The following is a 106,296-nucleotide window of genomic DNA, read 5'->3' as shown; positions in this document are numbered from 1 at the left end:
TCTACGTCGCCTGGTCCGACACGAACCGCTCGGCGCTCGTCCGCGTCCCCGACGCCGCGGGCGTCTCCGCGCGCTTCGAGGTCCGCAGCCCCGACCCGTCCTGTAACCCCTACCTCGGGATGGCGTCGCTCATCGCCGCCGGCCTCGACGGGATCAAGACCGGCGCCGACCCCGGCGACCCGGTCCGCGAGGACATCTACGAGTTCGACGACGAGAAGCGCCAGGAGTACGGCATCGAGACGCTGCCGCCGAACCTCGGCGCCGCCGTCGAGGAGCTGGAGGCCGACGAGGTGCTCCAGGAGGCGCTCGGGCCCCACACCTCCGAGAAGTTCGCCGAGGCGAAGTCCCAGGAGTTCAGCGAGTACCTCACCCAGGTGTCGCAGTGGGAGGAGGACCGCTACCTGGAGACCTTCTGAGGCGACGGCCCGGCCCGTCGGCGCACAGCACTCGTTCGACTCGCCTTCGATTTTTTTCGCGGTTCGCCGTCACGCTCCCAGACAGACACCGGTACGTCCGGCTGGGCCGCTACGGCGCGTGGACGAACGTCGAGACCGCTCAGGCCGTCCGGCCCGCGTATCGGGGCAGCGCCGGCAACGCGACGACGGCGACCACGGCGGCGGTGGTCGCGACCAGCGTCACGGGGAGCGTCCCCGCGAGCGCGTAGGCGCCGACCCAGAGCCCGCCCGTGACCGCGAGCGCCGGGACCGCGACCCGGACCGGGACCGCGGGCTCGTCGCCCTCGACGAGCCGCCAGCCGACCGCGCCGCCGGCGCCGGTGGCGATCCCGATCCCCGCCTCGACGACCTCGCCGGTGTACCCGCCGGCGACGGCGACTGCCAGCGCGCCGGTCGAGACGACCGCCGCGAGGAGGAACGCCGGCGCGGGGTTCAGGTCGGCGGTGGGGCCGGCGGCCGTCTCCGCGCTCGCCGAGCGGCGGACCCGCGGGTCGCCGGCCAGCCACAGCGCGACGGCGACCGTCCCCGCGCCGACGGCGAGCCCTGCGAGCACGTCGACGAGGAAGTGGACCTCGATGACCACCCGCGAGGCCGCGACGGCGACCGCGACCGCCCCGGCGGCGAGGTAGCGGGCGCGGTCCGTCCAGAGCCGGTCGTACAGCAGCGCCAGCGCGAGGTACGCGGCCGCGCCGCCGGTGGCGTGGCCGCTCGGGAAGCCGAACCCGTCCGAGAGCACCTGCGCCTCGTACCACCCCGTCAGCAGCGCTGGGAGCCACGTCGGCACGTCGGCGGGCGGCATCGCGCCGGGCGGTCGGGGGACCGCGAACCACGCCTTCCCGAGCGCCGTCGCGGCGTACGCGCAGGTGACGGCCGCGATGGCCGTCGCGCCGGCGCGGCGCGGCGACCCCGCGACCCCCTCGCTCGCGAACCAGTAGCCGACCGCGAGCAGCGCGAAGAGGAACCACGGGTCCGCGAGGTGAGTGACGGCCGCGAAGAGGACGACGACGAACTCGGGGAGGGCGTCGACGACCGCGGTCTCGCCGAGCCCGCGCTCGGCGGCGACGATCCCGGTCACGGGTCGGTCACTCCGGAGGTCGTCGCGAGCGCGGCGGTCGTCGCGTCAGTCATCGCCGCGGCGGCGGGCGTAGTCGAGCGCCTTGCCGGGCGTCTCGATCAGGTTGAGGCCGATGCCGACGACGACGAATATCGTGTACAGCCCGAGCGTCGACAGCCCGAGGACGACGATGGCGCCGACCGCGTAGATCCCCTGTAGCGAGGTCAGCGCCGCGAGCGTCAGCACGGTGCCGTACAGCAGCACGAGGTACGGCCCCCAGCCGCGGGCGTGACCGCGCCGCATCCGCGAGCGGACGTACCGCTTCAGCTCCGACTCGACCTCCGGCTTGTCGACCGTGCGGCGTTCCACGTCGTCCTCGAACTCGTCGAGCTGCGACCGCAGCTCGCGGACCTCCGCTTCCAGGGCGGCGACGTCCGGCGCGCCGCGCGGCCGTTCGCCGTCGTCCCCGTCGGGGTCCGACTCGCCGTTCATACCCGTGGGTCGGTCGCGGTCCTGTTGTAACTGCCGGTCCGCGGCGTCGTTCGGGAGGCCGGCCGGGCCGGCGTCCCGGTCGGTCGGTCGGCCCTCGCCGTCGTCGCCGCGGTCGGCGAGCACGACGTTGACCACGCCGCCGAGGACGACGACGACCGCCGCGAGGTACAGCCAGGTGACGAGGAGGAGGATCCCGCCGATGACGCCGTACACCTGGTACTGCGCGGCGCCCGCGGCGTACACCTGGAACCCGGCCTGGAGCAGCGTCCAGCCGACGGCCGCGAACGCCGCGCCCGGCAGCGCCTCGCGGACGCCGACCGCCGGCTGCGGGAGCAGGTAGTACATCGGGAGGAACACGACCGCGAGGAGGGCGGGCAACGCGAGGACGCTCGCGGTCTCGACCAGCGGGAGCGCGTCAGCGGCCGCGACGAACGCGCCGACGGCGACCATCGCGCCGAGGCCGAGACCCACGCCGACGACGACCGAGGCGGCGTCCGCGACCTGCCTGAGGAACCCGGGCGTCTGGTCGCCGCCGTACAGCGAGACGAACGCCGTGTCGAGCCCGCGGAACACCTTCAGCGTCGACCAGAGCAGTACCCCGACGCCGAGCAGGCTCGCGCCGGTCCGGCCGCCGGCCGAGGAGACCGCGACGACGACCGCCTCCTCCCCGGCCGGCGTGAGGAAGTCGCCGGTCGCCGCGACCAGCTGCGCGGCGATGGTCTCGCCGAAGACCGCGGTGGCGACGACGACGAGCAGCAGGAGCGCGGGGACGAGCGAGACGAACGCGTAGTAGGCGATGGCCGCGGCGAGGAACGTCACCTGGCGGTCGATCGCGAGGTCGGCGACGCGCCGGACCGTGCCGAACGCGGTGCGCGAGTGTCGGGACACGCCCCCCCTTCGGCCGACCGCGACAAAAGCGAGAGGGTGGCGGCCGCGAGACGAGGCCCCCGCCGGGGGCGGCGCCGTCAGTCCGCGTCGTCGCCGAGGACCGCCTCGCGCATCTCGGGGATGGAGGCCGTGCTCTTGACCGCCGTGCCGCGGTAGTGCGCGCGGCTCGCCTCGTGGCCGGCCGCGCGCAGGCGCTCGACGAACTCGTCCATCCCGATGGCGGGCTCGCCCCACTGCTTGTACAGCCGGTGTTGGTCGTAGTGCGTGGGGGTGTCGAGCTCGCGCGCGACGGTGCCCAAGAGCTTGCGCGCGCGCTTCGCCTCGCCCATGTCGTCGGTCACCTCGCGGCGGACCGCGCGCGCGAAGTCGGGGTCGGCGACCGGCCCGAGCCAGATGGGGCCGGCCGTGAGGACGCGGTCGCCCCCGCACTCCGGGCAGGCGTCGACCGGGTCGGCGACGTGCCCCGGCGTCGCCGCGCGCCAGAGGCAGTCCTCGCAGTGGTCGACGTACCCGACGCCATCGAGGCAGTCGTCCGCCGCGCGGGCGCCCGACTCCAGTTCGAGGTAGGTCCGCGCGTAGTGCCGGGAGACGTGCGAGAGGATCGGCGTCGCCGCCTTGTCGTAGCGCGCGGCGGTCCGGACCAAGGCGGAGATCAGCGTCCGGAGCCCCATCTCCGGGTGGTAGTCGGTGTTCCGCGGGACGGCGCCGTACTTCCGGATGCCGCTGTTGAGGTGGGCGCCGCACAGCGGCGCGGTGTCGGTGGCGGTGACGCAGACCAGGTTGCGCCCGTTCGCGAACGCCGCGTCCGCGAAGGGGATCGGCGTGCCGTAGGGGTCGAGGTCGACGACGTCGAACGGCCCCTCGTCGTACAGCAGGGCGTTGACGTCGCGGTGGACCGCCTCGCCGTCGAGGTCGTTGGCGTCGAGGTTCGCGGCGGCGAGCTCGACCGCCTCATCGTCGACGTCGGCGCAGGTGACACGGTACCCCTCGGCGGCCGCGCGGACGCCCCGGATCCCCGAGGCGGCCATCGCGTCGAGGTACGAGGCCGCGCGCGGCTCGCGGTCGCGGTAGGCGCGCAGCGTCGCGACCGTCACGTCGCGGTTCAGCTCCTGGGTCGGGTTGAAGAAGACGCCGCCGCCGGTGCCCTCGCTGGCGCCGTCGCGGGCCTCCGGGACGGAGACGGTGAGTCCGCCCTCTTCGATGTCCATACCGTCGGTTCGGCCATCCGGGCTAAAAGCGCCCCGCTCCGGGAGCGGCGGACCGCCGAAGCGTCGAACGGCGCCCGGGGACGGAGACAATGAGTGGCTTTTACGCCGTCGGCGCGGAAGGTGACCGTATGAACGGAGACGCCACGCGGGGACGGCCCGCCGCAGTCGACGACGGAACGGAGGGGCGAGGATGGTGAGTCCGGCGCGGGTGGACGCGATAACCGACATCGCGTACGGCGCGCTGATCGTCCTGTCGATCGTGTTGATCGCGACGACGCAGATGAACAACGTGGCGATCGCGTTCGGGATCGGGGTGTTCGCCTCCTACGTGGTCCACGTCGTCTGGAAGATGGCGCGGTTCGACCCGGACTGGATGACCCGCGAGGTCGCGGACCAGGTCGGCAAGAAGGTCGAAGAGAGCGTCGGCGAGACCGTCGACAAGGAAGTCGAGAAGACCGTCGGCGAGACCGTCGAGAAGACCGTCGGCGAAACGGTCAACAAGGAGGTCGAAAAGACCGTGGGCGAAACGGTGAGCAAGGAAGTCGAGAAGACCGTCGAGGAGACCGTCGGCGAGAAGGTCGAGGAGACGGTGAGCAAAGAGGTCGAAAAGAGCGTCGGCGAGACCGTCAACAAGGAGGTCAGCGAGGTCGCCGACGACGTGAGCGACACCGTCAGCGAGGAGGTCACGGGGAAGGTCGAGGAGACCGTGGGGGAGACCGTCGAGAAGACCGTCGAGGAGAAGGTCGAGGAGACGGTCGGCGAGAAAGTCGAGGAAACCGTCGAAAAGACCGTCGAGGAAACGGTCGGCGAGAAAGTCGAAGAGACGGTCGGCGAGAAAGTCGAGGAAACCGTCGAAAAGACCGTCGAGGAGACTGTCGAGGAGACCGTCAGCGAGAAGATCGAAGCGGCGGACGAGGGGAGCGACGGCGAGGACGACGACGCGTCCGACCGGCGCGACGACGCGTAACGCCGCCCGGACGGCGACGCCCGTTCTCGGTACCGGGCGCCGTACTCACTCGGCGCTCCGCTGGCCTCAAACGATAGCGGCCGACCGCCCCCGCGCCGGACCGCGTCAGTAGTCGCGGTCGACGACGATGACCGGGTCGTCGGTCTCGTTGGCGATGCGGTCGGCGAGCGTGCCGAAGACGTGATCGCCGAGGGTTGACGCCGGCTCGTACATCACGACCGCGTCGTAGTCGGCCGCCACGCGGAGGATCTCCTCGTCGTGCTCGTCGCCCTCGACGACCAGCGTGTCGAGCGCGGCGGCGTCGAACCCGTCTTCGATCAGGCGGTCGCGCGTCTCGGAGACTATCTCCTCGCCGCGCTCGCGGGCCTCCTCGCCCTCGACGACGTGGAACAGGGTGATCCGCTGGGTCGAGTCCTCGCTCAACACGCGGATGAACCGCGGGAGCCGTTCGAACTCCGCCACGTCGGGGAGCGGCACGAGGATGCGCCGCACGCCGTCGGTCGGCGCGGGGTCGAGTTCGGCGGCGCACCCCTCGTCGGTCGCGACCTGCTGGATCGCGGCGGCCCGGTCCTTCCCGAACACCAGCCGCGTCCGGACGGACGCCCCCGCGTCGGCGAACGCGCCGGCGACCTCGTCGAGGGTCGCCCGCGCCGCCTCGCCGAACTGCTCGCGGGCGGAGCTGGCCGGCGTCTGCTCAGGGAGGGCGTAGTGCCCGAGCACCACGACGTCCAGCGACGAGAGGTCCTCGATGAGCACCGGCGACAGCGGCTCGGGGTCCGGGAGTTCGAGCGGCACGAGGATCGTGTCTGCCATGCCGCACGGTTGGTCGGCCGGGACAATAAACGCGGAGATCCCCGGTCGAACGGACGAACCGGCGGCTGGGAGGGGCGGTACTCGACGCGAAAAGGTGGATGTCGCGGGGCGCTACTCGTTACCGAACATCTGGCGCATCATCGGGTGCATCTCCATCAGCTGCTCTTCCGCGATCTCCTCGTACAGCTTGTACGTGATAGAGACCGCTAGCAGCAGCCCGGTTCCGGAGACCTGACCGATGGTGCCGAGCAGGTTCGCCATCACGGCGAGCAGCCCGACGAGGGCGCCGCCGATGACCGTCACCTGCGGGATGTACCGCTCCATGACCTTCTCGACGACCTGCGGGTTCCGGCGGAACCCGGGGATCTGCATCCCGGAGTTCTGGATCTGCTTCGCGGTCGCCTCCGGCCCCATGCCGGTGGTCTCGACCCAGAAGATCGCGAAGATGGCGCCGCCGACGATCATGAACGTCAGGTCGACGGCGAGCCGGACCGCGATCATCCACGGCTCCACGGAGGCCGGGATCTCGCCGAGGAACCACATCCACTGTCCGCGGCTCTGGATGGGGTTCAGGTAGTAGAACAGCCCGGAGATGGGCTGTCCGGCGTCGCTGTACTCGCCGAGGAACGCCGGCATCCCCGCCCACTGCGAGGAGAGGATCTGGCCGAGGAACTGGATGTTCGCCTGCAGCGCGCGAACGAGGATCATCGGCAGGACGGACGCGTAGATGAGCTTCACCGGGAAGCGTCCGCGGGCGCCCTTCACGCGGGCGTGCGACAGTGGGATCTCGACGCGGACCGACTCCGCGTACACGACGATCCCGAAGATGAACACCGTGGTGAAAAGCGCCAAGATGTTCCCGGGGTCGAAGAGGAGGTTCTGGAGCCCCTCGGCGGTGAACGGCGACATCGACACCGGTACGCTACCGAAGATGACGCCGTACCAGCTCGCGAAGAAGCCGGACGCGCCGAGCGCCGAGAAGCTGAAGAAGCCGCCGACGATCTGCTGGCTCACCGACGCGATGATGAACAGCCCGACGCCGGAGCCGACGCCCCACTTGCTCACGATCTCGTCCATGAACAGGATGAGGATGCCGCCGACGAAGATCTGCGCGAAGATCAGCAGCTGCACGCCGAACGTGCCGATGCCGAGCGCGCTCGCGACCGCGTCGTCGGCCGGGAGGAAGCTCCCGGTGAACACCATCGGCGCCGCCGTCAGCGCCGAGACGATGATCACGAGCAGCTTCTGGAGGCCCTGATAGAGGACCTGGTCACGCGGGTCGTTCTCCGTGTCGAGTCCGAGGAGGTTCGCACCGCCCAGCAGCTGGAGGACGATGGACGCCGTGACGATCGGTCCGATACCGACCTGCAACAGCGACCCGGACGATCCGGCCAGCACCGACCGGAACTGCCCGAAGAAGTCCGACCCCTGCCCGACCGCCAACCCGAACGGGTTGATGTTGGTCAGGAAGAAGTAGACGATCAGGATTCCGGCCGTCCACGTGAGCTTCCGCTTGAACGGGACGTGCCCCGCGGGCCGCTCCACGACGGGCATCCGCGAGAGCACCGGTTCGGCGGCCTCCTTCCAGCTCATGTTACGCCTCGTCGTTCTCGTCGTCGGAAGTGTTTTCCGGTTCGTCAGCGGGCTCTTCGGCGCGCTCGGAGAGCGTCGCCTCGCCGCCGGCCTCCTCGATGAGCTCGACCGCACCGGCCGTGAACGCGTCGGCCGTGACGCGGAGCTCGCGCCGGACCTGCCCGCCGCCGAGCACTTTCACGACGTCCGCCTCGTGGCCGTCCTCGACGACGTCGCGCGCGTCGAAGACGTACGCGTCGCCGTCCTCCTCGGCGAGGCCGTCCGCGGCGTACAGCGCCGCGTCCTCGTCGAGCTTCTGGACCTTCACTTCGAGGACCTCCGTCTGGGCGTCCTCGGGACGCTTGAACCCGTGCTTGCCGAGCGGGCCGTAGTTGTGGTACTCGTGTTTCGCGCGACCGGCCGCGCCGCGGCCGCCGCGGTGACCGGCGCCGCGCCGGTTCTTGTGCGTGCCGCCGCCGTGCGTGCGAGAGCCGCGCTGTCGTCGTTTCTTGCTCGTCATCGCATCGCCTCCAGGAGACTGTCGATCTCCTCGGTGGTGTGTTTCCCGAGCTCGCCGCCCTCGATCACGGGGTGTTTGATGCCCTCGTGACCGCCGCGGGGCGCGTGGAGCCGGAGCGTCGGCGAGAGGCCCTGCTCGCGCAGGGTCGTCTCCTCGTCGACGAGCGCTTCGGCCAGCGCCTCGAGGTCGGCGTAGTCGGTATTCGAATCGATCCACTCGTCGTCGACGTCGGCCGAGCCCTCGAGGGGCTCGCCGCGCCGCGCGATCGTTCGCGCGACGGCCTCGACGCTCGGTTCCCCGAACGCGACGACGTCGTTGACCTTCGTGATCATGCCGCGGTACGAGTCCGTCTCGGGGACGAACGTCGCGTGGTTGACGCGCCCGACGTTCAGCATGTCGAGCGTGTCCTCGACGCCGTAGTCCAGGTTGACGTCGCCGCGGAGCTGAACGATCGCCTGCATCACTCGCTCACCTCGTCGTAGTGGACTTCGCGCGCGTGCTGCGGGGTGCGGGACTGCGCCGCGTTCTCCAAGGCGTTGAACGTCGCCTTCGCGAGGTTCACCGTCGTTCGCGTGTTGCCGTCGGAGTTCGTCCAAGCGTCCTCGACGCCGGCGAGCTCCAAGATGTTGCGGACCGTCTCCGCGGCCGCGAGGCCCAGCCCCTGCGGGGCGGGCTTGATCTCGACGGTGACGGAGCCGGCCTTCCCCTTCGCCGTGCGGGTCAGGGAGTTGGTGCCGCCGGGCTGGTCCTCCCAGGACCCGGAGCCGCGGTCGACCGAGATGATGTTCAGCTTCGCGACGTCGATCGCCTTCTGGATCGCGCCGCCGACCTGGTCGTCGCGGGCCTGCGCGTAGCCGAGGTAGCCGTCGCGGTTGCCCACGGCGACGACGCAGCGGAACTTCACGCGGCGGCCGGAGTCGGTCATGCGCTGGACCATGTTGATGTCCAGCACCTCGTCTTCGAGCCCCGGGAGGAGCTGGTCGACGATCTCGGCCTCCTTCAGCGGAAGGCCGGACTCGAGCGCCTGTTCCATCGACGTGATGTCGCCGTCCTGTACCTTGCGGCCGAGTCGCGTCCGCGGTTCCCAGCCGTCGTTGTGTCTACTCATGGTCCTCCTGGATTGTCGCGAGCACGTCGTCGAAGTGCTCGGGTAGCTCGCTGGCGTCGAACTCGCCGCTGTACAGCGGCTCGTCGAGCTGCTCGGCGTAGTCGGCGATGTGTTCGCCGCGCGTGCGCGACCAGTCGGCCAGCACGTCGTCGTTGTGCGGGATATCGAGGCCCGCGTCGATCGCTCCTTCCTGTACCGCGAACGTCTTGTTGCCGGACGTCGCCGTGTTGAGCCCAATGTCGAGGACGGCCTCGTCGAGGCCGGCGTCGACGGCGCGGGCGCCCGCGAGGAAGCCGGTGAGGTACGCGCTGGGGAGGTTGCCCGTGGGGGCGTCCCAGCCGTACTCGCCGAGCTCCTCGCTGGAGGCGGCCGCGTGGGTCTCGTCGCCGTCGGGTCCGGGGGTCACCAGCTGCGCCCTGACGTGAGCGTTGCTCACCCGGGCGACCAGGCGAGGCTTGCCCGATTTCAGCAGGCGCAACCTCTGATGGTAATCCGTCCGGACCTCGCGGCGGCGCCGCATCGGCACCTTGTATCGTGGTCCTGTCGCCATTAGTCCGTCACCTCGTAACCGTACTGCGTCTCGATGAACGCCTCGAGACGGGCGACGTCCTCGAAGTCTCCCCCGCTCGCCTTGTTGTAGAGCGTGCGGTACTCGGAGGCGTCGAGCACGTCTTCCTCGTCGCGAAGCTCCTTGAGGCGGGCCCGCTGTGCGCGGATGCGCGCCTTCCAGTCGTCTTTCGTGTTCTGCCGCGCGCCGGAGCGCCCCTTGCGGGAGCCGGCGCCGGACTGATGTCCGTACGAGCGCTTGTCGGCGCGCTCGCGGGCGCGACCGCGCGAGTTCGTCTTCGCGTCCTTCGCGCGGATCGTTCCCTGGTCGATGAGCTCGCGGACGTCCTCGCGGGTGATAGCGTCCGCGATCTCCTCCTGTGCGTCGGGGTCGAGCCAGACGCGGCCCTTGCCGACGTCGAGCTCGTCCGCTGCGAGCCGTTTCTGCGCCTTCAGATCACTCATCGTTGACCTCCACTTCGACGTAGGTCGGGTTCAGCACGCGGATGCCGCGCTCCTCCGCCTCGTCTTCGATCAGTTCGCGCTTGCGACCGCCGACCTTCGAGGCGATCCGCACCGCCTGCGTGTCGCCGTCGACGCCCTCAAGATCGTCCGTGTTGTGAACGCGGACCTCCTCGAAGCCGCTCGGGTGCAGGTCGCGCGACGCCTTGGGCGAGCGGAAGCCGGCCTCGACGACCGGCCCCTTCGACTTCATGCGGCGGCGCTGCTTGGAGAGCCCGCCGCGCGGCTTGCGCCACGACGTCGGGATCCGCTTTTTCTTGTGGTAGTCCTGCCGGTTGAACTGCGGTTTCCCCTCGCGGTGCTTCTGCGCGAGCGCGCGAGCGGTCTCGTCGTCCAGTTCCGGCGTCTTGTCGGCGTGGCCGCGGGGGCGAAGCTCCGTCTCGACCGCCTCGGACTCCTCGGCCTCGTCGGCCGCCTCCTCCTCGTCGGTCTCGTCTTCGATCTCCGCGTCCGCCTCCTCGTCGACCTCCAGTCCGCCGACGTCGGCCTTGATACGCGCGGCGAGCGCGTTGCCGACGCCGTCGACCTCGGAGAGCTCCGACTGGGAGGCGGCCTTCACGTCCTCGACCGTCTCGTAGCCGGCCTCGCGAAGCGCGTCCGCCTTCGAGGGACCGACGCCGCTGATGTCTTCCAGTTCGTCTGCCATTGGTTAGGCACCTCCGGTGGGCTTCTCGACGATGTACACGCCGTCCTGGAAGACGCGCGTGTCCTTGTCGGTCACCTTCGTCAGCTGTTCGATGTCGGCGGCAGTCTGCCCGACGGCCTCCTTGTCGGAGCCCGTCAGCGTGACCGTCTCGCCGTCGACCTGTACGTCCGTGTCTCCGCGGATCGGGGTGCGCCGCGCGGCGCTCTCCCCGAGGAAGTTCTCGATGACGACCTCGTCGCCCTCCACGTTCACCTGCATCGGGAAGTGGGCGTAGTACACTTCCATCGCGTACTCCCAGCCCTCGGTGACGCCGTGGATCATGTTGGCGACGTGGCTCTCGAAGGTGCCGACCGTGGCGTTGGTCTTCGCGTCCTCGTTCTCGGTCGCGATGACCACCGCGCCGTCCTCGACGGACACGTCGACGTCGGGGTACCAGAGGCGTCGCGTGACGCTTCCGTTTGGCCCTTCGACGGTGAGTTCGAGGTGGTCGGTCTCGGCGGAGACGTCGTCCGGAATCTCGATTTCGACTCTGTTCATTGTTAGTAGACGTATGCGATCACTTGGCCGCCGATGCCCTCTTCGCGGGCCTCGTAGTGGCTCATGACGCCGTGGCTCGTCGTGACGATGAGCGTCCCGTAGTCACGGGCGGGGAGGTATCGCTTCTCCCACTTCTCGAACTCGTCTGCTCCCGCCGAGTAGCGGGGCTTGACGGCGCCACACTCGTTGATCGCGCCTTTCAGTTCGACCTCGAACTTCCCGGCCTTCCCGTCGTCGACGTACTCGAAGCCGTCGACGTACCCGCGGTCGTAGAGGACCTCGAGGACGGAGCCGATGATGTTCGAAGCGGGCTCTACCGTGTACGACAGGTGGCCAACGCTCTCGGCGTTGTCCATGCCGGCGAGCGCGTTGGTGAATGGATCGTTTCCCGTCATGATCAGCTGTACTTCTCGAATCCCATGTCTCGGGCGACCTCGCGGAAGCACTGGCGGCAGAGGTTGATGTCGTACTTGCCGACGAGTCCCTGCTCGCGGTCGCACCGCCGGCACGTGTGCCGGGAGTCGGTGCGCTTCGCGGCGTGCTCGCCCGTGTCGTTGTTCGCTTCGCTCATTCGCTTACCTCGACGTCGAAGTTCGTTTCGAGGAACGCGGCCGCGTCCTCGGCTGTCATCCGGTGGCGACCGGGGATGGTCCCCGTCGCCTTGTCGCGTTTCGAGACGCGGTAGCCGGGACGGACGATCGTCGTCGTCACGTCGAGGCCGTAGATCCCGGTGTTGGGATCGTACTCCTGGCTCGGGAAGTCGGTGTGGTCCTCGATCCCGAAGCTGAGGTTACCCGTGTCGTCGAACTGGCTCCGGCCGATCTCGACCAGGTCCAGCGCGGTCTCGAGGAACGCGTGCGCGTCCTCGCCCCGCAGCGTCACCTTCACGCCGATCGGGTCGCCCTTGCGGATCCCGAACTCGGCGATGGTGCGCTTCGAGGTGGTCCGGACCGACTGCTGGCCCGTGATCTCCTCGATGATCTGCTCGGCGTCGGCGAGGGGCTCACCGCCCTGCCCGACGCCCATGTGGACGACGACCTTCTCGAGGTACGGCTCGCGCATCTCGTGGTCGGCGCTCTCGGCTTCACTCATCCGAATCACCCGCCTCGTCGTCGTCCGTGAAGTTCTCGTCGATCACGACGACGTACTCCTCGATCGTCTCGTAGCCGCCGTCGTCGCTGGCGACCGTGACGGTGTTGTCGCCGGAGCCGAGCGTCACGTCGATGTCGTCGATCTCGCCGATCTGACCGGCGTGCTGGCCGGCGACGGCGGTGACGAGGGCGCCCTCCTCGTACTCGAAGTGGGCGACGATCTCCTTCGTCTCGTTGTCGACGACGATCGAGTCGTTCGTCTCGTAGTCCGCGTCGTCGTCGACGCGGACGTTCGTCCCGTCGTGGAGCGTCAGCTGGACGACCCCGCCGGGGACGACGGTCTTGTTCGTGATCTTCCCGAGCCGGCTGCCCGCGGCCTCCTCGTCGACGGGGGTCAGCGCGAGCCGACCGCCCTCGTCGGGGAAGACGCGGAAGAACTCCCCGCGCTCGGGGAACGCCAGGATGTCGAACATCCCGATCGGACGCTGCTCGTCCGAGATGGCGTCCCCGTTGACGAGGATCGAGTCGTTGTTCAGCGCGTAGCGCGCCTCCTTCGTCGAGTCGACGTAGCCGAGCACGTCCCGCAGCAGGACGACGAGGGGAACGCCCGCCTCGCCGTGCGGGCCCGCGCCCGCCTTCACCGTGAACGTGTCCGTCTTGCGCTCGACCGGCCAGGAGTTCGGTACTGACAGTCGCTTCTGGTGTCGCGTCATTCGTTGTCCTCCTGGAGCCGCGCCTCGCGGCGCTCGTCTTCGAGGTCCAGTTCGGTCACCCGGACGTTACTCGCCGGGATGGGGCGGGGAACCTCCTCCCCGTCCGCCTTCTCGACGGTGACGTCCTCGACCGTGATCCGCTCGGCGGACAGGTCGACGGAGACGACCTCCGCCTCCGTGCGGGCCGCGTCGCCGCGAAGCACCTCGACGGTGTCGCCGGCGTTGACGCGGACGTTCCGCTGTCCGTACTCGTCGCGGAGATCCTCGGTGAGGGTGGCCCGGACCTGGTTCTGCCGCTCGTGGAGCGGCGCGGTCTCCGACCGTTTTCGTTGTTTGCGTGGCTGGTTCGTCATAGTTAGACGATCATCGTCGCGGTCGAGGCGATGCTCCCGAATCGTTCGGCGACCTCGCGGGCGACGGGGCCTTTGATCTCCGTGCCCCGCGGCTCCTCGAGGTCGTCGATGATGACGGCCGCGTTGTCCTCGAACTTCACGCGCGTGCCGTCCGGACGGCGGATCGGCTTGCGCTGGCGGACGACGACCGCCTCCAGCACCTGCCGCCGCATCTCCGGCGTCCCTTTCGTGACCGAGACGGTCACCTTGTCGCCGATCCCCGCCTTCGGGTGGCGGTTCTTCGTGCCGGAGTAGCCCGACACGGAGATGACCTTGAGCTCACGGGCGCCGGTGTTGTCGGCGCACGTGATCAGCGAGCCCTTCGAGAGCCCCTGCGTGACGTCGGCCTTGAGCGCCTCCATCACTGATCACCCGACAGGATCTCGACGACGACGTGGGACTTCGTCTTCGAGAGCGGTCGCGTCTCCGCGATTTTCACTTCGTCACCGACTTCGAGCGAGTCGAGCACGCCCGGCACGTGGGCCGGGATGCGCGAGCGACGCTTCATGTACCGGTCGTATTTCGGTACGAACACGTCGTACTCTCGCTCGACGATGACGGTCTTTTCCATATCCGTCGACACGACCGTCCCCTCGCGGGTCTGGCCGCGGACGGAGAGCTGCCCGTAGAACGGGCACTTCTCGTAGTCGTAATCCTCCGGGTTGTCTGGCTCCGGAGGCGTGGGTACGTCGATTCCTATCGCCATTGTGTGGCACCTCGTTCGGTGCGTTCGGCGGGCCGATGTCGCAACCGATCGCCATCCACCGTCGCGTAGACCGCGTCTTTGCACTCGCCTCGTGGGCTCGCCGGGCCCGCGCCGTCACCGTCGACGGCGCTTTCGGACCCGGACGGGCCAGACTGACGGGGGCGGACCCCCGTAGTATCCGACCCGAGTTGGGACGCGGACCCCGGCGACCCTCCGTCGCCGGCGGCTTCATCTGTGCGAGCGGTCGGCGTCTCGACGACGCCGAACTCGAACGTCGCGCCCGACTTGGGCACGCGCTTGTCCCCCGACCCCGTCCGGACCACGAGGGTGCCGAACGTCTCGTCGAGCACGCGACCCGCGACGCCCGCATGGGCGTCGCTGTCGGCGTCGACCACCCGAACCGGGAGGCCGACGAGTTCGTGTCGAACGAGCGTGTCGGGGGAGATCATCTTACTGTTCCTCGTCGTCGAAGTCGCCTTCTTCCGCCTGGATCGTCTTGATCCGCGCGATGGTCTTCTTCAGCTCGTTGACGCGGCCCGGGCTCTCCGGCATGCCGCCGGCCGCCCGCTGCGCCTTCGAGTTGAGCAGCTCGGTCTCGAGCTCCTCGAGTTCGACCTGCCGCTCCGCCGCGGTCATGTCGCGGATCTCGTCGGTGTAGAGGATCGCCATCTATTCGTCCTCCTCGTCTTCTTCGTCGGCCGCCTCCATCTCCGCGACGAGGTCGGCCGCCTCGGACTCGATCTCTTCGTCGAGGTCGTCGAGCTCGTCGGCGTCGACGTCCTCGTCGACCGGTTCCTCCGCGGCGACGTCGGTCGCCTCGGCGGCCGTCTCCTGCGTCTCCTCGACGACCTCCTCGACGACCTCCTCGTCGATGACCTCCGCGGGGTCCTCGTCGGGGACGTCAACGTCGTCGTCGCCGCCCACGTCCGGAACCTCGTCGGGGTCCTCTTCGAGGAGCGACTCGACGCCCTCGTCGGCGTCGGCGTCGACCGCCGCCTGCTCGACCTCCGGGACCTCCGCGTCCTCGCGGACTTGGAAGTCGTCCGGGAGCGTCGCGCCCGGCGGGATGATCTTGACGTTGACGCCGATCGTCCCGAGCTTCATGACGGCGACGCCCTGGCCGTGGTCGACGACCTCCTCTGCGGGCTCGCCGTTGTGCTTGATGTAGCCGCGGTTGAACTTCTCGACGCGCGACCGCGCGCCGGTGACCTTCCCGGACAGGACGATCTCGGCGCCCAGCGCGCCCGCGTCCATGATGCGGTCGATCGTCGTGTGACCGGCCTTCCGGAAGTACCAGCCGCGTTCGAGGGCGTTCGCGAGACGGTCCGCGACGATCTGGGCGTTCAGGTCGGGCTCGTCGACCTCCTGAACGTCGATCTGCGGGTCGTCCATGTCGAAGCGCTCCTCGAGCTCGGTGGTGATCTTGCGGATGTTCTTCCCGCCCTTCCCGATCACCATGCCGGGCTTTTCGGCCTTCAGGACGATCTGCGTGCCCATCGGCGTCTGTGCGACGTCCATGCCGCCGTAGCCGGCGCGGCCGAGCTCGTCCGCGAAGAACTCGTTGATCTGGGAACGGCGAAGGCCGTCCTCGATGAATTGGTGTTCGTCAGCCATTAGTTGTCAGCCTCCGGCTCCTCGATGATCAGTTCGACGTCCGCGAGGGTGGTGTTCCACTCCGTCGCGCCCGCGGCGCGGGGGTTCCGGCCGGGTCGCTCGCCGACCTTGTGGGGGGCGACGTGTTTGATGACCATCGCCTCGCCGTCGAACCCCTGCTCGTCGGCGTTGTTCTTGACGTTCTCCAAGAGCTTGAGGAAGTCCTTGGCGGCCTTCTCGGGGTACCGTCCCGCGTCCCAGCCGTCGATGTCGGAGCGGTGTCCCGCGCCGGCGTTGTGCTGGCGCATCGGGACGGACGACTCCTCGTCGATGACCTCCTGGAGGAACTCCTCCGCGTCGGCGACCGTTTCGCCTTTGATCTCTCGGGAGATCTCCTTGCTGTCCTTCACGCTGATGGGCCGGTCGCGGAGCATCCCCTTGGCGGTGGTCTCCGGGTCGGCCTCGACGCTGTAGTTGATTCCCATGGGTTACTTGAGGGGCACGAACTTCGAGGACCGGGTCGCGCCGATGCCGGCCTGACCGTGTTCGACGGTGCTTCGGGTGAGGTGGAACTCACCGAGGTAGTGCCCGATCATCTCGGGTTCGACCTGAACGCGCTCGAAGCTGTGTCCGTTGTACACGGCGAAGGTGACGCCGACGAACTCCGGCAGCACCGGCATGTCGCGCAGGTGCGTCCGGATCGGGTCGTCCGCCGTCGTCTCCTTGTCGCGGCTCCGGACCGTCTCCAGCAGCTTCTGCTGTTCGGTGCTGAGACCGCGAACGATGCTTCGCCGCTGGCGTGCGGGGAGCAGTTCCGCGACCTCCTCTACGTTCATCTCCTGCAGCTCGTCGAGCGAGTGACCGCGGTAGGCGAACTCCTTGCCCTCGCGGCCGGTTCGGTAGTCTGAACTCATTTGTTGCCACCTCGTCCGGTGCGCTTGGATGCGATGTCACCGACCTTGCGTCCCGGCGGGGCGTCCCGCGAGACGGACTTCGGCTGGCCGGGGTGTTGGCGACCACCGCCACCGAAGGGGTGGTCGACGGCGTTCATCGCGACGCCGCGCACGCGCGGGTATTTGGTGCCGCGCGCTTTCATCTTGTGGTGCTTGTTGCCGGCCTTGACGAAGGGCTTCTCCGTCCGGCCGCCGCCCGCGACCACGCCGATCGTGGCGCGGCACTGGGGGTCGAGCCGCTTCACTTCGCCGCTGGGGAGCTGGACGACCGCGACGTCGCGGTCGTGGGTGAGAAGCGTCGCCGACACGCCGGAGGCGCGCGCGAACTTCCCGCCGTCCCCGCGGTTGCTCTCGACGTTACACACGGGCACGCCCTCGGGGATCTCCGCCAGCGGGAGCGTGTTGCCCGGCTTGATCTCCGCCGAGACGCCGACCTGGATCGTCTCGCCGACGCGCACGCCTTCCGGCGCGAGCACGAGGCGACGGTCGTCGTCCTCGAACTCGACCTCCGCGAGGGGGGCCGAGCGGGCCGGGTCGTGTTCGATCCCGACGATCTCGCCGGTGATCGTGTCCACGTCTTCGAGCTTCTTGTGCGACAGTTCCGCCTTGTAACGGTGCGAGGGGGCCCGGAACGTCGGGCCGCCGCGTCCGCGCCGTTGTCCTTGGATTCGTCGTCCCATCTCAGAACACCCCGATGCGCGAGGCGATTTCGGTCGCGTCGTCGTCCTCCGACAGGGTGACGATCGCCTTCTTCTCGCCCTGCGGCGTCACCTGCGTGTTGACGTTCGCGACGCCCACGTCGTAGCGCTCGGCGACCTCGGAGGTGATCTCCGGCTTGGTCGCGTCGACGTCGACGAGGAACAGCAGCTTGTTGTTGAAGTCCATCTCGTTCATCGCCTGCTCGGTGACGATCGGATGCTCGATGATCGAGTTCATCGGTCGGCCACCTCCGCGACGGCGCTTTCGGTCCACAGCGTGAGTCGGCCCGGGTGCGCGCCCGGCGCGAGGTCCTCGGCGTTGACCTCGCGGGCGGTCGCGACGTCGACGCCCGCGAGGTTGCGGGCGGCGCGGGACGGCTCCTCGCTGGTGACCACGAGGACGGACTTCGGCTGGCGGTACTTGCGGCCGCGGGCCTTCCCCTGTCCGGCGCGGACGGAGCGGCCCTCCTCGGCGCGCTCGATGTCGGCGTCGACGCCGACGGCCTCGAGGACGCCCAGGGCCTCCTGGGTCTTCTTCAGGTCCTCGAACTCGTCGCTCACGACGAGCGGGAGGTCGAGGTCCTCGTCGAACGCGTGACCGCGCTCGGCGACGAGCTCGGCGTCGGTCGTGGCCGCGATGGCCGACCGGATCGCGAGCTGTCGCTCCTTGTCGTTCAGTTGCTTCGACTGGTCCTTCTCGGCCTTCGGCGGGTGCGCGGCGCGGCCCGACACGGCGTGCGGGACGCGGCGGGCGACGTTCTCCTGTCGCGGCACGTGCGCGAGCCCGCGGCCGGAGCCGAACGACTCGGCGGGCGTCCGCAGCCCGGCGAACTCGTCTGCCCCGTAGGCCTGCTTCCGGTTTGCCTGGGCGGCGCCGACCGCGCGACCGATGAGATCCGGTCGGAACGCGGTCTCGAAGACGGCTGGCAGCTCGATGCTGCCCGCCTCGTCGCCGTCCAGGTTGTGTACTGTTGCGTTCATTGGTTATCCCTGGTTGGATTCGGTGGAAACGTACCGGACCTCGGGGTCGAGGCGCGGCTGGTCGTTCGGCCGGATGGCCGGGCGGAACCGCAGCAGACGCTGGTCCGGTCCGGGCAGCGAGCCCTTGATGAGCGCGTACTCGCCGTCGACCTCGCCGTAGTTGACGAAGCCGCCGTCGACGGAGGCGTCCGACCCCTCGCCGAAGTCGATGAGGCGCTTGTTGAGCTCGGTGCGCTGGTGGTAGCCGGTCTGGCCCTGCTGGGGCACGGTGGAGCGGACGCGGGAGGGGTTCCACGGACCGAGGTTGCCGATCCGGCGCCGCCATCCCTGGCGGGCGTGTTTGCCCTTCCGCTTTTGAACGCCCCAGCGCTTGACGGGACCCTGCGTCCCCTTCCCCTTCGTGATGCCGGAGACGTCGGTGTACTGGCCGGCACGGAAGACGTCGCCGAACTCGTGGGCGCCGCCCTCGGCGACCAGGTCCAGCGCGAAGTCGGCGCGCTCCTCGAGGGAGCCGCCGCCGACGCGCGTCTCCATGACGTCGGGCTTCTTCTTGGGGACGTTCGAGAGCTCCGAGGGCGCCGTGTGCGTGATGACGCGCACGTCGTCGACGACGCCGTCGTCGAGCAGCGCGCGCAGCTCGTCGGCGTCCTCCTCGAAGGTGTCTTCCGCCGGCAGGTCGAGCGCGCGGTCGAGCTCCTCGTGGAACTCGGTCGCCCAGACCTCTTCGACCGGCTTCTGTCCGTACGGCGTGTCCTCGTAGGCTCGGACTGCGACGGCGTACATCGGCGGCGTCTCGACGACGGTGACGGGGACTGCCTCCTCCATCCCCTCACGCGGCGAGTTCGCCTCGTCGTTGACCATCATGACGTGGGTCATCCCGGCCTTGTAGCCGGCGAATCCCTGCAGCGCAGGGGCCCCGTCGTCGTCTGGCCACGAACGGATGCGCGGCACCTCGCTGTCTGCGCGGGTGCGCGGGCCGTAGCCCAGCGAGCCTTTTCGTGGTCGGCTTGGTTGTGGCATGTGTTTACTCCGTGAGTGTGAGCGAGCCGAGGGTCGCGAACAGAGCCTCCTCCGTCCGGACGACCTCGCTCGCTTGTGCCGGGATCGTGTTCAGCCAGAGGTCGAACCCCGGATCGGGTTCGACCGAGCGGCCGTCGGCGACGGCCGCCCGAATGCGGTCGGGCGAAAGCCCGAGCATCTCCGGAAGCCCCCGCTCGGGCGCGCCGAAGGCGACGGTGTAACCGCCGGCCTTTCGCGCGTCCGAGACGAGGTCGCCGAGCCGCGAGACGGAGAGTTCCTCCCCGTGTCGCGACGTCGCGACGGCCAGTCCGTCGCCGGCGAGCGCTTCCGACAGGTCCGCGGCCACGACCTGGAAGCCGACCTCCGGCTTCTCGGTGATGCGGGCGCGGACCGGTTCTCTCGAAGAGACCCTGATGGTGACGCGCTCCCCCCGCTCGACCTCCATTCCGGAGGGCACGAGCAGGGAGATCGGGTGTTCCCGCAGCGGGGAATTGACCCGGACGCGGCCTTCAGGTCCGACCTCGGTCACGAGTCCCTGTGTTTTCGACTCTTCCCCGCTAGGGGTCGAGCCGGTCCGCCACGGCACGCGGAGCGGGGGTAACACGCCGACGTACCGGAGCTCGTCGCGTTGCCCCCAGAGGTCCTTCCGGAGCTCCGGCGGCGTCGCGGCGTACCCCAGCACGGTGCGGACGTACTCCCCGCCCCGTCGACCCTCCCCTTCCCTGTCGGGGAAGACGGCGAGCCGATCCGCCCGGAACACCGCCGCCGCACGGGCGACGTAGCCGAGTTTGCGAGTCGCCTCGCGGTCGTCCTCGGCCTCCCGGACGAGCGAAGACGGAACACATATCGTGAGCCCGTCTTCGGTACGCATCGTGGCGAGACTGTACCCCTCGATTTCAGACGGCACCGTAAAAGGATAGCGGTCCCGATTTCGGGCTGTGCCGCGTTCACACGGGGTTTGGCGCGGGATCTGGCCCTCGGATCGTGACAACCGTCACCGCGGTGACCGAGGCCGCTCCCGATCGGTCCGAGCGGTCGAGGTCACGCCGGGACGATCCGGGCGACCGGCGCGTCGCCGTCGTCGACCGCGACGTAGAGGTGCCCGGTCGCCGGCTCGACCGCGACCGCGCGCATGCGCCACTCCCGGTCGTCGAGCAGGGGCTCGCGCTCGGTCACGACCGCGTCCTGTCCGTCGCCGTCGACGGTGAACCGCCCGAGGTACTGCGCCGCGAGCGTGCCCGCGAACAGGTCCCCGCGCCACTCGGGGAACGCGTCGCCGTCGTAGAAGACGGCGCCGCTCGGCGGGAAGCCCCCGGAGCCGCACGGCCAGTAGTGGACCGGCGCGATCACGCCGTCGCGCTCGCCGTGCCCCGGCGCGACCGGGTCGTCGGTCCCGTACCGGCACGCCTCGCTGGCGACCGGCCACCCGTAGTTGCCGCCGGCCTCGATCACGTTGATCTCGTCGCCGTCGCGCTCGCCGTGCTCGCACTGCCAGACCGCGCCGGTCTCGGGCCGCACCGCCATCGCCTGCGGGTTCCGGTGCCCGTAGCTGTACAGCGCGTCCGCGGCGTCCGCGTCGCCGGCGAAGGGGTTCTCGGGGTGGGGGTCGCCGTCGGCCGTCAGCCGCAGCGTCGCGCCCAGCTCGTTCGACCGGTCCTGCGAGACGTGGTCCGGCCCGAAGTCGGTGTCGCGCCGGTCGCCGACCGTGACGAACAGCGCGCCGTCGGGGCCGAACGTCGCCCGCGACCCGAAGTGGAGCTCCGTGCCGCGGAACGGCTCGGCGACGAACAGCGCCTCGAACCCGTCGAGCGCGGGCGCGTCGCCGTCGAGCGAGAGCCGCCCGGCGCCGAGGTGGGTGGTCGCGCCCTCCGTGCCGTCGCCGGCCGGGCTGTCCGCGGCGCGCGCCGAGTATGTCAGGTACACGCGCGGGTCGTCGGGATAGTCGGGGTGGACCGCGACGTCGAGCAGGCCGCCCTGTCCCGCCGCGAACACCTCGGGCGCGCCCGCGACCGGCTCGGTCGTCCCGTCCGCGGGGTCGACGAGCGAGAGCCGCCCCGGGCGCTCGGTGACGAGCAGGCGACCGTCGTCGGGCAGGAACGCGAGCCCCCACGGGTTCTCGAACCCCTCCGCGACGGGTTCGACGTCGTAGTCCACGTCGCCGCCGTCGTCCGGCGGGGGGTCCTCGTCGGGGGCGTCGCTCCCGTCGCCGTCGGGGTCGCTTCCGGTTCCGTCGCCGAGGCAGCCCGAGAGCGTTGGCAGGGCGGCGGCGCCGGCCAGGCCGCCGGCCGCGCGGAGGGCTGTGCGTCTGTCGATGCGGTCGGAGGAGTCGGGCATCGTTCGGGTTCGGATCGACGTGTGAGCGCGACGCCGATGACCCTTCCGCCGGCGCTCGTTCGGAACCCTTATATCTCCGACCCGGGCTACGATCGGATGCGAAGCACGCACCGGTAGTGTAGTGGTATCACGCAACCTTGCCATGGTTGCAACCCGAGTTCAAATCTCGGCCGGTGCATTTTGCGAACGAAGTGAGCAAAATCACCGAGAGAGATTTGAACGCTATCAGTCGCGCGCAGTGAACGCAGTGAGCGAGCACGTCTGATTCTGAGTTCAAATCTCGGCCGGTGCATCTTCTCGCTGCGCTCGAAGATCCACCGGCCTGACTCCCGCTCGCTGCGTCGCCGGCGCGTTGCGCCGGCTGCCAGAGGGACCGAAGGTCCCTCGCCGCTCGCGGGAGTCTCGGCCGGTACATTTTGCGAACGAAGTGAGCAAAATCTCCGAGAGAGATTTGAACACTATCAGTAGCCAGTAACCGGACGACTGGGCGATGGCTAACACTTCCAAAGCCCCAGCCGCGAGGCGGGCTGACGCTCGCTGCGCTCCTCGCTCGTTCACTCCGTTCACTCGCTGTGGTGCTTACGTCGCCTCAGCCCGCCTCGCGGCTGCCCCTTTGAGTCCGCCCCGCACGGCAACCGCACCTCACGCCTCCCCAGCCTCGTCGGCCTCCCTACGGTCGGCCGACTCCCTCGCACGCGCCGCTCGCGCCCGGCGGGCGCTCACGGGCGCGCGCCACAGCATCTTTGATCGGAGAGCGTTCCCCGACCGGTAGTTTCAATCGGCGATCCGGCGAACCCCTGTCGCGTGACCGTTCCAACGAAGACGCTCCCGAGCGGCGCGGAGCTGCCGGCGCTCGGACTCGGCACGTACGACCTCACCGACGGCGAGACCGTAGACAGCGTCCGCGCGGCGCTCGACGCGGGCTACGGCCACATCGACACGGCCGAGGGGTACAAAAACGAGGAGGCGATCGGCGACGCCCTCGCGGCGAGCGGCGTCGACCGCGACGACGTGTTCCTCACCTCGAAGGTGCTCGCGAAGAACCTTAACTACGAGTCGGTGATCGCCTCGTGCGAGGCGTCGCTCGACAAGCTCGGCACCGACTACCTCGACCTCTACCTGATCCACTGGCCGAACCCCGCCATCTCGCTGCGCGAGACGCTCCGCGCGATGGCCGAGCTTCGCGACCGGGGGCTCGTCCGCGATATCGGCGTCTCGAACTTCAGCGCGTACCAGCTCAGCTGCGCGCACCACGTCTCGGACGTTCCCATCGCGGTGAACCAGATCGAGTTCCACCCGTGGTTCCAGCGTCCGGACCTGGTCGAGTACTGCCGCGAGACCGACACCGTGGTCGAGGCGGCGGCGCCGCTCGCGCGGACGGACGTGTTCGGCGACGAGGTCGTCGCGGAGCTGGCCGAGAAGTACGACAAGCACCCCGCGCAGGTCGTCGTGCGGTGGGCGATCGACCGCGGCGTCGTCCCGCTCCCGCGCTCGTCGACCCCGGAACACGTCCGGGCCAACGCCGAGATGGACTGGGAGCTGGACGACGCCGACCGGCGGCGCCTTGACGAGCGCGACCGCGACGAACCGGTGTACGACACCCCGGCGCGCGACTGGACGAGCGACGTGTACGGGATCGAGCAGTAGCGGGCCCGAGGTTACTCCGCGCCGCCGAGCGCGACCGGCTCGCCCGTCTCGGCCGACTCGTAGACGGCGGCGAGCGCGCGGCTGTCGGTGAGCGCGTGCTCGCCGTCGGCGTGGAACGGCTCGCCCGCGAGCAGCTGGTGGCCGAAGTACGCGAACTCCTCTTCGATCTGGTGGACCTGATCGAAGTCGAGGTCGACCCGGGTGCCGTCGCGGACGACGGCGAAGCCGCGGTCCTCGCGCTCGTAGAACGCCGGATCCATGATCAACCTGGCGTCCGTGCCGGTGACCTCCAGCCGGCTCGCGTGCTGGGCGTTCTGACTCACCGAGCACTGCGCGTCGACGCCGCCGGGGAACTCCAGCCTGAAGGTCGCGTGCTCGTCGACGTCGGCGAACGCCGCGTGCTCCGAGCGCGTGCGGCCCGACACGCGCACCGGGTCCTCGCGGAGCACGAACCGGGTCGTGTTGAGCGGGTACACCCCCAGGTCCATAACCGCGCAGCCGCCGGAGAGATCGGGGTCGAGCCGCCACTGGTCGTGGTCGCCGCCGAGCTCGCCGAGCATCGTCTGCGTCATCGTCGCGTGGACGCCGACCACCTCGCCCGCGACGCCCGCGTCGATGAGGTCGCGGAGCCGCCGGACGGCGGGGTCGGTCTGCATCCGGTAGCCGACCATCAGCGGCACGTCGGCGTCGCGACACGCGGCTACGAGCCGGCGCGCTCGCTCCGGGGACGCCTCCAGCGGCTTCTCGCAGAGGACCGCCTTCCCCTGCTCGGCGGCGGCCTCGACGTACTCCAGGTGGGTCGCGTTCGGCGTCGCGACGTACACCGCGTCGTACGCGTCCGCGGCGGCCCCCGACCGGAACTCCTCGGGCGTGACCCCGGTCGCGTCGCGCTCGGCGGCGACCGCCGCGACGGCGGCGGCGTCGACGTCGGTGACGACGGTCGCCTCGGTGTACGCCGACCGCGCGATGCCGGGCAGCGCCCACTCCCGGGCGAACCAGCCGAGGCCGACGACCGCGACGCGGACGGGGTCGGTGACGGCGGCCGGGTCGAGCGTCTCCCAGTCCCGGCGAGTGAACTCGTCGAGGTACTCCGCGAAGTCGGCTTCCATGCCGACCCCTCGGCGCGGGGGCGTCAAATAACCACGGCGACGCCGTCCGCCGGCGGGCGTCCTGACCCGCGCCGCTCGCCACTCCCCGCCGTTCACCACTCCGCGTCGTAATCCACCCGCGGCCGCGCGGCGTCGACCCCGAGGTCGCGGAGCGCCTCGGTCGCGCGCTCGACGGGCGCGGGGTCGACGCGGTCGAGCGCGTCCGCCGTCACCTCGGCGAACCGGACCGTCCAGTCGCTGTCGACGATGACCGCCGCGCGGCGCGGGATGTCGGAGTGGCCCTCCCACGAGTCGGCGAGCAGGTCGTACGACTCGGCCGCGCCGCCGTGGAAGTCGGCGACGACCGGGAACGGGAGGTCGAACCGGTCGGCGTACGCGAACGCCGCGTACAGCGAGTCGCCCGTGAGCGCGGCGACGGCGAGGTCGTCGCGGTCGGCCCCGCCGGCGTCCCGGACCGCGGCGAACGCGGCCGTACACGTCGGCACGAAGGTCGCGGGCGCGAACAGGAGCGCGACCGCGTCGTGCGCCTCGACGAGCCGGAACAGCGCCAGCTCGTCGGCGGCCTCCCCCGAGACCGCCGGGGCGATGAAGTCCGGCGCCGTGTCGCCGACGCGAATCATGCGGAACGGTGGGCGCGTGCGAGGTAAATAGCCACGCCCGAAGCGGAGAGTGGTCACGCCCGAAGCGGAGGGAATTCTCCCCCGAACCGGACGGCCGGAAGAGAGGCGCCGTGGTGGGCGGATCCGACGTGTTGACGAGTGCTACCGCCCCTCTCGGGGACGTTTTACGCGTCGCCCGCGGAGGTGAGCCGTGATCGCCCCTCACGCCGCGACGCTGCTCGCCCTCGTCGGTACCTACGGCGCCGCGGCGGTCTTCGTCGTCTTCGCCCTGGAGGGGGCCCTCGTGGGGAAGGTGCTGCCGGCGCGGACGCTGTTCGTCGCGGCGGCGGTCGCCGCCGGCGTCGAGTCGCTCGCGGTGCTCCCGGTGTTCGCCGCGGCGGTGGTCGGCGCGACCGCCGGACAGTCGGTCCTCTTCGTCGCGGTCCGCCGGTACGACGCCGACCCCACCGCGCTGGCCGTGGTGCCCGTGAGCGAGGGTGGCCTCGACGGCGCGACGCGCTGGTTCGACCGGTGGGGGCTCCCCGCGGTCGCCGCCTCGAACGCCCTCCCGGGGACCCGCGGGTGGCTCGCGCTCCCCAGCGCGAGCGCCTCGTCCGTGTCGGCTCCCCGGTTCGCCGCCGCGTCGCTCGTCGGGTCGGCGGCGTACGCGGGCGCACTTCTCGCCGTCGGGCTGGCGGTCGGGCTCGGGTTCGAGGGGGTCCTCGGGGCGTACGGCGGCAACCTGATCGCGGCGCTGTAACCCGGTTCGTCAGAGGACGGTCCCGTGTTTCTTGTCGGGCAGGTCCTTCTGAACGTCCTCGTAGAACGCGAACCGCGCGGCCAGCTCGGCGCGGAGGTCGGACGGGGGAACGATCTCGTCGATGACGACCTCGCTGGCCATCCGGTGGACGTCGATCCCCTCGCGGTACTCCTCGCGCAGGCGCTGTTCTGTCTCGGCGCGCTCCTCCGGGTCGTCGATCTCGGCGAGCTTCCGGGCGTAGACGGCGTTGATCGCGGCCTCGGGGCCCATGATCCCGATCTCGCCGGACGGGAGTCCGATAACGCTCTCCGGGTCGTAGGCTGGCCCGCCCATCGCGTAGATCCCCGCGCCGTACGCCTTCCGGACCACGACGGTCTGCTTCGGCACCGTCGCCGACGAGGTTGCGTAGATCATCTTCTTGCCCTTCTCTAAGATCGCGTCCTTCTCGACCTGCGAGCCGGCCATGAAGCCGGGCGTGTCACAGAGGTACAGCAGGGGGATCTCGTAGGCGTCGCAGGTCCAGATGAACTCGGCGGCCTTCTCCGCGGCGTCCGGGAAGATGGCGCCCGACCGCTCCGTCGGCTGGTTGGCGACGACGCCGACCGGCCGTCCGTCGATCCGGCAGAACGCCGTGACGATCTCCGGGCCGTACCCCTCCTTCAGCTCGAACACCGACTCGGCGTCGGCGATCCGGTCGAGCAGGTCGTGGGCGTCGTACGGCCGGTTCGGCGCCTCGGGGATCAGCTCGTCGATCCCGTCGGGCGAGTACTTCGGCGGCTTCGTCTCGCGTTTCGGGGGCTTCTCGCCGGCCCGGTCCGGGAGGTAGCCGATCAGCTCGGCGACCAGCTCGCGGGCGTGCTCCTCGTCGCGCGCGATCAGGTCCGCGGAGCCGGACTCCTCGGCGTGGACGCGCGGGCCGCCCAGGTCCTCTAAGTCGATCTCCTCGCCGGTGACCATCTCGACCATCCGCGGCGAGGCGATCGCCATCGCGGACATGCCCTCGACCATCACGGTGAAGTCGGCGAAGACGGGGGTGTAGGCGGCGCCGGCGATACACGGCCCGTAGAGGACGCAGATCTGCGGCACCGCGCCCGACAGCATCGAGTGGTTGTAGTAGTACTTCCCGATCCCCTCGCGGTTGGCGAAGAAGCCGGTCTGCTGGTCGATCCGGCCGCCCGAGGAGTCCATCAGGTAGAGGACCGGGTTCCCCGTCTTCAGCGCGCGCTGTTGCATCCGGAGGAACTTCTCGACCCCCTTCGACGCCATCGACCCCGCCTTCACGGTGAAGTCGTTGGCCATGAAGTGGACGTCGCGGCCCTCGAACTCGGCGGCGCCCGTGAGCAGACCGTCGCCGGGGAGGCGGTCGCGCCCTTCCTCGTTTGCCTCGCCGTCCTCGCCGGCGGGCGCGTCCGGGTGCCAGTCGTCGAACGCGGCGAATTTCCCGTCCTCGAACTTGACGCCCGCCGGGTCGCCGTCGGCCGCGTCCGCGTCGCCGGCGCCGCGGGTTCCGCCCTCGCCGCCGAACCAGAGGTCGAGGCGGTCGCGGACGAACAGCTTCCCCTGCTCCGAGAGCCGGTCGCGGTACTTCTCCGGGCCGCCCTCGCGGATGTCGGCTATCTCGGCGCGGAGGTCGCGCTCGCGGTCGGTCGGCCCGAGGTCGTCGTCGAGCGGGTAGCTCGGTTCGGACGGCTCGGCGCTCGCGACCGGCGTCTCCCCCTCGCCGACGTGGACGTCGACGTCGACGCCGAGGTGTTCGGCGAGCGACTTCGCTATCGCTTCGGCCTCCTCGGGGGTCGCCGCCGCGCCGACGTGGACTTTCATGGACGCAAGATTTGCGGTAGATCCTAAACAGTTTTCCATGCGAGACTCGGCCCGGACCGCCGGGACCGCCCGCGCGGAGCCGCCGCCTCGGTCGCCGCCCTAGTCGCCGACCGCCGCCTCCAGCCGGTCGATCAGTTCCTCGTTGCCGACGTACAGCGGCGTGCGCTGGTGGACCGCCTCGGGCTCGACGTCGAGGATCGAGCCGGTCCCGTCCGAGGAGGCCCCCCCGGCTCGCTCGATGATGTACGCGATCGGGTTCGCCTCGAACTGGAGGCGGAGCTTCCCCTCGGGCGCGCTCCGGAGCGCGGGGTACGCGAACACCCCGCCGTAGGTGAGCACCTGGTTCACGTCGCCGACCATCGCGCCGCCGTAGCGGAGCTTCAGGTCGTCCTCGACCGCCCGGGCGTACGCCCGGAAGTCGGCGGGCCAGTCGGGGACGCGCCCGCCGAACCCGTAGACGGTCGGCGTCGCCGGGAGCGTCAGGTCGCCCTCGACGACCGAGCGCTCGACCCCGTCGCCGTCGGGCGCGCGCTCGACGACCTCCTCGCGGACGCCCGCCTCGTCGGCGACGACCATCGTCGTGATCGGCCCGTAGAGGACGTAGCCGGCCGCGACGAGGTCGCGACCGCTCGCGGGCAGCGGGGCGTCGTACACCCCGACGACGGTGCCCATCGCGTTGTTCGACCGCAGGTTCGACGAGCCGTCGAGGGGGTCGATCGCCACGGCGTAGGCGTCGGACGGCCCGTTCCCGACCGCGCCGCCCGCGTCGACCGCCGCCTCGCGCTCCTCGCTGACAAACGAGCCGACGCCGTCGACCGCGGTGATGGCGTCGCCGAGCAGCTCGTCGGCGTACAGGTCCCCCGCCAGCACTGACTCGCCGGAGGCGTTCTCCGTCCCGCTCTCGACGCGCCGGCCGGGGAGCGCCGCGCGGATCTCGGGGGCGGTCGCCGCGACCGCGTCGAAGACGGCCGCGACGGTCGGGTCGGGAGACGCCATCAGTCGTCGCTCTCGGCGATCGCCAGCGCCTCGGCCGGGTCGACCTCGTCGAAGATCACGGCCTCTAAGGCGTCGAGGATGCGCTCGGGCTCGTCGCGCTGGAAGACGTTGCGGCCGACGGCGATGCCGGTGGCGCCCGCGTCGATGGCGTTCGAGACGTTCCGAAGGAACGCCTTGTCGTCGCGCATCGTCCCGCCGGACATCACCACGTCGGCCGGGCCGGCCATCTCGACGGCGTCGCCCATCGCCTCGGCGGAGCCGGGGTACTTCACCTTCACCACGTCGGCGCCGAGCTCTAAGCCGAGCCGCGCGCCGTACGAGATAACCTCCGGGCTCCCGTCGTTGCGGAGCCCCTGTCCGCGCGGGTACGACCACATGACGACGGCCATGTCGTGTGCGCGGGCGCCCTCCTGGGCCTCGCGGAACTCCTCGGCCATCTCGACCTCGTGGTTCGACCCGCCGTAGACGGTGAACCCGACCGCGTCGGCGCCCAACTCGGCCGCGTACTCCGCCGTACAGTTGACCGCGCTGTCCGGCTCGCCCATCCAGAGGTTCGAGGTCCCGTTGAGCTTCAACAGGAGGTTCACCTCGTCCTCGTAGTCGGGGTAGTACGCCTCCGCGAGCCCCTTCTGGACGGCCAGCGAGGTGACCGCCTCGTGGGTGGCGAGCTCGAAGATCCGCTCCGGGTCCGCCGTGTCCGGGTTCGGCTCGAAGTCGACCGGCCCGTGTTCGAGCCCGTGGTCGTACGCGAGGATGAGCGACTTACCGTCGCGCGAGATGTCGTCGGCGGCGTGAGGAAGCATCGGTTCGTAGTTCAGTTACATCGATAAAAAGGGCTGTGGTAAAACTGGCGGGCGTAAAGAAACGGAACCGCGTTTCGCGGGGGTTTCGAGTCATGTTGCGGGCGATTCGCTGCCGTATCCGTTACTACTCAAATTGTTAATTTCTCCTCCCGGCGGGCGGCGCGGGGGCCGGCTTCCGCAATACTTACCACCCGCGGCGCGGCAGCGGTCCGCATGCGAGAACTCTCCGATGTGGACGTGGTGGGCGTCGTCGGCGCCGGCACGATGGGCAACGGCATCGCGCAGGTCGCGGCGACCGCGGGCTACGACGTGGTGATGCGCGACGTGGAGGCGGAGTACGTCGAGCGGGGCCTCGACAGCGTCGAGGACAGCCTCGACCGGCTGGCCGCGAAGGACGCGCTCGACGAGGAGCCGGACGCGATCCGCGACCGGATCGCGGGCACGACCGACCTCGACGACCTCGCGGACGCCGACCTCGTTATCGAGGCCGTGATCGAGGACCTCGACGTGAAACGCGACGTGTTCGCCGACCTCGACCGCGTCACCGACGACGGCGCCGTCCTCGCGACGAACACCTCCACGCTGTCTATCACCACCATCGCGAGCGCCACCGACCGCGCGAGCGACGTGGTCGGCCTCCACTTCATGAACCCCGTCCCGATCATGGACGGCGTCGAGGTCGTGGTCGGCGAGCGCACCGATCCGGAGGTCGTCGACTTCGCGCACGCCTTCGCGGAGGACCTCGGCAAGGAGACGTGGGAGGCCGACGACAAGCCCGGCTTCGTCACCAACCGCATCCTGATGCCGTGGATCAACGAGGGGATCCGCGCGTACGACGAGGGCGTCGCCGACAAGGCCGACATCGACCGGGGGATGAAGCTCGGAACGAACGTCCCGATGGGCCCGCTCGAACTGGCCGACCACATCGGCCTCGACGTGGCGCTCGACGCCAGCGAGACGCTCCACGACGAGCTCGGCGACCGCTACAAGCCGGCGTACCTCCTCAAGCGCAAGGTGGAGGCGGGCGACCTCGGCAAGAAGACCGGCCGCGGCTTCTACGAGTACGAGTAACCGACAATCGGTTCCGGCAGGGCGTTACGCGCCCTTCGCGCCGCCGTCGCGGTCGTCGTCCGCCGTCCACCGGCGCGCGCCGGGCAACAGCCCGACCAGCTTCGTCACGTAGCCGAACCGGAACAGCCCCAGCTGCGAGAGCGTCCCGAGGACGAACACCGCGAGGAACGCGGGCGCGGAGAGGTCGAAGAGGAGCGGCTGGACGGTCGTCTCCGCGGCGGCCGTCTCGAAGCTCGCGGGCGTGAGCGAGCGGGAGGCGAACGCCGCGCCGATGAGCGCGGTCGAGACGACGAGCGTCGTGCGCGTGAGGACGAACCCGAACAGCGCGCCGACCGCGACGCCCGCCAAGGTCGCGCCGACGAGCAGCGCCGTCCCCTCGAGCCCGGCCGCGTCGGCCGCGTAGAACGGGCCGACCGCGAACCGCCCGGCGAACCCGCCGACCACGGCGCCGATCCCCAGCACCGCGAACGAGAGCCCGGCGTACGCGAGAAAGCCGCCGAGGAGGCCGCCGACCGCGACCGTGCCGGCGGTCAGGACCGCGCCGTCGACCGCGATCAGGCCGACCACGTTCGGCGCGAACAGGTAGCCGGCGCCGGCGCCGACGAGCAGTCCCGTCAGCGTCACCGCGTAGACGGAGACCGCCGCGCCGACGAACGCGAGCGCCAGCCCCGCGAGGACCAGGCCGCCGTTGAGTGGGGTGAGCATGTCCGTACCGTGGCGCGCGCTCGTACTTAAATTGTCGCGAGAGAGGCGACGGGAAACGCGGTCGCCTCACCGCGCCCGGCTCGCGGCCTGCCGGTCGAGGTAGCGCGTGTAGCCGCCGACCGCCAGCCCGAAGCCGACGACGAGCAGGACGAACCCGAAGAGGCGGCTGGTCCCGACGGTCATCACGGTCAGGACGACGCCGAACAGCAGCGCGAACACGCCGGCGACGACGACGCCAACGTCCAGCAGCGGGGAGGGCTGGATGGTCCGGCAGTGGGGGCAGATCCGCGCGTCGGCCGGGATCGGCTCGCGGCACTCGACGCAGCGGAGGCGGTCGCTCGACACGCGAGGCGGTTCGGCCGGGACCCTGAAAAACGGCGCGCAGTCGGTCCCGCTCAGTCCGCGCCCGGCGCCGCGCTCGGCTCGTCGCCGACGTCGAGCGTCTCCTCGACCTGCGTGAACACCGCGACGAGGCCGAGCGCGGCGGCCGCGGCCCCGACCGCAAAGGGGACGACGAAGCCGAAGCCGTAGAGCCAGCCGGAGGCGAGGGGGCCCAAGGCGACGCCGAAGCCGAATCCCATGGTGAGCACGGAGAGGGTGGTCCCCGACTCGCCCTCGCGCGCGAGGTCTCCGGCGAGAGCGAGCGACGGGGCGAACACGCACGCGACCGCGACCCCCTGCCCGAGCCGGACGAGCATCATCAGCGCCGGCTCCGTCACGATCCCCTGGAGGAGCGTGGTCGGGACGAGGAGGACGAACCCGGCGAGCAGGAACGGCCGGCGGCCGATCCGGTCGCTGGCGCGCCCCACCGGGACCTGGAAGATCACGTTGGCGATCGTCACCGCCGCGAACTGGGCGCCAAACCAGACCGGCGCCTGGTCCAAGCGGACGTTCACCTGGTTCTGGAGGGTCGCGAACAGCGCGATACAGGCGCCCATGGCGACGGTCGCGAGCCCCAGCGTGAACACGGGGTCGAGCAGGCGGTCCTCGCCGCGGACCCGGATCGACACGTCGTCGCCCGCCTCGCCCTCCACGTCGGCGTCGCGGACGAGCAGGAACACGAGCGTGAAGCTGAGGTACGCCCCGGCGCAGGCCGCGACGAACGCCGCGTCGAACCCGTCGAGGACCGGGAGCCCGACCGCCGAGAGGTCGTACGGCCCGGCCTCGACGACCGCGCCCGCGAGGACCGGCCCGAAGCCGAAGCCGATGAGACGGAAGGTGTTGTACACGCCGAAGTTCCCGCCGCGGTCGGTGTCGCTCGCGGCGTACTCGTTGACCAGCGCGACCGTCGCGGGGATGATGAGCGCCGCGCCGAGCCCCTGGACCGCGCGCAGCGCGACCAGCACCGGGTAGCTCGTCGCGACCGTGTACAGCCCGCTCGCGGTCCCGAGGAGGAGGATGCCGGCGAGGACGAAGGGCCGTCGCCTGCCGACCCGGTCGGACAGCCGCCCGGTGAACGGCTGCGAGAGGCTGTTGAGGAAGCCGAAAAGCGAGAGGACGATCCCGATGAGCAGCGGCTCGGTCAGCGTGACCGCGGCCGCGCCGACCCCGATCTCCGCGCCGAGGAGCCCCTCGATGTCGACCACGTCGCTCGTGATGTACAGCGGGAGGACGACGATGAGGAAGGAGTTCCCGGCCGCGCCGACCATCCGCGCGAGCGCCAGCACGATCACGCGCCGGTCGGTCTCGGCGATGTCGGTGAGCGACCCCATTCACTCCGAGTTCGGAACGGAGCATAAAGGCGCTTGTGAACGGCGGGAGTCGATCCGCTTTCGGGCGGGTCGGCGGCCGCCCGGGGCGGAGTGGCGGGGCAGAGGGCCGGGCGGCGCTCAGGCCGTCGCGGGCGTCCGCTTGTCGACCCCGCGGACCTCGAACCGCGCGCCGCCGTCCGCACCGGTCGTCGCGTCGACGGTCCAGCCGTGCGCGGTGGCGATCTCCTGGACGATCGCGAGCCCGAACCCGGTGTTGCCGGAGGCGCCGCTCTCGCCGGGCTCGAAGAGGGAGTCGGCGACGGCGGAGTCGATCCCCGGCCCGTCGTCCTCGACGTAGAAGCCGTCGGAGAGGTCGCCGACGCGGATCGAGACGTCCCCGCCGACGTGGTCGACCGCGTTGCGCATCAGGTTCTCGAAGAGGTTCCGGAGCCGGTCGGGGTCGGCGAGCACCTCGCGCTCCGTCTCGACGGAGAGCGTCGCGTCGGCGGTGTCGACGGTCGACCAGCTGTCGGCGACGACGTCCGCGAGGTCGACGTGTTCCGGGTCGCCGACCGTCTCGCCCTCCCGCGCGAGGGTGAGCGTGCGCTCGACGATCGACTCCATCCGTTCGAGCGCGTCGAGCGCGGCGTCGAGGTTCTCGGCGTCGTCCGACATCTCGCGGGCTAGTTGGACGCGGCCCTGCGCGACGTTGAGGGGGTTCCGCAGGTCGTGCGAGACGATGCTCGCGAAGGAGTCGAGCCGGTCGTTCTGCCGTTCGAGCGCCGCCTCGCGCTCCTTGAACTCCGTGATGTCCTCCTGGAAGCCCACCCAGTGCGTCACGGTGCCGTCCGCGTCGCTGATCGGGGCGATGCTCACGCGGTTCCAGAACTCCGTCCCGTCCTTCCGGTAGTTCAACAGCTCGACGCTCGTCGACTCCTCGGCGTCGATCGCCTCGCGGAGCTCCTGTACCGACGCCTCCTCGGTGTCCGGCCCCTGGAGGAACCGGCAGTTGACCCCGATCGACTCCTCGCGGTCGTACCCCGTCATCTCGACGAAGCGGTCGTTGACGTACACCATCGGGTTGTCCTCCTGTTCGGGGTCCGTGATGGTGATCCCGACGGGCGCCTCGTCGAGCGCGCGGGTCTTCGTCTCCAGCTCCTCGCGGCGCTCGCGCTCGTCGGACACGTCGCGGAGGATGCCGACGCTGCCGTCGAACGACTCGCCCTCGTACGGGAGCGCCGCCATGTGGTCCCGGCAGGGGATCGGCTCGCCCTCCTTGGGGACGATGTCGACGCCGAAGTGCTGGACGTCGGGCCCGTCGGACGAGAGGATCGTTCCGAGCCGGTCTTCCGCCTCCTGGACCGCGTCGTCGTCCTTGATGAACCCGGGCGTCTCGCCGATGATCTCCTCGCGGTCGTAGCCGGTCAGCTCGGCGAACGGCTCGTTGACGAACCGGAAGACGCCGGTGTCGTCGACGACGTAGACCGGGTAGCCGAGCGCCTCGATGACCGTCGAGTAGCGGTCGGCGATCTCCTTCGTCCGGTGCTCCTCGACCGCCTGGTCGACGCGGTTCGCGAGCCGGCGGAGCTGCTCGGGGCCGCCCTTCTGGAAGTAGCCGGTGACGCCGGCGTTGAGCGCCTGGCTCGCGATCTCTTCGCTCCCCTTCCCGGTGTACAGCACGAAGGGGATCTTCTGGTGGCGCTCGCGGAGCGCGTCGAAGAACTCCAGCCCGTCCATCGCGGGCATGTCGTAGTCGCTGACGACGCAGTCGAAGGCGCCCTCGTCGAGCCGGTCTAACGCGTCCTCCGGGTCGGTCACGCTCGTCACCGAGACCGCGTCGAGCTCGCGCTCGAAGTACGCCTCCGTGAGGTCGAGGACCGAGGGGTCGTCGTCGACGTGTAGCACGTCGATCGCTCCGGGCATACGTCCACGAAGGGACGCACCGAATAAACGACTACCGCCCCGGCTATCGGATCTGGATCCGGGGGCGCTCAGGCGGAGGCGGCGTCCACTTCCGGCGCGCGTGGCTGATTCTTAAGTCCGCGGAGCGCGGAGCCGAACGCGATGACCGGCGGGACGCCCGTCGCCGGGGAGACGCTCCCGGGCGCCGGCGACGACGGGGACGACGGCGCGGACCGCGTCGTCTGTCACGTCGACATGGACTGCTTTTACGCCTCCTGCGAGCGGCTGCGGCGCCCCGAACTCGCGGGCGAGCCCGTCGTGGTCGGAATGGGGTACGAGCCGGGCGAGTCGATCGGCGCGGTCGCGACCGCGAGCTACGAGGCCCGCGCGTTCGGCGTCGACAGCGCCATGCCGATCTCGGAGGCGCTAGAGCTACTCCCTCGTCGCGCCGACGCGGACCCCGACAACCCGGACGCGCCGGACCCGGCCGAGACCGGCCGGTACGTCCCCGTCGACCTCGACTTCTACGAGGAGGTCGCGAGCGAGGTGAAGGCGGTGCTCCGCGACTGCGCCGACACCCGCCGCGAGGTGAGCATCGACGAGGCGTACCTCGACGTCACCGACCGGACCTCGTGGGCGGTCGCGGGCGACGACCCCGACGACCCGCCGCCGAGCGGCGCCGCGGGGCCGAGCGAGGCGCGGACGCTCGCCGAGGGGTACGCCCGCCACGTGAAAGACCGGATCGAGCGCGAGGCGGGCGTGCCGGCGAGCGTCGGCGTCGCGCCGAACATGTCGGCCGCGAAGGTCGCCAGCGACGCCGACAAGCCCGACGGCCTCGTCGTCGTGCCGCCGGGCTCGGTCGCCGAGTTCCTCGCGCCGCTGCCGACGGCCGACGTCCACGGCGTCGGCCCCGTGACCGAGGAGACGCTGGCGGACCTCGGCATCGAGACCGCGGGCGACCTCGCGGCGGCCGACCGCGACCGCCTCGCCGAGGCGCTGGGCGAGCGCGGCCCGGAGCTCTCCCGGCGCGCCGCGGGCGACGACGACCGCGAGGTGACGCCGACCGGCCTCCCGAAGAGCCTCTCCCGCGAGTCGGCGCTGCCGACGACCGCCGACGAGGCGACGAAGCGCGAGACCGTGACGGCGCTCGCCGCGGACGTGGCCCGCCGCGCCCGCGAGCGCGGCTGCCTCTACCGCACCATCGGGATCAAGGCGGTCGAGCCCCCCTTCGACGTGAACACCCGCGCCCGGAGCCTCCCCGGCCCGGTCGACGACCCGGACCTCGTCGAGGAGGTGGCGCTCGACCTCCTCGGCGAGTTCGACGAGACCCGGGTCCGCAAGCTGGGCGTCCGCGTCTCCAAGCTCGACTTCGCGGAGACGGACCAGGCGACGCTCGGCGGGTTCGAGGCGGCGGGGGACGACGGCGATCGCGAGCGACGGAGCGGCCGCGAGCGCCGGGGCGACTCCGAGCGACAGCGCAGCGGCGAGCGCGGCGGGGCGGGCGACGGCGGCAAGCTCACCGACTGGGTCGACGGCCCGCCGGACCGGGGCGACGGGGAGGAGCCGGCCGCCGAGCGCGAGCGCCGAGACGCCGACGAGGGGCAGGCGTCGCTCGGCGACTGGGGCTGAGCGCCCCGAACGACCGCCGCCGGCGCCCCCGAGGTTTTTCGGCCGCGAGGCGGATCGGTCGCGCATGCCTTCCCCGCGCGCGCTCCTCCTCGGCCCCGACCGCGACCGCCCGCGACCCGACCCGCGGCTCGCCGCGCCGCCGCTGTGTTTCGCGCTCGTCCTCGCCGCCTACGCGATCGGCGTCTTCGAGGTCGCCGGCGGAGTGATCCTCCTCGCCGGGGACGCGACGGTCGTCGGCCTGCTCGCGGCCGCGGCGCTCGCGGTCCGGCGGAACGGACTGGTCGCCTCGTGGGCGGCCGCCGTCGCCGCGCTCCTCGGCCACCGCGTCGATCACTACCTGCTGGGGCTCTCCGGGCGCTCGCTCGGCGAGCGGATCGCCGCCCTCCTCGCGGTCGACGGCCTCGCCGTGATCGGGGCCGCCGCGCTCGCGGCGGGCACCCTCGGCTGGGCCGCCGGGACGGCGGGCCGCCTCGCAGTCGTGCGCGTCCGGGGCGCGTGACGGGCGGCGGCGACGCCGCGTCCGGGGCGCGCGACGGAGCCCAAGTGGGCGCGTCCGGGACCGCGCGACGGCCGGGTATTTACGCGCCGAGCGACGACCGCGACCATGGACGACCCCGACGACCTCGCGTGGGAGACGCTCGGCTCGGCCGTCGACTACACCTGCCCCGGCTTCGACGTGCGGCGCGACGAGGTGCGGTTCCCGGACGGCGAGGCCGACGGGTTCCACTACGTCGACGAGCCGCCGGCGGTCGTGGTGCTGCCGCTGACGCCCGACGGCGACGCCGTCGTCATCGACGAGTGGCGGCAGGCCGTCGGGCGCGTGAACCGCGGGATCCCCGCGGGGACGATGGAGCCCGAAGACGGAGACGGGGGCGCGAACGGCGGGGCGAGCGAGGCGACGGACCCGAGCGACGACGCGATCGAGCGCGCCGCGGCCCGCGAGCTCGCCGAGGAGACCGGGTACGAGGCCGACTCGTTCGAGCGGCTGACGACCGTCGAGCCGACGAACGGGATGGCGAACGCGGTTCACCACCACGTGCTGGCGACCGGCTGCGAGCCGACCGCCGACCGCGACTTAGACCACAACGAGTCTATATCGGTCGAGACGGTGCCGTACGACGACCTCCTCGCCGCGGTCGTCGACGACGGGCTGCGCGACGGGCGGGCCGTCACCGCGGTGCTGTGGTACGAGCTGCTCCGCCGGTGACCGGCGCGCGGACGCCGGCAAGGCGACCGTCCGCGACGCTTCCGACACGGACAACCATTTTGCCGAGCGCCGCCTACCCCGGGCGATGACAGATCCCTCCAGCCGCGACGCGTCCCCGGACGGCGGGGTTCACGACGAGTTCGACGACGTCGACCCCGACCCCGTCGCCGACGACGCGGGCGGCCCGGGGAACGCCGGCGGGTCGCCGGCCGTCGCGGTCGCGACCGCCCTGCTTCTCGGCGTCCTCGGCCCCGTGATCGCGCTCGCGAGCGGCGTCGCGGTCTTCGCGATCGACGCCGCGGCCGGCGGGCTCTCGCTGGTCGCGAGCGTCGTGCTCACCCTGATACTCGGCCAGTACGTTGCCTTCGGCGGGCTCGCGGTGGGGTACCTCGCGTGGCGCGGCCTCGACCGGCGCGGGATCGTCTCGTACCTCGGCGTCCGGGTGCCGAGCCTCAAGGAGATCGGGATCGTCCTCGGCAGCTGGGTCGTGATCCTGATCTTGGTCCTCGTGGTCTCGACTATCGTCCAGCTGCTCGGGACGGAGACCGCGGCGAACCAGAGCGCGGAGCTGGCGATGGGGAACCCGGCGATCATCCCGCTGTTCGTCGCCGCGTCGTTCCTCGTCATCGGCCCCTGCGAGGAGATCCTCTACCGCGGCGTCGTCCAGGGGCGGCTCCGCGAGTCGCTGCCGGCGGCGCCGTCGATCCTGCTCTCGGCCGCCATCTTCGCGACCATCCACGTGATGGCGCTGACCGGCGGCCTCTCCGCCCGGCTCACGACCGTCGCCATCCTGTTCGTGCCGAGCCTCGTGTTCGGCGCGGTGTACGAGTACACGGAGAACCTCGTGGTCCCGGCGCTGCTCCACGGCCTCCACAACGCCGTGATCTTCACCGTCCTCTACGTCACGGTCACGCAGATGGATCCGAGCGACCTGCCGGCGATCCTCGGCGTCGTGCCCCTCTGAGACGGGGAGCCGACGCAGGCGGCCCTCAGTACAGGTCTTCCAGCTCGGACTCGACGTGCGAGTGTTCCTCGGCCGGGAACTCGCCGCTCGTCACGGCCTCCCGGTACGCCTCGACGGCGTCGACCATCTCCCCGCGCACGTCGCCGAACTGCTTCGCGAACGGCGGCGACCACTCCCCGAGGCCGACCGCGTCGTTGATCACCAGCACCTGCCCGTCGCAGTCGGCGCCCGCGCCGATGCCGATCGTCGGGATGTCGAGCGCCTCGGTCACCGCGCCGGCGAGGTTCGCGGGGACGTGTTCGAGCACGAGCGCGAACGCCCCCGCGTCGGCGTGCTCGCCCGCCAGCTCGATTATCTCCTCGGCGGCGTCCTGCTCGGTGCCCTGCCGGGTGTACCCGCCGAGCCGGTTCACGTGCTGGGGGGTCAAGCCGAGGTGCGCCATCACCGGGATCCCGACCTCAGTCATCCGGCGCGTCGTTTCGACGGTGTGGGGACCGCTCTCGATCTTCACCGCGTCCGCGTTCGCCTCCTTCAGCAGGCGGCCGGCGTTGCGCACGGACTCTGCCTCGTCGACGCCGAAGGAGAGGAACGGCATGTCGGCGACGACGAGGGCGTCGTCGGTCGCGCGCGCCACCGCCGCGGTGCGGCTCGCGACCTCGTCGAACGTCACGGGGAGCGTGGAGTCGTAGCCCAGGGCGGCGTTGCCCATGCTGTCGCCGACGAGGACGACGTCGATCCCGGCCTCGTCGACGATCGCCGCCGTCGGGGCGTCGTAGGCGGTGAGCATCGTGATCGGATCCTCGGCGTCCCGGAGTCCCCGCGTCGTGGTCATGCCTCGGAGTCGACCGCGCGCCACCCTAAAATCGTCGGGAACCGGACGGCGAGTCGACCGCGCGGTCGCCGCCGGACGCGCCGGCGCCGCGGCCGACCGCCACCGATTTGCCGCTCCGCCGCCGAACCCGTGGCGTGCAACCAGTCGAGCGGGCCGAGTACGAGGGGGTCGACTACGCGTGGGTGATGCAGACGACGTTCGTCGTCACCATCCTCGTCGGCGCCCCCGTCGTGGCCCTGCTGTCGACGACCGTCGCGCTGGAGTCGTGGGGCGCGCGGGCCGCGTTCGCGGTCCGGGTCGGCGCCCCCATCTGGTTCGTCACCGCGGTCGCCGTCGCGGTGTACGCGAGGCGGAACGACGCCGGCGACGGCGGCGCAGCCGACGACGGCGCCGAGCGCGAGGAAGGCGGTGAGGACGGCGAGCCCGACGAAGGCAGTGAGGATGCAGATCCCGAAGAACGCGGAGAGGACGACGAGACGGGGTGAGTCGGGGCGACGCGCGCCGACCTCGCGGTGCGACGATCCGTGCCGCTACTCGGCGAGTAAGTCCGCGGCCCACGCGAAGTCGACGCCGCCCCGCTCGGCGGCGACCGCGTCCCGCCGCGAGTCGCCGACGAACAGCGAGTCCTCGGGGGCGGCGCCGAGCCGGTCGATCGCCGCGAGCAGCGACGCCGGGTCCGGCTTGTGGCTCCCGACGGTGTCGCGGCCGACGATGGCGTCCCCGGCGATCGCGTCGCCGAGGCCGTGCGTCTCGACCGCGATCCGACACGCCTCCTCGCAGTTGAGCGAGCAGACGCCGGCGCTGGGCGGCGAGCCGACCTCGCCCTCCGGGCCGTCGGCCGCGAGCCGGTCGCCGAGCGGGAGCCGGGTCGACTCGCGGGCGCCGGCGCGCTCGTGGAGCGCGATCGCCTCCTCGACGGCCGCCCGGATCCCGTAGTCGTCGGCCGCACCGAGTAACCCCCACAGCTCCTCGGTCGGGGGGATCAGCGCGCGCTCGGCGTACACGTCGAGGACCGACTCCGCGACCGCGTCCCAGTCGACCGCGAGCTCGACGAGCGTGCCGTCGAGGTCGTAGACGACCGCGTCGTAGCCGGCGAGCCGCGAGTCGACCGCGCTCACTCCCCGAACACCCCGCGGGCGATGATCGTCTTCTGGATCTCGGTCGTCCCCTCGTATATCTCCGTGATCTTCGCGTCGCGGTAGAGCCGCTCGACGTCGAACTCGGTCGTGTAGCCGTAGCCGCCGTGGATCTGGACCGCCTCGTTCGTCACCGACATCGCGGCCTCGCTGGCGCGGTACTTCGCCTTCGAGGCGGCGACGCGGTAGTCCTCCCCCGCCTCCGCCTGCCGGCACGCCTCGCGGACGAGGAGCCGCGCGGCCGACACGTCGGTCGACATCTCCGCGAGCTTGTGCCGGATCGCCTGGATGTCGCCGATCGGGCGGTCGAACTGCTCGCGCTCCTGCGCGTACGTCGTCGCCTCGTCGAGCGCGGCCTGCGCGACGCCGACCGCCTGCGCCGCGATGCCGATCCGCCCCTCGGTGAGCGTCCGGAAGGCCGCGGAGAGCCCCTTCCCCGGCTCGGTGAGCCGGTTCTCGGCGGGGATCCGGCAGTCGTCGAAGGTGATCCCGGTCGTGTCCGAGGCGCGGAGCCCCAGCTTCTCCTCCTTCTTTCCGACCTCGAACCCCTCGGCGTCCGCGGGGACGAGGAACTGCGTGACGGCGTCGTCGTCGGGGTCGCGCTCCGCGTCGTCGACCTTCGCGAAGACGACCGCGACGCCGCCGCGCTTCCCGTTGGTGATCCACTGCTTCTCGCCGTTCAGGACGTACTCGTCGGCCTCGGGGTCGTGCGTCGCTGTCGTCGACATCTGCGCCGGGTTCGACCCCGCGTGCGGCTCCGAGAGGCAGAACATCCCGACCGGGCGGCCCGTCTCCGCCATCTCCGGGAGCCACGCCTCGCGCTGCGCCTCCGTGCCGAACTCGGCGATACAGGAGGTCGCGAGGCAGTGGACGGACAGCGCGGTGGCGACCGCGAGCGACCCGTGCGCCAGCGCCTCGTTGGCGACCGCGTAGGTCGTCTCGTCGGCGCCGAAGCCGCCGTACTCCTCCGGGACGGTGAGGCCGGTCAGGCCCAGCTCCGCGAGCCCGTCCCACACCTCCTCCGGGAACGTCTCCGTCTCGTCCGCCTCGGCCGCGGTCGGGCGGACCTCCTCGGCCGCGAACTCCGCGACGAGGTCGCGGACGGCCGCCTGCTCGTCGGTGAGCGCCGATCCGACGCGTGCTCCGGTCATGTCACCGACTTCGGTCCCTCACCGAAAAAGGTGCGCGATCGGCGGGGTGGGCCCGGCCGGGGCAGGGGGACGGCCGCCGCCGACCGCTACGCCCCCGCGTCGCGCGCCTCCCAGAGGGGGTACAGCTCGTCTCGCGGCGGTTCGGCGAGCGTCTCGTCGCCGATCCGGACGGTCCCCGCGGCCGACTCGTCGGCGGGCGACTCGACGCGACCGATCGCGGCCCCCTCGATCCCGGCCGCGTCGAGCGCGTCGAGCGCCTCGTCGACGCGCTCCGGCGGGACGGCCGCCAGCAGCGCGCCCGACCCAAACGACTTGAGCGGATCGACGCCGAGGGCGTCACAGCAGGCCCGGGTCTCCGGTCGGACCGGGACCGCGTCGCGGTCGACGGCGAAGACGGCCTCGCTCGCGGCCGCCGCCTCGACGAGCGCGGTCGCCACGCCGCCCTCGGTCGGGTCGTGGAGCGCGGTCGCGGCGTCGCGGACCGCCGCCGCGTCGGGCACGACGCTCACCTCCTCGAGGAACTCCGCGGCCGCGTCGAGCGTCGCCGCCGGGACGCCCGCCTCGCGGCACGCCCCGCGGAAGTCGGTCGCGAGGATCGCGGTCGCCTCGATCCCCGCGCCCTTCGTGAGCAGGAGCCGGTCGCCGGGCTCTGCGCCGCCGCTCGACACGAAGCGGTCAGTCGTGCCCATCGCCGTCATCGCACAGAGCGGGCGGTCGAGCGCGTCGAGCACCTCGGTGTGGCCGCCGACGACCGCGCATCCGAGGTCTCGCGCCGTCGCGTCGACCTGGTCGACGACCGCCCGAAGCCGGTCGGGGTCGTCGTCCGGGAGGAACAGCGTGTGGGTGAGCCACCGCGGGTCCGCGCCGCTGGCGGCCACGTCGTTACAGGCGACGTGGACGGCGAGGGTGCCGACCGACTCCGCGGCCAGCGAGAGGGGGTCGGCCGCGACGACAAGCGTCTCGCCGGCGCCGCCCAGGTCGATCGCGGCCGCGTCCTCGCCGTACGCCGGCCCCTGCCGAACCGCCGGGTCGGCCGCACCGGTCGCCGCGAACGCCGCCGCCAGCGCCTCGGGGCCCAGCTTGCCGGTCATCGCTCCCGGAGCCACGCCGCGACGGCCTCGGGGTCGGCGTCGAGCCCGCCGCCCTGCGCGAACGTCGGGCCGCCGCCGCCGCCCCCGCCGAACTCGTCGGTGACGGCGCCGACGGCGTCGCCCGCGTCGACCGCGTCGCCGCCGGCCGCGACCACGACGAAGGGGGCGTCGCCGGTCCCGACCGCGGCGAGGGCGTCGAGGTCGCCGTCGGCCGCGACCGCCGCCGTCGCCGGCTCGCGGAGCTCGTTCGGGTCGGCGTCGTCGACGGTCCCGATCGCCCAGCGCGCGCCGTCGACGGCGGCGGTCGGGAACTCGCGCAGGCGGGCCGCGAGCAGTTCCTCGCGGGCGTCCCGGAGCTCCGCCTCCAGCCGGTCCGCCTCGTCGCGGAGGCGGGAAACGGCGTCCGGGAGGTCGCCGACGCGCGCGTCGAGCGCCGTCGCGGCGTCGAGCGCGGCGGCGTGGACCGCACCGAGTTCGTCTATCGCCGTGGGCCCGACCGCGAACTCGACGCGGGTCACGCCCTCGCCGGGGTTCGACCGCTCCAGCACCGCGATCGGCCCGATCTCCGACGTGTTCGCCACGTGCGTACCGCCGCAGGCGGCGACGTCCCACGGGTCGTCGGCCTCGCCGACCGTCACGACCCGGACCGCGTCGCCGCCGCTCATCGCGCCCTCCTCGGTCTTGGTGTTGAACGCGATGCCGTCGACGTCGCGGGCCTCGTCGGCCGAGTGCGTCGTCCACGAGACGGGCAGCGAGTCCCAGACGGCGCGGTTGGCGAGCCGCTCTAACTCGATCAGGTCGTCGTCGCCCAGCGGCTCGGCGGTCGTCAGGTCGACGCGGACCTTCGTCTCCGAGATGTCGAACCCGGCGTAGCCGAGGTCGTCGGCGATCCGGCGCGCCGCCCCGTACAGCACGTGCGAGGCGGTGTGCGCCCGGGCGCAGTAGGTGCGGAAGGCGTCGTCGATCAGGCCCGTGACCTCGTCGCCGGGCGCGAGGGCGGCGTCCGCGTCGGGGTCGAGCGCGTGGACGACCGCTCCGTCCCGCTCGACCACGTCGTCGACGAGGTGGCCGTCGAGCGTTCCCCTGTCTGCCGGCTGGCCGCCCGACGCCGGGTAGAAGTACGTCTCGTCGAGGACGACCTCGCGGCCGTCGACGGACTCGACCGTCGCTTCGAACTCCCGGACCGTCGGCTCGACCGGCGCGCGTGATGCGGTCATTGCCGGGTCGTGGAGGCGGTCGGATAAATAGGTGGCCGCCGAGGAATCGCTTATAAATAAACGAGGCGGCGGCGTCGCCGACGACTCTGCCGCCGGCCCATCCATGCCCGTCATTCATACGGAGGCCCGGCTCCCGCTCACGACCAGTTATAAATCGTACGACCGCGTCTCCCCTCAGCCCTCCAGTTCGAACGCGACCTCGACCTCGGCCTGGTACTCGCGGTCGGCCGCGCCGTCCAACTCGACGCCGAACTCCTCGACCTCGGCCCAGTAGACGTTGTCGAGGGTGTCCTCGGCGCGGTCGATGGCGTCGTCGGCCGCGGCGTCGAAGCTCTCCTCGCTCGTCCCGATCAACGTGATCTTCTTGAACACCATGTCGCGTGCTGGTAGGGCACACGGGGAGATAAAAATACGCGTCGCCGCCGGCGGGACGGTGTCGGGCGCGATGCCGGTCCCGCCGGCTCGCCGGCTACCCGTCTACGGTCGCGCGGCCGATGACCGTCTCCATCTCCAGTTCGTAGAGGGTGAACGCGACGTCCTCGACCGCCTCGTCGAAGAGGCGGAAGGGTTGAAACCACTCGTTGAGCGTCGCCTCGTCGACCCGTCGCTCGAACCGCGAGACCGGCCCGCGGACGTGGACGCTCCACGACTCGTCCGTCGACGCCGCGTAGCAGACGAACGTGGCGGTGTCGGTCGCCGCGAGGAACCGCCCCTTCTCGTCGTCGCCGTCGTGGTCGCTCACGCGGAGGAGGAGGCGGTCGCCGTCGTAGTGGTAGCTCAGCGGCGTGGCGTACGCGTCGCCGTCGCTCGCCAGCGCGAAGACGCCGTGTTCGCCGGCCCGGAGGCGGGCCTCGACGTCGGACTCGGACATGCCGCTGGTGTAGACGTACTCGACGTGCTCCATGCGGCCCGTACGCGGCGGGGTCGCAAATAGACACCTCCGAGACGGGCCGGCCGAGGGCACGGTTGGCGGGCCGACCGGGATGCGGAGAGCGTCGTCGGTACCGCGGTCGCGCGCGGGGCTACGGGCTCCCGGGCGCGCCCTCCATCACCGCGAAGTCCTCGCCGTCGCGGTCGATGCCGATCACCGCCCAGTCGTAGGGGGGCTTGGCGGCGACGAGCCGTTCCTGGAGGTCGGCCGCGCGGTCACGCCACGTGACGAAACACCGGAGCCGCGGCGCGTCGCCCCCGTCTGCGAGATACGGGTCGAGGTCGTCGTCGTCGAGACAAAGCACCGTCACGAACACGCGCCGCCACTTGCGTTCCGCGACGAACTCGCGTCCGCCGTCGGAGACGGTGTATCCCAGTTCGCGGAAGACGTCTCTGGCCTCGGTCGTCGGGGGGATGCTCGCAGTGGCCATCTACGTCGGAGTTCGGCACCATCCGTGATAAACCTTCTCACGATTTCGATCCCAGAGAATCGGGCGCACCCCCCGCAGGGGTCCGGAGAGCCCCGAACGCGGTCCCGAGCCGGAGCCGACCGCCCCGCCGGAGACGGCCGTCGACCGGAGATTCCGTGGCCGCTGACGACGACCCGCCCCTGTCCGCTGACAGCGGCCTGCCCCTACCCCTGACGACGACTCGCCTGCCGCCTCACTCGTGGGCCGCGTCCCACTCGTCCGGCTTCCGGAGGTTGCCGCACTCGGTACACTGGATCCGGCCCATCGTGTCCATCGCGGTGTCGAACGACTCGCAGTTGCCGCAGCGGAACCCCCAGCGGGACTCGCCCGCCTCGTCCGCGAACACGAGGTAGAAGGGCCCGTCCGCGCCGCGCTCGGTCCGCGACCTGTCGGTGTACACCCGCTCGCCGCTCGGCGTCGTCGTCGCTTCCAGGGTCATGGCTCCCGCTACCCGGCGGAGCGACTTAAGCGGGGGACTCGCGAGACGGGGAGGAAAAAAGGAATCGAAGCGCGCGCTACGTCCGGAACGACTCGCCGCAGCCGCACTCGGAGACGACGTTCGGGTTCTCGACCTCGAAGCCGGCGGCCTGGAGGCCGTGCTCGTAGTCGAGCGTGCTCCCGCCGATGTAGTTCTTGCTCGCGGGGTCGACGAACACCCGGAGGCCGTGGTGCTCCACGACGAGGTCGTCTTCCTCCGGCTCCGTGTCGAAGCGCATCCCGTACGACAGCCCCGCGCAGCCGCCCTGCTGGACGAACAGCCGCAGCCCGGCGACGTCGGTGTCGAGCCCCTCGCCTTCGAGCAGCGAGAGGGCCTCCTCGGCGGCGTCCGAGGTCACCTCGATCGCCGGGTCGTTCCCCTCGGTCCCGGTGTCGGCCGGTTCGGTACTCATACCACCCGATTCCGTTCGCACGGGGAAAACCCTGCCGGCGGAATCCCGCGGCCCGTTGTCGCTGACGGTTACGTTCCGCGTCCCGGCCCGGCCGACCGTGCGCGGTACGTTTGTGTAGCTCGGACGCGTACTGACCCCGTGAACGCCCCGTCAGAGGCGGAGTTCGCCCGGCGATACCGGTCGCTCTCCGGCGCCGAGCGCCGCGAGTTCGTCGCCGCGCTGTGGACCGCTCGCGGCTGGGAGCGGGTCGACCGGGCGGACGAGTCGAACGTCGTCGTCGTCCGACGCGGCGGCCGGGAGCGGCGCGTCGCGGTCGGGACCCCCGTCCCGACCGACGCCGACGCCGTCGTCGGCGACGGGGCGCGACGGGTGCTCTCCGCCTCGCCGCGTCGGCGGGCCGAGGCGGTCGGCGCGGCGTACGTCTCGCCGTCCGACCTCCGCGAGCGGCTCCTCTACGGGCTCGACCGGGACGCGGCGGACCGCCTGTTCCGCGAGCGGTTCGGCGTCTCCCTCGCGACCGCCGCGGCGGCCGACGACGGCGGCCGCGAGGGCGTCCGCGGTCGCCTCGCGGGGGTCCGACGGGCGGCGGCCGACGACCGGAGCGCCCTCCTCGCCGTCGCGGCCGCCGCGCTGCTTGTGGCGGCCCTCGCGGTCCTCGCCGCCGGCGGAGCGCCGGCGCTCGCCGGCGTCCCCGGACTCGGGCCCGCGGCCGACGACGCGGAGCCGACCGCTCCCTCGCCGCCGGCCGACGGGGAGTACGCGGCCGCCGCGGCCGCGATCGGAACGCCGGAGTCGGCGGAGCGCGCCGTGTCGACGCTCGACGACGCGGCGTCGCTCGGGCTCGACGAGGACGGCCTCACGGGGACGGTCGGCTCGACCGCCAGGACGCCGCCCGGCGCCTTCCTGACCGGCGTGTACGACGCGGACGCGCTCGCCGACGCCCACGTCGCCGCCGCGGCGAACCTCTCGTCCGCGACCCTCCTCCTCGTCGCCTCGGGGCCCGCGAACGCGACCGGCCTCGACGGGGGGACGGGCGACCGCGTGGGAATCGCCGGCGACGGCGGCGTCGAACTCGCGGTCGCGTCCGAGCGCCGGTACCGGCTCACCGCCTCGGCGAACGCCTCGATCGGGGGCGCGACCCGCGAGGGCACCGTCGAGGTGTACGCCGACGGCGACGCCGTCTACGAGCGGGCGGCGGGACCGTCCGGCGTCGAGACCCGCCGCCTCGACCCCGCCGCGGCGCCGAACGCGACGGCGCTCGTCGGAGGGGCCGCCGCGGAGCCGATCCGCCGGTTCCTGAACGGGAGCGAGTCGACGGTCGGGGCGGCCGCCACCGCGGTCCCGCTGTACCGGATCGAGGTGCGCGGCGAGCCGCGCGCGCTCGGCGACGAGGCCGACGACTTCCGGGCGGTCGCGTTCGTCACCGCCGACGGGCTCGTCGTCGAGCTATCGGCGACCTACGTCCACGTGCCGACCGGCGAGCGCGTCCGGGTCGCGTTCCGGTACGGCCGGCTCGGCGACACCGTCCCGGTCCCGCCGTCGTGGTACTGGGAGGTCGCTTCCGACGGCGACGCCGGCGACGCGTCGGCGTGACCGTCGACGCGCCCTGACGCTCAGTCGCCGTCGCCGACCCGCCGCTCGGCCGGCTCCGCCTCGGGCGTCGGCGACGCGGGCACCCGCTCCGTCCCGGGGGCCGGCGGCTCCGCTCCGGCGGTCCCCGCGATCGTCACGTCCCGCTTCGGGTACGGGATCTCGATGTCTGCCTCCCCGAGCGCCACGTACAGGGCGCGGTTGAGTTCGTGCTGCGCGCGGCGGCGCCGCGTCGGACCGTTCACCCAGCAGAGGATCTCGTACTGGAGCGCCGAGTCCCCGAACGAGCGGAAGCGCGCCCGCGGCTTCGGGGAGTCGAGGACGAGCGGCTCCGCCTCCACGACCTCGATCGCCAGCGCCTCGAAGGCGTCCACGTCGGTCCCGTAAGCGACCCCGATCGGGACCCGCACGCGGCGGCGGCGCTGCGGCGCCGACTCGTTCGTCACCTTCGAGGCGTTGAGCGTCGCGTTCGGTACCGTCACCAGCACCTCGTCGCGGGTGAGCAGCGTCGTCGACCGCACGCCGACCTTGATCACGGTCCCGGCGGTGCCGTCGTCCAAGACGATGTAGTCGCCGATCTTGTACGTGTCGTCGAAGTACAGCGCGATCCCGCCGAAGAAGTTCGCCACCGTGTCCTTCGCCGCGAAGCCGACGGCGATGCCGGCGACCCCGGCCGCGCCGAGCAGCGGCGTGATCTCGATGCCCCACAGCCACAGCAGGGTGCCGACGCTGCCGAGCAGCACCGCGAGCGTCCAGACGTTCGAGAAGACGGGCGCGAAGTCGAACCGCCCGCCCTCCTCGTTGACCGCGGCGACGACCCGGTTCACGACCGCGTTGGCCGCGTACGCCCAGACGAGGACAATCACCGACAGCGACGGGCGCCCGAAGACGGCGTCGAGCAACTGCGGCTCCACGAGCACCGAGGCGCGCACCGCGGGGACCTGCGTGAGCACGAACACCCCCGCGAGCGCGGCGGTGACGACGAGCGGCGCCCGCAGCGAGGCGATGACGATGTCGTCGTAGCCGGTGTCCGTGCCGGAGACGAACCGGCGCGCGGCGCGGAGGACCACGAACTCCATCGCCACGGCGGCGACGACCGAGACGAGGAGGACGGCGACCGTCGCCTCCACCGCCGTGAACCCCTCGAACAGCGCCCCGAGCGACGGTATCATGCCTCCGAGACGCGGTGACGGGTGATAACCGTTGCTGGGGGGACGCGCCGGTCCGGGCGTGCGGAGACCGGGGGCGCCGCGACCCTATTCGGACGGGCGACCGCGGTCGGCGTCCGAGTTCGGCGAGTCGGCGGGGCGAGCCGACGGCGTCGCGGACGGGTCGGGGGACGAGCCGCCAGCGAGGGGGAGCAGCTCGCGGAGGCTCTCGATCTCCGCGGTCGGCTCGACGTCGAGGTCGCGGTCCGCGTTGTGGTCGCGCCGCATGAACGCGCTGTCGATCCCGGCCCGGTCAGCGGCGATCACGTCGGTCGCCCGGTCCCCGACGTATATCGCGTCGGTCGCGTCGAGGGCGTCGAGGGCCTCGTTGAGGTAGTGCGGGTCGGGCTTCCGACGCCCGTATCCATCGGGACCGGGGTCACGGCCGCGGACGAACGCGAACTCGTCGAGCCGGAAGTGGTCGACGACGAACTCGACGGTCGGGTGGTAGTTGTTGCTCACCAGTCCCAGCGTCGCGCGGTCGGCCAGCGCGTCGAAGACCGTCACGTCCCGGTGGAGCCGTCGCATCCCGGCCGCCAGCCGCTCGACGGCGCGCGTCGCGCTCCGCTCCTCGCGCTCTCGGAAGAGGCGCGCGGGGTCGAGGCCGAGCCCCTCGCAGGCCGCGCGGAACGCGTCATCGTAGGCGGGGCGCGCCAGCGACTCGCGGCGCGCCGGGGAAACGGTCACGTCCCGGTCGGCGAGCACGTCGTCGAGGGCGCGCGAGCGGACCACCGGGGCGGTCTCGCGACCCTCGAGAACGACGCCGTCCATGTCGAACAGGACCGTCTCGTAGCCGTCCGGTCGGGGCGGGCTCATCTGACCAGCCCCCGGGTGTACGCCGACAGGCTCTCGGTGACGACCACGACCCCGAGGATGACGATCAGCACCATCGCGACCGACTGCCACGCGAAGGCGTTGACCGCGCGGAACAGCTCGACGCCGATACCGCCCGCGCCGACGAAGCCGAGCACCGTCGAGTCGCGGATGTTGATGTCCCACCGGTAGATCGACAGCCCGACGAGCGCGGGCTTGACCTGCGGGAGGACGCCGTAGAGCAGCACCTGCGCCTGCGACGCGCCGGACGCCCGCACCGCCTCGACCTGCCCGAAGTCGATCTCTTCGATCTCCTCGCCGAGCAGCTTCCCGAGGAAGCCGACCGAGCGGAACACGATGGCGACGGCGCCGGCGAGCGGTCCCGACCCGAACAGCACGACGAAAAACAGCGCCCAGATGATGGTGTTGACCGACCGGCTCACCGTCACGATGAGCTTCCCGAGCCAGAAGGTCGCGCCGTTCGGCGTGGTGTTCTCGGCGGCGAGCAGCGCCACCGGAATCGCGAGCACCAGGGCGCCGAGCGTCCCCAGCGCGGCGATCTGGACCGTCTCGATCAGCGGCTGGACGATCCGCGTGGTGTACGCCACGTCCGGCGGGTACATCCGGGTCAGGAGGTCGCCGACCTCCCGCGGGATCGTCTCCGGCCTGACGACGCCGGTGTCCATGAACTGCCAGGAGGCGATCACGGAGACGGCGGCGGCGAGGAGGAGGACGAACCGGGTGATCCGCCGCCGCCGGTCGAACCGGTCCCAGCTCGGTTGCTCGACCGCCATCAGTTGTACCTCCGTCGCACGACCGCGCTGACGCCCTCGGCCACGAGGACGACCGTGATGATCGCGAGCAGGATGGCCGTGACGTACTGGTAGTCGTACCGGTTGAACGCGGTCAGCAGCACCGACCCGATCCCGCCGGCCCCGACGATGCCGATGATCGTCGAGGTCCGGATGTTGATGTCCCACCGGTACACGGAGAGCCCGGCGAACCGCGGGATGATCTGCGGGACGACCCCGTAGAGGAGCGTCTGGATCGGCGAGGCGCCGGACGCCCGGACCGCGTCGACCGACCCCATGTCGATGTCTTCGAGGTCCTCGGCGAGGAGCTTCGAGAAGAAGCCGACCGTCTTGAACGTGATCGTGAGGATGCCCGCGAGCGGTCCGAACCCGATGGCCTTGACCGCGATGATGCCGACGATGATCGCGTTGAACGCCCGGGAGACGGAGATGAACCCCCTGTTGATCGCGTACAGCGGCTTCGGCGAGAGGTTCTCCGCGGCCATGAACGCTATCGGGACGCTCAGCACGATGCCGGTGAGCGTCGACACCATCGCCATCGCGACGCTCTCGAGCATCTTGTCGAGGATCCGCTGGGCCTGTCGCGGGGTCGCCGAGGGCGGGAGGAAGTCCCCGACGAGCGAGCCGGCGCTCCCGAGCCCCTGCGCGATCCGCGCGGGGTCGGCGCCGACCCCGACGCCGGACCAGAGGAAGAACCCGACGATCCCGGCGTACACCGCCCACTTCATCCCTCGCCGCGGGAAGACGGTCGGCCGCTCCCAGGTCCGGTTGCCGGCTGCCATTCAGGTCTCCCCCGCGAGCGGTCGGTCCGCGTTCGACAGGGCGTCGCCGTCGGACCGCGACCGCGGCTTCTCGCCGTCGGTGTTCTCGGGCACCGCCGCGCCCCGGTACACCTGGTCGAGCCCGCGCTGGTCGAGCTCCGAGGGCGGGCCCTCGAACACGAGCTCGCCGTCGTGAAGTCCGACGATCCGGTCGGCGTGCTCCATCGCGAGGTCGACCTCGTGGATGTTGATCAACACCGGGACCTCGCGCTCTGCGGCGATGTCGGTCAGCAGTCGCATCACCGTGTCCGAGGTCTCAGGGTCCAAGCTCGACGTCGGCTCGTCGACCAGCAGGATCTTCGGCTGCTGGATCACCGCCCGCGCGATGCCGACCCGCTGGCGCTGGCCGCCAGAGAGCTCGTCGACGCGCTTGTTCTCCATGTCGGCCAGCCCGACGCGGTCGAGGATCTGGTACGCGCGTTCGATGTCCTCGGGAGGGAAAGACCGTCGGAACGCCTGCCACGCGGAGACGTACCCCAGCCGGCCCGTGAGCACGTTCTCCATCACGGTCAGCCGCTCGACGAGGTTGTACTCCTGGAAGATCATGCCGATGTCGCGACGGGCCGACCGCAGCGCGTCGTCACCGAGCCCGGTCAGCTCCGTCTCGTCGAGGTAGACCCGACCGCCGCTGGGCTCGGTCAGCCGGTTGACACACCGGATGAACGTCGACTTGCCGGCCCCGCTGGGACCGATCATCGCGACGGTCTCGCTTCCCTCGACGGACATCGTGACGCCCTGTAGCGCCTCGTCGCCGGTGGCGTACGTCTTCCGGAGGTCGGTGACTCGCAACATCTACGACCCGAGCGCGCTCCGCTCGTACTCGACGCCGTTGTACCGCTGGATGATCATGATGTCCTTCCAGACCGTCCTGTAGTCGATCGGGACGAACTTGTTGTACCCCGTCCGCTCCTGATAGGCCGTCCCCGAGAAGTCGGACTCGAGGTACGCGCGCTCGATCCCCTCCTGGATCTCCGGCTTGAGGTTGTAGCGGTACGCGACGGGGCCGCTCGGGAACGGCGCCGACGCCCACACCACTTTGAAATCGTCGAAGCTGAGGTCGCTCTGGGCCTCGACGGTGTCGACGAAACAGGTCGAGCAGATCGGGCCGGCGTCGTAGTCGCCGGCCGCGATGCCGCGCGTGGTGTTGCCGTGGCCGCCCGAGAAGTTGACCTCGTAGTCCTCTTCGGCGGTCACGTCGAAGTACTGGTCGAAGAGGGCCGAGGGGGCCTGGTGTCCGGAGTTCGAGGCGGGCTCGGAGTGGCCGACTTTCACGTCGTCGCGGGCGAAGTCCTCGACGCTCTGGATGTCGTCCGCGTCGGCGCGAGTGGTCGCGAACAACCGGTAGCCGAACTCCTCCTCGGGAGTGAGTCCGACCCCGAACGGGACTGCGCCGCCGAGGTTGACCGCGAACGCGGTCGTGCCGGTCGAGAAGTTCGCGATGTGGGCGCGCTCCGAGCGCATCGCCTCGACGGACGCCGCGTAGCTGTCGACCTTACTGAACTCGACCGGCTTCCCGGTCTCCTCCTCGATGCGGTCGAAGACCGCCTGGAAGTCCTCTTCGAACCGCCCCTGAACGTCCTCGCTCGGGCTCTCGGTGAACACCAGCGTGTCGGGGTCCAGCAGCTCGCTCTCGTCGCTCGGAGTCTCCCGGACCGGATCGCCGTGCGGGACCTCCTCGACCTCTCGGTTTCGCATGTTCTCGAGGTCGGTCGTCGACCCGCGCTGGTAGCCCGCGTCGGTCAGCGCCGCCGACAGGTAGTTGTTCTCGTCCCAGGCCGGTTCCGCGGGGTCGAACTCGCTCGCGTCGGCCAGCATCGGGTCGCCGGACTCGCCGTCGCCCCCGTCGCTTCCGCTGCCACTCGAACCGCCGCCGCTCCCGTCGGCACCGTCCGAGCCGTCGCCGCCCGAACTCGACGCGCCGGAGCAGCCCGCCAGACCGCTCAGCGCGGCCGCGCCGCCCGCGATGAGGAACTTCCGCCGCGAGTTCGATTCCCGTCGTCCGTCGGTGTCGTCCACCATTACGGCTCGAACAGGCGTCTTAGCGGGTAAGAAGGCTGCTATGAGCCGAATATGGTATTTCAGGCCGCTCCGATCCGGAGGGTACCGCCGTTTCTGTTATTGAGTCTATGTGTTCGACGCAGAGCGCTATATATGGCTATCGAAACCGCTCCGAGGGGTCGGGCTACTCGAACCGCTTCCGCACGCTTTCCGCGTGCGCCTCCAGCCCCTCGGCGTCGGCGAGCGTCGTGACCGTTTCGGAGAGGTCATCGAGGGCGTCGCGGTCGAGCCGCTGGACGGTCGAGGACCGCAGGAAGGTGTCGACCGAGAGTCCGCCGTACCGCTTCGCGCCGCCGTTCGTCGGCAGCACGTGGTTCGTCCCGGCCGCGTAGTCCCCGGCCGCGACGGGGGAGTACGGCCCGAGGAAGACCGAGCCGGCGTTGGTGATCCGGTCCAAGAGCGCCTCGTCGTCGTCGGCGACGATCGAGAGGTGCTCGGCCGCGTACTCCTCGGCGAAGAGGACCGCCTCGGGCATCGAGCGCGCGCGGAGGACCCCGGAGGCCTCGTTGTCGAGCGCGGCCCGGATCGTCTCCTCGCGCTCGCGCTCGGCGGCCTGCGCGTCGACCGCGTCGGCGACGGCCGCGGCGAGGTCGGCGTCGTCGGTGACCGCGACGACCGAGGCGTTCGGGTCGTGCTCGGCCTGCGCGACGAGGTCGGCCGCGACGAGGTCGGGGTCGGCCGTCCCGTCGGCGAGGACCAGCACCTCGCTCGGGCCGGCGAGGAAGTCGATCTCCACGTCCCCCTGGACGATCGACTTGGCGGCGGTGACCCACTTGTTCCCCGGCCCCACGACCTTCTGGACCCGGGTCACCGTCTCCGTCCCGTACGCGAGCGCGCCGATCGCCTGCGCGCCGCCGACCTGGTACACCGCGTCGGCGCCGGCCTCGTGGATCGCCGCGAGGGTGACGGGGTTGAGCTCGTCGGCCGGCGGCGTCGCGACCGCGACGTGGTCGACGCCCGCGACGACCGCCGGGATGATCCCCATCAGCGCGCTGGAGGGGTACGCGGCCGCGCCGCCGGGCACGTACACGCCGACGCGGTCGATCGGCCGGAAGCGGCGGCCGAGCTCGCGGCCGCCGAAGTCGTCGCGCCAGTCCTCCGGGCGCTGTCGCTCGTGGAACTCGCGGACGTTCGCGGCCGCCTCCTGGACCGCGTCGAGGACCGGGTCGCCCGCGTCGGCCAGCTCCTCGTGCGCCCGCGCCGCGTCGTCGGTGACGTCGACGTTGCCGACGGCGACGCCGTCGAACTCCTCCGCGAACTCGCGGACCGCGACGTCGCCCTCCTCGCGGACTCGCTCGACGATCTCCCGCACGTCTTCGCGGACCCCCTCGACGCCCGCGTCGCGCTCGAAGAAGGCGCGCCGCTCGGCCGGCGAGAGGTCCGCGACGGTTCGTACGTCCATACCTGTCGTCGGGGACGGCGGGGCAAGGGCGTTCCGACTCACCCCAGCCGCCGGATCCCGGTCACGTCGAGGACGGCGAGGACGAGGAGGACGGCCAGGAGCGCGGCCGCCGCGAAGAGGACCGAGGCCGACACCGCGACCGCGACCTCGTAGGGCGCGACCAGCCGCGTCGTCCCGCGGAGGAGGAAGGAGACGAACACGAGGCCGAACGCGGCGAACGCGAGCGAGACGAACCGGGAGCGGTCCATGCGGGCCGCTCAGTCCGTCTGCGGGACGCCCGTCCCGTGGGGACCGTGTCCGTGGGACTCGCGGGCGGGGTCGAAGTCGGTACACATGTCGTAGAACACCGCCTCCGGGTCGCGGTTCCACTGCCACTTCCAGCGCGTGCGGACGAGCAGCGACAGCTTCCGGGTGAGCGACAGCTCCGGAGTGGCCGAGACGGTGTCGTAGCCGCGGTTCCGGATGAGCCGGTGGTGGTCGACGTACAGCACCGCCGCGAGCAGCACCGCCAGCTGGCAGTCCTCGGGGAGGTACTTGATCCCCGCGACGCCCTCCTCGTAGAGCCGCTCGGTGCGGGCCATCTCCTCACGGATCGCGGCCGCGACGTCCTCGTCGAACTCCAGGTCGAGGATCTGGTCCTCGCTCACGCCGTGGCGGCGGAGGGTCTCTAAGGGGAGGTAGATGCGGTCGCGCTCGACCACGTCCTCGCGGACGTCGCGGAGGAAGTTCGTCATCTGGAACGCCTCCCCGAGCTTCGTCGCGTGCGGGAGCGCCTCGGCCTCCTCCTCCGGGTCGAGGTCCATGATCGCCGTCATCATCCGGCCGACGGCGGCGGCGGAGCCGTCCATGTACGCCTCCAGGTCGGCGTACGTCTCGTAGCGGTCGGTGTCGATGTCGCTCTCCATCGCGTCCACGAACGAGTGGACGTCCTCGTCGGGGATGTCGTTGCGCTCGACCACCTCGGCGAACGCCTCCAACACGGGGTCGTCGGTCGGCTCCTCGCCGAGCGCGGCCGCTCGGAGGCGGTCGAGTTCGGCCCGCTGTTCGGCTGGCGGTCCGGTGTCCTCGGCGTCGACGACCTCGTCGGCGATGCGGAAGAACCCGTACAGCACGTACGTCGGGTGGCGGATCCGCTGGGGCAGCAGCCGGGTGGCGACGTGGAACGTCTTCCCGGTGCGGCGCTGGATCCGCTTGCTCCGGGCAACCTGTGTTTGCTCTACCATGCTGACCCCGAGCGGTCGGCAAGGAGGGTCGCGTACGGGTCGCCCATCATAGCAGAAAAGTCGGCCTCCAAGAACATAACAGTTCGCACGACACAGTTTGGATCCCGAGCGTCCCCGTCGCGTCCGCCGACCGAGGCGGCGAGCGAATCGCACGTCGGGTCAGTAGAAGGTGTCACTACAGTCGTAGACGACGCCGTGAGCCGGACAGACGTACTTACAGTGTCGGTGGTACATCGGCGTCTCGCAGACCGGACACGGGCGGCCGCCGTCGTTCGCCGGGTCGTCGCTCACGGCGGGAACACGGGGGCGAGCGACAAAACGCTACCCCACCGGAACCGTCGGCGAGCGGCGGATCGCGGCGCGGTCGCGACCGCGCCGAACCTGACTGGTCAGTCGTCGGCCAGTCGGTCGTACACCGACCGGGCGACCGACTCCTGCCCGAACGGGAGCGTCAGCACGCCCCCCCACTCGGAGCCCGTGAGCGCGTCGACCGTCTCCCGGTCGAGTTCGACGCGGCGCACCTCGGTCCCGTCGAGCGTCATCGACACCACGAACGCGGCCGGGTCGTCGGTCGCGCCGGCCCCGTCGAGGCGGCTCCGGAACGAGTCGACGCCCGCTCCGGAGAGCACGACCTGGACGAGGAACTCGCCGTCCCTCGCGAAGACGCCCTTGACCACGTCGAGGTCGCTCGCGTCGAACAGCAGCGCGTCGGTGCCGTCGTCGCCGGTCAGCCGCGCCTCGAACGGCGCCTCGGGGTCGACGGCGGCCGACTGCGGCGCCGTCTCCTCGTCCGTCCCGTCGCCCGTCGCCGCCGGGCCGTCGCCGCCGATACCGCCGAGGCCGTCGACCGCCGCGCCGTCGGTCACCGTCGCCGCGCCCGCGAAGCCGACGGCGCCGACCGCGCAGACCGCGCCGAGGCCCCCGAGCACGCCCCGTCGAGAGATGTCCATACCTCCCGGTTCCGGCCGGCGGTGAAAAGCGTTACACGCCGATTTCCGCGCGCGATAATTACGGAAATCCGGAACGTTCGCCGTCGGTAGAGGTCGGGGACGCGCGGCTACCCCGACGCGAACGCGACCGCGTCGCGGGTCGTCGTCTCGCCGAACAGCCAGTCAGCGTGGTCGACGGCGTACTCGCGGTGCTCCTCGGTGATGTACCCGAGCGCGTCCTCGACCACGACCGGGCGGTAGTCCCGGAGCCCGGCGCTGCCGGCGGTGTGGAGGACGCAGACGTTCGCGAGCGTGCCGCAGATCAGTAGGTCGTCGACGCCGTGCGCGTCGAGGTACCCCTCCAGGTCGGTCCGGTAGAAGGCGTCGTAGGTGTGCTTCTCGACGACGTGGTCCCCGTCGCGCACGTCGAGGTCGTCGACGAGTTCGGCGTCCCACGACCCCTCGACGACGTGTTCGCCCCACCGGTCGAACTCGTCGTAGTAGTGGGTCTCGTCGAACTGTTCGGGCGGGTGGACGTCGCGGGTGTAGACGACGGACGCGCCGGCCTCGCGGGCGCGGTCCACGAGCGCCGTCACCGGCTCGATCGCGGCCTCGCTCGGCTCGGCGTAGAGGCTCCCGTCGGGGTGACAGAACCCGTTTTGCATGTCCACGACGACCACCGCGGTTGCTGTCGGATCGAACGCCATACCGCCGGTTACCGCGCGGCGGACAAAAACCGTCGTCCCGCTCGCGGCCCCCGGGTTGCCCGGACGACGACGGGAACGCCGCGCCGGGGCGTCCGCGGACCGCCAGATCGGACGGAAAAATCCGCCGGCCGCGGCGCCGAAGGAACCGACAAACTACTTACCGGGGCGGCCGATACGATTCGTATGCGACGGGTTCTCACCCTCTCGACCGCGGCCGCCGCCGTCGCCGCGGTCGCCGTCCTCTGTGTCGCGTTCACCGCCGGCGTCGCCGCCGCTCCCGACGCCGGCGCGGTCCCCGCCGCGTCCGGCACCGGGCCGACGGCGCCGGGCGCAGCGCCCTCCGCGTCCGCCGACGAGTGCGGCCCCGGCGACGGCCCCGACCTGGTGGGCTGCTGGAACGGGACCCACTACGAGGAGTCGGTCGACTTCGCGGAGACGGACGGGCTCAACGAGTCCCAGCTGTCGGCGCTGACCGACCTCACGATGGCCCGGGTCGAGCACGTCCGGCAGCGCCCGTTCAAGGAGGACGTGCCGGTCGAGACGGTCACTCGGAGCGAGTACGTCAACGACACCGCGAGCGGCAACGGGTCCGCGGCGTTCCGCCGCTGGAACGACCAGGTGTGGGAGGCGCTGTTCGTCGTCGGCGACGACACGAACGCCAACAGCGAGATCGACTCGGTGTTCGGCGGCGCGGTCTCCGGCTTCTACTCGCCCTCGCAGGACCGGATCGTCATCGTCGTCCCCGACGGCGAGTCGCCCGACATCGACCCCTCGACGCTCGCGCACGAGCTGCTCCACGCGATGCAAGACCAGTACCACGACCTCACCGACCCGCGCTACGTCGGCGCGACCCAGGACGGCGACCTCGCGGTCGACGGGATCGTCGAGGGGGAGGCGGTCCACGTCGAGGAGCGGTACGCCGCCCGCTGCGCCGACAACTGGACCTGCGCCGAGCCGCCCGAGAGCGACGGCGGCGGGGGCGGCGGCGCCGACTTCAACTTCGGCATCCTCCAGACCGTCCTCCAGCCGTACGGGGACGGCGCGCTGTACGTCCGCGAACTCCGCGACGATGGCGGGTGGGCGGCCGTCAACGAGACGATGAACGACCCGCCGGCGTCGACGGCGGAGGTCATCCACCGCAACCCCGGCTACGAGGAGGGGAACGTCACGTTCGAGGACGCCGCGACCGGCGGGTGGGAGACCTACCCGGACCAGGGCGTCGACGGCGCGGAGACCGCGGGCGAGGCGTCGATGTTCGTCATGTTCTGGTACCAGAGCTTGGAGTACCGGCACGCCGTGTTAGCGCCCGACGCGACCGTTCAACAGAACGTCCAGATCCACCTCGACACGGAGGCCCAGCTCGAGTCGCGGGCGGTGTACAACTACGCCCACCCCGTGACGGACGGCTGGGCCGACGACGAGCTGTACCCCTACCGGAACGGCGACCGCGACGGCTACGTCTGGGCGACCGAGTGGCAGACCGCCGACGACGCCGAGGCGTTCCGCGACGCCTACGTGCGGATGCTGACCGCGCACGGGGAAGCCGAGTACGCCGACGGGACCGTCTACGAGATCGGCCCGGAGAGCGACTTCCCCGGCGCCTACGGCGTCGAGCGCGACGGGACGAGCGTGACGATAACCCACGCGCCCTCGCCGGAGGGCGTCCTCGAACTCCGGCCGGACGCCGACCTGACGCTCCCGGACGCCGACGGCACCGACGGCGCGGACGGGAGCGACGGCGACGGCTCAGACGGCACCGACGGCGACGACGGCAACAGCAGCGACGGCGGCGACGGGAGCGGCGACGCGGACGGCAGCGACGGCGCGGACGGAGGGGGCGGCGACACGAGCGACAGCACCCCCGGCTTCGGCGTCGCGGCGGCGCTCGTCGCCCTCGCGGGCGCGCTCGGGCTGGCCGCGCGACGGTCGACGTAGCCCGGCGCGCGCAGCGCGCCGACGAGTGCGGCCCCGGCGACGGTCCCGACGACGGCGCGGTCCGCGCGGCCGCCGCGACACGGGTGGCTTTTCGTCCCGGCGGCCGAACCGAGGCGTATGAGCGAGTTCGACATCGTCGACGCGGCCACGATCCGCGAGGGGCGCGCGACCGACGCGTACTTCGAGCGGACCGAGGCGGCGCTGGAGGCGGCCGGCCGGAACCCCCGCGTGGTCGCCGAGGTGACCGCGGACCAGTTCCCGGACGGGGAGTTCGAGCTGTTCGCGGGCCTCGGCGACGCCGTCGAGCTGCTCGCCGGGCGCGACGTGGACGTGGACGCGATCCCCGAGGGGCGGCTGTTCGACGGCGGCCCGGTGATGCGGATCGAGGGGCCGTACCTGGCGTTCGCGCGGCTGGAGACGTCGCTCCTGGGCTTCCTCTCGCACGTCTCCGGGATGGCGACGGCGGCGCTGGACTGCCGGGTCGCCGCGCCCGACTCGCAGATCCTCTCGTTCGGCGCGCGCCACGTCCACCCCGCGATGACCGCGGCGGTCGAGCGCTCCGCGCTGGCGGCCGGGTTCGACGGCTTCTCGCACGTCGCCGCCGGCGACCTGCTCGGCCGGGAGGCCTCGGGGACGATGCCGCACGCGCTCGCCATCTGCTTCGGGCGCGGCGAGCAGGAGGCCGCCTGGCGCGCCTACGACGAGGGCGTCCCGGCGGACGCGCCCCGGATCGCGCTGTGTGACACCTACTCCGACGAGGTCGACGAGGTCCTCCGCGCCGTGGAAACGCTCGGCGACGACCTCGACGGCGTCCGCCTCGACACGACGGGCTCGCGCCGCGGCGACTTCCGACACATCGTCCGCGAGGTACAGTGGGAACTCGACGCGCGCGGCCACGGCGACGTGGACGTGTACGTCTCCGGCGGCCTCGGGCCGGCGGACCTCCGCGAGCTACGGGACGTCGTCGACGGGTTCGGCGTCGGCGGCTACGTCTCCAACGCGGACCCCGTCGACTTCGCGCTCGACCTCGTCGCCGTCGACGGCGAGCCGGCGGCCAAGCGCGGGAAGCTCTCGGGCGCGAAGGCCGTCTACCGCACCGACGACGGCGGCCACGCCGTCGGGCTGGCGGACCGCTCGGGACCGGCGGACGCCGAGGCGCTCATGGAGCCCGTGATCCGCGACGGCGAGGTGGTCGCGGGCGACGCGTTCGACCTCTCGGCGGCGGCGGAGCGGGCGCTCGCGGACGCGGAGGCCGTCGGCTACGGGGCGGACTGACGCGGGCGGCGAGACGGAGAAAACGCGGGCGGGTGGCGGGCTACAGCTCCTCGACGGCGCCGCCGTCGGCGCGCTCTCGGAAGACCTGGCCCTCGATGAGCGTCACCATGGTGTCCTCCTCCTGCCACGCGGTCGGCGAGAGCTTCGCCTTCCGGCAGGTGCGCGAGAGGAACTCCGCGGCCGACCAGCCGTTCTCGACGGGGACCGTCGGGTAGAGCCAGCCGTGGGCGTTGCCGCTGTCGACGGCGACGCCGTGCGTGCCGATCTCGAGGTCCTCGGCGGGGTCGTTCGTGAGGACGGTGTTCGAGACGACGAACACCGAGACGGTGATGTTGTCGAGCTCCTTCGGCTCCACCTCGGAGCCGCAGGAGTCGTCGGACGCCGCCTTGATGGCGGCCTCGACGATCGCGTGACCGAGCTGGTCTGAGGTGTCCCACGCGCCGGCGCAGCCGCGGAGGCGGCCGCGGCCCCGCGTCGACTGGAGCCGAACAAAAGCGCCCGTGCGGGCGTAGAACGCCTCTCGCATGCTGCCGGGCTGTTCGCGTTGCCCGTGTCGGACGAACGACTCGACCGCCTCCCGCGCGAGTTCGACCGCTCGTGCACCGTCGTCGTACGACAGCTGAACGGTCTGAGCCTCGGACATGAGAGTCCATTACAGTGCTGACGACTTGAACGCTTCCCTTGTGGCACCGCTCTCGCGGCGCTCGCGGCGTCTCGCCCGAGAGGCGCCCGACCGAACCGCTTATTCGCCGCCGGGAGAAACGGCGAACCGGACAGAGGGAGCCCGACTCCCGTGCCCCTGGCATGAGGAAAGTCCCCCCACCGGCCGGACAGGCGACCGGGCACACGCCCGGAGTCGGAGACGGCTGGCTCTGGAACAGCAACGACACCCCCCGCCCCGACCGATGAGTCGCGTGCGGTCGCCTCTGCGACCGACGGCGTTCGCGGGTGACCCCGCGAACGCGCGAACCGACCCGCAAGGGAAGGGAGTTAACCCGACGAGGGCCGACGGGCGGGAACGGATGGAACGGCGAATCCTCGCCGGTGCAAGTCCGCGCCACAAGGTAGTCCGGCCGCGGCGCGGACGCTCAGCCGAATGTCGGGACGAACCGAAGGGGGCTTACTCCCCTCAGTCCGCTCGCACCGACCAGCGGCGCGACTGTCGCGCGATTGGTTATAAATGAACTGCGGCGGCGCGTGCCTGCGAGCGGCCGCCGGGGGCGGCCGCGAGGAGCACGCGCGAGGGACGCGGTGAGCGACGGGCGACCGGAGGGAGCCCCGAGCGAACCGCGAGGGTGGGGAGGCGTGAGGTGCGGTGCTGTGCGGGGCGGGACTCAAAGGGGCAGCCGCGAGGACGAAGCCCGCTGACGTAAGCACTGGAAGGAGCGAGCATCGCGAGCGACTGAAGCGCGCAACGAGGCGCGCAAGTCCTCGCGGCTGGGGCTTTGGCGGTGTCCGCCGTCGGTTTACGGTCGACTATTTATAAGCGAGCGTCTGGGGCTTTGGCGGTGTTCGTCGCCGACCTGCCCGCAACGTCTTATAAATAAGCGGCTAAGACTTCGGCGGTGTTAGTCACCTACCCACTCTCAACAGCTTATAAATAACCAATCGAAAATTCCGATTCAGACCAGTATCAGGCCGTCTCCATCTCCTTTTCCAGCTCGCGGAGCTTCTCGATGCGGTTCTCCGTCGAGGGGTGCGTGGAGGCGATCTTCCCGACGAAGCCGGCCTTGATCGGGATGATGAAGAACGCGTTCATCTCCGCCTCCTCGCGGAGGTCCTCCTTGGGCACCTTGTCCATCCGGCCGTCGATGGTCATCAGCGCCGAGGCGAGCGCGCCGGGCTTCCCGGTGATGAGCGCCGCGCCGCGGTCGGCGGAGTACTCGCGGTAGCGCGAGAGCGCGCGGATGAGCAGGAACGAGACCACCCACACCAGAAGCGACACGAGGATCGCGACGATGACGGGCGCGCCCTGCCGGTTGTCGCCGCTGAACAGCCACCCCCACCGCACGATGAAGAAGGCGATGGTGGAGAGGAACGACGCGATGGTCATCACCATCACGTCGCGGTTCTTGACGTGGGCGAGCTCGTGGGCGAGCACGCCGTCGAGCTCGTCCTCGTCGAGGCTCTCCAGGAGCCCGGTCGTCACCGCGACGGTCGCGTTCTTCTTGTTCCGGCCGGTCGCGAAGGCGTTCGGGACGCGGGTGTTCGCGACCGCGACCTTGGGCTTCGGGAGGTCGGCCTGCTGGCTCAGCCGCTCGATCCGCCGGTGGAGGTCGGGGTACTCGTCGGGGTCGACCTCGCGGGCGCCCATGCTCCGCAGCGCGAGCTTGTCGCTGAAGAAGTACTGCGCGAGCGAGAACCCGCCGAGCATGATCAGCGGGAACAGGAAGTCGCCGAAGTACACCGTCAGGGCTCCGACGAACACGACGTAGAGGGCGAACAGGAGGAACATCGTGAACGCCATCCGTCCACGCAACCCCCAGTCTGTCTTCCAATCCATGCGCGTAAGTTACCGTTCTGCGCGTTAAAGGTTGCCGGAGCGGGAAGCCGTGGGTGCCGACCGGCGCTCCAGACCGGGACGCCGTCGCCGGGAAATCGTCGAGCAACGCGCTTTTGCCCTCGCTGCGCGAGGCGTTCGCATGGACACAGTCCTCGTCACCGGCGGCCGCGGCGCCTCCGGGCGCTGGGTCGCCGACCGGCTCGCGGGCGACTACGAGGTCGTCGTCGTCGACTACGACCACCCCGGGCTCGGCGTCGACCCGGCCCCGGACGTCTCGTTCCGCGCGGCCGACCTCGCCGAGCGCGACCAGGCGCTCGACGTGGTCGCCGCGGTCGACCCCGACGCCGTCGTCCACTGGGCGGCGATCCCCGTCGCGGGCACCCACCCGGAGGGGCGGGTGTTCGAGACGAACGCGCTCGCCGCGAAACACGTCTGCGACGCCGCGGGCCGCGCCGACGCGCCGGTCGTCCAGGCCTCCAGCGACGGCGCCTACGGCTTCTTCTTCGCCGACCCCACGCCGTTCCCGGACGAGCTGCCGGTCACCGAGGCCCACCCGCTCCGCCCGGAGGACCCCTACGGGCTCTCGAAGGTGACCGCGGAGGCGGCGGCGGGCGCGGCCGCGCGCCGTCACGACATTTCCGCCGTCTCCGTCCGTCCGTCGTGGATCCAGTACCCGGGCGACTACGCCTGCCGCGCGGACGAGTACGTGAGCGACCTCGACGCGGGCGCCGGCAACTTCTGGTCGTACGTCGACGTCCGCGACGTCGCCGACCTCGTCGCGGCCGCGCTCGCGGACCTCCTTGGATCCGACCCAGCGGTCGACCCCGGGACCCACGAGGCGGTCAACTGCGTGGCGGCCGACAACGCGCTCGGCCGCCCCCTCCTCGACCTGTTGCGCGAGTCCTACGGCGAGGTGCCGGACGACTGCGCGGTCGACGCAGATGCGCTCGACGAGGGCGACGACCGCGGCGTCTACGCGATCGGGAAGGCAGCGCGGCTGTTCGGGTGGGCGCCGTCGCGCTCGTGGCGCGACGCCGCCGACGCGGCGGTCGCCGAGCCGACGCTGTTCGAGGAGTGATCGGACCGAGGGAGAGCCCGTCCGCGGTCAGATCGACAGGATCGCGTTGACGAGCGTCCGCGTCGCGATGGCGGTGCCAGCGCCGAGCCACGTGAGGAGCACGAAGTGGATGTAGCCGTTCGCGGGGTTGCCGCCGTCGATCCGGCGGATCATCTGCGAGGAGAGCGCGGCGTTGAACAGCACGACCGTGAGCAGGAGGTACTCGATGAGCGGGATGTCGTAGGCGCCGGGGTAGACGATCTGGCCGATGTCCATCTGGTCGAGCCCGAAGTCGGCGGTGAGGTCGGCCAGGATGGCGACGATCTCCAGCCCGATGAAGAAGGCGAACGTCGCGGCCGCGGTGATCCCGTACAGCAGCCCGATGAACGTCATCGCCGCCTGCCGGCGCTGCTCGCGCAGCTGGTTGACGGCGTTCATGTTCTTCGAGATCAGCTCGCCGAGCAGCTTCGGGTCCCCGCCCATCCGCCGGCCGACGAGGTACATCTCGGAGAACTTCTGGATGAGGTACGAGCGCGTGTCTCGCGTGAACGCCCGCCAGGCGCCCTCGGTGCTGATCCGCATGTTGAGCCGGCGGTAGAGCCGCTCGATGGCCTCGGAGAGCTCGCCGAAGTTCTTGTCGCGCAGCGTCGTCAGCACGTCGGTGGTCGTGGACTGCTTCGCGCTCTCGGTCGCGCCCAGCGCGCGCACGAACGAGGGGAACTCGCCGTCGCGGGCGGTGATCGCCTGTTCCTCCTGCCGGAGGACGACCCCGGTGATGATCAGCGGCGAGATGGGGACCGCGAGGTACAGCGGGAGCCGGACGTCGTCGAGGAAGAAGAGCAGGCCGGGGAGCCCGGGGCCGAACCCGAACATCCCGGCGGCCGTGATCCCGATGAGCAGCAGCGAGAGCGCCCCGCCGCCGATCAGCGAGCCCCACAGCTTGAGGTCGCCGGGCGCCCGCTCGTCCGGGTGGTACCAGATCGGGTCGTACGGCGAGGTCGCGCGGATCATCGCGTAGAAGCCGAGCTGGACGAAGACGAAGAGGACGATGACGGCCGCCACCGTCGCGGTCGGGTTGTTGCCGGTGAGGATCGGGAGGACGACGGCGAACACCAGCGCGAACGTCATCGAGAGGATCATCGACATGTACAGGTCCTTCATCACCTCCAGGTTCGAGAGCGCGGACTCGTAGCGCGTCTCGTACTGCGCGAGCATGACGTCCTGCTCGGAGACGAGGAACTCCTCTAGCGACTGGCCCGCGCCCATCGTGTAGCCGAGGCGGTCGAAGAAGTCGGCCATCGCGTCGGAGGGGACCTCCTGCGCGCGGCGGCGACAGGCGTCGTCGAGGCTCTGGTTCCACGTGTCGACGAGGTGGACGACGCGGCCGATCTCCTCGGCGGCGACGCCGTACTCCTCCTCCTGTGCCAGCGTCCGGAACACCTCCATCCGGTCGATGTTCGTCGTCGACAGCACGGTCATGTGCGTCATCACGAGGTGCAGCTGGTTGTCGATCTTCGTCTCCAGGCTGGAGAGGTAGATCTTCGGGTAGATGACGGCCGCGAACAGGACGAGCCCGCCGAACATCGGGATCGGGACGCGGGCGGCGAAGGGGAGCGGGAGCGCGACCAGGCCGACGACGCTGCCGAGGAACACGAACAGGGCCGGCAGCAACACGAGGCCGACGTACTTCCCCTTGGAGATGTCGAGCTGCTCGTACGACTCCATCACCTCGGAGGTGAGCTGCGCGGCCGTCGCGAGCCCGTCGCCGAACTGTTTCACCGCCATCGGTTAGATCGCCTCCATCGTCGCTACCTCGTGTTCCGGTGCATGTCGAAGGGGAGCCCCTCGACGCCGTCGCGCTGGAACGAGTTGATCGCGTCGTTGACCTCGTGGTAGCCTAAGATCCCCTCCTGGATCATCCGCTCGATGAGCTCCGCGCGGAAGTCGAGGTCGTCGTAGATGTCGCGGGTGTCGGCGTAGCCCAGGAGCGTCGCGATCTGCTCTTCGAGCACGTAGGAGTTGTTCATCCCCTGGAAGACGATCTCGTCTTCGACGGGGTCCCAGCTGAACACCTCGCGGGTGACGACCCCCTCCATCTCCTTGGAGTACCCCTCGATCTCCTGGACGCTCGTCACGCGGCGCAGGACCTGGTCGCCCTGCTTCACGCGGTTCTGGAACAGCGCCACGTCGGCGTTGTCCATGAACGTCTCCGGGACGTTGATCGGCTCGGAGGTGAACCGCTGGATCATCGAGACGATGTCGGACGCGTGGAACGTCAGCATGACCGGGTGGCCGGTCTGGGCCGCCTGGAACGCCATGCGCCCCTCGGCGCCACGGACCTCGCCCACGATGATGTAGTCGGGGCGCGACCGCAGCGCGGCGGCGACCAGGTCGAACATGTCCACGTCGGAGGAGCCCTCGCCGCCGCCCTCGCGGGTCAGCAGCTGCTGCCAGGTGTTGTGCGGCGGGATAACCTCCGCGGTGTCCTCCGCGGTGTAGATCTTCGAGTCGTCGGGGATGTACGAGAGGATGGCGTTCAGCGTCGTCGTCTTCCCGGACGCCGTCTCCCCGACCACGAAGACGGTCTGCTCGTTCTCTAAGCAGAGCCAGAGGTACGCCGCCAGCTCCGGCGAGAGCGTCCCCCAGTTGGTGATCTGGTTGATCGACAGCGGCACCTCCTCGCCCTGGCGGATGGTGAGCGAGGAGCCCTTCAGCGACACGTCGTCGGAGTAGATGATGTTGATACGCGACCCGTCCGGCAGCGTGGAGTCGACGATGGGGTCGGAGTCGGAGAGCGGGTCGCCGATCCGCTCGCCCATGTTGCGCAGCCAGTTGTCGAACTCCTGGGGCGTCCCGAAGTCGACGGTCGTCTCCAGCATGCCGAAGGTGCCGTGGTCGACGTGGCACTCCTTGGGGCCGATGACGTGAATGTCCTCGTTGGCCGGGTCGCGCATCACCGGTTCCAGCGGCCCGAGCCCGACGATGTCGCGGTTGAGCCGGTACCGGATGTTCTCGTAGGTCTCCTCGGTGACCGACAGCTTCCCGAAGTTCTTCAGCTTCGAGAGGCCCTTGCGCCACCCCGACGCGGAGTCGTCGACGTGGGTGACCTCCTCTAACAGCTCCTCGATGAGGTCGTCGTACTCGGCCTCGTTCTCCGGCGCGCTGTGCTGGCCGCTCACGGTCAGCAGCCGGTTTTTCACCTCGTTGAGGATCTCCGCCTGCGGGCCCGACACCTCGGGCTCGATGGCGTAGTACTTCGTGTCCTGCCCGAGGTCGCCGTAGATGTGGCTGTAGATGGGGCCGCCGACCGGGTAGATGACGTTCGGCCGGGGGGACTCGTACTCGTCTTTCGGCTCCTCGATGAACTGCGGGAACTCCCCGGTGATCTGTTTGAACTCGCGGAGGTGCTCCCGGAGGTGAGGGCGGCGCATGGCCGCCTTTCGGAGCTCTTCGGACGGTTGCGCGGTGCCGTGTTCGGTCATGTCCTGTGCCGGGTCGCGGTGGTCGCGGTCCGCGCGCGCGGACCGACTGTGCGTCGACGGGTCATGGTGTTAGGCGACGCTGCGGCTCTCAATGACGATTCCGGTTCCGGAACGCACCGAGAACCCGATCGTGTCGCCGACCTGTTCGCCCATGCCCGCGAACCGCTTGACGTTGATCTGGCGGCGGATGTCGTTGCCGACCTCGATCATCTCCAGTTCGAGGAACACGTCGGCGATGGACCGGAACGGCCCGATCGCGTCGTCGTCGACCGCCGAGGGGTCGACGGTGAGCACGACGACCTTCCCCTGCGAGATGATCTCGCGGAAGAAGGAGATGATCTCCAGGGCGGCCTGCCGCTCCTCGTTCTTCCGGACCAGCGCCTCGAAGGTGGGGTCGTTCCGGAAGATGGCGTCGAACGTGTCGAGGAAGACGACGTCGGAGTTCCACATCGCCTCGGCGTTCATCAGGCGCTTGAGCAGCTCCTTGCGCTCGCCGTCGCCGTCGGAGAACGCGCCGCCCGAGTCGAAGTCGGCGTGGAGGAAGAGCAGCTCCTCCTGGAGGAGCGGCTTCACCATGTCGTACTCCAGCGAGTGCATCTGGTCGATGAACCCGCGGACGGTGAGCTCCGTCGACATCATCGTGACGGACGCGCCCTCCTGGACGAGGCCGTAGGCGAACCGCTGGGAGATGGCGCTTTTCCCGGCCCCGTAGTCGCCCTCCATGAGGACGATGCTCCCGCGGGGGATGCCGCCGCCGAGCTCCTTGTTGAGCCGGTCGCGGTCGCCGAGCCCCAGGGAGAGCAGGTTGTCGTGGGGCATCAGTTACCCCCCTCCACGCGGAACTGGAACAGCTCCTCGTCGCCGTTCACCGAGAGGAACACCCGGTGGTCGCCGTCGGCGAGCCCGTCGGAGCCGTCGATCTGGTTGGTGTCGATCGTGAGCCGGAGCACGTCGCCACGGCTCCACGCGTTCGCGCCGTCCGCGGAGACGAGCTCCCCGGAGATGGCATCCGGCCGGACGTACGCGCCGTCGAAGACGACGTCGAGGTCGGAGCCGTCGGGCGCCAACCGATACGTACCGGTGTTCTTTATCAACAGCGTGACGTTCTGGTCGCCGCTCGCGTTGTACACCCCCGCGCTGGGGTCCGAGATGATCGTCACGTCGGTCCGGAGCTGCTCGGTCGCGTCGAGGCCGGCGTCGTCGACGGCCGCGCTCACCCGGTCGACGCCGGTGGTGATCGTGCCGACGACGCCGGCGGCGATCACCAGGCTGGCGATGAACAGGATGAGGTGCGAGACGGGGACGCTGGCCATCTACGCGCTCACCTCCGTCACGGTCGCGGCGTCGCGGACGCCGGACTCGACGACGAGGACGACGCGCGTGCCCTCCCCGATCGTCGTGGTCGTGTCGCCCTGCGAAACCCGCACGGTGAGCGTCTCGTCGCCGAGCCAGAGCGCGGTGTCGCCGTCGCCGTCGACCGTCGTGGTGGCGTTCGGCCCGCCCACGTCGACGTACTCGTTGCCGACCACGAGCGTCGCGTCGCCGGCGACGAGGCCGACCGCCCCCTCGTTGGTGGCGTTGACGGTGAGGGTGTCGGTCGTCGTGTTGAACGTCGCGTTCGTCACCGCGAACTCGGTGTTCTGCCGTTCGAGCGCGCGCTCGTTGACGCCGTGCTGGGCGTCGGAGACGCGGTCGAGCCCGTTGGCCGCCACGGGGTAGAACGTCGTGAACGCGAAGAACAGCCCCGCGACGATGATGGCCGTGGACGCGGAGACGCTAACGCCCATCTCCCCACCCTCCGTCGGCCGGATCGGCGCGGTCGGAACGGGGATTCGGATCGTTCATCGGGCGGGTGGAACCGTTCCGCTCGCGCCGGTCGTCGCGGCGGCCGTCGTGCCGGTCGTCGCGGCGGCCGTCGTGCCGGTCGTCGCGGTGGCCGTCGTGCCGGTCGGCGTCCGCTTCTCGCGCCGCGTCGTCGCGGTCCGCACCGTTCGTCCGCCGCTCGCGGTCGTCGGGCGCGTCCCGGCGACCGCCGTCGTGGCCGTTCCGCTCGGGCGCGGGTCGGTCGCTTCGCGCGTCGCGGCCGTCGCGTCCGCCGCGACCCGAACGCGCCCGTCCGCCGCGACGGCCGCCGCGGGGCGCGTTGACGGGGCCGCCGCCGACCATCGAGCCGCCGGCGAGGTCGTCCCAGCGGTCCAGGAGGACCGTGTGGCTGCTCGTGCCGTTGAGCTGGGTCACGTACCGGAGGCTGCGGGTGTGGTGCTCGCGGACGAGCCGGTCCGTGCCCGGCCGGTCGACGAGGTTGCGGTCGATGGTGCCGAACCCGGAGAGGAAGTCGCGGAGCCGCGCCGCGGCGTCCGGGCCGATCCACTCGATCCGCTCGTAGTAGTTGATGGCGCGCACCGCGTCGGTGACGTCGCTCTCGGAGACGAGGAACTCCAGCCACTCCATCACGAGGAGGTCGCCGACGTAGTCGCCGGGGAGCTCCGTGAGGTACGGCTTGCCGCGGCCGCCGCTCCCCGAGAGGTCGTCCTCGCCGACGTACTCGAAGCCGCCGGTCGCCTCGGCCGGATCGCCGCCGGGCTGGCGGTCGGGCGCGGGCTCCGGGTCAGGCGCGGGCTCCGGATCGGCCGCGCCCGCCGGTTCGGGGTCGGGGTCGGCCGGCTCGTCGAAGTCGACGCCGTCGTCCTCGACGGCGCCGCCGAGGTCGTCGTCGAACCCGTCGTCGGCGTCGTCGAACGAGTCGGTTTCGTCGCCGGGGTCGGCGAACGAGTCGTCCCCGTCGTCGAACGGGTCGTCGTCCGCGCCGTCGTCGCCCTCTTCGGCCCAGTCGGCCTCCCCGGAGTCGTACTCTTCTTTCAGTTCGCTGAAACTCTTTCCGTCTTCGTTCATGTCGTCTCCGTCGTCCGCCGTTTCGGTCTCGGACGCGGCGTCGTCCGTGCTGTCGTCGTCCAGTTCGTCGAACTCCTCGTCGAAGTCGTCGAAGCCGTCGTCGCCGTCGAGGTCGTCGAACTCCTCGTCGTCGCCGTCGTCGTCGAGCTCCTCGTCGAACCCGTCGGCCTCCTCCTCCTCGTCGAGGAGGTCGTCGTCGAAGAACCCGTCCGCGTCGGCGTTCGCGACGTCCTCGTCGAGGTCCTCCTCCTCGCCGGCGTCCTCGTCGTCGAAGATGCCGAACGAGCCCTCGCCGCCGCCGGCGACGCTGTCGAAGCCGCCGGAGTCGTCAACGAACGGGTTGATGCCGCGGGTGACCATCTCGTAGATGTCGAGCAGGTTGCGGACGTCCTCCTCGATGTCGTCGACGGCGTTCGAGATCTCCTCGTTCTCCGAGCGGACCGTCGAGACGGTCGAGGAGAGCGACGCGACCTCGTTTTCGAGCTCGTCGAGCCGGTTCTCCAGCTCGTCGGTGGCCGCGCCGCCGCCGCCACCGCCACCGCCGCCGCCGTCATCGAACTCGTCGTCCCACTCGTCCATCCCGTCGAAGTCGTCGAAGCCGTCGCCGCCGCCACCGCCGTCGCCCATGCCGCCGCCCATCCCTCCGCCGCCCATGCCGCCACCCATGTCGCCGCCGAAGGGGTCGTCGTCGCCGTCCATACCACCGGAACCGTCGTCGTCGGACCCGTCGTCGTCGAGGAACCTGTCGAGGACGCTCGCACCGACGAGCCCCAGCGTGGCGACTGCCCAGGCGGCCGTTGGAGCTCCCCACACCGGTAGTTCGAGGCCCATTACCGTGTACGACCCGCAGAACCCACTTCAATTCACCCCTCAAAATATCAACAGTGAGAAGACACGTCGCACGGCGGCCGTCGACCGCTGATCGGGGTAAGCGCTGAGAAATCGCGACCGGTCGGAGGCGAGCCGGTCCGGTGACGGGGAGCGAGAGGCCCCGGAGGAGCGGTCAGATGGCTCGCTCGAAGCCGTCGGCGGCCCGGATGACGAGCCGCCCGTCCGGACCGAACCGGACCGTCCGCCCCACCGCGTCGCCGACATCGCTGGCGACGACCGGGACGTTCGCGGCGTCGAGCACCTCGCCGACCCGCTCGACGTTCCGGGGACCGACCGCGTCGGTGAGGTCGAGCATCTCGGCGCCGCCGGCGACGCGCGCCTTCAGGCGGCGCGGGTCGGCGCCGGCGTCGTCGAGCGCCCCGATCAGCGAGTCGATCCCGGTGTCGACGTACTTCGCCGGCCGCGAGGCCGCGGTGGACTGCCCCTCGCCCGCGGGCAGCATGGCGTGGAGGAGCCCGCGGACGCCGGCCCGCTCGTCGACGAGCGCGACCGCGACGCAGGAGCCGAGGCCGCTGGTCGTCAGGACGGCGTCGCCGTCCGTGACCGCAAGTTCGCCCACGCCGACCTTGATCCGGCCCGTGTCGTCGCTCGCCGCGCCGCCCGTGACGGCGGCGGGCTCCGCGTCGGCGACCGCGGTCCCGTCGCTCTCCGTTCGCTCCGCCGGGGCGTCCGGCCGATCGTCGGAGAGCGAGCGGGTCACGGGTCCGAGAGCCGGTCGAGCGCCCGGGCCAGTTCGCGCTCGTCGGGGAGCGCGTACACGTCGCAGCGCGCCTGGATCCCCTCGGTCTGGATCGCGGTGTCGATCACGAACCCGTAGTCCTGCCGCTCGCTCAGCTTGGCGACGAGCGGGCTGATCGTCGACGCGCCGATGTCGTGGACGAACTCCGGCGGCGAGTGGGTGATCGACGTGCCGAGCACGTTCGCCCAGCCGTCGATGAACCCGCTCGTCATCACGTTTCCGAGCTCGCACAGGGCGTTCTCGGCCATGTCGCCGAGGGGCTCGTCGGGCTCCATCGGCAGCATCGCGTCCGCGACCGCCGCCGCCGACGACTCCTCGAAGAGGATGGCGAGGTAGCCGCTCGGCTCGCCTTGAAGCTCGAACACCGTGCCCGCGTGCGGCTCGGTACCGACCTCCGCGGGCACGTCGGCGAGCGGGACGAACCGGAGCCGGCTCACGTCGACGCTCGTTTCTAACCCGGTCATCATCGCGATGTTGTCGGCGGCGTTCGCCGACCCCTTCTTCGCCAGCGAGGAGAATGTCGACAGCGACTCGTACGGGACGGCCGTACTCTCCGTCCCGCCGTTCGCCTCGCCGCCGGCGGTCGCCGCGGGCGCCGTCTTCCCGACGATGAGGTCGCGGAACGGCCCCGAGTCGGGCAGCATGTAGATCGAGAAGTCGAGGTCCGTCGTCGTCGCGTCCAGCCGGCTCTCGAAGAGGAAGACGCCGTCGCCCGCCAGCGCGCCGTCCGGCAGCACCGCCGCGCCGTCGGCCTCGAAGTACCGCGGGGGCGTCATGTCGATCGCCTTCCCGAGGTAGTTCGCCCACCCGTCGAGGAAGCCGCCGAGGGCGATGTTGCCGACCTCCGTCACCGCGCTCCGCTCCATCGACGCGCCGCCGGGGAGCAGCGAGAGCAGGGCGTCGGCGTTGACGGCGTCGAACGCGAGGACCGCCTCGCCGTCCAGCCCGCCGCGGAGTCCGACGCTCACGCCGATGGACTCCCGGCCCGCGAACGACTCCGCGAGGTCCTCGCCGCTGGCGACGCTCGCGCCCGTCACCTCCACCGCGAGGTCGGTCCCGGTCAGGTCCGAGAGCGCGCCGGCGGCCTGTTTCGCGCCCTGCTCCGCGAGGCGGTTACAGGCGCCGAGCGCGCGGACGTCGACGCGCATTATACCGCCGAGCCGATTGCGTCGAGCACGTTCGGCTTCTGGAACGGCTTCGTGATGTACCCCTCCGCGCCCGCCTTGATGGCCGCCTTCATCTTCTCCTCCTGGCCGACGCTGGTACACATGATCACCGTCGCGTCGGGGTTCTCTTCGAGGATCTCCGTCGTCGCCTCGATCCCGTCGCGGATCGGCATCACGATGTCCATCATCACGAGGTCCGGCCCGTGCTCCTCGTACATGTTCACCGCCTCCACGCCGTTCTCCGCCTCCCCGACGATCTCGAACTCGCCTTCGAGGATCTCCCGGAGGAGATTCCGCATGAACTCCGAGTCGTCGGCGATGAGTACCCGCGTAGCCATTGTTGTCTGAAGGGGGGGAAAGCGAACACTTAATCGCTCCCCCGCGGTTCTCAGCGATGAGAACGGACGTGGAACGGTCCCGGCGGCGGGCTCGTTCGGGCCAGTAGACGGAGGCCGCCGCGGGCCGGCGGCCCCGCAGAGCGTCTCAGACCCAGTGGCCGAGGATGTGGACCGCGCCGACGAGGACCGTGCCGCCGAGCGCCTCGCGGGTGCCGAACGGCAGCGGGAGCATGCCGACGGAGTCGGGCGCGTCCCCTGCCGGCGTGTCCCCGTCGCTCGTCTCGCCGGAGCCGCCGTCGGTCTCGGTGCCGTTCGAGCCGCCGTCCGAGTCCGACCCGTTCGGGGCGGTCGAACTCTGTTCCGAGTCGCCGTCGTCGCCGCTCGCTTCAGTCCCGTCGTCGGTCCCGTTAGCTGCGCCGCCGTCGTCGGCGTCGGTGCCGTTGGCCGCGCTCCCGTCGCCCTCGTCGTCGATCGTCGTCGTCGCCGGGTCCTGCTCGATGATTAGCGTCCCGCCGTGGGTGTCGCCGTCGAGTCGAAGCGTGAACGGGTACCTGCCGGGATCGAGGTCGGCGGGCACGGAGGCGAAGTCGTAGGTCCGGGACTCGCCCGGCGCGAGCCGGACGCCCCACGAGCCGCCGAGGCTGCCGTTGTCGACGGTGAGCGCGAGTTCGCCCTCTCCGGTGAGCCCGCCCGCGTTGCGCGTAACGACCCGGAGCGCGGAGAGGTTCCCGCCCTCGGTGACCGTGACGTTGTCGGGGGCGTCGTCGATCACCAGCTCGTCCGGGTTGTCGGCGTCGCCGACGACGATGAGCGTCCGGCTGTCGCGGAGCGTGGACCCCTCGTACAGCTCGTAGTTCAGCCGCGTCCCGGGGGAGACCCCGTCGAGGTCGACGTCGACGGTGAAGTTGCCGTCCGCGATCTCCAGCGGCGATTCGTCCCGGAACGGCGCGTCGCCGGCGTCGTTCACGAGCGTCGCGGTCATCTCCCGCCGCGGCAGCAGCGACGTGGTCCCCGTGAGCTGCCCTTCGTCCGCCTCGACGAGGAGGTCGCCGTCCTCGGTGACGTGGTCGTACCGGAGGTACCGCTCCCGGACAGTGAACGACGCCTCGGCGCGGACCGTGCTGTCGGCCGTCTCCCAGTAGGGGAACTGGGGGGCGTCGTCGGGCCCCGACGCGGACGCGAACGCGGCCGGCGGCTCCTGCCCGTCGGCGAACGCGTACCGCTCGCCCTCGGTCCCCTCCAGCGCGAACGCGACGGAGAACTCGTCGCCCGGCTCGGGGTCATCGGTGAAGTGGTCGCCGTCGCTCGTGTCGATCACGAGGTAGAAGCGACCCGGGGCGTCGGGCGACTCCAGTTCGGTCACGTCCGCGACGATGAGCGAGACGTCCTCCGGGTCGGCGCGCGAGAGGTCGAGCCTCGCGGGCCGTTCGTTCATGCCCGGATTCGTCTGTCTGACCATGAGCGACACGCCCGACTCCTTCTCCAACAGGTCGGCCAGGACGCGGTGGTCGACCGCCTCGCCGGCCTCGATCGGGCCCGCACCGCGCTCCGCGGCGAAGTGCGACAGCGCGCCCCAGATGCCGGTCGACTCGAAGCCGAGGACGATCCGGTTCCCCTTGGTCACCGCGGACCGCTCGGCCCCGTTCTCGCGGAGCACGCCGAGCGACTCCGCGTCGGCGTCCTCGCCGAGCGCGTCCCGGTCGGCGGTGGTGAACACCTCGACGTCCTCGCTGAACCGCGGCTTCTCCAACACGAGGTCCGCCTGATCGGCGGCCGCGGTCGGCGTCACCACGCCGTCGTCACTGACGACGAACGTCCCGTTGGTGATCGCGAGTCGGTAGCGCTGCGGGACGAGCGGCCGGGCGAGCCCGCCGGCGCCGGTCGCGCCCGAGAACGCGCTCAGGTCGTCGAGGCTCTCCGCGACCACGTCCCCGTTCTCGTCGCGGAACTCCAGGTCGCAGGTCGCGTTCGCGCAGCTGTTCGCGCTGGTCGCGTCGGTGCCGATCGTCCGCGTGTTGATCGTCGTCGTCTGCCCGGTGAGCTTAATCACGTCGACGAATCCCACGGGTTCCCCGGTGTCGCTGAGCCGGTTACCCCCGATCAGCAGGTACGCCGGACCGTCGGGGTTGTCGAAGGTGTGGCTGATCTCGATCGGATCCCCTGCGACGCCGGTGTAGGTCGGCCGGGAGAACCCGCCGCTGATCTCCGCCCGGTCGGCCGGGCCGACCGGACCCGGGGCCTCGACCGCGACGGGCGCCGTCGGTCCGGCGGCGACGGACGACGCGGACGAGCCGACCGCGAGGCCGGCCGCGACCGGGGCGGTCGCGAGGAGCCCGGCGAGCGCGACGAGGACGGCGAGACCGATCGCGCTCGCCTGGAGCCCCGACAGGTCGGTACCGAGCGAACGGAGTCGCCGTCGCGCTCCGGGGCCGCCCGTCCGATCGCCGTCGGTCGCGGTCGGGTCCGTCGAGCGCGTGTCGGTCGCGTCGTCTCGTTCCAGTGTCATGAGGGCGTGGCCAACGAGTGCGGGCCGGCCGACGGCCCGCGCCTGGTTGCCGACGACTCCGCGGGTCACCGACTAAAGCGTACCCACCCGATTATCAGGGCGTGTAACGAGATCGGGCGAATCGAGTGGAGGACGCGGAAATCGCCCGACGTGGGCGGAGTCCTCGGTCCGAAGAATTAAGCCGGGGCGGCGCCCGATCCACGCCAAGATGCCATCGTGTCCCCGCTGTGACGCCCCGGTCGACGACGACGCGCGGTACTGCGCCCAGTGCGGCGCCCCGCAGACGGAGGACGCGGCGGAGGAGCTCGACGAGTACGTCCAGCGGCAGGCGGAGCAGGTCGCGGGCGGCAGCGGCGGCGGGGGGTCGGAGGGCGGCGGGTCGGGCGGAAGCGACGCGTTCCCGTCCATGGAAGAGCTCTCGGACCGCGAGCAACTGTGGCGGCGGGGGTCGTACGTCCTCGGGTACGGGACGATCGTCGTCGCGCTCACGCGGGTCCCGGCCGCGGAGTCGTGGCCGCTGATCCTCGCCGGGATCGCGATCCTGCCGCCGATCCGGCGGCTCACCGCGGAACCGCTCGGCAGCCCGCTCAAACGCGAGGTGATGGCGGGGATATACGCGGTCTTCGCGCTGATCGGGATCGCGCTGTTCGTGCTGTTATGAGGTACGCGGAAGACGGGGCGGTCCCCGCGAAGCGGGGTCACCTCTCGATCCGAATTACTCGATCCTGAATCCGCCCGCGTCCTCGGCGGCGCGCACCAGGTCGCCGATGCTGTCGCTCGCCGAGAGGCCCTGACTCGCCGCGAACCGCTTTATCAGCACCGGCGGTAGGTCGACGGTGGTCTCGGAGGCCGCGAGCAGTAGCCCGATCGCCTCCGGCGTCGGCGAGCTCGGGCCGGCGTTCGACGCGAACCATGAGATGAGCGTGTCGAACGTCGCCGTCACGTCGTTTGACACCATCCGCTGCCGGGTGGTGTCGCCCTTCGCGTGGAGCGTCGCGTCGATCCCGTAGTCGAACCCGTCGCCGTCGAAGGAGTTCGCCAACCACCGACTCACCGACTGGCGGTCGACCGCGCCGGCCCCGCCCGCGGCCTGATTCCGGCGCTGCCCCTGCGCGTTCGGCGGCGGTTGGCCGCCGCCGGCCGGTTGCCCGCCCGATTGCTGTCCGCCGCCGGGGTGTCCACCGCCAGCCTGTCCGCCGGTGGATTGCCCGCGTTCGCCGACGCCCGGGCCGGCCGCGCTCGCCCGCGGGTCGTCGCCGGCGGGCCGCCGCTCGTCCGGGCTCGCGGGGTCGGCGGCGGTGAACCCGGAGTCGTCCTCCGGCGGCGCGCGGCGCTGCCCCCGTGAGCGGCCGACGTTGGGACGGCCGTTCGTCCCGACGACGTAGCGGCCCTCCCCGATCTCGACGACGTTCTCGTCGTCGGTGAAGTCGAGCTCGTCCGGATCGGCCGGTACCGCGTCGTCGTCACTCATGGGTCGTGGTAGCGCGCGCCGAAAAATAGGTGTTGCGGGCGGCCGAGCCGCCGCACGTCGTCGAACGTCGGTTCGAAGCTCGTTAGAGCCGGACTGCTTCGCCTTCAGTGCTGAATAGGTCCGGGGCTGTCAGCTCGACTGAAGTCGTCGCACCGGACGGCGAAACGATGTCGAGCGACGACGAATCACTCTCGCCGAATGCGTTGGTTCCGTCACCGAACGGCTCGTTGACGGGGTTGAACACGATGGTGAACGAGTTCGTCGAGTTGAGAACCGCCTCTGACGAATCGACGAAGTTTCCACTGGTATCCTGTACGGCAAAGTAACCGGGATCAATCCCGGAAGGACCCGTAATCCCGCTACCATCCTGATCGAACGTGAGCGTAGCCTGACCGTTGGGTCCGACCGCTTGGATCGTGGTCTTGTTCAGATCGATTTGATCAGCACCCGCGGCACCGGAGACACCGACACGGATGGCCGAAAGGTTCTCAGGGTTTCCATCAGGAGCGGGGTCTTCAACGATCCCAACGCTACTCGTCACGTCGATCCGTTCGGAAACGAGGTCAGTGCTTTCCTGACCGGTCGCTTCCGCTTGTGACTGAAGGAAACCGGCCGTGTTGATCAGGACACCGGCGGCGATCGCCGCCACCAGCACCATCGCGATGAACACGATGAGGGTCCCGATACCCACCTGACCGCGATCTTCGTTGTTAGTGATGAATTCGAACATTGTTACAGCCTCACCGAGTCCTGATCCTGCGTGAGCGTCGTCGGGACGCGGATCTCTTTGGTCGTCGACGCACCGGAGGCAGTCGTGAAGGTGACTGTCAGCCGTTCACCAGAGCTGAGCTGGTTGTAATTGCTGAAGTCACCGGGGGCGGAGAAGTTCAGATGGATTGCAGCACGGTCACTATTGTCCGTAAGAACGCCGTTGTCAACGTCAAGAACGCTTTCGATGTTAGCGTCCAAATCGTCGAGTGTAGTGCTGTTCTGACCCTGTTCACCGATAACCTGAACGGTTGTCTCTTTCAGGTCGACGAGCCCCGCGCCGGGGGCCTTCGCGACAACGAAGGTGACATTGTCAACGACGTAGGTACCCGCATTATTGGGATCCTCGGTCACGTTCCCAGAGGTACTCACGACCTGAAGCCGGTCAGAGACCTGACTTGTACTCTCTTCGCCCGTTGCTTCCGCCTGCGTCTGGAGGAATCCGGCCGTGTTGATCAGAACGCCGGCGGCGATCGCCGCCACCAGCACCATCGCGATGAACACGATGAGGGTCCCGATCCCCACTTGACCGCGTTGTTCCTCGTCCGTGATTGCTTCGAACATTGGTTGTGTTGCGTCGGCCCCCGGCCTGCCCGGCGGGCGTTATCGATAGCGATGGGGAATTCCTACTTAAGATCACGTCCCCGGTTATTCGTCTTGATAAACGACTTACGTCGTGCGGTTTTCGTATTTGTTTTGCCGTTTTAGTTACAGAACTAATTAACGAAGTCTCGAAGTGATTCTCAGGATTGGATCTGACGGTTCAGCGCGCGTCGCCGACGCTCAGCGACGGAACAGTCGGGCTGAAATACGGAACGGCCGACGGCGGCGAGAGGGAGTCGAACCGAAGAGCGACGGTGACGGCCGCAGAACACGCGGTCGTTTGCTGTGCGTTGGACTCGCTTTTCACCGATCGCGCAGGCGCGACAGCTCCGACTCGGGGATCACGAACTCCTGGGTCCCCGGCTCGTAGACCGCGAGGCTCCCGGCGACGAGCGCCATCGACGCCGCGAGCAGTCCGGTGTTGATCAACAGCAGCGCCTCGGCGTTCCCGAACTCCGTCCGGAAGGCGGCCGCTGGCGTCCCCACCGCCGCGACGACGACGAGTCCGAAGCCGACCGCCAGGTACGCCATCGCCGTGCGGCCCGACGACCGGTACGCCGCGACCGCGAACGCGACGAGCGTCGCGCTCGCGCCGGCCAGCACGGTGGTCGTCACCAGGTACAACCCCTCGATGAGCTCCATACACCTCCTGCTCGAACGGCGGTGATAAACCCACGGGAGCGGGTATCAGCGGCGATAACATCTCTGTCGAGGGGAGAGAGACGAGAGGCTCGAAGCCGGCTGAAACGGACGATATCGCGGGAAAAACGGACGACGAGAGATATGACGTGCGTCTGACGACCACCGGTACCCTTTTACCACCCGGAAATCAATCTCGATAACGTGAATGGTGGGGGACGATCTGATCACCGTACTCGGTAACAAATACAACACGGACATCCTGACGGCGACCGGCGACGCGAAGTCGGCGCAGGACCTCAGCGACCAGCTGGACGTCCCGATCGCGACGTGTTACCGACGGATCAACGAGTTAGAGGAGGCGGACCTCCTCGAGTTACACGACCGGCCGCTGTCGGACGAACACCGGCGCGTGAAGGTGTACCGCCGGAAGGTCGACGGGGTCGAGGTCGACTTCCGCGACGGGCTCACCGTCGAGGTCGAGGAGCGGTCGGCGGTGAAGAACCGCCTCGACGACGTCTGGCGCGACCTCTCGTCGCGAGAGTAACACCGTCCCTCGGCGGCTCTTGACCCGTCAGAACGACGGCTGGTCGTCAGAGCCGCCCATCATCGAGAAGCCGCCCGCGCGCTCGTGGACGGTGATGCCGCCCTGCCCGATCTCCATCGGGAAGATGTCGGTGTCGATGTCCTGTTTCCGCATCTTCGCCACCCAGACGTAGCGGTTGACGCCGGAGTCGGTCGGCGTCTGGATGAAGTAGATGTTCCCGTCCGTGAGGAAGTTCTCGAGGCCGACCTCCGTGTCGGGGAAGACGGCGCCCTGCTCGTTGATGAGCAGCGAGGTGAGCCCGTTCGCCTTGAGGATGTCCGAGAACTTCAGCAGGTACGTGCGCTTCTCCTGTTCGGCGTCGAAGAACAGCTGGAACATCGACAGCGAGTCGAGCACGAGGCGGTCGAAGTCGCCGTCCTCGACGGTGTCGAGCAGCCGGTCGACCGCGGTCGAGAAGTCGGTCTCCCGGAGCATCTCGCGTTTGTCGAGGATGACGATGTCGCCGTCGTCGACCATCTCGTCGAACCCCTCGAAGCCGACGGACTCGGCGGCGCCGCGGATGTCCGCCTCGTCCTCCTCGAAGGAGACGTAGACGCCGCGCTCGCCGTGTTCGGAGACGCCGTGGTGGAGGTACTGGATGCCGAAGATGCTCTTGCCGGTGCCCGGGTTCCCCGAGACGAGGACCGTGGACCGCTGGGTGATGCCGCCGGTGAGAATGGAGTCGAGCCCCTCGACCCCGGTGGAGACGAGTTCTGACATTCATCTCCCCTTACACGGCCGGACTATATAAAAGACGGTTCAGCACATCGGGCGAACGGACGGCGACAGTTTTATCTCTCGACACACCGCCCGTTCGTGTATGCCCGGTGAAGCGTGTCCGGTCGCTCCCGGCGGTGATCGACGGTGAGCGATCCGTCGATACTCGTCGTGGAGGACGAGCCAGACATCGCGGCGCTGTACGCCGGCTTCTTAGAGGAGCGGTACGACGTCGACGTCGCCGAGACCGCCGCCGAGGCGGTCGACCGCGTCGACGCCGCCGTCGACGTGGTGCTCCTCGACCGCCGCCTCCCCGACGGGAGCGGCGACGACGTCCTGGAACACATCCGCAAGGAGGGGTACGACTGCCGCGTGGCGATGGTGACCGCGGTCGAGCCCGACTTCGACATCATCGACATGGGGTTCGACCTCTATCTCACCAAGCCGGTGAGCCGCACGAAGCTGCTCGCGGCCATCGACACCCTCCTGACCCGCAGCGAGTACGACGACCTCGTCCAGGAGGCCGCCGCGCTCGCCAGCAAGCGCGCCGTGTTGAGCTCGCAGAAGCCGGCCGCGCAGCGCGAGGGGAACGAGGCGTACGCCGAGCTCGTCGACCGGCTGGAGGAGTTGGACGCCGACATCGACGACCTCGGCGAGTCGCTGTCGACAGACGACTACCGCGCGATGTTCCGCGACCTCGGCGAGGCCTGACGCGACGCCGCCCGACGTTCTCGCGGTGGGACCGACCCGCGATTCGCCGCTCGCTCGATTCTTCCGACGCGCCGCCGAACGCGACAGCGTTTCTTCGTCGCTCGCGCGCGCCGAACGTTACCGCGCTCCGACAGAACACGTCTATCGCCCACTGACCGAGAGCGTCTGCCCGAACCCGCCGACTGCGGCGGGATACCAAACGAAGTTTGAACGGATCCGAGCCGGACTCCGAACGGATGTTGTCCGCTCGTTGAAAAATCTATATCCCCGCCGTCGCCCTCGTCGGGGACATGACGCAACGAGACGCGCGAGATCCGGCCGCGGCGTCCGGTCGCGGCGCGGCACCGGCAGTATCCGCGGGCACACCGGCCGTTGAGGGCGTGGTTCAAGTGACCGCGACCCCGAGGTAGCGTATGATCGACGTTACCGAACAGCGAGACGCGCTGCTCGCGGCGGCGGCCGGCGCGGCCGCGGTCGCGGGCTCGTACCTCGCCACGGGGTGGACGCCGGCGTTCGTGGTCAGGCCGGTCGACCAGACCATCGTCAACCTGACCCCGGGGCCGATCGTGACCTTCTCGATCGAGACCTTCGGCGATGCGGGACACCTGATTCACATCGCCATGGCCGTCGCGGCCGTCGTCGGCCTGTTCGGCGCGGTCGCGTTCGCCGGCCTCAAACTCGCCGCGCGCACCGACAGCCGGGGGGTCGGCGCCGCGGTGGCGGGAGGCGGATCCTGGCTGCTCGCCGCCGCCCTGACAGGCATCTCGCTCGGCGCGCTCGGCGCCGCGATCCCCGCGGCGGCGGTCGTCGGGGTCGGCTGGCTGCCGGAGTCGGCCGCGCCGTCCGGGGGCGACGCCACGCCGTCCGACGGCGATGCCACCGGCGCGCGGGACGCGCCGGCGGTCGTCGACGCGGTCCGCCGCCGGACGCTCGGAGTCGTCACGGGGGCCCTCGGGTTCGCCGCCGCGAGCGCGGTGGGGCGGCGGTCGCTCGCGCCGGGCGACGGGCCGCTCCCCGACGCCCCGCGGTCGGAAGGCGCGGCCGCGCGGCTTCGGGAGGTCGAATCGGCGTCGCTGGCGGTCGAGAGCGACGCCCTCGGCGGGATGGTGAGTCGGATCGGCGAGTTCTACAACGTCGACATCGCGGAGTTCGACCCCGAGGTCACCGCCGACGAGTGGTCGCTGACGTTCACCGGCGAGACCGGGAGCGAGCGGACGGTCGACTTCGACGAGCTGACCGAGCGCCCCGTCGAGCACCGCGCGATAACGCTGCGGTGCGTCGGCGAGGACCTGAACGGGCGCAAGCTGGACAACGCCGTCTGGACGGGGACCCCGATCCGACCGCTGCTGGAGTCGGTCGACCCGCAGGGCGAGTGCAACTGCGCCATGCTGCGCGGCGAGGACGGGTACTACGTCCAGTTCCCGGTCGACGTCCTCGCGGAGGGGTTCCTCGCGTGGGGGATGAACGGCAAGGAGCTGCCGACCAGCCACGGGCACCCGGTGCGAGTGCTGATCCCGGGCCACTGGGGAGAGACGAACGTGAAGTGGCTCTCGGAGATCGAACTACTGAACGTCGAGGAGGACGGCTACTGGGAGGAGCGTGGCTGGGAGGGGACCGGCGAGGTGAAGACGGTCGCCAAGCTCTGGGACGAGGGGATAACGGAGCTCGGCGACGGCCGGATCGAGCTCGCCGGCCACGCCTACGCCGGAACGACCGGGATCGAGCGCGTCGAGGTCTCGACCGACGGCGGCGACACCTGGACCGACGCCGAGCTCTCCGAGCCGCTGCCGGACGCCGACGTGTGGCGCCAGTGGCGACACGTCTTCGAGGCGGACGGGGAGCATGAGGTCGTCGTCCGCGCGACCGACGGCGAAGGGACCCTCCAGACGCGAGAGGAGTCCGGCTCCGTCCCGAGCGGCGCCTCGGGGTGGGTCCGTCGGACCGTCGGCTGACGGTCCCCCGGTCCCGAGGCGATCGCGGCGCGGCCACCGGCCGAAACGAATTTCAGCACCTACTCGACACACCAGTACGCCAAATGGAGAAGGCCCTGTGGTACCTGTTCGTCGCGAGCCGCGGTGGCGCCAACAGGGTCCGGATCGTCCGGGAACTCCGCGACCGCCCCCGGAACGCGAACGAGCTGGCGGAGCGACTGGACGTCGACTACAACACCATCACCCACCACCTCGACATGCTCCGAGACCACGACGTCGTCGAACCGAGCGACCACGACTACGGCAAGCTCTACTTCCTGACCGACCGCTTCGAGCGTCACGCGGACGCGTTCGAGGAGATCACCGCGGAGGTGGACGCCGAATGAACCCGGTGACGCCGACCGGGCTCGCCGTCCTGATCGCGGGCGTCAACAGCGCGCTGCTGGCGGTGCTGGCCGCCGTGTGGCTCCGCAACTACCGGGAGTTCGGGTCGACGCTCCTCCTCGGGCTGTTGGGCTTTTGCGCCGTCCTGCTCGCCGAGAACCTGATCGCCATCGGGTTCTTCTTCAGCAGCATGCGGACGCTGTACGCGATGGACCCGCTGGTGGGGCGGGTCGTGCTCGGGATGAGCGTGCTCGAACTGCTCGCCGTCGCGCTCCTGACCTACGCCACGCTGAAGTGACGGCCGAGCGGGTCGCCGCGGGCGGCGCGGCGACCGGACAGACTCAGGAGAGCTGCTCGCCGACGATCCGGTCCGCCTCGGCGAGGAACGCGTCGCGCTCGTCGGTCGGGATCGTCGCGCCCGCGGCCACGTCGTGGCCCCCGCCGTCGCCGCCGACCGCCTGACTCGCCTCGCGCATCACCGCGGACAGGTCGAGCCCCCGTCGGACGAGCGCGTGCGAGCCGCGCGAGGACACCTTCAGCTCCGTCGCGCTCTCCTCGGCGAAGGCGATCACCGGCTTCGAGCGGTCGACCGCGGGGGAGCCGACCGCCATCCCGGCGACGATGCCGACGATGGTCTCGCGGATGCGGGAGCCGGCGTCGAACCACTGGAGGTGCTCCTCGTGGGTGACGCCCTCGTTTTTGACCCACTGGAGCCCCTCGGAGAGGTTCTGTCGGTGCGTGCGCAGCAGCCGGCGCGCCTCCGCGAGCGCGTCGCCGCGGTCGCCGAGACACACCGCCAGGCCCACGTCGCCGCGCTCGTAGCGCGCGGTGGCGTTGAGCAGGGTCGAGAACTCGCTGACGTCGCGCAGCTCGGTGCCGGGCTCCTCGTCGACCAGCGTGTAGGCGGTGCCGACGAGCGCCTCGATCCGGTCGGACGGGACGCCGGAGGCGACCGCGCGGCGCATCAGCGCCGACGCGAGGGTCCGCCGCTCCCCGCCGTCGAGGTCGACCCAGCGCCGCCACTCGCCGTCGCGTTTCACGTCGACGTCGAGGTCGGTGAGGAAGGATATCGCGCCCGCCTCGTCGTTCGAGACCCCCGGGATCTTCACGTCCGAGGCGTACTCAAGGAACTTGGGGAGCGGGCGGGTCTGTCTGCCGTACAGGTCGAGGTCGGTCTGGGCCTCCAGGACGCCGGCGTCGACGCCGTCGGCGACGATCGACTCGTTGGCGCCGACGAGTCCGCCGTCGGAGTCTTGCATGTCGCCGACCGCGCCGACGACCGCGAGCGCGGCGAGGTCGCGGTTGTCACCGTCCGGGCCCTCCAGCGCGCGGGCGAGGACGTAGCTCGCGCCGGCGCCGGAGAGCTCGCTCGCGCCGTCGATCCCCTCCAACAGGGGGTTGAGGTGGTAGCGCGTGTCGCGGTCGGCCGGCTGGTGGTGGTCGGCGATGACGGGGACGAAGTCGCCGCGCGCCTCGTGGTCGGCGATCACGTCGAGCTGGCCGGATCCGAAGTCGGTGAACAGCACCACGTCGAACTCGCGGGCGGCGATGCCGGCGATCGCGTCGGCGTCCAGCTGCTTCTCGAAGACGACCTCGTGGTCGATCCCGGCCCGGGCGAGCGCGGTCGAGGCGACCGCGGCGCTCGTGATCCCGTCGGCGTCGATGTGCGACGCGAGCAGCACCCGGCCGGCCTCGCGCAGTCGGTCGGCGCAGTCGGTCGCGCGGTCGGCGAGGTCGGGGACTGGGGCGGCGACTGCCATTACCACCGGTTGGCGCCCGACCGGTCATAAACGCACGCTTCGGCGGGGCGAGCGATGGCCGGCGCGAGCCCGGCGCGACGTGGCCACGGCCCCGGCGACGCCCGGCGTCACCGGCGAAGGGGCATCAATTGCCGTAACTGACGGTTATAGAAGTACGTAGACGTATGAGCAACAAACATGACACGTGGGTTTTCCACCCGGAGTCTCCACGCCGGCGCCGAGCCCGACCCGGCCACCGGCGCCCGCGCCACGCCGATCCACCAGACCACGTCGTACGTCTTCGACGACGCGGACACGGCGGCGGAGATGTACGCGCTCCGGGCGGAAGGTCACATCTACTCCCGGCTCTCGAACCCGACGGTGAACGCCTTGGAAGACCGGATCGCCGACCTCTCCGGCGGGTCGGACGCGGTCGCGACGGGCTCGGGGATGGCCGCGTTCGACGCGATCACGACCGTCCTCGCGAGCGCGGGCGACAACATCGTGGCCAGCTCCGAGATGTACGGCGGGACCGCGGCGTACCTCACCAGCATCGCGGACCGCCGCGGCATCGAGACGCGGCTCGTCGACACGCTCGACTACGAGGCGTACGCGGACGCGGTCGACGACGACACCGCGTTCGTCCACGTCGAGACGATCGCGAACCCCTCGCTCGTCACGCCCGACTTCGAGCGGCTGGCAGAGATCGCCCACGAGAACGCGGTGCCGCTCGTCGTCGACAACACGTTCGCGACGCCGTACTGCTGCCGCCCGTTCGAGCACGGCGCGGACATCGTCTGGGAGTCGACGACGAAGTGGATCACCGGCAACGGCACCACCGTCGGCGGCGTCGTCGTCGACGGCGGGCAGTTCCCGTGGGGCCACCCCGACGCCGACTACGACGAACTGGACGGGCAGTCGCCCGCGTACCCGATCGACTTCGTCGAGCAGTTCGGCGACGCCGCCTTCGCCAACGTCGCCCGCCAGCGCGGCGTCCGCCCGACCGGCGGCCAGCAGTCCCCCTTCGACGCGTGGCAGACGATCCAGGGGCTCAACACGCTCCCGCTGCGGATGGAGCGCCACTGCGAGAACGCGCGAGAGGTCGCCGAGTACCTCCGCGACGACGACCGGGTCGACTGGGTGAGCTACCCCGGCTTCGAGGACCACGAGAGCCACGGGAACGCCGCCGAGTACCTCGACGGCTTCGGCGGGATGGTCACCTTCGGCGTCGACGGCGGCTACGAGGCCGCCAAGACGTTCTGCGAGTCGGTCGAGCTGACGAGCTTCCTCGCGAACATCGGCGACGCGAAGACGCTCGTCATCCACCCTGCCTCCACGACGCACGCGCAGATGGACGAAGCGCAACAGCGGCTCGCCGGCGTCTACCCGGAGATGCTCCGGCTCTCGGTCGGTATCGAGGACCCCGAGGACGTGATCGCCGACCTCGACGCGGGGCTCGCGGCGGGCGAGCGCGCCGCGAGCGGGGGAGCCGGAGACGACGGGGCCGCAGTCCGCGAGGAGGGGAGCTGAGATGAGCGCCGTCCCGACCGACCACGGGGTCGCCGAGCTCGGCGAGTTCACCTTCGAGTGCGGCCAGTCGGTCCCCGACTTCGAGGTCGCCTACGAGACCCACGGCGAGTTCGACGGCGACAACGTCGTGCTGATCTGCCACGCGCTCACCGGGAGTCAGAACGTCGCGCGGTCGCCCGAGCCGGAGCGCGACGCCGGGACGGCCGGGGCCGGACAGGCCGGGCAGGCCCGCGCGTGGTGGGACGACGTGGTCGGGCCGGGGAAGGCCATCGACACGACCGAGTACTACGTCGTCTGCGCGAACGTCCCCGGCTCCTGTTACGGGACGACGGGGCCCGCCAGCGAGCGGCCCGCGGACCTCGACCTCCGCGAGGAGCCCGACCACGACCGGTGGGGGACCGCGTTCCCGCCGGTCCAGGTCGAGGACTGGGCGCGCGCGCAGCGCCGCCTCCTCGACCACCTCGGCGTGGGGCGGCTGCGCGCGGTCGTCGGCGGCAGCGTCGGCGGGATGAACGCCCTGGAGTGGGCGAAGCGGTACCCGGACGACGTCGACCGCGTGGTCGCCATCGCGACGGCGGGACGGCTCGACGCGCAGTGCCTCGCGCTCGACGCGGTCGCGCGCCGGGCGATCCGCGCCGACGACGACTGGAACGGGGGGAACTACTACGGCGACGACCGGCCGGACCCGACCGAGGGGCTCGCCATCGCCCGCCAGATCGGGCACATTATGTACCTCTCGAAGGCGTCGATGGAGCGGAAGTTCGGGCGCCGGTCGGCCGGCCGCGACTCGCTCACGCGCGAGGACGGCGACCTCGGGCTGCCGGCGGAGCCGACGGCCGGCTTCTTCCCGTACCGCGAGGTGGAGTCGTACCTCGACTACCAGGCGGAGGGGTTCGGCGACCGCTTCGACGCGAACAGCTACCTCTACCTCACGCGCGCGATGGACGAGTACGACCTCGCCGCCGGCCACGGCGCCGACGCCGACGCGCTCGCCGCGTTCGAGGGCGAGGCCCTGCTGATGAGCTTCACCGCCGACTGGCACTTCACCGTCGAGCAGTCCGGGTCGCTCGCCGACGCCTTCCGCGAGACGGGCGTGCCGGTCGCGCACCACGTCGTCGACTCCGACCACGGCCACGACGCCTTCCTCGTCGAGCCCGAACACGTCGGTCCGCCGGTCCGGGACTTCCTCGCGGACGGCGTCGACGGCCGCGCCGTCTCCGACGACGGCGGCGACGACGGCGACGACCCGCGGCCCGACTCCGACCACGCGCCAGTCCACGCGAGCCTGTTCCGAGGATAGTCTCTTTTTTCGTGGAACGTGTGCGGTGGCGCGTGCCGACGAGCGCCCGACAGGGCGCGAGTCGCACGCGCGAGGGAGTCGCGAGCGAAGCGAGCGACGAGGCTGGGGAGGCGTGAGGCGCGGTTGCCTGCGGGGCGGGACTCGAAGGGGCAGTCGCGAGGCGGGCGCAGGGGACGCGAGCACCGCAGGGAGCGAACGGAGTGAGCGACCGAGGAGCGCGGCGAGCGTGCGCCCGCCTCGCGACTGGGGCTTCGGCGAGTTCCTCCGTGGTGGCAGCTGCGTATTGTCGTGTAACTGAAACTTCGGCGGTGTTCTCCGTGGCGGCAGCTACGTCGCACCGATCGGCGTCGGGGTCGCCCACGTCCCACAATCACGATCAATCATGATAACGTTCATAGTTCCCGACCGCGTGGTGTGTGAGGTATGCCAGGCGGACACGCTCAGACCCTGCGACCGTTCATGTGGCGCGCGGAACGACTGTACCCCGACACGGAAATCGTCTCGCGCACCCACGAGGGGCGGACGCGGCACACCTACGCCGAGTACGCCGACCGGACCGCACAGCTGGCGAACGCCTTGGACGACCACGGGATCGAGCGCGGCGACCGCGTCGCGACGTTCTGCTGGAACCACACCCGGCACTTCGAGACGTACTTCGGCGTGCCGAACACGGGCGCGCAGCTCCACACGATCAACCCGCTGCTGCCGGACGAACACATCCGGTACATCGTCGACGACGCGGCCGACGAGATCATCTTCGTCGACCCGTCGCTGGCCGAGAAGATCGCGGGCGCCGCGGAGGGCGCCGAGGAGTTCGAGGGCGTCGACTTCGTCGCCATGGGCTCCGAGGGGATCGACGCGCTCGACGCGCCCGCCTACGAGGAGTTCATCGCGGACCACTCGACGGAGTACGACTGGCCCGACCTCGACGGCGACCAGCCCGCCGGGCTCTGTTACACCTCGGGCACGACGGGGAAGCCGAAGGGCGTCGAGTACACCCAGTCGATGCTGTGGAGCCACACGATGGCCTCCCAGACGCCGCAGGGGATCCCGATGGAGGACTCGGACGTGGTAATGCCGGTCGTCCCCATGTTCCACGTCAACGCGTGGGGGATGCCGTTTACCGCGGCCGCCGCGGGCGCGAAGCACGTCTACCCCGGGCCGTCGCCGGACCCGGCGGACCTCGCGGCGCTGATCGAGGAGGAGGGCGTCACCATCTCCGCGGGCGTGCCGACCGTGTGGCTCGGCCTGCGCGAGTACATCGAGGGGGGTAACGAGGTGGACCTCTCGACGCTCGACACCGTGATCGTCGGCGGCGCGGCCGCGCCGCAGGCGCTCATCGAGTGGTACGACGACCGCGGCGTGGAGGTGCTCCACGCGTGGGGCATGACGGAGCTGTCGCCCATCGGCACCGTCTCGCACCTCACCGACGACCTGCGCGACGCCGACTACGAGACGCAGGTGAACAAGCGCGCGAAGCAGGGGCTCGTCGTGCCCGGCTTAGAGTTCGAGGTCATCGACGAGAACGGCGAGGAGATCGCGTGGGACGGCGAGGAGTTCGGCGAGCTCCGCATCCGCGGCCCGTGGGTCACGAAGGAGTACTTCAAGCGCCCGGAGGCCAACGAGGAGGAGTTCGTCGACGGCTGGCTGAAGACCGGCGACGTGGTCACCGTCGACGAGGACGGCTACATGCAGCTCGTCGACCGGACGAAGGACGTGATCAAGTCCGGCGGCGAGTGGATATCGAGCGTCGAGTTGGAGAACGCGATCATGGCGTACGACGGCGTCAGCGAGGCGGCCGTCGTCGGCGTGCCCCACGAGCGCTGGCAGGAGCGGCCCGTGGCGTTCGTCGTCGTGGCCGAGGGCGTCGACCGCGAGGCCCTCGTCGACCGGATCGAGTCCGGCCTCCGCGACGACTACCCCAAGTGGTGGGTGCCCGACGCGGTGGAGTTCATCGACGAAGTACCGAAGACCGCCACCGGGAAGTTCTCGAAGAAGGACCTGCGCGAGCAGTACGGCGACCAGTCGCTCGTCGAGGGCGCCGTGCCGGAAGACGACGCCCCCGACGGGGAGTAACGCGCCGCCGCGCGCAGCGAGCGCACCGGGCGCTCGTCCAGATTTCAGTCGTCGCGGTCGCCGATCACCCACTTGTGCGAGTAGCTCTCGCCGCACGTACAGTGGGCGTACGCGTGGACCACGTCCCCCTCGGCGTAGAGGCCGCCGACCTCCTCGTTTTGCGCCTCCGCGAACGCGAAGACGAACCGGATCGCGTGGTCGTCGGCGTCACCGTCGTCCGCGAACGGGCACGCCCCGTCGTCGAGCGAGCGCGCGATCTCGCCGTCGGCGCCCATCGCCGTCTTCGCGAACTCCATCGCGCCCATGCCCGTGCCGGCCTGGAACGCGGACCGGCCGGTCTCGCCGTCGAGGATCAGCCGGACGCCGCCCGCCGTCTCGGTCCCGACCTCGCGCAGCCGGGAGTCGTCGTCGAGGTACTCGTCGCTCAGGTAGAAGACCACGTCGTCGAGCCGCTCGCCCGCGAGGAACTCGTCGAGGTTGCTCATGGCGGTCGGAGGCGCGTGAGCGGTAAAAGGCGTGCGAGTCGGTCCGAGCGGCGGGCGGGCTCCACCGACCGGTGGCGGCGCGCGTTGCGGCCGGCTAGCCGTCGTGACCCGTCCGGGCCCGTGCTAAATCATGCAAAATCGGGGTAACTGTTAAGACGTATCACGGAGATCCGTCGCGTGATGAGTGCGCAAACCCGATCCGGCGACCGGCTCGCGGAGTGGGCGCAGCTGGTCGACGAGGACGTGCCGGAAGAGCTCCGCGAGGAGCGCTCCGCCGACGGATAACTTTCACCCCGCTTCGCGAAGGCTTTAGGCCGACGGCGGCGAAGCACCGCCGATGGCGACCGAGGCCGCCGGGATCGACAGGGATCTGCTCGTCGACGGGTTCTTACAGCGACGCCGCTACCAGCTCCAGCTGGCGGACGCCGCCGCCGACGAACACACGCTGGTCTGTCTCCCGACCGGCCTCGGCAAGACGACGGTCAGCCTGCTCGTCACCGCCGAGCGGCTCAGCGAGGCGGGCGGGAAGGCGCTCTTCTTGGCCCCGACCAAGCCGCTCGTCCAGCAGCACGCCGACTTCTACCGCGAGGCGCTACGGGTACCGGACGACGAGATCGTCGTGTTCACCGGCGACGTGAAGCCCGACGACCGCGCCGCGCTGTGGGACGACGCGCGGATCGTGATCGCGACCCCGCAGGTCGTCGAGAACGACCTCGTCGGCAACCGGATCTCGCTCGCGGACGTGACGCACCTCACCTTCGACGAGTGCCACCGCGCGACCGGCGACTACGCGTACGTCTACATCGCGGAGCGGTACCACGCCGACGCGGCCGACCCGCTCGTCACCGGCATGTCCGCGTCCCCGGGCGGCGACACCGAGGAGATCGAGACGGTCTGTGAGAACCTCGGGCTCGTCAACGTCGAGGTGATGACCGAGGAGGACGCCGACGTCGACGAGTACACCCACGACACCGACGTCCAGTGGGAGCAGGTCACCCTCCCGGACGAGGTGCTCGCGATCCGCGACGCGCTCAACGAGGTGATCACGGACCGGTTAGAGAAGCTGAAGCAACTGGGCGTGACGAACACGACGAACCCCGACCTCTCGCAGAAGGACCTCAACAAGATGCGGGGGCAGCTCAAGCAGATGATGGACAACGACCGGTCGGACGGGTACAAGGGGATGAGTACCCACGCCGAGGTGATGAAGCTCCGGCGCGCGACCGAGCTGGTCGAGACGCAGTCGGTCGAGTCCGTCCGGCGCTACTTCGAGCGCCAGCGCGAGGCCGCGCGCTCCTCGGGCGCCTCGAAGGCGAGCCAGCGGATGGTCGCGGACCCGAAAGTGCGCGAGGCGATGCGGAAGGCGGAGTCGTTCGACGGGCTCCACCCGAAGTTCTCGAAGGCCCGGATCCTGCTCGCCGAGACGCTCGGGATCGACGGCGGCGAGCGCGCCATCCTGTTCACCGAGTCGCGCGACACCGCGGAGGCGCTCGTGGAGTTCCTCTCCGCGAGCTTCGACGTGCGGAAGTTCGTCGGACAGGGCGACAAGGACGGCTCCGACGGGATGACCCAGACGGAGCAGCAGGAGACGCTCGACGAGTTCAAGGCCGGCGAGTTCGAGGTGCTCGTCTCCACGAGCGTCGCGGAGGAGGGGCTCGACGTGCCCGAGGTCGACCTCGTCTGCTTCTACGAGCCCGTCCCGACCGCGATCCGGTCGATCCAGCGGAAGGGGCGGACCGGCCGGCAGGCCGAGGGGAAGGTCGTCGTCTTGATGGCCGAGGACACCCGCGACGAGGCGTTCTTCTGGATCTCGCGCCGCCGCGAGAAGGAGATGGCGAGCCAGCTCGCGGAGCTGAAAGCGGCGACCGACGACATCGAGGACTCCGTCGGCGACGACGGACAGGCCGGCCTCGACGCGTTCGCCGACGAGTCCGGCGGGGACGCGGAGGCGACCGGGGACGCCGGCGGCGCGAACGAGGAGACCGACGCGGACGACGGCGGCGACGCCGGCCTCACCGACTTCGCGGCCGACGCGCGAGGGGAAGGAGACGACGGAGAGGGCGGAGACGACGGAGAGGGCGAGGAGAGCGAAGAGAGCGGGGACGACGCGGCCGCGGCCGACGATGCGGACGACGACGGCGTCGTCGCGACCGCCGGGGTAGAGGACGGCGTCGAGGTCGTCGTCGACCAGCGGGAGCTCGACTCCTCCATCGCGAAGGACCTCTCGACGCGCGACGGGCTCGTCACCCGATTGGAGACGCTCGCGGTCGGCGACTACGTCCTCTCCGACCGGGTCGCCGTCGAGCGCAAGTCCGCGGCCGACTTCGTCGACTCCATGCTCGACGCCGACCGCTCGATGTTCGAGCAGGTGGGCGAGCTCTCGCGGGCGTACGCCCGGCCCGTGATGGTCGTCGAGGGGACGAACCTCTACGGGCAGCGCGACATCGACCCCAACGCGATCCGCGGCGCGCTCGCGTCGCTCGCGGTCGACTTCGACGTGAGCGTGCTCCGCACCGAAGACGAGGCGGACACCACCGAGCTGCTCGCCACCATCGCCAGACGCGAGCAGGAGACGCGCGACCGCGAGGTGAGCGTCCACGGCGAGAAGACGACGAAGACCCGCGCCGAACAGCAGGAGTACGTCGTCTCCTCCATCGCCGACATCGGCCCCGTCACCGCCCGGTCGCTCCTGGAGCACTTCGGCACCGTCGAAGCCGTGATGACCGCGCGCGAGGAAGACCTCCTGGAGGTCGACGGCGTCGGGCAGGTGACCGCGGAGCGCATCCGCGAGGTCGTCGGGAGCAAGTACGAGTAACCGGGCGCTCTGAGGTCGTGAACGCAGCCGGCAGTCAGTCGAACCCGCTCACCAGCGTCACGACCCACTGCCCGAGGTCGTACTCCGCGTGGACCTCGACGCGCGTCACCCACTTCACCCACTGGAACCCGCGTCGGTCGGGCGCGACCAGCCGCGCCGGCGCGCCGTGGCCGTGCGAGAGGCGCTCGCCGCCGACGTGCGTCGCGAGCAGGGCGTCCGCGGCCTCCTCGATCGGGAGGCTCCAGCGGTAGCCCGTCACGGACGTGAACCGGACGTACGCGGCGTCGTCGTCGATTTCTCCCGCCGCCTCCAGCAGGTCGCCGACGCGGACCCCGCCCCACTCCTGGACCGTGTACCAGCCGCTCGTACAGTCGAGCAGCGCCTCCGTCTCGTGACCCGCCGCCAGCTCGTCGGCCGTCAGCTCGACGGGGTCGCCGACGAGGCCCGCGACGGTCAGCCGGTAGTCGTCGCGGTCGATCGGGTCCGGGTCGTCGGCGACCCACGAGGTGATCGGGAAGGCGCCGTTGCCCGCGCCCTCGCGCGGCTGCGAGCCGGTGAACCGGCGGTCGGCGCCGGCGGTGTCGAGCGCGTCGTTGACCCCCTGCTGGATCCGGTAGGTCGCGCCGCCCGCGGCCAGCAGCGCGAAGTAGGTGACGGCGGTGCGCCGGCGCTCGAAGTCGACGCGGCGCGGGAGCCGGAACCGGGTGGCCGCATGGGCGGCCACGAGCGGGACCAGCGCGAGGCCGAACCCGACGTGGACCGAGAGGAGCGTCCAGTACGAGAGCCGCACGTCGAGCCCGAACACCCACGCGACCCCGGTCCCGACGGCGCCGACGGCGGCGACGAGCGTCAGGACGGACAGCGCGGTCGACCGCCGCCAGAGGGTCGGGTCGGTGAGCCGGCGGCGGACGCGCGCGAGCTTCCACGCGAGCAGCGCGACGATGCCGGCGCCGAGCGCGCGGTGGAGCCAGAACAGCGGCCACCCCTCGGGGACGCCGACGGTGAACGAGACCAGTCCGGTGAGGGCCTCGGCGACGACGAACGCGAACAGCGACCAGTCGACCGCGCGCGGCGGCGGCTCTGCGCGGTCGAGCGCGGTCCGGAGACGGTCCGTCGCTGCCATCTACGCGCGATAGGCGCTAGCGAGACAAAAGGGTACAGCCCGCCGCGCGCCGTGACTCACAGGTCGTACACTTCGCCGTCGACCGCCAGCGGCTCCGCGAACGCCTCGTCGGCCGGGTAGTAGTGCGCGAGGTGGACCAGGCGGGTGCGGTCGGCGTCGAGCTCGTCGGCGAGCGCGAGCGCCCCCTCCCTGGTCATGTGCTTCGTGCCGAAGGTCCGCGGGACGCCGTCGGGCCCCTCGTGGCGCCCGCCGATCGGGTGGTGTTCGCACAGCGACGCGGGGACGATGGCGTCGGCGAGCAGGAGGTCCGCGCCGGCGAGCGCGTCGCGGGAGCGCTCGGGCACGTCGTAGCTGGTGTCGCCGGTGAGCGAGAGCGTCGCGCCCGTCTCGGGGTCCTCGATCACGACCCCGTAACAGACGAGCGGCGGGTGGTCGACGGGGACGAACCGCACCTCGAAGCCGCAGGTCTCGAACGGCTCGAAGGGGTCGCGGGCGTGGACGCCGATCCGGTCTTCGAGGTAGTCGTACTTGTCGCGGATCGTCTCGGCGACGCTCCGGTCGGTCGCGGGGTCGGTCTCCGCGGGGGCGTGGACCGGGAGCCCGTCGACGAGCCGGTAGACGTTCCCCAGCCCGTCGAGGTGGTCGAAGTGGATGTGCGTCACGAGCCCGGCGTCCGGGAGGGGGACGTCGGCCGCGAGGAACTGCTGTCTGAAGTCGGGACTGAAGTCGACGAGCAGCGACTCGCCGGTGCGCTCGTTGGCGACGTGGACGGAGAAACGCGACCGCGACACCCCGCGCTCGCGGGCCGCCTCGCAGGTGTCGCAGTCGCAGCCGACGGTCGGCGTCCCCGTCGTGTCGCCCGTCCCGAGGAGGGTGACCCGCATGGGACGGGATGCGCGGGCCACGGCCTTAGCGTCCGCGGTCGAGACCGTCGCGACCGGCGGCCGGGGCGACCGCGTCGCGCTCGCACCCCGGATGTATAACTCCGCGCCGCCCCGATCCGGACCGTGCACACCAGTCGTACCCTCACCCTCGCGCGGCTCCCCTCTGGCGTACCGATCCGGACGACCGTCCACGCGTACGGCGACGGGCGGCTCGTGGACGGCGACGACGGCCCCGTCCTCGACGCGCCCGACGACGCGCCGGTCGTGTACGCGCAGGCGGCCCAGCACGGCCGCGAGGTGAACGGGACGGCGGTCCTCCGCCGCCTTCACGACCGGCTCGTTGGAGCCACCGACGGACCGAGCGCCGCCGACCTCGACGGGACGCTCGTGACGGTGCCCGTCGCCGACCCGCTCACCTTCGACCGCGTCTCGTACACGACGCCGGAGACGCTCGACTCGCGGCAGCCGAACATGAACCGCTGTTGGCCCGGCGACCCCGAGGGGTCGCTCCACGAGCGCATGGCGGCCCGGCTCTGGGCGTTCGCGAGCCAGGCGGACGCGATCGTCGACCTCCACACCGGGTCGCCGTCGATGGCGACGCACGCGGTGTACATGCGCGGCGACGACGACTGCCGCGGGCTCGCGGAGGCGTTCGGCACCGACCTCCTGCTCGCGGAGGCCGCGGGCGACGACGCGGACACCGAGTGGGACGAGCGCGGCTTCGCCGGGAAGCTCCGCGTCGCGGCCACGCGCGAGGGGATCCCGACGATCACGCCCGAGCTCGCCCACAGCAAGGAGATCGTTCCCGAGGCCGTCGAGACCGGCGTGAGCGGGATGCTCGGCGCCCTCCGACGCGAGGGGCTGCTCGACGGCGACCCGGAGCCGTGGGACGGCGTCGTGGCGCGCAACCACCTCGGCCGCGTGATCGCCGGCGACTCCGGACTGTTCGTCCCCGATCCCGACCTCGCCGTCGGCGACCGCGTCGCGGCGGGCGAGCGCGTCGGCGAGGTGTTCGACCCGACGACGTTCGAGACGCTCCAGGTCGCGCGCGTCGACCGCGACGGGATCGCGTACTCGGTCGCGCGGGAGGCGACCGTCACCGCGGGCGCGACGCTGGTCGGCGTCGCGGAGCGGATCGACGGGGAGTAACGGGGACGGCGGGCGAAATCCGCGGGGCTACGGCCGGCGAACGCGGATTCGTCCGTCGGCGGCGACGGTCACGAAGATCCGGTGGCGGACCTCGCGGCCGCGGACCGCGTCGCCCGCGCGGTCGCCGATCGCCTTCATCAGTTCGGGCGCGGTCTGGTTCACCTTCACGCCCGCCTCGTCGCAGGCGTCGTACACGCGCTTGGGCGCGTCGTAGAGGTCGGTCCCGGCGTCGATCTCGACCCGGACCGGCGCCGACAGCGCCTCCGCGAACGCGACCGTCTCGCGGGCGCGCTCGACGTTGTCGCGGGCGCTCGCCTCGACGCTGGAGACGTTCGCGCGCGAGGTCCCGAGCCGGTCCGCGATGTCCGACTGCCGGAGCCCGCGCTCGCGGAGCGCCAGCACCTCCGCCTGCCGACGCGTGAGCACGCTCTCGTCGGCGTCGAAGCCGGCTCGCTCCAGGATCGAGTCGGCGTCGACGTCGGCCGGGTCCGGCCGACCCTCGTCTGCCACCATGTGGTCACCGACGGGCCGGGCCGTCAAAAAACGGCGGATTCGCGGGCGGGCGGAGACGGGCGGGTGTCGCGCGGAAAATCGACGGCGTCCGGACTGTCCGTGGGGCGGGGCTCCCCCGGGACGCCGTCACTTGCCCCAGAAGTTCTCGCGGCTGCCGAGCCGTTCGCGGTCCGGGCGGTCGCGGCGGCTGCGCTCGTCGTCCGCGTCCTCGTCGTCCCCCTCGTCGCCGTCCGCGGCCTCGCCGTCGGACTCCTCGTCCGGGTCGTCCGGGAGGCGCTCGATCACTTCCTGGGCCGTCGCGTGGCTCGACTTCACGCGGTGGATCTTGACCTCGGCGCGCGCCGGGGGGAGCAGCCCGTCGACGAGGACGATGAACCCGTCGTCGGTGCGGCCGACGCCGGCGCCGCTCTCGTGGATGTCGTCGACCTCGACGACGACCGCCTCGCCGGGCTGGACCGGCTGCTGTTTCAGCTCGTAGATCGGCATGTCGTAGTGGTTACACCACTCCGCGCCGCCTTTGTTGCCGTAGTGTTGACACCCCATCCCCTGGATCCGTTCGTCGAAGCTGGGGCAGTCGTCGGCGAGTGGACAGTCCGCCATACCGTAGGGGAGACCGGCCGCCGTTGTAAACGTTTTCGACTCTCAGACCGAAATTCGCGAAAACGGCCGATTCACGCGGGCGAGCGGCGGCTGCTTCGAGACGGGGAGAGAGCGCGGAGCGCGGCGGGACGCGGATCCCGGCGGCCTCACAGGAACTCGCGGACCTCGGAGTACCACATGTCGTGGTGGTCGACGGCGTCGAGCGCGTCCGCGACGTCGACCGCGATGGCGTGCCAGCAGCGCTGGTCGGGGTCGTCGGCGTCGAGGTTGTACGTCGCGTCCGCGCAGTTGCACTCCCCGTCCTCGACGACGTACTCGTCCTCGTGGCCCACGACGACGGTGAAGTCGCGGTAGCGCTTCACGCGCCCCTCGCCGACCGCCTCGATGGCGCGCTGTCCCCGGTCGCCGTGGGCCTCGACGATCGCCGCCGCGATCGGGCCGGTCAGCTCCCCGGCCTCGTCGATCGCCGACCGCCAGTCGTCGACCGGCTCCATGGCCACCCGTTCTCGGGCGGTCGGTTAAACAGCGTCGGTCAGATCGGACCGGATCGAATCGGATCGGAACGGACCGGATCGGAACGAGTCGGAGCGGTCGCCCCGACGCGGGGTTTCAAGCCGCCTCCCCGCCTCCGTACGCCATGGACGAGACGTGCCAGCACCTGACATATCGCGAGGAGGGCGACGGGAAGTCGTTCGAGACCGCCCGCGCGTTCTGCGCCGTGACCGAGTCGTTCGTCCAGCCGATGCGCGCGGACGTCTGTAACGCGCGGTACGACCTCGACCCCGCGACGGACTGCGAGTTCTACTTCGACCCGGACGCGGAGACGACCGACGGCACAGACGCCGACGGCGACCGATGACCTACGACGACTACCTCGACGGGAAGCCGGCGGTCATCACCGCGGCGCTTACCGGCGGCGTCCACGGGAAGGAGGCGCACCCGGACCTCCCGGAGACCCCCGAGGAGATAGCGGCGGCCGCGGCGGCCTGCGAGGAGGCGGGCGCGAGCGTCCTCCACCTCCACGCGCGCCGCGACAACGGGGAGCGCGCCTTCTCGACGGAGCGGTTTCAGGAAGTCGCGGACGCGGTCCGCGAGGCCACCGACGACGCCGTCCTCCAGCACTCCACCGGCGGGACGGCGGCGCCGGACGCCCTCCGACACGAACCGCTCCGGACCGATCCGGCCCCCGAGATGGCGTCGCTCGACATGGGGCCGCTCAACCGCTACGAGCGGCTCACCTCGGAGAACACCCGCGGGCTGGTGGCGTCGCTCCACGCGGAGATGAGAGAACGGGGAATCAAACCCGAACTGGAGGTGTTCAACGACGGCCACCTCAACGAGTCGCTGGCGATCCTCGACGACCTCGACGACCCGCCGTACCTCAACTTCCTGTTCGGCGGCGGGACCACGTCGCCGCCGCACCCGCGGAACCTGATCAACCGGGTCGAGGCGCTCCCGGAGGGCGTCGAGTTCAACGTGATCGGGTTCGGCACGCACCAGCTCCCGATGACGACCCAGTCGCTGCTGCTCGGCGGGCACGTCCGCGTGGGGTTAGAGGACAACCGCTACTACGAGCGGGGCGAACTGGCGACGAACGAGCAGTTGGTGGCGCGCGCGGCGCGGATCGCCGAGGAGGTCGGGCGCCCCGTGGCGACGCCCGAGGAGACGCGAGAGCTACTGGGGCTCCGGGGTCGGTAGCCCGCTCACTCCAGCACGATCAGCACGTCGCCCATGTCGACGCTGTCGCCCTCACCGACGCGGACGCTCGCGACGGTGCCGCCGCGCTCGGCGACCACGTCGTTCTCCATCTTCATCGCTTCGAGGACGCAGACCACGTCGCCGGCCGCGACCTCGTCGCCCTCGTCGACGTCGACCGAGAGGATCGTCCCCTGCATCTCCGCCTCGATGGCCTCGCCGCCCTCGGCGACGTCGACCGAGTCGTCGGCGCCGTCGTCGTCGGTGGCCTGCGGCGGGCGCTGCCCCCCGCCTCCGCTGCCCCCGCTCTCGGGCACGGGGATCGCGGGCGCGCCGCGCTCCTCTAGCTCCACCTCGAAGCGCTTGCCGTTCACCTCGACGGTGAACTCGCGCTCGGTCACCTCCTCGTCGTCGCCCGCGGACGCCGACTCGGTGCCCCACTTCTCCTGGGCGTCGGCGACCAGGTCGCGGTCGAGCTCCTCGTCGAGGTACTTCGTCGTGTGCGTCCCGTCGACGAACCGCTCGTCGTCGAGCATCAGGCGGTGGAAGGGGACGATGGTGACGACGCCCTCCAGGTCGTACTCCGCGAGCGCGCGCTTCGAGCGCGCGAGACACTCCTCGCGGTCGCCGGCCCACACGATCAGCTTCGCGATCATCGAGTCGTAGTCGGTGACCAGCTCGTCGCCCTGGCGGAGCGCGTCGTCGACGCGGACGCCGATCCCGCCCGGCGGGTCGTACGTCTCCAGCGACCCCTCGTTGGCGGGCTGGAAGTCGTTGGCGGCGTTCTCGGCGTTGATCCGGAACTCGATCGCGTGGCCTTCGAGCTCCACGTCGTCCTGCGAGACGGAGAGGCCCTCGCCGCTGGCGACCCGGAGCTGTTCTTTCACGATGTCGATCCCCGTCAGCTCCTCCGTGACGGTGTGTTCGACCTGAATCCGGGTGTTGACTTCGAGGAAGTAGAACGGCGTGTCGGGGCCGAGCGGCTCCGACGGGTCGCGGTCGGGGTCCTCCTCGACGAGGAACTCGACCGTTCCGGCGTTGGTGTAGTCGGCGGCGGCGACGCCGCGGCGGGCGGCCTCGCCGATCTTCTCGCGCAGCTCGTCGGAGAGCGCGGGGGAGGGGCCCTCCTCGATCACCTTCTGGTGGCGGCGCTGGAGCGAGCAGTCGCGCTCGCCGAGGTGGACCACGTCGCTCTCGCTCACCGAGCCGTCCGGGTCGTCGGCGACGACCTGGACCTCGACGTGGCGGGGGGTCTGGAGGTAGCGTTCGAGGTACACCGAGTCGTTCGAGAAGTACGCCTCGCCCTCGCGCTTGGCGGACTCGAGCGCCTCCGCGGCCTCGTCGGCGCTCTCGACGACCTTCATCCCGCGGCCGCCGCCGCCGCCCTCGGCCTTGATCGCGACCGGGTAGCCGTGCTCGTCGCCGAACGCCGTGACGGCCTCGGCGTCGGTGACGGGCTCGGTCGTCCCGGGGACGATCGGCACGTCGGCGTCGTCCATCACGCGCCGCGCGTGCGTCTTCTCGCCCAGCCGCTCCATCGCGTCGCTCGACGGCCCGACCCAGGTGATCCCGTCGGCGGCCTCGACGCGGGCCGCGAAGTCGGCGTTCTCCGCGAGGAAGCCGTACCCGGGGTGGATCGCGTCCGCGCCGGCCGAGCGCGCCGCCTCGACGACGGCCTCGCCGTCGAGGTACGAGTCGGCCGCGCGGGCGGGCCCGACGTTGTACGCCTCGTCCGCATACCGGACGTGGCCGCCGTGCTTGTCGGCGTCGCTGTAGACGGCGACGGTGTCGACGCCCAGCTCCGCACAGGCGCGCATCACCCGGACCGCGATCTCGCCGCGGTTCGCCACGAGAACCTTATCGAACATTCCTGTCGGTTCTTCCACCAACTGCTACCAAACTCTGTCGGTCCGTGCCGAGACGGTTAAGGGGACCGCGGGCGCCACGGTGAGGTATGCTCGACGCGGGAAACCCGTACGTGCTGCCGTCGGTGCTGGTCGGCGCCGCCGTCTACCTCGGACTCACCGTGGCCACCGACGCCTCGCTGCCGGTCCGGATCGGCGCGCTCCTCGTCTTCGTGGCCGTCGTGCCGGTGGTCCTCAATCGACTCCTCGGCGGCCGAGGCGGGCCGACCGCCGACGACGACGGCGACGAGACGCCGGAGTAGCGGGGACGGGCGCAACCGACGCGGGTCACGCGAGCGCAGGTGAAGACGCCGTCGACGAGCAGTCGCGCTGGCCGCGTGAGCCGTTACCACAGGTATATATGTCAGCGCACGTATCTGCGAACGCGCCCTGAGTCAGGGCCGGGTCGACGGCGCGACGGACCGACGCCGCGCTGTCGGGGGAATGTACGCGGTCGGACGCCGCCGCGTCCGGCGGCGCCGTTCGACGTGTCGCGGACTCGACCAGCGACGGGTCGGGCGGACGAACGGGAAAAGCGGAGCGGCGCGTCGGCGCGTCAGAACCGGTCGCTGCGACCCGCCGCGGTCCACGGGTCCGCGGGCGCGTCGGCGGGGACGCGCACCCGGCGGCGGTGGAGCCGCTCGATCCGGCCGGCGAACGCCCAGCGGTCCTCGTCGCGGCCGTCCTCCGTCCCCTCGGCGGCGGCCGCGGCGGCGAGTTCGCCGTCGCGGAGGTGGGCGGCGACCGCGGCGGCGATGGCGGCCGCCTCGTCGTCGCGGGCGTCGTCGGGGATGGAGAGCCCGGCGAGCGCGGCCGCCGGATCGGCGGTCGCCGAGTCGGTCGCCCCCGCCTCGCCCGGGTCGTCGTCGGCCGCCATCAGATCGGGATGTTGCCGTGCTTCTTGGCGGGCTGGTCCGCGTTCTTCCCCTTCAGCATCTTGAGGTCCTCGACGAGGCGCGCGCGCGTCTCGGTCGGTTCGATCACGTCGTCGACGAAGCCGCGGTCGGCGGCGGTGTAGGGGTTCGCGAACTCCTCGCGGTACTCGTCGATGAGCTCCTGCCTGCGCGCGTCGGGGTCGTCGGCCTCGGCCAGCTCCTCGCGGTAGAGGACGTTGACCGCGCCCTTCGGCCCCATCACGGCGATCTCCGAGGTGGGCCACGCGTAGTTGACGTCGCCGCCGATGTGCTTCGACGACATCACGCAGTAGGCGCCGCCGTACGCCTTCCGGGTGATGACGGTGAGCAGGGGGACGGTCGCCTCCGAGAAGGCGTACAGCAGCTTCGCGCCGTGGCGGATGATCCCGTTGTGCTCCTGGTCGGTGCCGGGCATGAAGCCGGGCACGTCCTCGAAGGTGAGGATGGGGATGTTGAACGCGTCGCAGAAGCGGACGAACCGCGCGCCCTTCTGACTCGCCTCGATGTCGAGCGTGCCGGCGTTCACGCGGGGGTTGTTCGCGACGACGCCGACGGAGTGGCCGTCGAGGCGGGCGAAGCCGACGACGATGTTCTTCGCGAAGTTCTCGTGCACCTCGAAGAAGGAGCCCTCGTCGGTGACGCTCGCGATCACGTCCTTCATGTCGTACGGCTTCCGGGGCGCGTCGGGGACGATCTCGGCGAGCTCCTCGTCGGCGCGCTCGGGGTCGTCCCACGGCTCGACGCGCGGCGGGTCCTCCACGTTGTTCGCGGGGAGGTACGACAGCAGCCGCGCGATGTCGTCGAGCGCCTCCTCCTCGCTCTCCTCGGCGAAGTGCGCGACGCCGGAGGTCGACGAGTGGGTGACCGCGCCGCCGAGCTCCTCGAAGCTCACCTCCTCGCCGGTGACCGTCTCGATGACGTCCGGCCCGGTGATGAACATGTGGGAGGTGTCCTTCACCATGAAGGTGAAGTCCGTGATGGCGGGGGAGTACACCGCGCCGCCCGCGCACGGGCCCATGATCGCCGAGATCTGGGGGATCACGCCCGAGGCCTCCGTGTTGCGCCGGAATATCTCCGCGAAGCCGCCGAGCGAGGCGACCCCCTCCTGGATCCGGGCGCCCGCGGAGTCGTTGAGGCCGACAACCGGCGCGCCCACGTCCATCGCCTTGTCCATCACCTTACACACCTTCTCGGCGAACACCTCGCCGAGCGACCCGCCGAAGACGGTGAAGTCGTGCGCGAACACGAACGTCTTCCGGCCGTTCACCTCGCCGTAGCCGGTCACCACCCCGTCGCCCGGGATCTGCTGTTCCTCCATCCCGAACGTGTGGTTGCGGTGGGTGCGGAACCGGTCGAACTCGTGGAAGGTGCCGTCGTCGAGGAAGTAGTCGATCCGCTCGCGGGCGGTCATCTTCCCCTTGTCGTGTTGCGACTGGATCCGTTCTTCGCCCCCGCCCTTCGCCGCCCGCTCGCGGCGCTCCCGGAGGTCCTCGATACGGTCGTCCATCGTCACGGCGGACCACCCTGCGTCATTACCTCGTGGGTCGGCGACCGCCGTCAAAAGGGTTCCCCTATCCGACGTTTCGGCCTTCGACGCCCGTCGAATTCGGGCCGCGGCGGCCGACGACGGGCGCCGGGTCCGAACGCGAGCGCGCGAACGACCCGGAGCGGCCCTGTCGCCGGTTCACACGGCGACCGGCGGTTCGACGCTTTTAAACCTCCGATGAACCACTCTCCGATGAGACAGGCTTCGCCTGTTTCACTGACCCGTAGGAGCGACCTGCGTACTACGGAGGTGAAAATGGCAGACACAATACAAGAGGCCGTAACCCTCGCACTCGACGATGCGCCCGAGCGGAACTTCCGCGAGACCGTGGACATCGCGATCAACCTGCGAGACCTCGACCTCAACGATCCGTCGAACCGTATCGACGAGTCCGTCGTGCTGCCGGCTGGAACGGGGCAGGAGACACAGATCGTCGTCTTCGCGGAGGGCGAAACCGCCGTCCGCGCAGAGGAGGTCGCTGACGAAGTGCTCGACAGCGACGACCTCGAAGACCTCGGAGACGACGACGACCGCGCAAAGGACCTCGCCGACGACACCGACTTCTTCGTCGCCGAGGCCAACCTGATGCAGGACATCGGTCGGTACCTCGGTACCGTCCTCGGTCCGCGCGGGAAGATGCCTACCCCACTACAGCCGGACGACGACATCGTCGAGACCGTCAACCGGATGAAGAACACGGTGCAGCTCCGGTCGCGCGACCGGCGCACGTTCCACACCCGCGTCGGCGCCGAGGACATGGGCGCCGACGCGATCTCGGACAACATCGACGTCATCATCCGGCGACTCGAAGCGAACCTCGAGAAGGGCCCGCTCAACATCGACGGGATCTACGTGAAGACCACGATGGGTCCCGCGAAGGAGGTGCCCGTATGAGCTCGGTCCGCAAGACCGAGACGATCCCCGAGTGGAAGCGGGAGGAGGTCGACGAGCTCGTCGAGTTCATCGACTCCTACCAGTCCGTCGGGATCGTCGGCGTGTCCGGCATCCCGAGCCGGCAGCTCCAGGCCATGCGCCGGGAGCTCCACGGCTCGGCCGCCGTCCGCATGAGCCGCAACACGCTCACGAACCGGGCGCTCGAGGAGGTCGGCGACGGCGTCGAGGCGCTGACGGAGTACGTCAGCGGCCAGGTGGCGCTCGTCGGCACCAACGACAACCCGTTCGGCCTCTTCAAGCAGCTCGAAGCCTCGAAGACCCCCGCCCCGATCAACGCGGGCGAGGTGGCCCCCAACGACATCGTGATCCCCGAGGGCGACACCGGCGTCGACCCGGGGCCGTTCGTCGGCGAGCTCCAGACCGTGGGCGCGGCCGCCCGCATCATGGACGGCTCGATCAAGGTGACCGAGGACTCGACCGTGCTGGAGGAGGGCGAGGTCGTCGACGACGACCTCGCGAACGTCCTCGTCGAGCTCGGCATC

Annotated in this window: 118 protein-coding genes, 1 tRNA gene and 1 other RNA gene (2 of these 120 running past the window's edge); 32 read left to right on the top strand and 88 right to left on the bottom strand. The window is 70.8% G+C overall.

The annotated features are described in order from the left end of the window. Positions 1-416 carry the final stretch of a type I glutamate--ammonia ligase gene (glnA, locus tag HPS36_RS08420; RefSeq protein ID WP_053770537.1) on the top strand. 955 nt of this gene lie to the left of the window's left edge, so the window shows 416 of its 1,371 coding nt (coding positions 956-1,371); its start codon lies off the left edge, out of view; its stop codon occupies positions 414-416. Between the two features lie 139 nt (positions 417-555). Here the strand turns inward: glnA and HPS36_RS08415 are convergent, their stop codons facing one another. From HPS36_RS08415 to HPS36_RS08405, 3 genes are all read right to left on the bottom strand, one after another. After that, positions 556-1,530 (bottom strand): phosphatase PAP2 family protein, encoded by a 975-nt coding sequence (locus tag HPS36_RS08415; protein ID WP_173229779.1) that lies wholly within the window; start codon positions 1,528-1,530, stop codon positions 556-558. Positions 1,531-1,575: 45 nt separating this feature from the next. Continuing rightward, positions 1,576-2,889 carry a YihY/virulence factor BrkB family protein gene (locus HPS36_RS08410; RefSeq protein WP_173229777.1) on the bottom strand — a complete coding sequence of 438 codons (1,314 nt, stop codon included), beginning with the start codon at positions 2,887-2,889 and terminating at the stop codon, positions 1,576-1,578. A 77-nt stretch (positions 2,890-2,966) separates the two neighbouring features. Further along, positions 2,967-4,097: a tRNA (guanine(26)-N(2))-dimethyltransferase gene (locus tag HPS36_RS08405; RefSeq protein ID WP_173229775.1), complete on the bottom strand. Its 1,131-nt coding sequence runs from the start codon at positions 4,095-4,097 to the stop codon at positions 2,967-2,969. Positions 4,098-4,287: 190 nt separating this feature from the next. Between HPS36_RS08405 and HPS36_RS08400 the strand changes: the two genes are divergently transcribed. After that, positions 4,288-5,064: a hypothetical protein gene (locus tag HPS36_RS08400; protein WP_173229774.1), complete on the top strand. Its 777-nt coding sequence runs from the start codon at positions 4,288-4,290 to the stop codon at positions 5,062-5,064. Positions 5,065-5,169: 105 nt separating this feature from the next. On the opposite strand, the gene HPS36_RS08395 is transcribed toward HPS36_RS08400, so the two are convergent. The 27 genes from HPS36_RS08395 to HPS36_RS08265 form a co-directional block, all read right to left on the bottom strand. Then, a complete protein-coding gene (locus HPS36_RS08395; RefSeq protein WP_173229772.1) occupies positions 5,170-5,877 on the bottom strand; it encodes a universal stress protein in 708 nt (235 codons plus the stop codon). A 111-nt stretch (positions 5,878-5,988) separates the two neighbouring features. Further along, complete coding sequence (gene secY / locus HPS36_RS08390) at positions 5,989-7,470, bottom strand: preprotein translocase subunit SecY (protein ID WP_173229770.1); 1,482 nt, start codon at positions 7,468-7,470, stop codon at positions 5,989-5,991. Position 7,471: 1 nt separating this feature from the next. Beyond that, positions 7,472-7,969 (bottom strand): uL15m family ribosomal protein, encoded by a 498-nt coding sequence (locus tag HPS36_RS08385; protein WP_121600043.1) that lies wholly within the window; start codon positions 7,967-7,969, stop codon positions 7,472-7,474. Further along, positions 7,966-8,430 carry a 50S ribosomal protein L30 gene (locus HPS36_RS08380; RefSeq protein ID WP_137716935.1) on the bottom strand — a complete coding sequence of 155 codons (465 nt, stop codon included), beginning with the start codon at positions 8,428-8,430 and terminating at the stop codon, positions 7,966-7,968. The genes HPS36_RS08385 and HPS36_RS08380 overlap by 4 nt, the downstream gene beginning before the upstream one ends. Further along, entirely contained in the window at positions 8,430-9,077 is a 648-nt protein-coding gene (locus tag HPS36_RS08375; RefSeq protein WP_006114456.1) for a 30S ribosomal protein S5, read from the bottom strand. Before HPS36_RS08375 ends, HPS36_RS08380 begins: the two co-directional genes overlap by 1 nt. After that, positions 9,070-9,627 carry a 50S ribosomal protein L18 gene (locus HPS36_RS08370; protein ID WP_173229768.1) on the bottom strand — a complete coding sequence of 186 codons (558 nt, stop codon included), beginning with the start codon at positions 9,625-9,627 and terminating at the stop codon, positions 9,070-9,072. The genes HPS36_RS08375 and HPS36_RS08370 overlap by 8 nt, the downstream gene beginning before the upstream one ends. Next, positions 9,627-10,088 (bottom strand): 50S ribosomal protein L19e, encoded by a 462-nt coding sequence (locus tag HPS36_RS08365; protein WP_053770527.1) that lies wholly within the window; start codon positions 10,086-10,088, stop codon positions 9,627-9,629. Before HPS36_RS08365 ends, HPS36_RS08370 begins: the two co-directional genes overlap by 1 nt. Further along, complete coding sequence (locus HPS36_RS08360; protein WP_053770526.1) at positions 10,081-10,791, bottom strand: 50S ribosomal protein L32e; 711 nt, start codon at positions 10,789-10,791, stop codon at positions 10,081-10,083. The genes HPS36_RS08365 and HPS36_RS08360 overlap by 8 nt, the downstream gene beginning before the upstream one ends. A gap of 3 nt (positions 10,792-10,794) precedes the next feature. Then, positions 10,795-11,328, bottom strand: a complete 534-nt coding sequence (locus HPS36_RS08355; RefSeq protein ID WP_053770525.1) for a 50S ribosomal protein L6 — start codon at positions 11,326-11,328, stop codon at positions 10,795-10,797. A gap of 2 nt (positions 11,329-11,330) precedes the next feature. Next, positions 11,331-11,723, bottom strand: a complete 393-nt coding sequence (locus tag HPS36_RS08350) for a 30S ribosomal protein S8 (RefSeq protein ID WP_004047215.1) — start codon at positions 11,721-11,723, stop codon at positions 11,331-11,333. A 2-nt stretch (positions 11,724-11,725) separates the two neighbouring features. Beyond that, positions 11,726-11,899 carry a 30S ribosomal protein S14 gene (locus tag HPS36_RS08345; RefSeq protein WP_004597423.1) on the bottom strand — a complete coding sequence of 58 codons (174 nt, stop codon included), beginning with the start codon at positions 11,897-11,899 and terminating at the stop codon, positions 11,726-11,728. Continuing rightward, the gene (locus HPS36_RS08340) at positions 11,896-12,420 is read right to left on the bottom strand and encodes a 50S ribosomal protein L5 (RefSeq protein ID WP_173229766.1); all 525 of its coding nucleotides are present in this window, start codon (positions 12,418-12,420) and stop codon (positions 11,896-11,898) included. Before HPS36_RS08340 ends, HPS36_RS08345 begins: the two co-directional genes overlap by 4 nt. After that, positions 12,413-13,132 (bottom strand): 30S ribosomal protein S4e, encoded by a 720-nt coding sequence (locus HPS36_RS08335; protein WP_121563058.1) that lies wholly within the window; start codon positions 13,130-13,132, stop codon positions 12,413-12,415. The genes HPS36_RS08340 and HPS36_RS08335 overlap by 8 nt, the downstream gene beginning before the upstream one ends. Beyond that, complete coding sequence (gene rplX / locus HPS36_RS08330; protein WP_173229764.1) at positions 13,129-13,485, bottom strand: 50S ribosomal protein L24; 357 nt, start codon at positions 13,483-13,485, stop codon at positions 13,129-13,131. Before rplX ends, HPS36_RS08335 begins: the two co-directional genes overlap by 4 nt. Positions 13,486-13,487: 2 nt before the next feature. Beyond that, complete coding sequence (locus HPS36_RS08325) at positions 13,488-13,886, bottom strand: 50S ribosomal protein L14 (RefSeq protein WP_004597429.1); 399 nt, start codon at positions 13,884-13,886, stop codon at positions 13,488-13,490. After that, on the bottom strand, positions 13,886-14,230 hold the full coding sequence (locus HPS36_RS08320; protein WP_053770521.1) for a 30S ribosomal protein S17: 345 nt from the start codon (positions 14,228-14,230) through the stop codon (positions 13,886-13,888). Before HPS36_RS08320 ends, HPS36_RS08325 begins: the two co-directional genes overlap by 1 nt. After that, entirely contained in the window at positions 14,221-14,679 is a 459-nt protein-coding gene (locus HPS36_RS08315; RefSeq protein WP_173229762.1) for a ribonuclease P protein component 1, read from the bottom strand. Before HPS36_RS08315 ends, HPS36_RS08320 begins: the two co-directional genes overlap by 10 nt. Position 14,680: 1 nt before the next feature. After that, positions 14,681-14,899 carry a 50S ribosomal protein L29 gene (rpmC, locus tag HPS36_RS08310; protein ID WP_121563060.1) on the bottom strand — a complete coding sequence of 73 codons (219 nt, stop codon included), beginning with the start codon at positions 14,897-14,899 and terminating at the stop codon, positions 14,681-14,683. After that, complete coding sequence (locus HPS36_RS08305) at positions 14,900-15,844, bottom strand: 30S ribosomal protein S3 (RefSeq protein ID WP_121563061.1); 945 nt, start codon at positions 15,842-15,844, stop codon at positions 14,900-14,902. Further along, positions 15,844-16,308, bottom strand: coding sequence for a 50S ribosomal protein L22 (locus HPS36_RS08300; protein WP_121563062.1), 465 nt, complete (start codon positions 16,306-16,308; stop codon positions 15,844-15,846). Before HPS36_RS08300 ends, HPS36_RS08305 begins: the two co-directional genes overlap by 1 nt. Before the next feature lie 3 nt (positions 16,309-16,311). Continuing rightward, complete coding sequence (locus HPS36_RS08295) at positions 16,312-16,737, bottom strand: 30S ribosomal protein S19 (protein WP_173229760.1); 426 nt, start codon at positions 16,735-16,737, stop codon at positions 16,312-16,314. Continuing rightward, a complete protein-coding gene (locus tag HPS36_RS08290) occupies positions 16,734-17,456 on the bottom strand; it encodes a 50S ribosomal protein L2 (protein ID WP_049897897.1) in 723 nt (240 codons plus the stop codon). Before HPS36_RS08290 ends, HPS36_RS08295 begins: the two co-directional genes overlap by 4 nt. A 1-nt stretch (position 17,457) precedes the next feature. Next, positions 17,458-17,712, bottom strand: coding sequence for a 50S ribosomal protein L23 (locus HPS36_RS08285; RefSeq protein WP_053770515.1), 255 nt, complete (start codon positions 17,710-17,712; stop codon positions 17,458-17,460). After that, complete coding sequence (gene rpl4p, locus HPS36_RS08280; RefSeq protein WP_173229759.1) at positions 17,709-18,455, bottom strand: 50S ribosomal protein L4; 747 nt, start codon at positions 18,453-18,455, stop codon at positions 17,709-17,711. The genes HPS36_RS08285 and rpl4p overlap by 4 nt, the downstream gene beginning before the upstream one ends. A 3-nt stretch (positions 18,456-18,458) precedes the next feature. Then, positions 18,459-19,475, bottom strand: a complete 1,017-nt coding sequence (locus HPS36_RS08275; protein WP_053770513.1) for a 50S ribosomal protein L3 — start codon at positions 19,473-19,475, stop codon at positions 18,459-18,461. Between the two features lie 4 nt (positions 19,476-19,479). Further along, a complete protein-coding gene (locus tag HPS36_RS08270; protein WP_173229756.1) occupies positions 19,480-20,346 on the bottom strand; it encodes a putative RNA uridine N3 methyltransferase in 867 nt (288 codons plus the stop codon). A gap of 170 nt (positions 20,347-20,516) precedes the next feature. Then, positions 20,517-21,809: a PQQ-dependent sugar dehydrogenase gene (locus HPS36_RS08265; protein WP_173229754.1), complete on the bottom strand. Its 1,293-nt coding sequence runs from the start codon at positions 21,807-21,809 to the stop codon at positions 20,517-20,519. Positions 21,810-21,916: 107 nt separating this feature from the next. Between HPS36_RS08265 and HPS36_RS08260 the strand changes: the two genes are divergently transcribed. Then, positions 21,917-21,987 (top strand) — tRNA-Gly (locus HPS36_RS08260). Between the two features lie 626 nt (positions 21,988-22,613). Next, entirely contained in the window at positions 22,614-23,456 is an 843-nt protein-coding gene (locus tag HPS36_RS08255; protein WP_173229752.1) for an aldo/keto reductase, read from the top strand. Positions 23,457-23,467: 11 nt separating this feature from the next. Here the strand turns inward: HPS36_RS08255 and gfo6 are convergent, their stop codons facing one another. Together gfo6 and HPS36_RS08245 are read right to left on the bottom strand one after the other, a co-directional pair. Further along, positions 23,468-24,565, bottom strand: a complete 1,098-nt coding sequence (gene gfo6 / locus HPS36_RS08250) for a D-xylose 1-dehydrogenase Gfo6 (RefSeq protein WP_173229750.1) — start codon at positions 24,563-24,565, stop codon at positions 23,468-23,470. A gap of 92 nt (positions 24,566-24,657) precedes the next feature. Next, positions 24,658-25,185, bottom strand: a complete 528-nt coding sequence (locus HPS36_RS08245) for a redoxin domain-containing protein (RefSeq protein WP_173229748.1) — start codon at positions 25,183-25,185, stop codon at positions 24,658-24,660. A 190-nt stretch (positions 25,186-25,375) separates the two neighbouring features. Between HPS36_RS08245 and HPS36_RS08240 the strand changes: the two genes are divergently transcribed. Then, on the top strand, positions 25,376-25,924 hold the full coding sequence (locus tag HPS36_RS08240) for a VTT domain-containing protein (protein WP_173229746.1): 549 nt from the start codon (positions 25,376-25,378) through the stop codon (positions 25,922-25,924). 9 nt (positions 25,925-25,933) lie between these two features. On the opposite strand, the gene HPS36_RS08235 is transcribed toward HPS36_RS08240, so the two are convergent. From HPS36_RS08235 to HPS36_RS08225, 3 genes are all read right to left on the bottom strand, one after another. Next, on the bottom strand, positions 25,934-27,745 hold the full coding sequence (locus tag HPS36_RS08235; RefSeq protein ID WP_173229744.1) for an acyl-CoA carboxylase subunit beta: 1,812 nt from the start codon (positions 27,743-27,745) through the stop codon (positions 25,934-25,936). Between the two features lie 99 nt (positions 27,746-27,844). Then, complete coding sequence (locus tag HPS36_RS08230) at positions 27,845-28,741, bottom strand: class 1 fructose-bisphosphatase (protein ID WP_173229743.1); 897 nt, start codon at positions 28,739-28,741, stop codon at positions 27,845-27,847. Further along, on the bottom strand, positions 28,741-29,544 hold the full coding sequence (locus HPS36_RS08225; protein WP_173229741.1) for a class I fructose-bisphosphate aldolase: 804 nt from the start codon (positions 29,542-29,544) through the stop codon (positions 28,741-28,743). Before HPS36_RS08225 ends, HPS36_RS08230 begins: the two co-directional genes overlap by 1 nt. A gap of 213 nt (positions 29,545-29,757) precedes the next feature. On the opposite strand from HPS36_RS08225, the gene HPS36_RS08220 reads away from it, so the two are divergent. Beyond that, entirely contained in the window at positions 29,758-30,615 is an 858-nt protein-coding gene (locus HPS36_RS08220; RefSeq protein ID WP_173229739.1) for a 3-hydroxyacyl-CoA dehydrogenase family protein, read from the top strand. Positions 30,616-30,639: 24 nt separating this feature from the next. Here the strand turns inward: HPS36_RS08220 and HPS36_RS08215 are convergent, their stop codons facing one another. From HPS36_RS08215 to HPS36_RS08200, 4 genes are all read right to left on the bottom strand, one after another. Continuing rightward, positions 30,640-31,320, bottom strand: a complete 681-nt coding sequence (locus tag HPS36_RS08215) for a phosphate ABC transporter permease (RefSeq protein WP_173229737.1) — start codon at positions 31,318-31,320, stop codon at positions 30,640-30,642. Positions 31,321-31,386: 66 nt separating this feature from the next. Next, complete coding sequence (locus HPS36_RS08210; RefSeq protein ID WP_173229735.1) at positions 31,387-31,665, bottom strand: zinc ribbon domain-containing protein; 279 nt, start codon at positions 31,663-31,665, stop codon at positions 31,387-31,389. A 50-nt stretch (positions 31,666-31,715) separates the two neighbouring features. Further along, the gene (locus HPS36_RS08205; protein WP_173229733.1) at positions 31,716-33,032 is read right to left on the bottom strand and encodes an MFS transporter; all 1,317 of its coding nucleotides are present in this window, start codon (positions 33,030-33,032) and stop codon (positions 31,716-31,718) included. A 117-nt stretch (positions 33,033-33,149) separates the two neighbouring features. Beyond that, positions 33,150-34,934: a hybrid sensor histidine kinase/response regulator gene (locus HPS36_RS08200; RefSeq protein ID WP_173229732.1), complete on the bottom strand. Its 1,785-nt coding sequence runs from the start codon at positions 34,932-34,934 to the stop codon at positions 33,150-33,152. A 141-nt stretch (positions 34,935-35,075) separates the two neighbouring features. Here HPS36_RS08200 and HPS36_RS08195 point away from each other — a divergent pair, with 141 nt between their 5' ends. The 4 genes from HPS36_RS08195 to HPS36_RS08180 all read left to right on the top strand — a co-directional run bounded on the left by HPS36_RS08195 (position 35,076) and on the right by HPS36_RS08180 (position 38,713). Beyond that, positions 35,076-36,542 carry a Y-family DNA polymerase gene (locus HPS36_RS08195; RefSeq protein ID WP_173229730.1) on the top strand — a complete coding sequence of 489 codons (1,467 nt, stop codon included), beginning with the start codon at positions 35,076-35,078 and terminating at the stop codon, positions 36,540-36,542. 64 nt (positions 36,543-36,606) lie between these two features. Next, the gene (locus HPS36_RS08190) at positions 36,607-37,041 is read left to right on the top strand and encodes a hypothetical protein (protein ID WP_173229728.1); all 435 of its coding nucleotides are present in this window, start codon (positions 36,607-36,609) and stop codon (positions 37,039-37,041) included. A 105-nt stretch (positions 37,042-37,146) separates the two neighbouring features. Then, positions 37,147-37,749 carry an NUDIX hydrolase gene (locus HPS36_RS08185; protein ID WP_173229726.1) on the top strand — a complete coding sequence of 201 codons (603 nt, stop codon included), beginning with the start codon at positions 37,147-37,149 and terminating at the stop codon, positions 37,747-37,749. 85 nt (positions 37,750-37,834) lie between these two features. After that, a complete protein-coding gene (locus HPS36_RS08180) occupies positions 37,835-38,713 on the top strand; it encodes a CPBP family intramembrane glutamic endopeptidase (RefSeq protein WP_173229724.1) in 879 nt (292 codons plus the stop codon). Positions 38,714-38,738: 25 nt separating this feature from the next. Here HPS36_RS08180 and panB read toward each other — a convergent pair whose 3' ends face one another. Continuing rightward, positions 38,739-39,545, bottom strand: a complete 807-nt coding sequence (gene panB / locus HPS36_RS08175; protein WP_173229722.1) for a 3-methyl-2-oxobutanoate hydroxymethyltransferase — start codon at positions 39,543-39,545, stop codon at positions 38,739-38,741. A gap of 134 nt (positions 39,546-39,679) precedes the next feature. On the opposite strand from panB, the gene HPS36_RS08170 reads away from it, so the two are divergent. Next, complete coding sequence (locus HPS36_RS08170; RefSeq protein ID WP_173229720.1) at positions 39,680-40,030, top strand: DUF5822 domain-containing protein; 351 nt, start codon at positions 39,680-39,682, stop codon at positions 40,028-40,030. Between the two features lie 45 nt (positions 40,031-40,075). On the opposite strand, the gene HPS36_RS08165 is transcribed toward HPS36_RS08170, so the two are convergent. The 9 genes from HPS36_RS08165 to HPS36_RS08125 all read right to left on the bottom strand — a co-directional run bounded on the left by HPS36_RS08165 (position 40,076) and on the right by HPS36_RS08125 (position 46,430). Next, entirely contained in the window at positions 40,076-40,663 is a 588-nt protein-coding gene (locus tag HPS36_RS08165) for an HAD family hydrolase (RefSeq protein ID WP_235681689.1), read from the bottom strand. Next, positions 40,660-41,832 carry an acyl-CoA dehydrogenase family protein gene (locus HPS36_RS08160; protein WP_173229718.1) on the bottom strand — a complete coding sequence of 391 codons (1,173 nt, stop codon included), beginning with the start codon at positions 41,830-41,832 and terminating at the stop codon, positions 40,660-40,662. Before HPS36_RS08160 ends, HPS36_RS08165 begins: the two co-directional genes overlap by 4 nt. Before the next feature lie 86 nt (positions 41,833-41,918). Further along, positions 41,919-42,923: an AIR synthase-related protein gene (locus HPS36_RS08155; RefSeq protein ID WP_173229716.1), complete on the bottom strand. Its 1,005-nt coding sequence runs from the start codon at positions 42,921-42,923 to the stop codon at positions 41,919-41,921. Then, positions 42,920-44,140 carry an alanyl-tRNA editing protein gene (locus HPS36_RS08150; RefSeq protein WP_173229714.1) on the bottom strand — a complete coding sequence of 407 codons (1,221 nt, stop codon included), beginning with the start codon at positions 44,138-44,140 and terminating at the stop codon, positions 42,920-42,922. Before HPS36_RS08150 ends, HPS36_RS08155 begins: the two co-directional genes overlap by 4 nt. Before the next feature lie 174 nt (positions 44,141-44,314). Next, positions 44,315-44,515, bottom strand: a complete 201-nt coding sequence (locus HPS36_RS08145; RefSeq protein ID WP_096394462.1) for a dodecin — start codon at positions 44,513-44,515, stop codon at positions 44,315-44,317. Between the two features lie 94 nt (positions 44,516-44,609). Next, on the bottom strand, positions 44,610-45,044 hold the full coding sequence (locus tag HPS36_RS08140; RefSeq protein WP_173229712.1) for a pyridoxamine 5'-phosphate oxidase family protein: 435 nt from the start codon (positions 45,042-45,044) through the stop codon (positions 44,610-44,612). 118 nt (positions 45,045-45,162) lie between these two features. Continuing rightward, the gene (locus HPS36_RS08135) at positions 45,163-45,501 is read right to left on the bottom strand and encodes a DUF7116 family protein (protein WP_173229710.1); all 339 of its coding nucleotides are present in this window, start codon (positions 45,499-45,501) and stop codon (positions 45,163-45,165) included. 232 nt (positions 45,502-45,733) lie between these two features. Further along, positions 45,734-45,979: a DUF5816 domain-containing protein gene (locus HPS36_RS08130; protein ID WP_121563088.1), complete on the bottom strand. Its 246-nt coding sequence runs from the start codon at positions 45,977-45,979 to the stop codon at positions 45,734-45,736. A 76-nt stretch (positions 45,980-46,055) separates the two neighbouring features. Beyond that, positions 46,056-46,430, bottom strand: coding sequence for a HesB/IscA family protein (locus tag HPS36_RS08125; RefSeq protein WP_121563089.1), 375 nt, complete (start codon positions 46,428-46,430; stop codon positions 46,056-46,058). A gap of 138 nt (positions 46,431-46,568) precedes the next feature. Between HPS36_RS08125 and HPS36_RS08120 the strand changes: the two genes are divergently transcribed. Continuing rightward, on the top strand, positions 46,569-48,023 hold the full coding sequence (locus tag HPS36_RS08120; RefSeq protein ID WP_173229708.1) for a hypothetical protein: 1,455 nt from the start codon (positions 46,569-46,571) through the stop codon (positions 48,021-48,023). A 20-nt stretch (positions 48,024-48,043) separates the two neighbouring features. Here the strand turns inward: HPS36_RS08120 and HPS36_RS08115 are convergent, their stop codons facing one another. The 12 genes from HPS36_RS08115 to HPS36_RS08065 all read right to left on the bottom strand — a co-directional run bounded on the left by HPS36_RS08115 (position 48,044) and on the right by HPS36_RS08065 (position 57,993). Next, positions 48,044-49,192: a mechanosensitive ion channel family protein gene (locus tag HPS36_RS08115; RefSeq protein ID WP_173229706.1), complete on the bottom strand. Its 1,149-nt coding sequence runs from the start codon at positions 49,190-49,192 to the stop codon at positions 48,044-48,046. 84 nt (positions 49,193-49,276) lie between these two features. Continuing rightward, a complete protein-coding gene (locus tag HPS36_RS08110) occupies positions 49,277-50,044 on the bottom strand; it encodes an HAD family hydrolase (RefSeq protein WP_173229704.1) in 768 nt (255 codons plus the stop codon). Continuing rightward, positions 50,041-50,835: a phosphonate ABC transporter, permease protein PhnE gene (gene phnE / locus HPS36_RS08105; protein WP_173229702.1), complete on the bottom strand. Its 795-nt coding sequence runs from the start codon at positions 50,833-50,835 to the stop codon at positions 50,041-50,043. The genes HPS36_RS08110 and phnE (HPS36_RS08105) overlap by 4 nt, the downstream gene beginning before the upstream one ends. Beyond that, the gene (gene phnE, locus HPS36_RS08100) at positions 50,835-51,635 is read right to left on the bottom strand and encodes a phosphonate ABC transporter, permease protein PhnE (protein ID WP_173229700.1); all 801 of its coding nucleotides are present in this window, start codon (positions 51,633-51,635) and stop codon (positions 50,835-50,837) included. Before phnE (HPS36_RS08100) ends, phnE (HPS36_RS08105) begins: the two co-directional genes overlap by 1 nt. Then, positions 51,636-52,466, bottom strand: a complete 831-nt coding sequence (gene phnC, locus HPS36_RS08095) for a phosphonate ABC transporter ATP-binding protein (RefSeq protein WP_173229698.1) — start codon at positions 52,464-52,466, stop codon at positions 51,636-51,638. Then, on the bottom strand, positions 52,467-53,693 hold the full coding sequence (gene phnD, locus HPS36_RS08090; RefSeq protein WP_394353755.1) for a phosphate/phosphite/phosphonate ABC transporter substrate-binding protein: 1,227 nt from the start codon (positions 53,691-53,693) through the stop codon (positions 52,467-52,469). Between the two features lie 163 nt (positions 53,694-53,856). Beyond that, complete coding sequence (hisD, locus tag HPS36_RS08085) at positions 53,857-55,134, bottom strand: histidinol dehydrogenase (RefSeq protein ID WP_173229696.1); 1,278 nt, start codon at positions 55,132-55,134, stop codon at positions 53,857-53,859. A 38-nt stretch (positions 55,135-55,172) separates the two neighbouring features. Continuing rightward, positions 55,173-55,382: a hypothetical protein gene (locus HPS36_RS08080; protein WP_173229694.1), complete on the bottom strand. Its 210-nt coding sequence runs from the start codon at positions 55,380-55,382 to the stop codon at positions 55,173-55,175. Positions 55,383-55,391: 9 nt separating this feature from the next. Further along, on the bottom strand, positions 55,392-56,357 hold the full coding sequence (locus HPS36_RS08075) for a phytoene/squalene synthase family protein (protein WP_173229692.1): 966 nt from the start codon (positions 56,355-56,357) through the stop codon (positions 55,392-55,394). 159 nt (positions 56,358-56,516) lie between these two features. After that, positions 56,517-56,648, bottom strand: coding sequence for an HVO_2523 family zinc finger protein (locus tag HPS36_RS16995; RefSeq protein ID WP_255409708.1), 132 nt, complete (start codon positions 56,646-56,648; stop codon positions 56,517-56,519). A gap of 98 nt (positions 56,649-56,746) precedes the next feature. Further along, positions 56,747-57,307 (bottom strand): hypothetical protein, encoded by a 561-nt coding sequence (locus tag HPS36_RS08070; protein WP_173229690.1) that lies wholly within the window; start codon positions 57,305-57,307, stop codon positions 56,747-56,749. Between the two features lie 107 nt (positions 57,308-57,414). Then, a complete protein-coding gene (locus tag HPS36_RS08065) occupies positions 57,415-57,993 on the bottom strand; it encodes a cysteine hydrolase family protein (RefSeq protein WP_121563094.1) in 579 nt (192 codons plus the stop codon). A gap of 183 nt (positions 57,994-58,176) precedes the next feature. Between HPS36_RS08065 and HPS36_RS08060 the strand changes: the two genes are divergently transcribed. Beyond that, positions 58,177-59,928, top strand: coding sequence for an Hvo_1808 family surface protein (locus HPS36_RS08060; protein WP_173229688.1), 1,752 nt, complete (start codon positions 58,177-58,179; stop codon positions 59,926-59,928). A 117-nt stretch (positions 59,929-60,045) separates the two neighbouring features. Then, complete coding sequence (locus tag HPS36_RS08055) at positions 60,046-61,203, top strand: nicotinate phosphoribosyltransferase (RefSeq protein ID WP_173229686.1); 1,158 nt, start codon at positions 60,046-60,048, stop codon at positions 61,201-61,203. Positions 61,204-61,243: 40 nt separating this feature from the next. Here HPS36_RS08055 and HPS36_RS08050 read toward each other — a convergent pair whose 3' ends face one another. Further along, positions 61,244-61,846 (bottom strand): TIGR00296 family protein, encoded by a 603-nt coding sequence (locus tag HPS36_RS08050; protein ID WP_121563097.1) that lies wholly within the window; start codon positions 61,844-61,846, stop codon positions 61,244-61,246. 129 nt (positions 61,847-61,975) lie between these two features. Here HPS36_RS08050 and rnpB point away from each other — a divergent pair. Beyond that, an RNA gene (rnpB, locus tag HPS36_RS08045) (RNase P RNA component) lies at positions 61,976-62,338 on the top strand. 498 nt (positions 62,339-62,836) lie between these two features. Here rnpB and htpX read toward each other — a convergent pair. Beyond that, a complete protein-coding gene (gene htpX, locus HPS36_RS08040) occupies positions 62,837-63,706 on the bottom strand; it encodes a zinc metalloprotease HtpX (RefSeq protein WP_137716896.1) in 870 nt (289 codons plus the stop codon). Positions 63,707-63,845: 139 nt separating this feature from the next. Here htpX and HPS36_RS08035 point away from each other — a divergent pair, with 139 nt between their 5' ends. Continuing rightward, positions 63,846-64,784 (top strand): NAD-dependent epimerase/dehydratase family protein, encoded by a 939-nt coding sequence (locus HPS36_RS08035; protein ID WP_173229684.1) that lies wholly within the window; start codon positions 63,846-63,848, stop codon positions 64,782-64,784. A gap of 27 nt (positions 64,785-64,811) precedes the next feature. Here the strand turns inward: HPS36_RS08035 and flaJ are convergent, their stop codons facing one another. From flaJ to HPS36_RS07985, 10 genes are all read right to left on the bottom strand, one after another. After that, positions 64,812-66,548: an archaellar assembly protein FlaJ gene (gene flaJ, locus HPS36_RS08030; protein WP_173229682.1), complete on the bottom strand. Its 1,737-nt coding sequence runs from the start codon at positions 66,546-66,548 to the stop codon at positions 64,812-64,814. A 23-nt stretch (positions 66,549-66,571) separates the two neighbouring features. Beyond that, the gene (locus HPS36_RS08025) at positions 66,572-68,245 is read right to left on the bottom strand and encodes a type II/IV secretion system ATPase subunit (protein ID WP_121563101.1); all 1,674 of its coding nucleotides are present in this window, start codon (positions 68,243-68,245) and stop codon (positions 66,572-66,574) included. Positions 68,246-68,314: 69 nt separating this feature from the next. Then, positions 68,315-69,064: an ATPase domain-containing protein gene (locus HPS36_RS08020; protein WP_053770468.1), complete on the bottom strand. Its 750-nt coding sequence runs from the start codon at positions 69,062-69,064 to the stop codon at positions 68,315-68,317. Then, entirely contained in the window at positions 69,064-69,558 is a 495-nt protein-coding gene (locus tag HPS36_RS08015) for a flagellar protein G (protein WP_137716893.1), read from the bottom strand. The genes HPS36_RS08020 and HPS36_RS08015 overlap by 1 nt, the downstream gene beginning before the upstream one ends. After that, a complete protein-coding gene (locus HPS36_RS08010) occupies positions 69,559-70,032 on the bottom strand; it encodes a flagellin (RefSeq protein ID WP_173229680.1) in 474 nt (157 codons plus the stop codon). After that, positions 70,022-71,968, bottom strand: a complete 1,947-nt coding sequence (locus HPS36_RS08005; RefSeq protein WP_173229679.1) for a FlaD/FlaE family flagellar protein — start codon at positions 71,966-71,968, stop codon at positions 70,022-70,024. The genes HPS36_RS08010 and HPS36_RS08005 overlap by 11 nt, the downstream gene beginning before the upstream one ends. 172 nt (positions 71,969-72,140) lie before the next feature. After that, a complete protein-coding gene (locus HPS36_RS08000) occupies positions 72,141-72,728 on the bottom strand; it encodes a chemotaxis protein CheD (RefSeq protein WP_173229677.1) in 588 nt (195 codons plus the stop codon). After that, positions 72,725-73,915 (bottom strand): chemotaxis protein CheC, encoded by a 1,191-nt coding sequence (locus HPS36_RS07995; protein ID WP_137716889.1) that lies wholly within the window; start codon positions 73,913-73,915, stop codon positions 72,725-72,727. Before HPS36_RS07995 ends, HPS36_RS08000 begins: the two co-directional genes overlap by 4 nt. Further along, entirely contained in the window at positions 73,915-74,271 is a 357-nt protein-coding gene (gene cheY / locus HPS36_RS07990) for a chemotaxis protein CheY (RefSeq protein ID WP_004597560.1), read from the bottom strand. Before cheY ends, HPS36_RS07995 begins: the two co-directional genes overlap by 1 nt. Positions 74,272-74,416: 145 nt before the next feature. Beyond that, on the bottom strand, positions 74,417-76,777 hold the full coding sequence (locus tag HPS36_RS07985) for a BGTF surface domain-containing protein (protein WP_173229675.1): 2,361 nt from the start codon (positions 76,775-76,777) through the stop codon (positions 74,417-74,419). Positions 76,778-76,985: 208 nt separating this feature from the next. Between HPS36_RS07985 and HPS36_RS07980 the strand changes: the two genes are divergently transcribed. Next, entirely contained in the window at positions 76,986-77,438 is a 453-nt protein-coding gene (locus HPS36_RS07980) for a zinc ribbon domain-containing protein (RefSeq protein ID WP_173229673.1), read from the top strand. A gap of 54 nt (positions 77,439-77,492) precedes the next feature. Here the strand turns inward: HPS36_RS07980 and HPS36_RS07975 are convergent, their stop codons facing one another. From HPS36_RS07975 to HPS36_RS07960, 4 genes are all read right to left on the bottom strand, one after another. After that, positions 77,493-78,248, bottom strand: coding sequence for a DUF7500 family protein (locus HPS36_RS07975; RefSeq protein ID WP_173229671.1), 756 nt, complete (start codon positions 78,246-78,248; stop codon positions 77,493-77,495). Positions 78,249-78,330: 82 nt separating this feature from the next. After that, positions 78,331-78,978 (bottom strand): archaellin/type IV pilin N-terminal domain-containing protein, encoded by a 648-nt coding sequence (locus HPS36_RS07970; protein ID WP_173229669.1) that lies wholly within the window; start codon positions 78,976-78,978, stop codon positions 78,331-78,333. A 2-nt stretch (positions 78,979-78,980) separates the two neighbouring features. Further along, complete coding sequence (locus HPS36_RS07965; protein WP_173229667.1) at positions 78,981-79,580, bottom strand: archaellin/type IV pilin N-terminal domain-containing protein; 600 nt, start codon at positions 79,578-79,580, stop codon at positions 78,981-78,983. Between the two features lie 342 nt (positions 79,581-79,922). Further along, positions 79,923-80,261 carry a hypothetical protein gene (locus HPS36_RS07960; RefSeq protein ID WP_121563111.1) on the bottom strand — a complete coding sequence of 113 codons (339 nt, stop codon included), beginning with the start codon at positions 80,259-80,261 and terminating at the stop codon, positions 79,923-79,925. 205 nt (positions 80,262-80,466) lie between these two features. On the opposite strand from HPS36_RS07960, the gene HPS36_RS07955 reads away from it, so the two are divergent. Then, positions 80,467-80,805 (top strand): helix-turn-helix domain-containing protein, encoded by a 339-nt coding sequence (locus HPS36_RS07955; protein WP_004597591.1) that lies wholly within the window; start codon positions 80,467-80,469, stop codon positions 80,803-80,805. Between the two features lie 27 nt (positions 80,806-80,832). On the opposite strand, the gene HPS36_RS07950 is transcribed toward HPS36_RS07955, so the two are convergent. Then, on the bottom strand, positions 80,833-81,564 hold the full coding sequence (locus HPS36_RS07950; protein ID WP_004597593.1) for an RAD55 family ATPase: 732 nt from the start codon (positions 81,562-81,564) through the stop codon (positions 80,833-80,835). 144 nt (positions 81,565-81,708) lie between these two features. On the opposite strand from HPS36_RS07950, the gene HPS36_RS07945 reads away from it, so the two are divergent. From HPS36_RS07945 to HPS36_RS07930, 4 genes are all read left to right on the top strand, one after another. Then, a complete protein-coding gene (locus tag HPS36_RS07945) occupies positions 81,709-82,272 on the top strand; it encodes a HalX domain-containing protein (RefSeq protein ID WP_173229665.1) in 564 nt (187 codons plus the stop codon). A 413-nt stretch (positions 82,273-82,685) separates the two neighbouring features. Beyond that, entirely contained in the window at positions 82,686-84,224 is a 1,539-nt protein-coding gene (locus HPS36_RS07940; RefSeq protein WP_173229663.1) for a molybdopterin-dependent oxidoreductase, read from the top strand. Between the two features lie 83 nt (positions 84,225-84,307). Further along, positions 84,308-84,589 (top strand): winged helix-turn-helix domain-containing protein, encoded by a 282-nt coding sequence (locus HPS36_RS07935; RefSeq protein ID WP_121563115.1) that lies wholly within the window; start codon positions 84,308-84,310, stop codon positions 84,587-84,589. Beyond that, complete coding sequence (locus HPS36_RS07930) at positions 84,586-84,885, top strand: hypothetical protein (protein ID WP_173229661.1); 300 nt, start codon at positions 84,586-84,588, stop codon at positions 84,883-84,885. The genes HPS36_RS07935 and HPS36_RS07930 overlap by 4 nt, the downstream gene beginning before the upstream one ends. Positions 84,886-84,928: 43 nt before the next feature. Here HPS36_RS07930 and HPS36_RS07925 read toward each other — a convergent pair whose 3' ends face one another. After that, entirely contained in the window at positions 84,929-86,347 is a 1,419-nt protein-coding gene (locus HPS36_RS07925) for a single-stranded-DNA-specific exonuclease RecJ (RefSeq protein WP_173229659.1), read from the bottom strand. Between the two features lie 177 nt (positions 86,348-86,524). Here HPS36_RS07925 and HPS36_RS07920 point away from each other — a divergent pair, with 177 nt between their 5' ends. The 3 genes from HPS36_RS07920 (at position 86,525) to HPS36_RS07910 (ending at position 91,232) form a co-directional block, all read left to right on the top strand. After that, positions 86,525-87,856, top strand: coding sequence for an O-acetylhomoserine aminocarboxypropyltransferase/cysteine synthase family protein (locus tag HPS36_RS07920; protein ID WP_173229657.1), 1,332 nt, complete (start codon positions 86,525-86,527; stop codon positions 87,854-87,856). Between the two features lies 1 nt (position 87,857). Beyond that, positions 87,858-89,156, top strand: coding sequence for a homoserine O-acetyltransferase MetX (metX, locus tag HPS36_RS07915; protein ID WP_173229655.1), 1,299 nt, complete (start codon positions 87,858-87,860; stop codon positions 89,154-89,156). Between the two features lie 423 nt (positions 89,157-89,579). After that, positions 89,580-91,232 carry a long-chain fatty acid--CoA ligase gene (locus HPS36_RS07910; RefSeq protein ID WP_173229653.1) on the top strand — a complete coding sequence of 551 codons (1,653 nt, stop codon included), beginning with the start codon at positions 89,580-89,582 and terminating at the stop codon, positions 91,230-91,232. Between the two features lie 44 nt (positions 91,233-91,276). On the opposite strand, the gene HPS36_RS07905 is transcribed toward HPS36_RS07910, so the two are convergent. Beyond that, the gene (locus HPS36_RS07905; protein ID WP_173229651.1) at positions 91,277-91,717 is read right to left on the bottom strand and encodes a DUF5807 family protein; all 441 of its coding nucleotides are present in this window, start codon (positions 91,715-91,717) and stop codon (positions 91,277-91,279) included. A gap of 337 nt (positions 91,718-92,054) precedes the next feature. Here HPS36_RS07905 and HPS36_RS07900 point away from each other — a divergent pair, with 337 nt between their 5' ends. Then, positions 92,055-94,532, top strand: coding sequence for a DEAD/DEAH box helicase (locus tag HPS36_RS07900; RefSeq protein WP_173229649.1), 2,478 nt, complete (start codon positions 92,055-92,057; stop codon positions 94,530-94,532). Positions 94,533-94,566: 34 nt separating this feature from the next. Here HPS36_RS07900 and HPS36_RS07895 read toward each other — a convergent pair whose 3' ends face one another. Continuing rightward, a complete protein-coding gene (locus HPS36_RS07895) occupies positions 94,567-95,655 on the bottom strand; it encodes a molybdopterin-dependent oxidoreductase (protein WP_173229647.1) in 1,089 nt (362 codons plus the stop codon). A gap of 56 nt (positions 95,656-95,711) precedes the next feature. Continuing rightward, positions 95,712-96,539 (bottom strand): MBL fold metallo-hydrolase, encoded by an 828-nt coding sequence (locus HPS36_RS07890; RefSeq protein WP_173229645.1) that lies wholly within the window; start codon positions 96,537-96,539, stop codon positions 95,712-95,714. A gap of 123 nt (positions 96,540-96,662) precedes the next feature. On the opposite strand from HPS36_RS07890, the gene HPS36_RS07885 reads away from it, so the two are divergent. Beyond that, entirely contained in the window at positions 96,663-97,688 is a 1,026-nt protein-coding gene (locus HPS36_RS07885; RefSeq protein ID WP_173229643.1) for a succinylglutamate desuccinylase/aspartoacylase family protein, read from the top strand. A gap of 27 nt (positions 97,689-97,715) precedes the next feature. Here the strand turns inward: HPS36_RS07885 and HPS36_RS07880 are convergent, their stop codons facing one another. From HPS36_RS07880 to HPS36_RS07870, 3 genes are all read right to left on the bottom strand, one after another. Next, positions 97,716-98,201: a Tfx family DNA-binding protein gene (locus tag HPS36_RS07880; protein WP_137716868.1), complete on the bottom strand. Its 486-nt coding sequence runs from the start codon at positions 98,199-98,201 to the stop codon at positions 97,716-97,718. 126 nt (positions 98,202-98,327) lie between these two features. Further along, on the bottom strand, positions 98,328-98,801 hold the full coding sequence (locus HPS36_RS07875; protein ID WP_121563128.1) for a TRAM domain-containing protein: 474 nt from the start codon (positions 98,799-98,801) through the stop codon (positions 98,328-98,330). A 146-nt stretch (positions 98,802-98,947) separates the two neighbouring features. Beyond that, on the bottom strand, positions 98,948-99,295 hold the full coding sequence (locus tag HPS36_RS07870; RefSeq protein WP_017343734.1) for a hypothetical protein: 348 nt from the start codon (positions 99,293-99,295) through the stop codon (positions 98,948-98,950). A 143-nt stretch (positions 99,296-99,438) separates the two neighbouring features. Here HPS36_RS07870 and HPS36_RS07865 point away from each other — a divergent pair, with 143 nt between their 5' ends. After that, complete coding sequence (locus HPS36_RS07865; protein WP_173229642.1) at positions 99,439-99,660, top strand: hypothetical protein; 222 nt, start codon at positions 99,439-99,441, stop codon at positions 99,658-99,660. Continuing rightward, positions 99,657-100,499: a BKACE family enzyme gene (locus HPS36_RS07860; protein ID WP_173229640.1), complete on the top strand. Its 843-nt coding sequence runs from the start codon at positions 99,657-99,659 to the stop codon at positions 100,497-100,499. The genes HPS36_RS07865 and HPS36_RS07860 overlap by 4 nt, the downstream gene beginning before the upstream one ends. A 5-nt stretch (positions 100,500-100,504) precedes the next feature. Here HPS36_RS07860 and HPS36_RS07855 read toward each other — a convergent pair whose 3' ends face one another. Beyond that, on the bottom strand, positions 100,505-102,364 hold the full coding sequence (locus tag HPS36_RS07855; protein WP_173229638.1) for an acetyl-CoA carboxylase biotin carboxylase subunit: 1,860 nt from the start codon (positions 102,362-102,364) through the stop codon (positions 100,505-100,507). Positions 102,365-102,450: 86 nt separating this feature from the next. Here HPS36_RS07855 and HPS36_RS07850 point away from each other — a divergent pair, with 86 nt between their 5' ends. Further along, positions 102,451-102,663: a hypothetical protein gene (locus HPS36_RS07850; RefSeq protein WP_173229636.1), complete on the top strand. Its 213-nt coding sequence runs from the start codon at positions 102,451-102,453 to the stop codon at positions 102,661-102,663. Positions 102,664-102,956: 293 nt separating this feature from the next. On the opposite strand, the gene HPS36_RS07845 is transcribed toward HPS36_RS07850, so the two are convergent. Both HPS36_RS07845 and HPS36_RS07840 read right to left on the bottom strand, forming a co-directional pair. Beyond that, entirely contained in the window at positions 102,957-103,277 is a 321-nt protein-coding gene (locus tag HPS36_RS07845; protein WP_173229634.1) for a hypothetical protein, read from the bottom strand. Next, the gene (locus HPS36_RS07840; protein WP_173229632.1) at positions 103,277-104,821 is read right to left on the bottom strand and encodes an acyl-CoA carboxylase subunit beta; all 1,545 of its coding nucleotides are present in this window, start codon (positions 104,819-104,821) and stop codon (positions 103,277-103,279) included. Before HPS36_RS07840 ends, HPS36_RS07845 begins: the two co-directional genes overlap by 1 nt. Positions 104,822-105,115: 294 nt before the next feature. On the opposite strand from HPS36_RS07840, the gene HPS36_RS07835 reads away from it, so the two are divergent. Further along, positions 105,116-105,754: a 50S ribosomal protein L1 gene (locus HPS36_RS07835; protein WP_137717477.1), complete on the top strand. Its 639-nt coding sequence runs from the start codon at positions 105,116-105,118 to the stop codon at positions 105,752-105,754. Further along, positions 105,751-106,296, top strand: the 5' portion of a protein-coding gene (locus tag HPS36_RS07830; protein WP_121563137.1) for a 50S ribosomal protein L10. The gene runs 498 nt beyond the window's last position; 546 of the gene's 1,044 nt are visible here — the first part of the coding sequence; the start codon lies at positions 105,751-105,753; the stop codon falls past the right edge of the window. Before HPS36_RS07835 ends, HPS36_RS07830 begins: the two co-directional genes overlap by 4 nt.

The organism is Halorubrum salinarum, assembly GCF_013267195.1.
Taxonomy (GTDB): domain Archaea; phylum Halobacteriota; class Halobacteria; order Halobacteriales; family Haloferacaceae; genus Halorubrum; species Halorubrum salinarum.
Note: the sequence above shows the minus strand (reverse complement) of the source record. Positions and strands in the feature narration are given on the sequence as shown.

What these genes read in the sequence shown, in the direction of transcription:
- HPS36_RS07840 (WP_173229632.1), bottom strand. Translation starts at nt 104,821, where the DNA reads ATGGACGACCGTATCGAGGACCTCCGGGAGCGCCGCGAGCGGGCGGCG.
- HPS36_RS07870 (WP_017343734.1), bottom strand. Translation starts at nt 99,295, where the DNA reads ATGGAGCCGGTCGACGACTGGCGGTCGGCGATCGACGAGGCCGGGGAG.
- HPS36_RS07930 (WP_173229661.1), top strand. Translation starts at nt 84,586, where the DNA reads ATGAACCCGGTGACGCCGACCGGGCTCGCCGTCCTGATCGCGGGCGTC.
- HPS36_RS07875 (WP_121563128.1), bottom strand. Translation starts at nt 98,801, where the DNA reads ATGGCGGACTGTCCACTCGCCGACGACTGCCCCAGCTTCGACGAACGG.
- HPS36_RS08375 (WP_006114456.1), bottom strand. Translation starts at nt 9,077, where the DNA reads ATGAGTAGACACAACGACGGCTGGGAACCGCGGACGCGACTCGGCCGC.
- HPS36_RS08070 (WP_173229690.1), bottom strand. Translation starts at nt 57,307, where the DNA reads ATGGACATCTCTCGACGGGGCGTGCTCGGGGGCCTCGGCGCGGTCTGC.
- HPS36_RS08020 (WP_053770468.1), bottom strand. Translation starts at nt 69,064, where the DNA reads ATGCCCCACGACAACCTGCTCTCCCTGGGGCTCGGCGACCGCGACCGG.
- phnE (WP_173229702.1), bottom strand. Translation starts at nt 50,835, where the DNA reads ATGGCGGTCGAGCAACCGAGCTGGGACCGGTTCGACCGGCGGCGGCGG.
- HPS36_RS07895 (WP_173229647.1), bottom strand. Translation starts at nt 95,655, where the DNA reads ATGGCAGCGACGGACCGTCTCCGGACCGCGCTCGACCGCGCAGAGCCG.
- HPS36_RS08220 (WP_173229739.1), top strand. Translation starts at nt 29,758, where the DNA reads ATGCGAGAACTCTCCGATGTGGACGTGGTGGGCGTCGTCGGCGCCGGC.
- HPS36_RS08150 (WP_173229714.1), bottom strand. Translation starts at nt 44,140, where the DNA reads ATGACCGCATCACGCGCGCCGGTCGAGCCGACGGTCCGGGAGTTCGAA.
- HPS36_RS08145 (WP_096394462.1), bottom strand. Translation starts at nt 44,515, where the DNA reads ATGGTGTTCAAGAAGATCACGTTGATCGGGACGAGCGAGGAGAGCTTC.
- HPS36_RS07855 (WP_173229638.1), bottom strand. Translation starts at nt 102,364, where the DNA reads ATGTTCGATAAGGTTCTCGTGGCGAACCGCGGCGAGATCGCGGTCCGG.
- panB (WP_173229722.1), bottom strand. Translation starts at nt 39,545, where the DNA reads ATGACCACGACGCGGGGACTCCGGGACGCCGAGGATCCGATCACGATG.
- HPS36_RS08320 (WP_053770521.1), bottom strand. Translation starts at nt 14,230, where the DNA reads ATGGCGATAGGAATCGACGTACCCACGCCTCCGGAGCCAGACAACCCG.
- HPS36_RS07925 (WP_173229659.1), bottom strand. Translation starts at nt 86,347, where the DNA reads ATGGCAGTCGCCGCCCCAGTCCCCGACCTCGCCGACCGCGCGACCGAC.
- HPS36_RS07910 (WP_173229653.1), top strand. Translation starts at nt 89,580, where the DNA reads ATGCCAGGCGGACACGCTCAGACCCTGCGACCGTTCATGTGGCGCGCG.
- HPS36_RS08370 (WP_173229768.1), bottom strand. Translation starts at nt 9,627, where the DNA reads ATGGCGACAGGACCACGATACAAGGTGCCGATGCGGCGCCGCCGCGAG.
- HPS36_RS08080 (WP_173229694.1), bottom strand. Translation starts at nt 55,382, where the DNA reads ATGGACCGCTCCCGGTTCGTCTCGCTCGCGTTCGCCGCGTTCGGCCTC.
- HPS36_RS08285 (WP_053770515.1), bottom strand. Translation starts at nt 17,712, where the DNA reads ATGAACTCGATCATCGAGCATCCGATCGTCACCGAGCAGGCGATGAAC.
- flaJ (WP_173229682.1), bottom strand. Translation starts at nt 66,548, where the DNA reads ATGGCGGTGAAACAGTTCGGCGACGGGCTCGCGACGGCCGCGCAGCTC.
- HPS36_RS07845 (WP_173229634.1), bottom strand. Translation starts at nt 103,277, where the DNA reads ATGGCGGCCGACGACGACCCGGGCGAGGCGGGGGCGACCGACTCGGCG.
- HPS36_RS08195 (WP_173229730.1), top strand. Translation starts at nt 35,076, where the DNA reads ATGACCGGCGGGACGCCCGTCGCCGGGGAGACGCTCCCGGGCGCCGGC.
- HPS36_RS08155 (WP_173229716.1), bottom strand. Translation starts at nt 42,923, where the DNA reads ATGACCGGCAAGCTGGGCCCCGAGGCGCTGGCGGCGGCGTTCGCGGCG.
- HPS36_RS08235 (WP_173229744.1), bottom strand. Translation starts at nt 27,745, where the DNA reads ATGAAAGTCCACGTCGGCGCGGCGGCGACCCCCGAGGAGGCCGAAGCG.
- HPS36_RS08205 (WP_173229733.1), bottom strand. Translation starts at nt 33,032, where the DNA reads ATGGGGTCGCTCACCGACATCGCCGAGACCGACCGGCGCGTGATCGTG.
- rpl4p (WP_173229759.1), bottom strand. Translation starts at nt 18,455, where the DNA reads ATGAACGCAACAGTACACAACCTGGACGGCGACGAGGCGGGCAGCATC.
- HPS36_RS07900 (WP_173229649.1), top strand. Translation starts at nt 92,055, where the DNA reads ATGGCGACCGAGGCCGCCGGGATCGACAGGGATCTGCTCGTCGACGGG.
- phnE (WP_173229700.1), bottom strand. Translation starts at nt 51,635, where the DNA reads ATGGCAGCCGGCAACCGGACCTGGGAGCGGCCGACCGTCTTCCCGCGG.
- cheY (WP_004597560.1), bottom strand. Translation starts at nt 74,271, where the DNA reads ATGGCTACGCGGGTACTCATCGCCGACGACTCGGAGTTCATGCGGAAT.
- HPS36_RS07880 (WP_137716868.1), bottom strand. Translation starts at nt 98,201, where the DNA reads ATGGTGGCAGACGAGGGTCGGCCGGACCCGGCCGACGTCGACGCCGAC.
- htpX (WP_137716896.1), bottom strand. Translation starts at nt 63,706, where the DNA reads ATGGATTGGAAGACAGACTGGGGGTTGCGTGGACGGATGGCGTTCACG.
- HPS36_RS07865 (WP_173229642.1), top strand. Translation starts at nt 99,439, where the DNA reads ATGGACGAGACGTGCCAGCACCTGACATATCGCGAGGAGGGCGACGGG.
- HPS36_RS08350 (WP_004047215.1), bottom strand. Translation starts at nt 11,723, where the DNA reads ATGACGGGAAACGATCCATTCACCAACGCGCTCGCCGGCATGGACAAC.
- HPS36_RS07835 (WP_137717477.1), top strand. Translation starts at nt 105,116, where the DNA reads ATGGCAGACACAATACAAGAGGCCGTAACCCTCGCACTCGACGATGCG.
- HPS36_RS07975 (WP_173229671.1), bottom strand. Translation starts at nt 78,248, where the DNA reads ATGAGTGACGACGACGCGGTACCGGCCGATCCGGACGAGCTCGACTTC.
- HPS36_RS08305 (WP_121563061.1), bottom strand. Translation starts at nt 15,844, where the DNA reads ATGGCTGACGAACACCAATTCATCGAGGACGGCCTTCGCCGTTCCCAG.
- HPS36_RS08340 (WP_173229766.1), bottom strand. Translation starts at nt 12,420, where the DNA reads ATGAGTGAAGCCGAGAGCGCCGACCACGAGATGCGCGAGCCGTACCTC.
- HPS36_RS07935 (WP_121563115.1), top strand. Translation starts at nt 84,308, where the DNA reads ATGGAGAAGGCCCTGTGGTACCTGTTCGTCGCGAGCCGCGGTGGCGCC.
- HPS36_RS07965 (WP_173229667.1), bottom strand. Translation starts at nt 79,580, where the DNA reads ATGTTCGAAGCAATCACGGACGAGGAACAACGCGGTCAAGTGGGGATC.
- HPS36_RS08360 (WP_053770526.1), bottom strand. Translation starts at nt 10,791, where the DNA reads ATGGCAGACGAACTGGAAGACATCAGCGGCGTCGGTCCCTCGAAGGCG.
- HPS36_RS08135 (WP_173229710.1), bottom strand. Translation starts at nt 45,501, where the DNA reads ATGGCCACTGCGAGCATCCCCCCGACGACCGAGGCCAGAGACGTCTTC.
- HPS36_RS08190 (WP_173229728.1), top strand. Translation starts at nt 36,607, where the DNA reads ATGCCTTCCCCGCGCGCGCTCCTCCTCGGCCCCGACCGCGACCGCCCG.
- HPS36_RS08130 (WP_121563088.1), bottom strand. Translation starts at nt 45,979, where the DNA reads ATGACCCTGGAAGCGACGACGACGCCGAGCGGCGAGCGGGTGTACACC.
- HPS36_RS07995 (WP_137716889.1), bottom strand. Translation starts at nt 73,915, where the DNA reads ATGCGCGTCGACGTCCGCGCGCTCGGCGCCTGTAACCGCCTCGCGGAG.
- secY (WP_173229770.1), bottom strand. Translation starts at nt 7,470, where the DNA reads ATGAGCTGGAAGGAGGCCGCCGAACCGGTGCTCTCGCGGATGCCCGTC.
- HPS36_RS07890 (WP_173229645.1), bottom strand. Translation starts at nt 96,539, where the DNA reads ATGCGGGTCACCCTCCTCGGGACGGGCGACACGACGGGGACGCCGACC.
- HPS36_RS07960 (WP_121563111.1), bottom strand. Translation starts at nt 80,261, where the DNA reads ATGGAGCTCATCGAGGGGTTGTACCTGGTGACGACCACCGTGCTGGCC.
- HPS36_RS08395 (WP_173229772.1), bottom strand. Translation starts at nt 5,877, where the DNA reads ATGGCAGACACGATCCTCGTGCCGCTCGAACTCCCGGACCCCGAGCCG.
- HPS36_RS08290 (WP_049897897.1), bottom strand. Translation starts at nt 17,456, where the DNA reads ATGGGACGACGAATCCAAGGACAACGGCGCGGACGCGGCGGCCCGACG.
- HPS36_RS08065 (WP_121563094.1), bottom strand. Translation starts at nt 57,993, where the DNA reads ATGGCGTTCGATCCGACAGCAACCGCGGTGGTCGTCGTGGACATGCAA.
- HPS36_RS08160 (WP_173229718.1), bottom strand. Translation starts at nt 41,832, where the DNA reads ATGACCGGAGCACGCGTCGGATCGGCGCTCACCGACGAGCAGGCGGCC.
- HPS36_RS07905 (WP_173229651.1), bottom strand. Translation starts at nt 91,717, where the DNA reads ATGAGCAACCTCGACGAGTTCCTCGCGGGCGAGCGGCTCGACGACGTG.
- HPS36_RS08185 (WP_173229726.1), top strand. Translation starts at nt 37,147, where the DNA reads ATGGACGACCCCGACGACCTCGCGTGGGAGACGCTCGGCTCGGCCGTC.
- HPS36_RS07920 (WP_173229657.1), top strand. Translation starts at nt 86,525, where the DNA reads ATGACACGTGGGTTTTCCACCCGGAGTCTCCACGCCGGCGCCGAGCCC.
- phnD (WP_394353755.1), bottom strand. Translation starts at nt 53,693, where the DNA reads ATGGTGGACGACACCGACGGACGACGGGAATCGAACTCGCGGCGGAAG.
- HPS36_RS08230 (WP_173229743.1), bottom strand. Translation starts at nt 28,741, where the DNA reads ATGGCGTCTCCCGACCCGACCGTCGCGGCCGTCTTCGACGCGGTCGCG.
- HPS36_RS08010 (WP_173229680.1), bottom strand. Translation starts at nt 70,032, where the DNA reads ATGGGCGTTAGCGTCTCCGCGTCCACGGCCATCATCGTCGCGGGGCTG.
- HPS36_RS08140 (WP_173229712.1), bottom strand. Translation starts at nt 45,044, where the DNA reads ATGGAGCACGTCGAGTACGTCTACACCAGCGGCATGTCCGAGTCCGAC.
- HPS36_RS08325 (WP_004597429.1), bottom strand. Translation starts at nt 13,886, where the DNA reads ATGGAGGCGCTCAAGGCCGACGTCACGCAGGGGCTCTCGAAGGGCTCG.
- HPS36_RS08355 (WP_053770525.1), bottom strand. Translation starts at nt 11,328, where the DNA reads ATGAACAGAGTCGAAATCGAGATTCCGGACGACGTCTCCGCCGAGACC.
- HPS36_RS08345 (WP_004597423.1), bottom strand. Translation starts at nt 11,899, where the DNA reads ATGAGCGAAGCGAACAACGACACGGGCGAGCACGCCGCGAAGCGCACC.
- HPS36_RS08200 (WP_173229732.1), bottom strand. Translation starts at nt 34,934, where the DNA reads ATGCCCGGAGCGATCGACGTGCTACACGTCGACGACGACCCCTCGGTC.
- rpmC (WP_121563060.1), bottom strand. Translation starts at nt 14,899, where the DNA reads ATGGCGATCCTCTACACCGACGAGATCCGCGACATGACCGCGGCGGAG.
- HPS36_RS08265 (WP_173229754.1), bottom strand. Translation starts at nt 21,809, where the DNA reads ATGCCCGACTCCTCCGACCGCATCGACAGACGCACAGCCCTCCGCGCG.
- HPS36_RS08060 (WP_173229688.1), top strand. Translation starts at nt 58,177, where the DNA reads ATGCGACGGGTTCTCACCCTCTCGACCGCGGCCGCCGCCGTCGCCGCG.
- HPS36_RS08380 (WP_137716935.1), bottom strand. Translation starts at nt 8,430, where the DNA reads ATGCAGGCGATCGTTCAGCTCCGCGGCGACGTCAACCTGGACTACGGC.
- HPS36_RS08405 (WP_173229775.1), bottom strand. Translation starts at nt 4,097, where the DNA reads ATGGACATCGAAGAGGGCGGACTCACCGTCTCCGTCCCGGAGGCCCGC.
- HPS36_RS08315 (WP_173229762.1), bottom strand. Translation starts at nt 14,679, where the DNA reads ATGATCTCCCCCGACACGCTCGTTCGACACGAACTCGTCGGCCTCCCG.
- HPS36_RS08035 (WP_173229684.1), top strand. Translation starts at nt 63,846, where the DNA reads ATGGACACAGTCCTCGTCACCGGCGGCCGCGGCGCCTCCGGGCGCTGG.
- HPS36_RS08225 (WP_173229741.1), bottom strand. Translation starts at nt 29,544, where the DNA reads ATGCTTCCTCACGCCGCCGACGACATCTCGCGCGACGGTAAGTCGCTC.
- metX (WP_173229655.1), top strand. Translation starts at nt 87,858, where the DNA reads ATGAGCGCCGTCCCGACCGACCACGGGGTCGCCGAGCTCGGCGAGTTC.
- HPS36_RS07850 (WP_173229636.1), top strand. Translation starts at nt 102,451, where the DNA reads ATGCTCGACGCGGGAAACCCGTACGTGCTGCCGTCGGTGCTGGTCGGC.
- HPS36_RS08110 (WP_173229704.1), bottom strand. Translation starts at nt 50,044, where the DNA reads ATGAGCCCGCCCCGACCGGACGGCTACGAGACGGTCCTGTTCGACATG.
- HPS36_RS08215 (WP_173229737.1), bottom strand. Translation starts at nt 31,320, where the DNA reads ATGCTCACCCCACTCAACGGCGGCCTGGTCCTCGCGGGGCTGGCGCTC.
- HPS36_RS08125 (WP_121563089.1), bottom strand. Translation starts at nt 46,430, where the DNA reads ATGAGTACCGAACCGGCCGACACCGGGACCGAGGGGAACGACCCGGCG.
- HPS36_RS08300 (WP_121563062.1), bottom strand. Translation starts at nt 16,308, where the DNA reads ATGGGAATCAACTACAGCGTCGAGGCCGACCCGGAGACCACCGCCAAG.
- HPS36_RS07980 (WP_173229673.1), top strand. Translation starts at nt 76,986, where the DNA reads ATGCCATCGTGTCCCCGCTGTGACGCCCCGGTCGACGACGACGCGCGG.
- HPS36_RS08335 (WP_121563058.1), bottom strand. Translation starts at nt 13,132, where the DNA reads ATGACGCGACACCAGAAGCGACTGTCAGTACCGAACTCCTGGCCGGTC.
- HPS36_RS08050 (WP_121563097.1), bottom strand. Translation starts at nt 61,846, where the DNA reads ATGTCCGAGGCTCAGACCGTTCAGCTGTCGTACGACGACGGTGCACGA.
- HPS36_RS08365 (WP_053770527.1), bottom strand. Translation starts at nt 10,088, where the DNA reads ATGAGTGATCTGAAGGCGCAGAAACGGCTCGCAGCGGACGAGCTCGAC.
- HPS36_RS08275 (WP_053770513.1), bottom strand. Translation starts at nt 19,475, where the DNA reads ATGCCACAACCAAGCCGACCACGAAAAGGCTCGCTGGGCTACGGCCCG.
- HPS36_RS08075 (WP_173229692.1), bottom strand. Translation starts at nt 56,357, where the DNA reads ATGGTAGAGCAAACACAGGTTGCCCGGAGCAAGCGGATCCAGCGCCGC.
- phnC (WP_173229698.1), bottom strand. Translation starts at nt 52,466, where the DNA reads ATGTTGCGAGTCACCGACCTCCGGAAGACGTACGCCACCGGCGACGAG.
- HPS36_RS08015 (WP_137716893.1), bottom strand. Translation starts at nt 69,558, where the DNA reads ATGGCCAGCGTCCCCGTCTCGCACCTCATCCTGTTCATCGCCAGCCTG.
- HPS36_RS08400 (WP_173229774.1), top strand. Translation starts at nt 4,288, where the DNA reads ATGGTGAGTCCGGCGCGGGTGGACGCGATAACCGACATCGCGTACGGC.
- HPS36_RS08180 (WP_173229724.1), top strand. Translation starts at nt 37,835, where the DNA reads ATGACAGATCCCTCCAGCCGCGACGCGTCCCCGGACGGCGGGGTTCAC.
- hisD (WP_173229696.1), bottom strand. Translation starts at nt 55,134, where the DNA reads ATGGACGTACGAACCGTCGCGGACCTCTCGCCGGCCGAGCGGCGCGCC.
- gfo6 (WP_173229750.1), bottom strand. Translation starts at nt 24,565, where the DNA reads ATGGAAGCCGACTTCGCGGAGTACCTCGACGAGTTCACTCGCCGGGAC.
- HPS36_RS07940 (WP_173229663.1), top strand. Translation starts at nt 82,686, where the DNA reads ATGATCGACGTTACCGAACAGCGAGACGCGCTGCTCGCGGCGGCGGCC.
- HPS36_RS08295 (WP_173229760.1), bottom strand. Translation starts at nt 16,737, where the DNA reads ATGAGTTCAGACTACCGAACCGGCCGCGAGGGCAAGGAGTTCGCCTAC.
- rplX (WP_173229764.1), bottom strand. Translation starts at nt 13,485, where the DNA reads ATGACGAACCAGCCACGCAAACAACGAAAACGGTCGGAGACCGCGCCG.
- HPS36_RS07970 (WP_173229669.1), bottom strand. Translation starts at nt 78,978, where the DNA reads ATGTTCGAATTCATCACTAACAACGAAGATCGCGGTCAGGTGGGTATC.
- HPS36_RS08115 (WP_173229706.1), bottom strand. Translation starts at nt 49,192, where the DNA reads ATGATACCGTCGCTCGGGGCGCTGTTCGAGGGGTTCACGGCGGTGGAG.
- HPS36_RS08005 (WP_173229679.1), bottom strand. Translation starts at nt 71,968, where the DNA reads ATGGGCCTCGAACTACCGGTGTGGGGAGCTCCAACGGCCGCCTGGGCA.
- HPS36_RS08055 (WP_173229686.1), top strand. Translation starts at nt 60,046, where the DNA reads ATGAGCGAGTTCGACATCGTCGACGCGGCCACGATCCGCGAGGGGCGC.
- HPS36_RS07950 (WP_004597593.1), bottom strand. Translation starts at nt 81,564, where the DNA reads ATGTCAGAACTCGTCTCCACCGGGGTCGAGGGGCTCGACTCCATTCTC.
- HPS36_RS08025 (WP_121563101.1), bottom strand. Translation starts at nt 68,245, where the DNA reads ATGACCGAACACGGCACCGCGCAACCGTCCGAAGAGCTCCGAAAGGCG.
- HPS36_RS08270 (WP_173229756.1), bottom strand. Translation starts at nt 20,346, where the DNA reads ATGCGTACCGAAGACGGGCTCACGATATGTGTTCCGTCTTCGCTCGTC.
- HPS36_RS08385 (WP_121600043.1), bottom strand. Translation starts at nt 7,969, where the DNA reads ATGACGAGCAAGAAACGACGACAGCGCGGCTCTCGCACGCACGGCGGC.
- HPS36_RS08245 (WP_173229748.1), bottom strand. Translation starts at nt 25,185, where the DNA reads ATGATTCGCGTCGGCGACACGGCGCCGGACTTCATCGCCCCGGCGGTC.
- HPS36_RS07985 (WP_173229675.1), bottom strand. Translation starts at nt 76,777, where the DNA reads ATGACACTGGAACGAGACGACGCGACCGACACGCGCTCGACGGACCCG.
- HPS36_RS07955 (WP_004597591.1), top strand. Translation starts at nt 80,467, where the DNA reads ATGGTGGGGGACGATCTGATCACCGTACTCGGTAACAAATACAACACG.
- HPS36_RS07860 (WP_173229640.1), top strand. Translation starts at nt 99,657, where the DNA reads ATGACCTACGACGACTACCTCGACGGGAAGCCGGCGGTCATCACCGCG.